The sequence below is a fragment of the Streptomyces sp. NPDC043176 genome, from assembly GCF_056436715.1.
Map to the genome: position 1 here is coordinate 366,704 of NZ_JBWKCA010000001.1, position 115,343 is coordinate 482,046.

Here is a 115,343-nt window from a genome sequence, read left to right on the forward strand (position 1 = left end):
ATCACCGAGACGACCGTCCACGTGACCCACCGCCGGATCACCGCGGCGGACGCGGCCGCCGACGCGGGCAGCCCCATCGGCGTACCGCTGCCCGACCTGGAGATCTCGCTGCGGGACGCCGACGGCGAGCCCACCCCGGACGGCGAGACCGGCGAGATCACGATCTCCGGACCGGGGCTCGCCCGGGGCTACTTCGGCGACGCCGACACCACCGACCGCGCCTTCCGCACCGTCGCCTGGGGGCCCGGCGACCTCCGCCGCACCTACTTCAGCGGCGACCTGGCCCGACGGGACGCCGACGGCGAACTCCGCTACGTGGGACGCCGGGACGAGCAGGTGAAGGTACGCGGTTACCGCATCGAACTCGGCGAGATCGGTGCGACGGTCAAGGCCCACCCGGCCGTCGTCGACGCCTGCGTCCTGACCGACACCGGCGAGTCGGTCGGCTCGACGCTCCTCGCCTGGGCGACCGTCCGGCCCGGCGGCCCCGACGCGGTCGCGCTCCGCGCGTTCCTCGCCGACCGGCTGCCCGCGCACATGGTCCCCGGCGAGCTGCGGATCCTGGACGCCCTGCCGCTGACCGCCAACGGCAAGGTCGACCGCCGCGCCCTGCTCGAACGGGCCCGCACCGCGCCCGCGAGCGCGGACCCCGCCGCCCGGCAGCCGCGCGGCGACTCCCTCGAAGAGGCCGTGGCCGCCATCTGGGCCGAGGAACTCGGCGTCGCCGAGGTCGGGCCCGCGGACGACTTCTTCTCCCTCGGCGGGCACTCGCTGATGGTGATCAAGGTCGTCAACCGCACCCGCAGGGAAGCCGGGGCGGACATCCCCGTACGCGCCCTGTTCGAGGCACCCGTGCTGGCCGACTTCGTCGCCCGGGTCCGCGCCGGAACCACGACCGGGGCCCCGCCGGTGCCGGCCGAGTCGTGAGAGCCGCCGCCGCAACGCCACACCGATCCACCTGGAGTCCTCCCATGCAACGAACACCCCTGCCCGCACAGCCCGTCGCCGTGATCGGCATGGCGGCCCGCTTCGCGGGAGCCGACGACGTCGAGAGCTACTGGACCAACCTCGTCGGCGGCGTCGAGTCGGTCACCCGCGTCGACGCGGACGGACCGGTCGACGGCGGGGCCCACCGGGTGCGCGCCGCGGCGAAGGTCGCCGACGTCGAGTGGTTCGACGCGGACTTCTTCCGTACGCCTCCGACGGAGGCCGTCATCATGGACCCGCAGCAGCGCGTGCTCCTCGAAGTGGCCGCCGAGGCGCTGGAGGACGCCGGCTACGCCGGCCGGCGCGACGCGGTCGTCGGCGTGTTCGTCGGCTCGGGCGAGAACCACTACTTCCGCGAGTTCGTCGCCCCGGCCGAGGAGCGGGCCGGCCGCGGCGGCGACGTGCGCATCACGCTCGCCAACGAGAAGGACTTCCTCGCTCCGCGCCTGGCCTTCAAGCTCGGCCTCACCGGACCGGCGATCACCGTGCAGACCGGCTGCGCCACCGCGCTCAGCGCCGTGGCCCAGGCCTGCTCGGCGCTGGCCGCCGGCGACTGCGACATCGCGCTGGCCGGCGGCGTGAGCCTGCTCATGCCCGACGTCGACGGCTACGACTACACCGAGGGCGGCATCCTGTCGGCGGACGGCCGCTGCCGCGCGTTCGACGCCGACGCCTCGGGCACGATCCCGGGCGCGGGCGCCGGCATCGTCGTGCTCCGGCGGGACACCGACGCCCGCGCGGCGCACGACCGCCGCCGGGCCGTGATCCGCGGCTGGGCGGTCAACAACGACGGCGGATCGCGCGCCAGCTTCACCGTGCCGAACATCGCCGGCCAGGAAGCCGTCATCCGCGGCGCGCTCGCCCGGGCCGGCGTCGCACCCGACGAGGTCGGTTACGTCGAGGCCCACGGCACCGGCACCGCCATCGGCGACCCGGTCGAGTTCGAGGCGCTCCGGCGCGTCTTCGCCACCCCCGGCAGGGCGGCCGAGAGCATCACCCTGAGCTCGGTCAAGCCCAACATCGGGCACACCGACGCGGCGGCGGGCGTCGCCGGCCTCATCAAGGCGACCCTCGCGGTCGAGCGGGCCACCGTGCCGGGAACGCTGCACTTCCGCAGCCCGAACCCGGAGATCCCGCTCGCCTCGTCCCCCTTCGTCATCACCTCCGAGACCCGGGCGTGGGACACCGAAGGACCGCGCATCGCGGGCGTCAGCTCGTTCGGCCTCGGCGGCTCGAACGCCCACGTGGTCGTGGAGGCCGCGGAGACCGCGCCCACCGCGGCGGCGGCGCGCCCCCGGCAGGTCATCGCGCTGTCGGCCCGTACCGACGACGAGCTGACCCGCATGCGGGAGCGGCTCGCCGAGCGGCTCGCGGCGACGACCCCGGGCGCGGGGGCCGAACTCGCCGACATCGCCTACACGCTGGGAGTGGGCCGCGCCCGCTTCACGCGCCGCTGGGCCGCCGTCGTCGCCGACGCGGACGAGGCCCTCGCGCAGCTGAAGGCGGCCGCCGAGACCGGCCGTCCCACCACCCGCTGGTCGCTGGCCGTCCACGGCACGCCCGCCGAACTGGCGGCCCTGGGAGCCCGGTTGCTCGGCGAAGAGCCGCTGTTCCGCTCCGCGGTCGCCGAACTCACCGACGGCTTCGCCGGAGAGTCCGCCCTCGACGGCCTGGCCCCTCAGCAGGCCGGTGCGCTCACCGCGCTGGGCGTCGCCCGCGTTCTGCGCCGCCTCGGCCTGACGTTCTCGCGCGTGGACGCCCCCGACTGGGCGCGCCCGGCCACCGACTGGCTCGCCCAGGGCGGCGACACCGCCGCGCTGGAGGCGGCCCTCGCCGCCTGCACCGGCGGCGCCGCCGACGCCGGGTCCGTCCGCGAGCGGGTGGGCCAGGTCCTGGTCGGCCCGTCGTTCGACCTGGCCGAGGCGGTGGCCGCGGCCTGGCGGGCCGGCGTGGCCGTCGACTGGACCGCCTACTACGGCGACGAGGCACGCGGCCGGGTGCCGCTGCCGACCTACCCGTTCACCCGCACCCGGTTCTGGCTCGACCGGCCCGAACCCCGCCCCGAGCCCGAGCTCGTCCGGCCGGAGACGCCGGAGGCCGCCGCCGCCGCGAACGTCGCCGCGTTCGTCGAGCAGGTCTGGCGCGAGGTCCTCGGCATCCAGCACATCGCACCTGACGCCCATTTCGTGAACGACCTCGGAGGCGACTCGCTGTACGCGGTCGAGATCGGCGCTCGCCTGAACGCCGGCTTCGGCATCGACCTCCCGGTCGACCTGCCGTTCATCGCCCCCACGATCGCCGCCACCACGACCGCTGTCGAGGAGGCCCTGGCCATGGAGAAGAACTCATGAGCACTGTCAACGACACCACCGTCCTCGTCCGCCGCCTGGACGTCACCGCCCGGCGGACCGACCAGGTCATGGAGCTGAGCGACCGCGCCGAGGGCGGGGTGCTGCTGGAGACCGTGATCGGCCGGTACGTGCTCGACCGCGACGCGCGCGTGGTCTGGCTGCTCGTCGACGGGCGCCGCACCCTCGCCGAGATCACCGACGCCGTCGCCGGACAGCTGGACCGGCCGGTGGCGGAGGTCCGTGAGGGCGTCCACGAGGTGAGCGCCCGCCTTCTCGACCTCGGTCTCGTCGAGATCGTGTCCGCGGCCGACGCCGAGGCCTTCGCCCAGCTGACGGTCTCCGGATGAGCCGCCGCCCCCTGACCCGGGTCGGCTTCCAGTACGCCGGGTACTCCTTCCCGGGAGTCATGGACAACCGGCTCTTCCAGCAGGTCGTCGACATCGCGCACGCCGCCGAGGCGTCCGGCTTCGACAGCCTCTGGACGATGGACCACGTCCATCAGATCGCCTCCGTCGGCGAGGCCGACGAGCCGATCCTGGAGGCGTACACGACGCTCGCCGCCCTGGCCGCCGTGACCACGACCGCCCGCCTCGGCGTGCTCGTGTCCTGCAACAGCTTCCGCAACCCGGCGCTGCTGGCGAAGATGGTCACCACCATCGACGTCATCAGCTCGGGACGCGCGGTCCTCGGCATCGGCGCCGGCTGGCACGAGGAGGAGACCCACGCCTACGGCATGGAGTTCCGCACGCCCCGGGAGCGCCTGGCGCAGCTCGACGAGGCGGTGCAGATCTGCCGGGCGATGTTCACCGAGCACGCGCCCCGGTTCTCCGGGAAGCACCACAGCGTGGACGAGCCGCTGAACGTGCCGGCCCCCGTCAGCCCCGGCGGCCCGCCGATCCTCATCGGCGGCGGCGGCGAGAAGGTCCTCATCCCGCTGGTGGCCCGGCACGGCGACGCCTGCAACTTCTTCGGCGGGCCCGCCACCGTGCGCCACAAGATCGAGGTGCTGGAACGGGCGTGCGAGGCCGCGGGGCGCGACAGCTCCGAGATCAGCCGGACCTGGCTGGGCACGGCGATCGTCACCGACTCCGAGGCCGAGCTCCAGGAGTCGCTGGAACGCCTCGGCACGCTCCTGGGCGTCGCGCCGAGCGCGGCCCGCGGCCTGGCGCTGTGCGGCACCCGGGCGCAGGTGCAGGAGCGGATCGGGGAGTACCGCGCGGCCGGCGTCGAGGGCATGATCGTCACGGTCCTCGACCCCAGCGACCTCGACCACCTCCAGCGGGTCGGCACGACGCTGCGCGAGGTGCTCGATGACTGAGACGCCGAGCGACCCCGGGACCGTCCTCGATCTGGACGGTCCAGCGGCCGAGGTCATTGCCGCGGTCTGGGCCGAGGCCCTCGACCTGGACGAAGTCGATCCCGACACGGGCTTCTTCGACCTGGGCGCCTCGTCGAGCACCGTGGTGAAGGTCGTCCGCGTCCTGCGGGGCCGCTGGCCGGACCTTCAGCTCGTCCAGGTCTTCTCGCACCCGACGGTCGCGCAGCTCGCGGAGCTCCTCGACGATGCGTGAGCGGACCGGGGCCGCGGAGGGCTCACCCGAGCGCGTCCCGGACGCAGCCGGCGAGGGCCGGCCACGCCGCACCGCCGAAGAGGTGGTCGGCGCCGGCCACCTCACGGAGCTCCACCGCGCCGGTGGTCTCGGCACGCCAGCCGTCGACCGCCGCACGGTCGAGGTGCTCGTCCTCCGCGCCGTACACGACGGTGAGGCGGGAGTCGAGCGGCACGGACGCCGCGCGGTCGTAGCCCGACACCAGCCGCATGTCCGCGGAGAGGATCGGCAGCAGCAGCTCCATGAGTTCGGGTTCGCTCCGGAGGTCCTCGGACACGAAGCGGGTCAGGTCGTCGTCCGACTCGACGGGGGCCTCCGCGTAGGCGCGCGGCGGCAGTTGCGAGGCCACCACCAGGTGTCCGACCTCGGGTGCTCCGGCGGACCGGCGCAGCGCGTGGGCGAGTTCGAAGGCGAGCAGGGCTCCCGAGCAGTGGCCGAAGAGGGCCACGCGCGCGGCGCCCAGCGCGGTCACCTCCCGGACGAGCTCGGCGACGGTGTCCGCGAGCACGGTGCCCGGCGGCTCGGTCTGGCGGCTCTCCCGTCCGGCGAGCCGGACGCCGTACACATCGGCCGCGTCACCGACGACCGGACCCCAGGCGCGGAACGGAGTCGCCCCGGCGCCGGCCCACGGAATGCAGACGAGGGCGGTTTCATTCCGTATTTCCGAACTCCACGGAACCAGTGCCTGAGAACGGCGCGAAGTATTCATGAAAACGGATCATAGCCCATGCGCGGCACCAGTCGTATTGCGGCGAAGTAATCGGGGATATCGGGGATTTCGGCGTCGATTCCCCGGTCGGTCCCTATGAAACGCCCCCATAGTCTCTGCTATTCGGAAGGTATTCTCATGTTCAACCCCACAGTCCAGGTCATCGCCGCACAGCCGAAGGTCCTCACCCCTCCGGACATTTCCTTCGAGGCCATCCTCAAGCACTTTCCCGGGCTGGCCGAGGCCGAGGCCGTCTGCATGACGGGCTCGATCGCCGCCGGGTGGGGAAACGCCTTCAGCGACATCGACCTCTACGCGTTCTCCGACAAGGAACTCGTCCTCCCGGTCGACGAGACCATGGAGACCTGGCCCGGCGCCGATTCGAGCGGCGTGCGCTGGCACAACTGGATGGGCGTCTACGACAACGCGCGCGTCGACCTGAAGGTGTGGCCGACGTCCACGCTCACCACGGCCCTCGAGCCGTACCTCGCCACCGAGGTCGAGTTCTGCAGCATGGGCGACTTCCTCCAGGACTTCGTCTACCGCCTCGACGTCGCCATGCCGCTGAAGAACGAGGAGTTCTTCGGCCGCATGAAGGAGCTCATCGCCGGCTCCTCCTACCCGCGCGCCCGGGCCCGCCGCCTCAAGGCCGACGTGGAGAACCGCCTCACGGACGTCGCCGGCCAGCTGGACGCCGGTGACGACAAGACGGCCCGCGTCTCCGCCGCCCTCGCCGCCGCCACCATCGCGGACGCGGCGCTCGTGCTCTCCGGCGAACTGTGCCGGCGCGAGAAGTGGCTGGTGCGCCGCCTGGAGAAGACCCCCCAGTGCGGGATCACCGTCGACGACTACGTCACGCAGATCCTCGACGGCGCCCGTCCCGGCGAGTCCGACGCCGCGACCGCCCTCCGCATGGCCCGGTGGACCCAGGCCCACCTCGTCCGGCTCGAGGACGCCTTCCTGTCGGCCTCCTGAACGGACCGACCGCGGCGCCGGGCCCGCCGCGGGCCGTCCCCCGACGGACCGCGGCGGGCCCGGCACCCCAGTGACCCCCCCATGCGCACCCCCGACTCGAAGCCAGGAGAGACACCGTGAACGCTCTGCACGCCCTGTGGCAGGTCAGCGAGGGCACCCCGTCATGAGCCGGATGACCAAGTTCCGCACCGCGCTGCGCGGTCCGGAGGAACCCCGCCAGCGGCTGCTGGCCCTGGCGACCGTCGTCAACACGATCGGCATGGGCATCTTCCTGTCGGCGGGGACCATCTTCCTCATCCGGTCCGCCGGGTTCACCCCCACCGAGGCGGGCATCGGCCTCACCGTCGGTTCGCTGTGCGGCTTCGGGGCCGGCGTCGTCATCGGCGACTGGGCCGACCGGCGGGGCTCGCGCGAGGTCGTCATCGGCTCCATGCTCCTCGAGGCCGCCGCGAGCATCTCCCTCCTGTTCGTGCACAACCTCTGGTCCCTCGTCGTCGTGGCCGCCGCCGCGGCCGTCGGCCGGGCGGGAACCGTCAGCGCGCGCGGCGCGATGATCGGCGTGCTGGCCGGTGACAAGGGCGCGCAGTACCGCACGTACCTGCGCGCGGTGACCAACGTCGGCCTGGCCATCGGCACCATCGGGGCCGCCGTCGTCCTGGCCTTCGACACGCGCCCGGCCTACGTGTCCGTCATCGTCACCGACACGGTCACCTTCCTGCTCGCCGCCGCGATCCTCACGCGCCTCCCGCACATCCCGCCGACGCGCTCGGCGAAGAAGGAGGACGGGGAGGGGGCCGAGCCCGCCGGGAAGGAGCGCCGCTGGGTGGCCCTGCGCGACCTCCCCTACCTCGCGCTGACGGCCACGTCGTCGATCACGAGCCTGCAGTACTTCGTCCTCGTCCCCGCGCTGCCCGTGTGGATCGTCATGCACACCGAGGCGCCGCGCTGGATGGCGGCCGTCGTCCTGTTCTTCGAGTCGGTCCTGGTCGCCGCCACCCAGGTCCCCGCGACCCGCTCCATCGACGGACCGCGCTCCGCGGCCCGCCTGCTGGCGCTGTCCGGCCCGGTGTTCCTCGTCGCGTGGGTGCTGATCGCCCTCGCGGAGGGCCCGTCCGCGGGGGTCGCGCTCACGCTGCTCATCGTCGGCGTCGTCCTGCACGCCCTCGCCGAGGTCTGGCAGGCGGCCGGGACGTTCGAGCTCTCCTTCGCCCTCGCCAAGCCCGAGGCCCAGGGCCAGTACCAGGGAGTGATGGGGCTCGGCCACGGCCTCGCCGAGGCCGTGGCGCCGATCGTGGTCATCTCCATGTGCATCAACTGGGGCAAGCCCGGCTGGATCGTCCTCGCCCTGGTCGTGATGCTGGGCGGCTTCGTCTGCGCCTTCATCGAGCGGGTCTGGGCGCGCTCGCAGCCGGCCGCCGAGGCGGCGCCCGCCACGGCGTGACCCCGTGCCGGGCCGGGGGCGGCCGTCGTCGAAGCCGCCCCGGGCCCGGCGCCGTGCCGTATCCCACCTGCTCTGCCGAAGGTCGTACGTATGGAGAGGCTGCATTACCTCCGCCGCGGTGCCGGCTCGCCCCTGCTGCTCGTCCAGGGCACCGCCGCGCACTCCCTGCACTGGGGCGAGCGGCTGCTCTCGCTCCTCTCGGAGTCGTTCGACGTGGTGGCCTACGACCACCGCGGGACCGGCCGCTCGGCACCGCTGGACCGGGGCTTCGGGGTGGCGGACCTCGCCGACGACGCGGCCGCCCTGCTCGACGAGCTGGGCTGGCCGCGCGCGTACGTCCTGGGGGTGTCGATGGGCGGTCTCGTCGCCCAGGAGCTGGCGCTGCGCCATCCGGACCGGGTCGGCGGCCTCCTGCTCGGCTGCACCCACACCGGAGGCGCCGGCGCGCCGCCCGAGGTCCTGGAGGTGCTCACCGCGGCCGTCGTCCGGGGCGACCCGCTCGCGACGGTGCGCAATGTGTTCCACGTCGGCGTGAAGGACCCGGAGGCCGTTCGGGAGGGCGCCTGGGACGAGTACCGCGAGGCCACCCTGACCCTGCCGGTGCCCCCGCAGGTGACCGCCGGCCAGATCGCCGCGGTGGCCCGGCACAGTACGGCGGACCGGCTGCACCGGATCGCCGTGCCGACGCACGTCGTCCACGGCGACGCCGACCGGCTCGTCCCGGTGGCCGAGGGCGAGCGGATCGCCGCCGCCATCCCGGGCGCCCGGTTCACCCTCGTCCCGGCCGGTCACTTCTTCTGGATGGAACAGCCGGAGACCACGGCCGCGTGGGTCGCGGAGGCCTGTGCGGGGTCGCGCAATACACACCTTTGACGGCATTCGTACACGAGAGCGAGAACGGACTTGACGAACTTCGAGATCGAGCGGAAGTTTCTGGTCGCCACGGAATGGCTTATTCCGGCCGGTGCTCCCTCGAGCCACCTCCGTCAGGCGTACCTCAGTCCGCTGGGCTCCGGCAACGAGATCCGGGTGCGGGCCAAGGGTGACGCCCGGCTGATGACCGTGAAGGCCCCCGACGAGGACGGGAACCCGCTGGTGCGCCGGGAGGTGGAGTTCCCGATCGCCGACGAGGTCTTCGAGCAGCTGTGGGCCCTGGCCGGGCGGGACCGGCTGAGCAAGCGCCGCTGGGCCGTTCCGCTCGGGGACGCGACCGCCGTGGTCGACGTGTACGAAGGGGAGTTGGCGGGCCTGCGGGTCGTGGAGGTCGAGTTCGACGGCGTCGGCGCGGCCCGCGCCTTCGAGCCGCCGGCGTGGTTCGGCGAAGAGCTGACGGGGGACCCGGCGTGGAGCAACCGCGAACTGGCCGCGCGGAGCGGCGGCGGGCAGCCGAAATCCGACTGAATCCGCGGGCGTTCCCGATCACTCCAAGTCCACTTACCTGAACGAAATATGACGACTCGTCACCAGAACAACCCCATGGGTGCGTCCGGCGTCCTCATGACCGTGCACTCGTCGCCTTCGATTATCACTCGCGCAGGGTGGTAATCGAAGGCATTGTGCCGTTGGGGCCCTTTGTGAACGGTTCGGTCGGGCGGATGTCATTTCGCCCCGCCGGGTGCACGTCTGAAGGGTGAATCGCGCATCTGATGGCGGGAGGTGGTGGAGAGTGCACCGGATCAAGCCGGGTTGACGCACAGGGTTCTGTGCGATCATGGGGGCCGCCCAAGCGACCGCTTAGATCCTCTGACCGAGCGTTCCATGCAACTTTAGGGGAATTTTGCACTGCCATGGGAATCTTCAAATTCGCGGACGTGATACCCGGACTTCCTGGCGCCCACGCGACGCCATTTCATTTGCTTGAGGGGGCGTATGCCTACCGGTGATTCGGATCGGCCCGACCAGTCGATGCTTCCGGAAGCGGAGTTCAGACGCCTGCTCTCCGCGTCGCGCACCTCTCTGAGCCGGATCGCCCGGGAGGCGGAGGAGGTCTCGGCCACGATCGAGGCGGCCACCGCCGGGCTCGTACGCCTTCGGCCGGCGGAGCGGAGCGCGGTGGACGCGGAGCTCGTCGTCGGCCAGGACCGGATAGCCGAACTGCTCGACCGGGTGCCCTCCCTCGCGCAGGAGGAGATCATCTCCATGCACCCGGGGCTCGTGCTGCCGTCCACGGAACTCGCCGACGGGATGCAGCGCAATCACAACCTGCCCGAGGGCGTGGCCATGCGCACCATCCACCTCACCCCGATGAGCCGTGTGCCGCGGGGCGCGATGCACCTCCAGTCGCTGGTCGACCACGGCGTCTCGGTGCGCCTCGCCAACGCGCTCCCGTTCCGGCTGATCATCGTCGACCGGTACTGGGCGATGGCGCCCGCCTCGGCCGCCGAGGGCGAGATGGCGCTGATGCTCTTCCGGGGCGGCAGCATGGTCCAGCTCCTGACCAAGGTCTTCGAGCTGTGCTGGCTCATGGCGTCCCCGCTGGAGGACGCCACGGAGACCGTCGTCGACGAGCCGACGCCTCAGCAGCGGATCATCCTCAGAGCCATGGTGTCCGGCATGAAGGACGAGGCCGTGGCCCGCGAGCTGGGGGTGTCGATCCGCACCTACCGGCGTCTGCTGGCCGGACTCATGGACCTGCTGGGCGCCGAGTCCAGATTCCAGGCCGGCGCCAAGGCGATGAGCCTGGGCTGGCTCCAGTGATCCGCTGACATCCGGCGCCGCGACGGGTTCGGCACGTCGCGGCGCCGGGTGCCCCGGTGGCGCCTGCTCGGTGGCCGCCTGCTCAGGCGTCGACCGGGGCGGCGATCTGGACGCGCTTGAGGTGCCGGGAGGGGTCCTCGAAGGCGTTGCGGGAGTGGAGCATCCGCCAGTTGTCCCAGACGATCAGGTCGCGCTGCTCGTAGCTGACCGCGATGTGGTTCTCGTCGTAGATCTCCTTGCCGCGCTCGCGCAGGCGCGCGGCCAGCTCGTCACCCTCCGGCACGATCATGTTGTTGTACGAGAAGCGGAACACGCGGCCGCCGTTGCGGTTCTCCAACACCGGGTGCTCGACCCGGACGTCCACACCACGCCGCGAGAGGCCGTCGGTCGACTTCCACTCGTACGTCGTGTCGAACAGGCGCTGCCGCTCCTCCTCGGTGAACTCGTCGAGGATCTGGTTCCCGTCGAGCATGGTCGTCTCGCCGCCCTCGCCGGAGGCCGGCGTGACGCACCACAGGCCGAGGTAACGCGGCGGGACGCCGCGGAACTCGTAGCCCTCGCTGTGCGGGAGCAGCGACTTCCGGTTCTGCGCGTGGTACGTGTCGTCCATGTCGGCTTCGGGCTTCAGGTCGCCGACGACGGTGCCCGTCGGCGTCGGCTGGAAGTCACCGAGCTCCTTGAGGAACGCGACGTGGTCGAAGGACTTCGGCACGTTGACCACGTGCACGTACCCGTTGTTGCCGAGCAGCTGGTGGAACGCGTAGCGGAGGACGCCGTCCGACAGGAGGTCCCCGTTGACGTCGGTGCAGGACAGGACACTATCCGGCAACTTGCTCACGATTCTTAACTTTCCGTTCTTTTGATTGATCGGTCGGCTTCGAGTGCGGTTGCCGGAAGGTGGTAGCCGGTTCTGCTTCGGACGTCGTCCCCCCGACGCGTACTGCCCCTGCTATCCCCAGATCAGGTCCTCGAGAACGAACGTGGCGTCCGCCGCGGCGCTCGCGGCGCTTCGGTCGTTCTCCGCGGCCGGCGCGGCCTGCGACACCAGGACCAGGGCCAGCATGGCGGTCGCGGCGAGGTTCGTGGCCAGGAGGAAGGACCGCTTCGGAGCCGGCGGGTAGGAGATGTTGCGGGGGTGCGAATTGCGTGCCATGTTTGTGCTTCCGCTTCTCACGTTCGGTAAACGGCAACGCCTTTTGTGGGGCGTCGCGAATTACGTAGGTGCTCAAGATTCTTGTGGAGCAGCGGAATCCGGGCAAGAGTTCGAGCCTGGCGCAGAGAGGCCGTGGCAGCAATGGGCCGAGGTGCGGCCCACCGCCGCCACCCCTCAGGCCGACGGCTCCGGCAGCACACCGCCGACGCCGAGACCCGGAGCATCCGGCAGCTCCAGGACCGGGCCGCGGTACGAGACCCCGCCCCGCACCGGCGAAGCACCCAGCCACAGCGGGGCGTCGAGGTCGACATGGGTCACCGCGCTGCGCGCGGCGACCACGCTCGCGGCGGCCGTGATGGAGATCTCCGTCTCCAGGGAGCAGCCGATCATGCAGGTCAGCCCGGCCGCCTCGGCGATCGAGACGACACGCAGGACGCCCCGCACACCGCCGCTCTTCTGCACCTTGACGCTCAGGATGTCCGCGGCTTCCTGGCGCACGACCTCCAGGGCGTCCTGCGCGGTGAGCACGCTCTCGTCGGCCACCACGGGGGTGTCGACGCGCTCCCGGACGAAACGCAGCCCCCGCAGGTCCCGCGCCGCGACCGGCTGCTCGATGAGCTCGATGTCCGCGCCGCGGTCCTCCAGGAGCCGCACGGCCCGCACGGACTCCTTGGCGGTCCAGCCCTGGTTGGCGTCGAGGCGCAGCCGGATGTCCGGCCCGACGGCCTCGCGGACCGCCTCCACGCGCTGCACGTCGTGCGCGATCGCGTGGCCGACCTTCAGCTTCAGCGCCGTGAAGCCGTCCTTGACCAGCTCGGTCGCGCGCAGGGCCATCTCGTCCGGGGTGCCGAGGCCCACGGTGATGCTGGTCTCCATGGTCCCCTGGCCGCCGCCCAGCGCGCGGAAGAGCGGGATCCCGAGACCGCGGGCGAAGGCGTCGTGCAGGGCGATGTCCACGCCGGCCTTGGCGCCGCCGTTGCCGAGGATGCTCCGCTCGACCCGGTCGCAGGTCTCCTCGAGGTTCTCGGTGTGCCGGCCGACGACGGCCGCGCGCAGCGGGCCGTTCAGCGCGGCCACCACGCTGCCCGGGGTCTCACCCGTCACGGCGGGCATGGACACGGCCTCGCCCCACGCCGAGCTGCCGTCCTCCAGGACCAGCTCGACCAGGGTGACGTGGGCCTCGTCCACGGTCCCCCGGATGACCGAGGAGTACGGCATACGGAGGGGGACCTGACGGTGGTGGACGACGAGGTCGGTGATGCGCATGAACTGCCTTTCCTGTTTCGAGATCGAGGTGACGCGTCGCGCCGGGCGGCCGGTCGGGTTTCGAGATCGAGGTGACGCGTCGCGCCGGGCGGCCGGTCGGGCCGCCCGGCGCGAGCGCCCCCGCTGCGCCGTCCCGCCGCGGAGCCGCTCCACGGGGCGGTACGGCGCCTGGTGCCCGGGGGGCCTGACGGCCGGTGGCCGGCTACTGCCCGGCAGGGACCGTGTTCACCGCGGGCTCTCCCGAGACCCGCACGGACAGCTTCCGGCCGCCCTGGAAGACGTTCACCCGGTCGCCCGTGGACGCCTTCGCGCCGAACCCGACGAAACGGCCGCCCCAGACGAACGAGTCCAGGCTCACGGCCATCGGTACCGTCCTGCCGTCCTCGCACAGCACCGGGCAGCTGACCGGTGCCACGTACTCCTGGAGCAGCCGGCCGCGCGCGGCCCCGTCGGAGACGGCGTCGCCCCAGACGTCGCCGCGGGTCGCGCGGCCCACCAGGACCCCGTCGCCGCGGATGTCGTAGGGCTCCTTGAGGACGAAGTCCGTGGCCCGGGCCCGGATCTCCGCCTCGGACGGCAGGTCCGAACCCCCGCGCAGAGCACGCGACCAGGGCAGGACCTCCGCCACGAGCGAGCGTTCCGCCGCGTCGAAGCGGTCCGCGAACCGCGGGTCCTGCACCAGGGCGAGCGCCAGCTTGCTCTCCGCCACATAGCGGGCGCCCATGGAGTTGACGTGCAGGAACCCCTCGTGGGCGAGGGCCCGGCACCACCGTTCGACCAGGTCCGCGGAGTCCTCCACGAGCCCGCGCCACAGCACGGTGTTCACCTTGTTCCAGCACAGGTCGGCCGGGCGCCCGGCGAACCGTACGACACCGTCGACGAGCTCGATGTCCCGGGGGTCGGCCAGGAACGCCGTGGCGCCGTGCGCGTTCAACTGCGCCACCAGTTCCGCGGGTTCGACGCCGACGGCGTCCCGGGGCTGGAGCACGGCCACCCGCAGGCCCGCGGAGGGTGCGCCGAGCCGCTCGGCGTGGGCGAGCAGATGGGTCGCGAAGGCGCGGTCGTCCCGGAAGGCGAACGTGCCGGGGTCGCCGCCGTCCAGGCCCAGCTGCCGGTGCACGTCGGCCACGACCGTGTTGATCCGCGGGGTGAAGACGGCACCCGCCGGCGCGTCCGCGTTGTTCTCCAGGAACCGCAGCCGGCCGGTCGCCGCGTCCACGTAGCCGTCGATCCGCGCGACGGTCACCCGGTCCCGTGCCGCGTCGCACGCGCGGATCAGCCGCTCCGCCGCGGCCGAGAGCCCGAAGAACGCCCGGACCTCCGCGTCCGCGCGGTACAGCGCGAGCACCTTGTCCAGGAGCGCCACATAGGACTCGACGCGGGACACGTGGTCCGCGACGCGCGAGGCCTCGACGAACAGCGCGCTCGGCGACAGGGGGAAGGCCCGGTTGCGCAACGGCGGCCCCGCGTCGACCCGTTCGCTGGTCAACGCCAGCGACCGCCGCGGATACCGCGCGAGTTCGGCGGTGGTCACGCCGGTCCTGATCCAGTCAATCAACGGGGCTCCACGACACGTCGGTGGCCGGGGCGTCGCCCCGGACCTCGGCGAAGTACCGGTCCACGATCCGGTCCGTGACCGGCGACCCCGGCCAGGCGGGGAGCTCGGCGCCGTCGATCGCGCGCACCGTCGCGAACTCCAGGCCCGTCCCGCACAGGAACACCTCGTCGGCCCCGCGCAGCCGCTCCGCCCCGATCACCGCGGGGGCGGCCGGGATGCCGAGGGTCCGGCACGCGGCCAGGACCCAGGCGCGCGTGACGCCCGGCAGGACGCCGTCGCTGAGCGGGGGAGTGGCGAGCGCACCGTCGTGGACCGTGCACAGGGTCGCCGTCGGCGCCTCGGCCACATGCCCCTCCGGCGTCGTCAGCAGGCACCCGTCGTATCCGGCGGCCTTCGCCTCCATCAGCGCGACGCGGGAACCGGCGTACTGGGAGATGCTCTTGGCGTGCGTCGGCAGCACGGCGGCCGACGGCCGCTGCCAGCGGCTCACGCCCAGCCGCATGCCCTCGGCCCCCGCCAGCCACCGCTTGCGGCCCATGGGCCGCACCGTGACCGTGAGCGCCGAGCGGACCGGGGCGTCGATCAGCCCCGGGCCGTCCGCGCTGACGCTGATCCGGCAGTAGGCGTCGTCGGTCAGGCCGTTGCGCCCCGTCAGCTCGTCGACGATGTCCGCGAGCCGGTCGACACCCGGGTCGGGCAGCCGCATCGCGTCCATCGACGACCGGAGGCGCTCGACGTGCTGCGCCAGCAGCCAGGGGCGCAGCCCGCCGTCGGTGCGCCGGTAGAGCCGTACGCCCTCGAAGACCGAGAGCCCGTAGCGCAGCGCCATGCTGTCGACCCGCAGGGCCGCCTGGTCGGCGGGGACCATCCGGCCGGCGTGGAACACCGTGTCCGCCGGTCCGGCGCCGCCCGGGAGGTCAGGCGTTGTCGTCATCACTGCCCTGGTACCTGAAGACCGGCTCCGACGGGTCGTAGCCCTCGGCGAGGATCATGTCGAAGTGCCGGTGGCGCAGTTCGAGGGCGCGGGCGAGCGCCGTGCGGGCCCCCTCCTGGAGCTCCGGGGTCGTGCAGTAGCGGCGCAGCAACTCGCGTGCCGCGTCCGCGTGCTCGTCCTCCAGCTCGCTCACCGCGTCGGCGTCGTGGTCCGCCGAGGCGTGGTGCACGAAGAACTCCAGCCCGGAGGCGGGCAGCCCGTACACGTCACGCATGACCGAGAGCATGCTGTTCCCGCCGTCGCTGACGATCGGGGGCTGCCCCTCCATCAGGAGCAGCACGGAGGCGACGCCCTCGGTGAAGTGCCGGCCGGAGTTGCAGACCGAGACGTTGTGCTCGATCACGGCGCGGGTCTCGGGACGCGGGTCCTCGGTCGACAGCGAATCCCTGGCCACGCCCACCGAGACGCCGAAGTCGGCGAAGGTCTCCAGGTGGCGCTTGCTGTGGCTGAGCGCGCCGGTCTCCTCCTCGTAGACGTTCTCCACGAGGAGGGAGCGCAGCCGGTAGTCCTCGACGCGCGAGGCTATGCCCAGGATGTTGCGGGTCCACATGCTCTTGATGGGCCAGCGGTGGCGCACGAACTCGGCGAGCAGGCGCTCGGTGGCCTTGCCGGTCAGGATGACCTGGTAGAGCGGGCTCGTCATCTTGCGGCGCTCGCGGATCATCCGGTCGAGGCCGTCGACGAAGTCGGTCACGTCAGTTCCGTTCTTCATGGGTCAGGGAGGGTGGGGCGTCCGTGTCCCCGGTGAGGTCCGGCCCCCGGTGGGGAGCCGCGTCGACGAATGCCAGGATGTGGTCGAACGACCGGGAGAAGAGGGGCCCGGCCTGGTCGATGTCCAGGTCGAACAGGCCCGCGGCCCAGGCCGCCGACTCCTGCCGTCGCCGTGTCGTCGTCTCTTCCCGCAGGACCTGGGCCAGCGGGGCCAGCGGCCGGACCGTGAAGTCGTCCCGGCCCCGTGACCGCAGGTAGGCGAGGAGCAGTTCCAGGACGAGGTTTCCGCCGCCCTTGCCGATCCCGTCGAACGACGCGTCGACATGGGAGGCGCCCGCGCGGAGCGCGGCCAGGCTGTTGGCGAGGGCGAGCCGCAGGTTGTCGTGGCCGTGGAACCCGACCGGCACGGGCACGGCACGGCACAGGGCCCGCACCAGCTCGTCGGTCGCGTCAGGGGTGAGGCTGCCGTTCGAGTCGGCGACGTAGAGCGCGCCGGCTCCGAGCCCGGTCGCCGCGACCGCGGCCGCGACCACCGGGTCGAGCGCCTGCGAGCTCACCCGGATCAGGTTGACCGCCGTCTCCAGGCCGGCCCGGCGGGCCCGCTCCAGGACCGGTCCGAGTTCCGCGGCCCGCGCCACGGTCACGGGGAAGCGCACCGCCCCGACACCGCGACCGGCGAGGGCGGCCCAGTCGGGCTCGTCGCCGAAGGGCTTCACCATCATGACGACGGTGGCCGGACCGGCCGCCGCGACCAGGTCGCCCAGCAGCGCCGGCGAGGGGTACGCGACACCGGCGTTCGCGTACCCGACCTCGATACGGCGGACCCCGGCGGCCGACACCGCGCGGACGACGGCCAGCGCCCGGTCCGCCGTCCAGGCGTGGCCGTTGAGGTAGCCGCCGTCGCGCAGCGTCACATCGGTGACCTCGACGTCGGCGACGCGTTCGGCGAGATCCCGGTTCGGCCGGGCGAGCGCGGACCGTCTCATCTGGGGATCACTCTCTCCAACGCCTGGTGGAACTCGACGGGTTCGACGAGCGCGGACCGCTTCATCCGAAGATCACTTTTTCCAACGCATCGTATACCTGGGCGAGTTCGGAGAGTTCGACCCGTTCCCTCGGGCCGTGCGCCAGTTCCGGGTCCCCGGGGCCGAAGTTGGCGGCGGGGATGCCCAGCGCGGCGAGCCGGCCGACGTCCGTCCAGCCGAGCTTCGGCCGCACCCGCCCCTCGACCAGCTCGCTCAGCCGGGTCAGTACGGGGTGGTCAAGGGACGGCGGCGCGGCGGGCGAGTCCAGCGTGACGTCGAGCTCCGCCGCGTCCGGCCCGAGGAGCTCCCGGAGCTCGGCCAGCACCTCCGCCTTCGTCCGGTTCGGCGCGTACCGGGCGTTCAGGTGCACCACGCACCGGTCCGGCACCACGTTGCTGTCACCGCCCGCGGCGACGCCCACGACCTGGAGGGCCTGCGGGTAGCGCAGACCGTCCAGCATCACCACCTCCGGCTTGTGGGCCGCGCACCGCTCCAGGGCGGGCAGCGCCACCTCGACCGCGTTGACGCCCTGCCAGGGGCGGGCGGTGTGGGCGGCGCGGCCCCGGAAGGCGGCACTCACCCGCAGGCTGCCCTGGCAGCCCGGTTCGAGCCAGCCGCCGGTGGGTTCGAGCAGGATCGCCGCGTCGGCCCGCAGGAGTTCGGGGTGCAGCCGGCTCAGGCGGTTCATGCCGCTGCGGTGGCTGCCGACCTCCTCCTGGTCGTAGAAGACCAGCGTGCAGTCGTGCCCCGCCGTGCGCACCGCCCGCTCGGCGAGCCGCAGCAGGACGGCGACGCCGCCCTTCATGTCGACGGCACCGCGTCCGGTCACCGCGCCGTCCACCAGGTCCGCCGGCTGCGCCGGGACGGTGTCCGGCACCGTGTCCAGATGCCCGGCCAGCAGGATCCGGCGGCCGCGGCCGAAGTCGCTGCGCGCGACGACGGCGTCCCCGATCCGGAACACCTCGAGGAACTCCAGACGCCGCAGCCGCTCCTCCATGAAGTCCGCGATCGCCGCCTCGGATCCGCTCTCGGACGGGATCCGGATCAGCCGCAGCGCGAGCTCGCCCAGCTCCGCGGGCAGGTCCCCCGCCCCGCCGGAAGCGGCCGGAGCACCGTACGGCGTCACAGCGCACCGCTCGCGTCGGGCCCGTGGAAGCATCCGCCGACGCGCGCGCCGCTGCCCATGCTGACCACGCCCACGTCGGGGTCGGCGACACCGCGCACGACCGCTCCGGCGTAGCGGTCGCCCGCCATGAAGACACCCCAGTTCAGCACGCTGGGGCCGGTGACGTCGCCGTCGGCGAAGGTCTCGGGCTCCGGCGTGACACGGCGCTGCACCACGAACGGGCTGCGCATCGCGTCGTCCAGCGCCGCGCGCCACTCGGCCTCGCCCATCAGCCAGCCGGCCGCGAAGCCCATGCCGCCGTGCAGCAGGCTGGGCTTGAGCACGAGGTCCGCGCGGTTCTCCACGCAGTACGCCTCCAGGTCGACGTACGCGCCGCCCACCTCGACCTCGCCGCGGCGCACCCGCCGGGTCCAGGGCACGAAGCGGTCGACCAGGGCACGGTCCTCGCCGGACAGGGACTGCCGCACCCGCTCGTCGCCGAGCAGCGCCAGCGCCCGCTTGTTCCCGTACATCTCGGTGTCGAGCGGTGCGAAGACCGTGACCCCGCCGTTCTCGTGACAGCGCAGGATCGGGTCGATCAGCTCCAGCTCGCCCGTCTCCTCCAGCAGGTCCTCGATGATGAAGAACCGGTAGACGATGTCCACGGGACGGTCCCCGACGTACAGGCGTCCGTCCCGGGCCTCGATCTGCCCGGTGTGGCAGGGCACCGCGTCGATCCCGTACGCGCCCAGCAGCTCGGCCATGAAACCGAGCCTGCGCTCCAGGTCCGTGAAGCTGCCGGGGGTGTCGACCAGGGCGACGAAGGGGCGGTCGCCCCAGTAGGGGGCGGTGTGCGCGTCCAGCATGACGCGGACGATCTCGCCGAGGGTGTCGACGTGCCGCAGCCGCTCCCGCTCGGCGAAGTCGGCGATCGCCGGCACGTCCCGCAGGGCCCGGTTGATCTCGGCGTTCTCGAAGCCGCCGAGGGCGCTGCTGATGTTGAACTCCAGCAGCCGGAAGCCCTCGCCGTCGTGGTAGAGGTCCGCCCGGCCCAGCGGCACCGGCGGGCCGCCCGCCGTCCGGCGGACCGCGTCGGCCTGCGAGGGCGTCATGCCGACCAGCTCGCAGTAGCGCGCGAGGTCGCCGTCCGCCACCAGGCCCGGCAGCGAGGTCAGCAGCCGGAAGATCCCGGCGAGGTCGTCGCCCAGTCCCTCCTGCTGCGCGTGGTCCAGGAACACGGGACGGCTCAGGAACGCCCCGCCGTAGGCGACGCGCAGGAGCTCCACGTCCACGGCCTTGTGCACGGTGTCGCGGACCGTGCGGTCGTCGACGGACGCCACGTACCGCTGGGTGAGCTGGTTGGTCACGACTCTTCCTTCATGGGGTGGCTCTCGGGAGTGGGCGCGCCGACGGCCGCGGACTCCGGTCCGCCGTGCGCCGGGCGCTCCGGTCCGCCGTCGGGCGAGCGCTCCGGTCCGCCGTGCGCCGGGCGCTCCGGTCCGCCGTCGGCCGTGGACTCCGGTCCGTCGCCGGCCGGGCGCTCCGCCGCGCCGCCCGTCGCACGCGAGACGTGCCGGAGGCCGAAGAACCAGGCGGCGGCGGTCGTCAGCACGCTGAGGACGCCCGCGCCCAGGAACACGGGGCGCGGATCCCCGTGGTTCATCGTCGTGAGCGCGCCGCCGACGAGCGCGCCGACCGGGCTGGCGACCAGGGCGGTGACGCGGGCCGTGGCGGTGACCCGCCCGAGCAGGTGGCGGGGGACCACGCTCTGCCGGACGGTGCGGATGATGACCACGGCGAGGACCGCCGAGGCGCTCATCGTGAGGTTCAGGAGCAGCAGCGGAACCAGGGACGTCGACATGCCGAGACCGGTCAGGGCCGTGCCCAGGGCCGCCGCGCCCAGGGTGATCAGCACCTCGTGGCGCACCTTGCCGCCGAGCCGGAAGGCGGCGGCCGCGCCGAGCACGCCGCCCACCCCGCCCGCGGTGACCACGATGCTGACCGCGGTGTCCCCGAGGTGCAGGGTGTTGCGGACGTAGAAGACCAGGAGGGTGGCCACGGCCAGGAAGAGGTTCGCGCTCGCCTGGAGACAGGTGATGACGAGGACGACCCGGAGCGAGCGCAGGCAGCGCAGCCCCTCCGCCAGGTCCTTGCCGATCCCCCGCAGGGCCACCGACAGCGGGGCGGAGGGCGCCGCGCCCGGCTGATCGCCCTTCAGCACGGTGAAGACCGTGGCGAACGACACCACGAAGGTGCTCGCGGTGACGAGCAGCGCCGCCTGCAGACCGACCACGGCCGTCAGGACGCCCACCAGACCGGGGCCGACGATCTGCGCGCTCTGGTTGGCGGCCTCCAGAAGGGAGTTGGCCCGGTGGAGCCGGTCCTCCTCCACGTTGTCGCGTACGGCCACGGCCAGCGCGGTCTCGAAGAACACGCCCGCGGCCGCGGCCACGAAGGCCAGCGCCAGGATCACCGGGACCTGGAGGCGGTCCAGCGCCCCCAGCGTGGCGAGCGTCGCGAAGACGCCGAACCGTACGGCGTCCATGACCAGCATCACGGTCCGGGGGTTCATCCGGTCGACCAGCGCGCCCGCCGGCAGACCGACCGCCAGATAGCCGACGGTCCGCGGGATGGCGGCCAGCACCGCGGCCGAGGGACTGCCGCTGATCTGCAGGACGAGCAGGGGGATCGCGAGGATCGCCAGACCGTCGCCGATCAGCGACACGGTCTGGCCGCCGAGGAAGATCTTGAAGGCCAGCGCGGAGGTCCGGGCGGGCGCCACCGGGGGCGGGGCGAGCGCCACTCAGGCCACCGCCTCGACGAGGGCGCCGACGATCTGGCACGCCTGGCTCATGGTCAGCGTCGAGAACCCCTCGGGCTCGACCGGCTCCCCGGCCGCCAGCGGCCGGCCGTCCGGAGACAGCCGGTCGCCCCACCTGATCTGCCGGCGGAAGGCCGCGGACAGCTCCGCGCCCTCGGCCTCCAGCCACTCGGCCACGACCCGCTGGATCTCGGGGGCCGTCCGGTCCACGCGCTCGGGCCAGGCGGCGATCGCCGTACGGACCCGGGTGAGCAGGGCCGCGATCAGCGCCGCGTCACGCGGCTCGCGCGAGGACGGCCACAGCAGGAAGGGCGCGGTGGGCGCGATGACGAACAGCAGGGGAGCGGCCCAGGGCAGGTCCCGCGCCACGGCCTCGTACATCCACCTGGTCTTCTTCGCGCCGCTGAAGAAGTACCCGCGGCGCTGCGGCGGGTAGCCGCCCATGGCCAGGGCGCCCCACTGCACGTGCACGTCGAAGTCCCCGCAGACCGGGGGCTGTCCGGGGGCTCGATGGGTGCCGAGGACCGCGTAGAGGAGGGTGACCGCGTCGACCGACAGCAGCGGCGCGTGCGGCGGAGGGGCGGCGTCCGCGTCGGTGAACCGTCCGGCGGCGATCGCGGCCCGCGCGGGCAGCAGGCTCGCCGCGACCAGCGCGTCGGCCGTGGGGTAGCTGACGGGTCCCAGGTGGTAGCCCGAGGCGTCGGCCGTCGGCTTGAACCGCTCCACGCTTCCGTCGCGGCGCACGATCCGGTCGAACACGTAGGACAGGGCACGGGTGTCCGTCCCGGCCGCCCGGAGCAGCGTGTGCAGCACCTCCGCGACCCGCTCCTCCTCACCGGTCAGGAGGTCGGAGTGGAAGGTGGCGTCGGGGAAGTGCTCGCGCATCCGGCGGCGGTGCAGCTCGGTGAGGGGCAGTCGCTCGCCCTCCCACTCGGTCTCGGCGTACGGCACGAACAGCGATCCGTCGCCGTCGTACCGCTCCATGCCGGCCGGCGACCGGTGCCGGAGGGGGAGCCGGCCGCGCACACCGGCCTCGACCAGGGAGCCGGGCAGGAAGAGGGTGTCGCCGCTCGCGAGGGCGGTGTCCTCGGTCTGGTTGAAGTCGTAGAGCAGGGGGCGGGCGAGCCCCGGGACGCGGCAGACCACGCGGTTGTAGTCCAGGACCGTGCTGCGCCCGGCGGCGATGTCGCCCCAGTCGGCGAGGTGGCCCGTGCGGATCGGGGTGAGCGGCAACGCGGCGATCGAAGCGGTCAGTTCGCCCATCGGGAGCTGTACGCGTCCCATGTGCCGGGCGACGAATCCCGCGCTGCCGGAGCGGAGTTCGCTCCACGACTCCTCGTCGAGGCCGATCGTCTTGAGTTCCTGTGGTGCCAGGCCGAGCTCCGGGGTCATCGGGAAGCGGCCATGTCCAGGACGGCCCGGCCGAGGATGCGGGTCACGTCGTGCACGTTCGGGGGGAGCTCGGGCAGCAGCGGCGACAGGTCCGTGCAGCCGACGACGACGCCGTCCCCGGGTCGCGTCCACTCCCCTTCGACGGCCTTGCGCAGCTGGGCCGAAGCCTCCGGCACACGGCCGGACTTGACCATTTCGACGCACTCCTGGATCTCGCGCTGGGTGGCGGGGTCAGGGTAGACGGGGGTGAGGCCCGCGTCCACCAGGGCCCGGTGCAGCAGACCGAGCTTCAGGGCGCCGTCGGTGACCGCGAGGGCGGGACGCCGGACGCCGGCCTCCCGCAGCCCGGCGGCCACGACCGCGAGCATGTCGACCACGGGAACGTCCACCGCGGCCGAGACCTCGTCGTAGTAGGCCTGCGTGGTGACGGAGGGCATCGCGATCAGCTGGGCGCCGGCCTCCTGCAGGCGCCGCGCCACGGCCTGGAGCTGTTCCACCGGCGAAGGTCCGTCGGACAGGAGGTGGTCGAGGCGACTGGGGATGGCCGGGCTGGAGAGGAGGACGACCTCCGGGTGCTCCTGGTCGCTGCCGGCCGTCGTCAGCTCGACGAGACGCAGGTAGAAATGAGCGCAGGCAAGGGGGCCGAGCCCGCCGATAATGCCTATCTTCTGCCAGTGGTCTATCGCGGCGTTACTCACGTGGTCCAGCCTGCTTCGGACGGCGGCCGGAAAACAACCCCGAACCGGTGGCATATGACGGTCATGGCGCATAAGTGTCAGCCATGAAGCGGTGCAAACCGGGCGTCCGCCAGGCCGTTGCGAAAGAATGTTGACGTCTTTCAGACCTGAGTATTACGTTGATCGCCACTTCACGCTCGACGCCGGGGGAACGGCGTAATGGGGCGCACCGAATTTTTGTCCTTGATGGTGCAGCGGCTACTGGATGGGCACGTCCGAGCAGTCGGGCGGCGGCGTTTTCACCGGCATTGGAGAGTGGTTTCTCCATGCGTTCATCCAGGCCCATTTCACGAGAAACGCGGCGGTTTTGAGCACTAAACAGAATCTCATGACGATCGGTTCTCTGGGCTCCACCGAGTTCGCCCTGCACGGGAAGCCGGCCATCAGATGGGGCGATCTGCCCCAGCGTGTCGGAAAGCCGGAGTCGCGGCGCTACCAGAAGGTGCTGCTGCTGAATCCCTCGGCCACGCTCTTCCGGCACGACCTCCCACGATGTACGTACCCCCTGGGCCTGGGGTACATCGCGGCCGTCCTCGAGAAGTACGGCTACGAGGTCAAGATCCTGGACGTCTTCGCGGAGGGCTACTACAACGCCCAGCCCGTCGACGGCGACGACCAGTTCCTCCGTTACGGCCTGTCGGACGACGACATCGTCAAGGTGATGAAGGAGTTCGCGCCCGACGTCGTCGGTATCTCGAGCATCTTCAGCAACCAGGCCGACAACGTGCACCACCTGCTGAAACTGGCGGACCTCGTCACGCCCGAGGCCGTCACCGCGATCGGCGGCGCGCACGCGCGCTACTTCCCGAAGGCCTGTCTGGACGACCCGAACCTCGACGCGGTGTTCCTCGGCGAAGGCGAGATGACCTTCCTGCTGTGGATGGAACACCTCAACGGAAACGTGCGCGAGGACGAGGTCCACGGCATCGCGTGGCGTGACCGCGACGGCAAGGTCCAGATCAAGCCCGAGCTGCCGCTGATCAGCTCGATGCGCCCCGAAGGCCCCGAGACGGGCAAGTCCTCTCCCATGCTGAGCATGGCCGGCGAACTGGACCACATCCCGTTCCCCGCCTGGCACCACTACAACATGGAGAAGTACTTCGAGATCAAGGCCTACCAGTCGCCCTACACGGTCGGCTCCCGGGTGGGCCAGCTCTACACCAGCCGCGGCTGCACGGCCCACTGCACCTTCTGCACGACCACCCACTTCTGGGGCCAGAAGCTCCGCCGGCGCAGCGTCCAGGACGTGGTCGACGAGGTCCTCAGGCTGCGTGACGAATACGGAATCGACGAATTCCATATTCAGGACGACAACATCACGAACGACATGGACCACGCCCGCGAGCTGTTCCGCGCGTTCAAGGAAGTCGGCCTCCCCTGGGCGACCCCGCAGGGCACCGCCCTGTGGCGCATGGACGAAGAGCTGCTCGACCTCATGGCGGAGTCGGGCGCCTATCAGGTGACGTTCGCCATCGAGAGCGGCGTGCAGCGAGTCCTCAAGGAACTCATCAAGAAGCCGCTCAATCTCGAACGGACCTCGCACCTCATCAAGTACGCGAGAAGCCTTGGAATGCACGTCCACGGCTTCTTCATCATCGGCATGCCGCCGATGTTCGGAAACGCCGGCGAAAGCATCGAGGAGATGCAGGCGTCCTACGACTATGCCGAGGAAGCCGGATTCAGCAGTGCCTCGTTCTTCGCGGCGTCGCCGATCGTCGGTTCCGAGCTCCTGCGCGAGTGCATTCGCCAGGGGTTCGTGGACCCGGAAGAGTCTCTTTACCGCATGACCTACAAGCAGGGGATCATCAACGTCCCCGGCCTGTGGGACGGCGAGGAGATCGCGGAGCTCGCCGCGAAATTCAACCGGGACTTCAACGCGCGGCGCGACCGGGCCTACACGCCGCAGAAGCAGTGGAACGCAAACCAGTACTGAAATCTGGGAGGGCGAAATGAGCAACACCAAGACGGCGAGCACGGGCTTCGCGGAGCTCCTCAAGGACCGGCGCGAGCAGGTCAAGATGGACCACGCCGCCCTGGCTTCGCTCCTCGGGGAGACCCCCGAGACGGTGGCGGCCTGGGAGAACGGCGAGGGCGGCGAGCTGACGCTCACGCAGCTGGGCAGGATCGCCGACGTGCTCGGCACGTCGATCGGCGCCCTCACCCCGTCGGCGGGCAACGACCTCGACGGCGGCGTCATCATCCAGATGCCCGACGAGCGCCCGATCCTCAAGGGTGTGCGGGACGACGTCGACTACTACGTCTACAACTGTCTCGTCCGCACCAAGCGTGCGCCGTCCCTCGTCCCCCTCGTGGTGGACGTGCTGACGGACGACCCCGACGAGGCGAAGTTCAACTCGGGCCACGCCGGCAACGAGTTCCTCTTCGTGCTCGAGGGCGAGATCCACATGAAGTGGGGCGACAAGGAGAACCCGAAGGAGGCCCTCCTCCCGACCGGCGCGAGCATGTTCGTGGAGGAGCACGTGCCGCACGCCTTCACGGCGGCCAAGGGCACGGGCTCCGCGAAGCTGATCGCCGTCAACTTCTGACCCGGGGAGGTACGGGTGGACACCCTCCACCCGTACCTCGCGGTCCCCTGAGGCAGCCCGGTCTGCCGAGTCGCCGAACGGACGAGACAGGACCATGGCAGAACTCGCCTCCCAGCAAACCCGGTTCGGCACGTTCCCGTTCGGGGCGGTCGTCGAGCGCCGCGACGAACTCGAAGGGCGGCCGTGGATCTCGTATCCCGTCCGCGTGGTGGCCGACACCCCCGAGCTCGTCGCCGTCTACCTGTCGCACGGCACCCTGCTCACCTTCGGCGACGGCCCCTTCGGCTGGGGCCCCCACCCCTGGCAGCTGTTCGGCGACCGGTGGCAGAGCGCGGGGATCCTGCAACTGCACCGCCCCGGGCGCGGGCACTCCGTCTGGGTGCTCAGGGACGCCGCCACCGGTGCGTTCCGGGAGTGGTACGTGAACGTGGAAGCGCCCTGGCGGAGGACCCCCACCGGCTTCAGCACGCTGGACCACGAGATCGACCTCGTCGTCCCGGCGGACTCGCGGGCCCTCCGCTGGAAGGACGTGGAGAAGTTCGAGGAGCGGGCCCGGATCGGGCACTTCGCGCCCGAGGAGGCCACCGCGATCCGGGCGGAGGCGGCGGACGTCGCGCGGGAGATCGCCGCCGGCGAGCAGTGGTGGGACCCGAGCTGGTCGCGGTGGGAGCCGCCGGCCGGGTGGCACGCCCTCTTGCAGAGTTTCGAGACCGAAGGATCCTAGGGAATGACGCCCGATTTCTTGGCCATCAAGGTTGGCGGCAGCCTGTTCTCCCGGAAGGACGAACCCGGCAGCCTGGACGACGACGCGGTGACGCGCTTCGCCGCGCACTTCGCCCGGCTCGCCGAGACCTACCGGGGCCGGATGGTCCTCATCAGCGGCGGCGGCGCCTTCGGCCACGGAGCCATCCGCGACCACGACACCGACCACGCGTTCTCCCTCGCCGGCCTGACCGAGGCCACCTTCGAGGTGAAGAAGCGGTGGGCCGAGAAGCTCCGGGGGATCGGCGTGGACGCCTTCCCGCTCCAGCTGGCGGCCCTGTGCACGCTCCGCAACGGGATACCGCAGCTCCGGTCGGAGGTCCTCCGGGCCGTCCTCGACCACGGCGCGCTGCCCGTCCTCGCGGGCGACGCCCTGTTCGACGAGCACGGCAAGCTGTGGGCGTTCTCCAGCGACCGCGTCCCCGAGGTCCTCCTGCCCATGGTCGAGGGACGCCTCCGGGTCGTCACCCTGACCGACGTCGACGGCATCGTCACCGACGGCGCCGGCGGCGACACGATCCTTCCCGAGGTCGACGCCCGGTCTCCCGAGCAGGCGTACGCCGCGCTCTGGGGCAGCAGCGAATGGGACGCCACGGGCGCCATGCACACCAAGCTCGACGCACTGGTCACCTGCGCCCGGCGCGGTGCCGAGTGCTTCATCATGCGGGGGCACCCCGGCAGTGACCTGGAGTTCCTGACCGCCCCCCACTCCTCCTGGCCGGCGCACGTGCGGTCCACCAGGATCACCACGACTGCTTCTGCGTAAGGGGAACGGTCCATGCTCGAGAACCTCACGATCCGCAGCAGCCGCGTCGTCGACCTCAACCTGGTCAAGGTCAGGCTGTCCACCAACCTCGAGGAGTTCGCGGCGTACTCCTACTTCTCGGCCTTCGCCGAGGACGAGTCCGCGCCCGCCGACTACGAGGTCGTCTGCGTCGACCTGGACCGGGACGACATCCCGGCCGAGCTGTACGCCGACCGGACCGACCGGACCTTCCGCGGCAAGCGGTTCAAGGGCGGCTACTACCTCGTCCACTACTTCGGCGAGCCCGCCCACCTCGTCACCGTGGGCCGCACGTTCTACGTGTTCGGCAGGTCCCTCGAGAAGACCGTCTGGCCCTACTTCGTCAAGCACATCCTGACCGTCTTCTCCGCGGACCACGGCTACCTGCACCTGAAGGCCGCGGGCTTCGAACTGCCCGGCGCCGGAGCCACCCTGCTCGTCGGGCGCAACGGCGCGGGAAAGACCGTCTTCCTGGCCCAGGCGTGCCTGAGCGGCGCCCGGTTCCTCAGCAACACCCACACGCTGGTCAGGGACGGGGTCGCCCACGGCGTCCCCTCCTCGATCCGGGTGCGCCGCGACCAGTGCTTCGGTGAACTCATCGACAAGCACGACCTGACGGCGCACATGGAGTCGGGCGACTACGTCACGGACTCCTCGACTCTCTTCGAGAGTCCGCAGATCGGCACGGCACGCGTCCGGAACGTCGTCATCGTCGACTACGACCCCGCACGCCCCCAGGGCCTCATGCCGATCTCGCCGGCCGCGGCCGGCACCTTCATGGAGCAGTTCTCCTTCGCGGTCACCACCTACGGCCTCAAGGACGATCTGCTCGCCCACCACGGGGACTTCGACACCTACGTCGACTCCCTGGCCCGGATGCGGGCGCAGCTGACCGAACTGGTCGAGGGCGCGCGCTGCTACCGGGCCAACGCAGACATGCTGGCCAAGGAAGTCCGGGATTCGACGCTCGAGCAGCTTGCCGAATGACAGGCCTTAGTAGGGGAGTAACTTTCTGATGAACCGGCCGATCGTCTACGTCGGTATGAGTGCCGACCTCATCCACCCGGGCCACATCAACATCCTGTCCCGGGCCGCCGAGCTCGGCGACATCACCATCGGTCTGCTGACCGATGCCGCGATCGCCAGTTACAAGCGCCTGCCGCACATGACGTACGAGCAGCGCAAGGCCGTCGTCGAGAACCTCAAGGGCGTCGCCGCCGTGGTCCCGCAGCGGACCCTGGACTACGCCGAGAACCTCCGCTCGGTCCGCCCCGACTTCGTCGTCCACGGCGACGACTGGCAGACGGGCGTGCAGCGCCACACCCGCGAGCGGGTCATCGAGGTGCTGTCGGAGTGGGGCGGGAAGCTCGTCGAGATCCCGTACACGCCGGGCATCTCCTCGACCCGCCTGCACTCCTCCGTCAAGGAGGTCGGCACCACGCCCAACGTCCGGCTGTCCCGGCTGCGCCGGCTGCTCGACAGCAAGGACATCGTCCGGATCCTCGAGGTGCACAACGGCCTGACGGGCCTGATCATCGAGAACTCCAAGGTCATGGTGGACAACCAGGCCCGCGAGTTCGACGGCATGTGGTCCTCCTCCCTCACCGACTCCCTCGCCCGGGGCAAGCCGGACACCGAGGCCGTCGACGTCTCCTCCCGGCTGCAGATGGTGAACGAGCTCTTCGAGGTCACCACCAAGCCGCTGGTCTTCGACGGCGACACGGGCGGCAAGCCCGAGCACTTCGGCTTCACGGTCCGCTCCCTGGAGCGGCTCGGCGTCTCCGCCGTCATCGTCGAGGACAAGGAGGGGCTCAAGCGCAACTCCCTCTTCGGGACCGACGTGCCGCAGACCCAGTCCAGCGTCGAGGACTTCAGCGAGCGCATCCGGATCGGCAAGCGCGCGCAGATCACCGACGACTTCATGGTCATCGCCCGCATCGAGAGCCTGATCCTGGAGAAGGGCATGGCCGACGCCGTGCACCGCGCGGAGGCGTACGTCGACGCCGGCGCCGACGGCATCATGATCCACAGCCGGCAGTCGGACCCCGCGGAGATCTTCGAGTTCTGCCGCTACTTCGACAAGCTGCCCCGCCGCGTGCCCCTGGTGGTCGTTCCGACCAGCTACAGCAGCGTCCGCGAGTCCGAACTCGCCGACGCCGGCGTCAACATGGTGATCTACGCGAATCACCTCATGCGCGCCGTCTACCCGCAGGTGACCAAGGTCGTCCAGTCGATCCTCCAGCACGGCCGCGCCCACGAGGCCGAGTCCATGCTGGCCTCGATCAAGGACGCCCTGTCGATCATTCCGGAGAACGCCGGATGATCCGGCCCGACGTCCTCGCGGGGCACCTGGCGGCCGAAGGGGTCTCCCTGTACTGCGGCGTTCCGGACAGCCTGCTCAAGGAGTTCAACGCCTACGTCGGCGACGGCGCGTCCGGCGTCGACCACGTGATCGCCGCGAACGAGGGGAACGCCGTCGGCCTGGCCGTCGGCCACTACCTCCGCACGGGCGACCCCGCCGTGGTCTACCTGCAGAACTCCGGCATCGGCAACGCGGTGAACCCCCTCACCTCGCTCGCCGACCCCGAGGTGTACGGCATCCCGATGATCCTGCTGATCGGCTGGCGGGGGCAGCCGGGCGTGCCCGACGAGCCCCAGCACCGCAAGCAGGGGCGGATCATGCCGGCACTCCTGGACGCCCTCGAACTGCCCTGGTCGGTGCTGCCCGCCGACGAGGAGGAGGCCGGCGCCGCCGTACGGAAGGCCGTCGCGCACTCCGTCGCCGAGCGCACCCCCTACGCCTTCCTCGTGGAGAAGGGGACCTTCGCCCCGGCGGGCGTCCCCGCCGCCGTCCCGGCCACCGGGCCGGCACCCGGAGACGGGGCCGGGACCGGTGGGACGGCGGTTCCCGTGGCCGCGCTGCCCACCCGGGAGGAGGCGCTGGGCGCCCTGATCGCCGGGATCGGCGGCGGGCAGGTCGTGGTGTCCACGACCGGCATGCTCAGCCGCGAGCTGTACGAGCACCGGGTGCGGTCCGGCGCCGGGACGGAGATCGACTTCCTCACCGTGGGAGGCATGGGGCACGCCAGCTCCATCGCCCTGGGCATCGCGCTGCGCGAACGCGAGCGCGAGGTCTGGTGCCTCGACGGCGACGGGGCGCTCCTCATGCACCTGGGAGCCCTCCCCGTCATCGCCGGGCACGGCCCGTCCTCGTACTTCCACGTCGTGTTCAACAACGGCGTGCACGACAGCGTCGGGGGCCAGCCCACCTCCATCGACCGGGTGGACGTGCCGGCCCTCGCCAGGAACTCCGGCTACCGGCACGCCGCCACCCTGTCCTCCCTGGAGGACCTGCCGGGCGAGCTGGCCCGGCTGCGCGCGACCGGCGGCCCCGCGCTGCTCGAACTGCGGGTCAGGCCCGGCAGCCGCGGCGACCTCGGGCGCCCCGCCGTCACCCCGGCGGAGAGCGGGGCAGCCGTCCTGCGCGCGCTCACGGAGCGGGTGACGCCGTCGTGAGTCCGCGCCGTCCCGTCGTCCGCTACGGCCGGGGTGCCATCGCGTCGCTGCCGCAGCTGGTGGAGGGGCTCGGCGCGACCCGGGTGCTCGTGGTGCACGGCGCCCACTCGTTCGAGGCCTCGGGCGCGTCACGGATGCTGGAGTCGTTCGACCCCCGCACCGCGGTCCACCGCTGGCACGACTTCTCGCCCAACCCCGCCGTCGACGACGTGGCCCGCGGCCTCGACGTCGTCCGGGACCTGCGACCGGACGCCGTCGTCGGCGTCGGCGGCGGCAGCGCCATGGACATGGCCAAGCTCCTCTGCGCCCTCGACGGCGTGCCCCGAGCGGACCTGGAGGACCGGGTCCGCTCCGGAGCCGCGGCCGGCACCCGGCGCATGGGACTCGTCCTGGCACCCACCACCTCGGGATCCGGCAGCGAGGCCACCCACTTCGCCGTGGTGTACGTCGGCGACGCGAAACACTCCGTGGCCGGCCCCGGCCTGCTGCCGGACGCCGCGGTCCTCGACCCCGCCCTCACCGGGAGCGGCTCGCCCCACCAGCGCGCCGCGTCCGGCGTGGACGCGATCACGCAGGGCATCGAGAGCCTCTGGGCCGTCGGCGGCGACGACGAGAGCCGCGGCCTGGCCCGGCGCGGCCTGCGGCTGCTCCTCGCCGGCATCGAGGAGTTCGTCGCCGCGCCGCACCCCGGCGCCGCGCGCTCCATGGCGGTGGGCAGCCACCTCGTCGGGCGCGCCATCAACCGCTCCAAGACGACGGGCGCGCACGCCCTCTCGTACCGGATGACCAGCCGCTACGGCGTCAGCCACGGCCACGCCGTGGCGCTGAGCCTCGGCGCCTTCCTGGACGCCCACGCCCGCGCGGGCGACTCGGACCTGCGCACGTCCGTCCGGCCGTCGGAGTACCGGCGCGCCCTCGACGACATCGCCGGGGTGCTCGGCGCCTCCGGGCCCGCCGAGTCCGGCGCCCGCTTCGTGGCCCTCGCACGGCGGATCGGCCTCCCGATGCGCCTCTCCGACGTGGGCGTGCGGACCGAGCCCGAGGTCCGCGACCTGGCCGCCGCCGTGAACGCCGAGCGCCTGGACAACAACCCGGTTCGTTTCTCCCGGGACGAACTCGCCGACCTTCTCATGAGGTGTTCCTGAGATGCTCATGTCGTACGGGAGAACGGACCCGGAGACGAACGGTCCCGCCACCGACTGGCTCACCCCGCTCCGGGAGCGCGACCTCGTCCCCGCCGGCGTCCTGGCCGCGTTCGTCGTCGGGTCCGCCGCCCGCGGCTGGCACAACGCCCGCAGCGACTTCGACATCTACGTCGTCACCGCCGTCGAGTGCGCCGGCTCCGCCGACCGGCCCGGCAGCCCCGTGCCCCTCGACCCGCCGTACGTGACCAGCGAGGTCTTCTACCGCCAGGACCGGCGCTGGGAGGTCACCTACTGGCTGGAGTCCCAGATCGGCCAGGTCCTCTCCAAGATCTCCTGGGAGGCCTGCGAGGACGGCCGCATCACCGACGAGACCCTCACCCGCACCGAGGAACTCCTCCTGGCCCACCTGGAGACCTGCTGCCCGATCCTCGGCGAGGACTGGATCGACAGGACCCGCGAACGCCTGGTCGACTCCGCGTTCCGGTCCTTCGTCGTCGTCCGCTCCCTCGGGGCGACCGACGACGCCGTCGAGGACGCCCTCGGCCAGCTGGAGGCCGGCGACCTGGAAAGCGCCACCATCTCCGCCCGCGTCGCCTTCGGCCACGCCGTCGACGCCCTCCTCGAAGCCGAGGGGGAGTACGGAAGCCACCTCCCGAAGTGGCGCGCCCACCGCTTCCGGGCCGCCGCGCCCGAGGGGTTCCCGTTCGACCGCTACTGGGAGATCGAGACCATGCAGGGCTACGACCCGGCCGACCCCCGGCCGTGGATCAAGGAGGTCCTGACCCTCTGTCAGGACATCGCCATCCGGGTGACGGTGTGATCACGCGGGCCGTCGCGGGACGGCACCACGCGAGCGGGGCGGTCGCCCCGTGATCCGCCTCACCGTCGACGACGCCACCCTGAGCACCATCCGCCTCTCCTTCAGCCCCCTCTGGGAGACCATCGGAAGCCTCGGCATCCTGGCCCGCTACCGGGGCGCCGCCCCCTCGCCGTACGCGGACTGGGCGCGCCGCGTCCGCAACAGGCTGCCTGACGAACTCGTACGGACCCTGGTCGAACCGCTGCGCAGCGGCGACCCGCGGCTCTTCCCGCCGGGCTTCGTGGCCCTGCCCGATCCGACGCGCAACACCCTGGCGGCCGAGCTGGCCCACGTACGCGAGACGCACGCCGGCGACCCCGCCGCCGACCGGCTCCTCACCGCCCTCGAGGAGTACTGGGACCTCGCCGTCGCCCCGTACTGGAACTCCATCCGCTCCTCCCTCGAAGAGGAGATCCTCTTCCGCGGCCGCACCCTCGCCGTCGCCGGCGTCGAGCCCATGCTCACCGAGCTCGGCGGCCGCGTCTCGTGGTCACGGCCCGTCCTCACCGCCCCGTACCACCGGGACATGGACCTCTCCGTCACCCGCTCCAAACTGCTCCTCGTCCCGACCGTCTTCGCCGGCGGCCTGCGCCTCTTCCACCAGGAGCAGGCCGTGGTGGCCATGTCCTACCAGGCGCGCGCCACCGGGTACTTCCACGTCCTCACCGCCCGAGAGCCCGCCCAGGCCGCCGAGGACCGGCTCGCGCTGCTCCTCGGCAAGAGCAGGGCCCAGGTCGTCCGCGCCCTGGACGAGCCGAGGACCACCACGGCGATGGCCCAGTCCCTGGGCATGGCCAAGAGCACCGTCTCCCAGCACCTGGCCGTCCTGAACGACTCGGGCATCGTCTGGAAGCAGCGCCTGGGAGGACGGGTCTTCTACCAGCTCGACCAGAGCGGGATCACCCTCCTGCGGGAGCTGGGGATCTGACCCCGAGGGCCCGTCCCGGCCCGCGCGCCCGGCCGGTCCCGGGTGCCCGCCGCCCGTCCCACCCCGTCCTTTCACGCCGCGAAGAAAGCACCGACATGCCTGACACGAAGCACGGCCCCACCGCCCGCCTCCGCGCCGTCGCCCAGGGCGCCGCCGCGCTCGCCCTCACCCTGGGTCTCACCGCGTGCGGTGCCAGCGCCGTCTCGGCCGGAGGCGACGACTCCGGCAAGGGGCGCGACCCCGAGGAACTGGTCCTGGCCACCGTGCCCGACGAGAGCTCGTCGAGCGTCCGGTCCGAGTACGCGCCGCTGGCGAAGATGCTGGAGAAGGAGACCGGCAGGAAGGTGCGGATCGAGAAGGCGACGACGTACGCCTCCGTCATCGAGGGGCAGCGGGCCGGCAAGATCGACATCGCCATGCACGGCCCCCTCTCGTACGTGGTGGCCCGTCGCAGCGGCGTCAAGGCCACCCCGATCGCGGCCCAGGTCAAGACCAAGGACGCCGACTCCGGCTACCGCTCGTACGGCATCGTCAAGAGCGACTCCCCCGTGAAGGACCTGGCCGGCTACAAGGGCAGGAAGGTCTGCTTCGTCGACCCCACCTCCACCTCCGGCTACCTCTACCCGGTGGCCGGCCTCAGCGAGGCCGGCGTGCAGGAGAAGGAGGTCAAGCCGGTGATGGCGGGCGGCCACGACGCCTCCGCGCTCGCCGTCCTGAGCGGCCAGTGCGACGTCGGCTTCGCCTACGACGCGATGGTCGACAAGCTCCTGGTCGAGCGCAAGCACATGAAGCCCGGCGAACTGAGGATCGTCTGGAAGTCCGACGTCATCCCCGGCTCGCCCCTGACCGTCAGCGACGACCTCACCCCCGACCTGAAGGCCAAGATCACCCAGGCGTTCCGCACCAAGGCGAACGCCGACTACCTCCAGCAGAACGGCTACTGCGCCGGCGACGCCTGCAAGATCGACGGCTACTGGGGCTTCACCCCCACGGACGACGCCGACTTCGAGAGCGTGCGCGAGGTGTGCGGCCGCGTCGGCGAGGACCAGTGCGTCGCCAACTGACCGGACGGGTACGAGCGACCGAAGGGCACGGGGGCCGATGAAGAAGGAAGAATCCGTTGTCCGCCTGACCGGGGTGGGCAAGGCGTTCGCAGGACACACCAGAGAGGTACGCGCCCTGGACGGCGTGTCCTTCGACGTCCCGGCGGGCCAGTTCGTCGCCCTCCTCGGCCCCTCCGGCTCCGGCAAGTCGACGCTGCTGCACCTCCTCAACGGCCTGCAGAAGCCCACCTCCGGCGTCGCCACCGTCCTGGGCGTCGACCCCAGCCGCTCCGGCAAAGCCGACCTGCGCGCCCTCCGCCGCCAAGTCGGCTTCATCTTCCAGGACTTCGGACTCGTCGGCATGCGCAGCGTCCTGGAGAACGTCTGCTCCGGCGCACTCGGCCGGCTCCGCGGCCCCCGCTCCGGCCTCCTCATGTACCCGCGCGGACTCCGCGAGCAGGCCCTCGCCCAACTCGACCGCGTCGGCCTCGCCGACCAGGCCTTCCAGCGGACCGACACCCTCTCCGGCGGCCAGCAGCAACGCGTCGGCATCGCCCGCGCGCTGATGCAGCAGCCCCGCATCCTCCTCGCCGACGAACCCGTCAGCTCCCTCGACCCCCTGTCCTCACGGCAGGTCATGGAACTCGTCGCCGACATCGGCCGCACGGAGTCCCTCACCACCATCTGCACCCTCCACCAGGTCGACACCGCCCTGACCTGGGCCGACCGCGTCATCGGCCTCAACACCGGCCGCGTCGTCCTCGACAGCCCCACCGCCGACGTCCGCGACACCGACATCGCCCGCCTCTACCAGGGCCCCCAGGAGCCCGCCGTCCTGGCCGGTGCACCGTCGTGACCACACCCACCGAGGTCCGCGACCTCCCCACGCGTCCGCCGTCCCCCCACGCCGCACGCCCCGGCCCCCACCGGGGCGTGCGGCTCCTGCCCCACCTGAGCCTCCTGGCCCTCGCCGCCACCGCCTGCTGGGCCCTCGTCGACCTGCGCATCAACGTCGCCACCCTGATCGACGGTTTCCACAACGCGGTGGCCTTCGCCGGCCGCATGCTCCCCCTGGACTTCCCGCCCCTCGCCGACGTCGCGCGCCTCGCCGGCCAGACCCTCTCGACGGCCCTCTGCGCGACCCTGCTCGCCCTCCTGCTCAGCGTCCCCGTCAGCCTGCTCGCCGCCCGCAACCTCACGCCCCACCGCTACGCCTCCGGCGCCGCCCGGGCCCTCATCGTCCTCGCCCGCGCCGTCCCCGACGTCATCATGGCCATCGTCGCCGTCCGGATCTTCGGCCTCGGCGCCACCGCCGGCATCATCGCCATGGGCCTCCACTCCGTCGGCATGGTCGGCAAGCTCTACGCCGACGTCCTCGAGGAGACCCCCGAAGGTCCCCGCCGGGCCCTCCGCTCCGCCGGCTCCTCCTACCCCCAGGAACTGACCTCCGCCGTCCTCCCGCACGTCCTCCCCTCCTTCACCGCCACCGCCCTCCACCGCCTCGACGTCAACCTCCGCTCCTCCGTCCTCCTCGGCTTCGTCGGCGTCGGCGGCCTCGGCTACGAGATCGCCCAGTCCTTCCAGCGCCTCGACTACCGCCGCGGCATGGCCCTCGCCCTCGTCGTCCTCCTCCTCTGCCTCGCCATGGAGCTCCTCTCCGGAACCATCCGCCGAGCCCTCCTCCCCCACACCAGGACCACCCGCCCCCGCCGCCGCCCCACCGCCCTGCCGGCCCAGCGAACATCCGAGGCCACGACCGCGGCCACGACGGGAACCCAGGGCACGACGGGCGACGGCGGCCCCCCGGCCCGACGCCCGGTCACCCCGCCCTGGACCCCGGCACGCCTGCGACGCTGGCTGTACGGCGCGGTCACGGCGGCGGTCCTCGTCGCGGCCGTCAGGGGAGCGGAACTCTCACCGGAGCAACTCCTCGCCGGACTGGGCAACGTCCCCACGGTCCTGGGCCACTACCTGCCGCCGACGGCCCCGGGCGGCATGGCGAACCTGCTCGACGCCCTGTGGGTCACGGTGAAGACGGCCCTCGCGGGCACACTGCTCGGCATGGCCCTCGCGCTGCCGGTCGGCGTACTGGCGGCGCCGAACGTCTCACCCTGGCCGCGGCTCTCCCCGGCGTTCCGCACGCTGACCGTCGCGATCAGGGGCGTCCCCGAGATCGTGCTGGCCATCGTGCTCGTCGTGATCACCGGTCTCGGCCCGGTGGCCGGCGCCCTCGCCCTGGCCGTCGGCTCCCTCGGCTTCCTCGGCAAACTCACCGCCGACTCCCTCGAGGAACTGGACCCCGGCCCCACCCGCGCCCTCACCGCGACCGGCGCGTCCCGCCTCCAGGTCTTCCTCGCCGCCGACTTCCCCCGCGCCCTCCCCGCCGTCCTCGGCCACGTCCTCTACCAACTCGACGTCAACATCCGCTCCGCCGCCCTCCTCGGCGTCGTCGGCGCCGGCGGCATCGGCTACGAACTCCTCAACGCCGCCCGCGTCCTCGAATACGGCCTCGTCACCACCACCGTCCTCCTCCTCCTCACCACCACCCTCCTCCTCGAAGCCTTCTCCACCTGGACCCGCCGCACCTTCACCTGACGGCTTCCTGGCGGCCGAGGCCCGGATTCCGGAAGCGTCAGACGGAGGACTGTTCGGGAAGGAAGGGGCTGGGGTTGCCGTGCCAGGAGACACGCAAGGCGTCCCTCGCCCGTGTGCAGGCGACGAACAGCAGGCTCAGTTCGCTCATGAGGTCCTCCCGGTGCTGCTGCGGGTCGACCTCCTCCGGCGTGAGGGCGCCCTGCATCGGCATGACCGTGTCGTTCACGCCTGCGACGGCCATGCAGCGGAATTCGAGCCCCTTCATCCGGTGCATGGTCCCGATCCGGACTCCGTCACCCGTCACCGATGACGCTCCCAGGACCAGCGTGGGAATGCCCGCCTGGTCCAGGGCCCTGGCGATGTCCTTGCCCAGTTGGACGTACCGCACGGCGACGCCGATCTCGTGGGGCTCGATCCCCGCCTCGGTCCACTCCGAGACCCGGGTGACGAGGCCCGCGATCTCCTCGGGTTTGGTCGCGGCGCCTCCGAGGTCCGGACTCGAGCCGCGATACGCGGACCGGTAGCCGACGAGCGAGTCCTGCCCGCCGTCCATGTCGTCCACCCGGGCGTCCGCCAGCAGCCGGGTCGACCAGGTCAGGATCTCCTTCGTCGTGCGGTAGTTGATGCGAAGGCGGGCGGACCGGCCGGTCACCGAGATGCCGAGACCGCGCAGCGACACCCGGTTGCCGTAGATCCGCTGGTGGGTGTCGCCCGCGATGAAGAGATCGTCGGGACCCGGGGCGACCAGGGCCCGCAGCATGCGCCACTGAGCGGGGTGGAGGTCCTGCGCCTCGTCGATCACCACGTGGCGGAACGGGGAGTCCCCACCTCGCTCCCGGAGGATGCGCGCGGCCTCCGCGCACACCTGGAGGAACGTCCATTCGCCGGCCCGGCGCAACTCACCCGTGAATGCCTCGACGGCGCGCCACACCTGGGCCCGCTTGAGGGGGCTGAGCGCGGTTCCGCGGCCGGTACGGGATGCCTTCAGGTACGCCTCCGGCGACTGGAGGTCCTGGGCCAGGATGACCTGCCGCCATTCCTGGTCGAGGAACACGTCGGTGAAATCGACCGCCAGCTTCTGGGCCGCTCGGCTCCAGCGCGCCAGGATCTCCTTCTGTGCCGCCACCAGGGCCAGTGGCGCGCCGCGGTCCTCCCGGACGATCTGGTTGGCCAGGGCGTCCACGTTGACGACCCTGATCTTCGCCCGAAGCGCGGGCTCGGGGATCAGCAGTTCGAGGTTGCTGCGCAGATCGGCCGCGAGGTCGCGGGTGAACGTGGTCAGGAGGATCGACTCGTCGGGGGCGTCGCCCGGCAGTTGCCGGGCGAGGTGCAGGGCCCGGTGCAGCGCGACCACGGTCTTACCGGTGCCAGGCCCTCCGGTGACGCGTGCCGGACCGGTGTACGAGGAGCGGTAGGCGAGCTTGCGCTGGCTCGGATGGAGAAAGATCCGCCAGGCGTCGAAGGGCCGGGACAGGATGTCCGTCAACTCGTCGGGGCCGGAGACGAGCGCGATCCGTCCCTGGGACCGTGCCATGGCTGCGGAGAAGTCGTCCTGCTCGGGGGGGACCACGGCCGATTCGGCCTGCGGCACCCGGACCTCGCGCGGGAGCTCGGACGGCTGTTCCAGCTGTACGGCGACGACCTCGCGCCACACGTCCTCCGGCTTCATGCCCGCGGCGAGGCCGGCCAGCACGTCGTACTGCTGCTCGGGAAGGACTTTGTGCAGGGCGTCGAGATGGGCCTCGGTGCCCAGATGCCGTACCAGGGGAAGCAGATCGACGTCGATGCCCAGCTTGACCAGGTCCTTGTCGGCGACTCCTTCGAACAGCCGCCGGGCTCGTCCGGCCGCGCTGGGCCGGTCGCCGGCCAGAGCGTCGATGCCGGCGGTCACGCGCTCCAGAGCGACGTCGTCGCGCAACTCGATGCCCTGGGTGGCGGAGTTGAGGGTTGCCCGGTGCTTGACCGCCCATGCGATGGCGTCGTCGTGAGGCATGACCTTGAGCAGGAGGAAGCTGTCCCCCACCTCCGGAGCCAGCACCACGCCCCGCATGAACTGGTTGATGCGGATGGTGCGGATACGCGGGTCGCGAGACTTCTCCAGCTTCTCCAGGTGCAGGCCCGCGTGCCGGTGCTCCCGGAACTTGTCGAAGACCTCGTGCACGCGCTTTTGGACGGGTTTCTCCAACTTGGCGAATTCCAGGAGGAAGTCCTTGTGGATTCCCAGTGTCGCCATGCTGCGCCCCCGGTCGTGCGGCCGTCGATTCCGCTGATCACCGTACCCGGATGCGGCACAATGGCGGGCCCACGGGCAGGAGTCGGGGAGGGGACGCGCGTGCACGCGCAGGAGACGACGTTCAGCAAGCTGGTTCACGGCGAGACGCAGTTCCAGGTCCCGCTGTACCAGCGCACCTACACCTGGCAGCGCGACGAACTGCGGCAGTTGTGGGACGACGTCCTGGAACTCGTCGAGGACGAGTTGGAGGGCAGGGCGCCGGCGGCTCACTTCCTCGGGTCGGTGGTGCTCGCGCCGGAGCGGGTCGCGGCGGGCGGGATGCAGCGATGGCTGGTCGTGGACGGCCAGCAGCGTCTGACCACGCTGATGCTCGCCTTCACCGCGCTGCGGGACCACCACCGTGCTCGGGACCGGGAGAAGAAGGCGGCCCGCATTCACGACCTCGTCCTGGTCAACGGCTACCAGGACGGGAACGACCACTACCGCCTCCTGCCGACGCAGGCCGACCGCGAGGCGTTCGTCGCCTGCGTGGAGTCGCTCCCCACGGCCGGCGGCCCCGGCAACATCGGCGGCGCGTACCGGTTCTTCCTCGCCGCCTTGACCGAGGGGGAGGAGAGCGCGGGCGAGGAATGGGTCCGCGCGGTGGAGTCCGTGCTCAGGGACTTCCTCTCCATCGTGTCGATCACCGCCGCCGAAGGCGACAACGTCTACCGGATCTTCGAGTCCATCAACAACACGGGTGTCGGCCTCAGCCAGAGCGACCTTCTGCGCAACTACCTCTTCATGTGCCTCCCCAAGCGCGGCGAGGCCGTGTACCGCAACCTGTGGCTCCCGATGCAGGACCTGCTGGGCCCGGCCAGGCTGGAGCTGCTCGTCTGGCTCGATCTGGTCGTCGGCGGCGACAACCGGGCCAAGCAGAGCGAGATCTACCGAGACCAGAAGAAGCGTCTCGAACCGCTGAGCGCGGACGAGGGTGCGCTGGAGGCGGAGGTCTCCCGGTTGTACGTGCGGGCCGGACGCCTCATGCGGATCGTCGAGCCGTGGCGGGAGGGCGACCCGGGCCTGCGCGAGGTCCTGGAACGGCTGGCCCGCTGGGGCGGTCAGACCCACTATCCGCTGGCACTGCTCCTGCTGGACCGGCTGGACGCCGGCGACTGCGTCCCCGGGGAGGTGGCCACCGCCCTTTCGTACGCCGAGAGCTACATGGTGCGACGCCTGTTCGCCGGCAACTCCACCACGGGCAACAACCGCACGTTCATGGAACTGCCCAAGGAGGTGGAGAAGGAACTGGACAACGGGCGCTCCCTCGCGGACGCCGTACGCCGTGCCCTGTCCGCCAAGACGGGGACGCGTGTCTGGCCCTCCGACACGGTCACGCGCGAGGCGATCCGCAGCCGCCCCTTCTACAAGTCGGGCCGCTCGAACCAGCGCTTCGAGATTCTGCGCCGGTTCGAGGAGAGCTACGACGCCAGCGAGCCGGTCGACTACGCCAAGGCGAAGCTCACCGTGGAGCACGTGCTGCCCCAGCAGCCCGCCCAGCAGTGGTTCGACCTCCTCGCGGAGGAAGCGGGCGAGGGCGAGAGCCCCGAGGAGCTGCACACCCAACTGGTCCACACGCTCGGCAACCTCACCCTGTCCGGCGACAACGCGCGCCTTTCCAACCACCCCTTCCGCCGCAAGCAGCAGATCCTGGACTCCAGCGCCCTGCGGATGAACCAGTGGATCGCGGGCCGGGAACGCTGGGGGAGGACCGAGATCCTCGCGCGCGCCGAGGAACTGGGGGATCGGGCAGTGGAGTTGTGGCCGGGGCCCGTCGACGGTGTGGTCCACGCGAATGCCGAGTGGGCCGGCTGGGGTGAGCTGCGCCAAGCCCTGCTGAACATGCCGGCGGGTACCTGGACGACCTACGGAGACCTCGCCGCCCTCATCGGCACCCACGCCGTCGCGGTCGGCAACCACGTGGCCACGAGGCCGGCGCTGCACGGGGCCTATCGCGTGCTGATGGCCGACGGAAAGATCTCGCCCGGCTTCCGCTGGCCGGAAGGGCGGGAGGACGCGACGGAGCCGAGGGAGGTCCTGGAGAGCGAGGGCGTGCCGTTCGACGAGTGGGGCCGTGCGCGCCGCTCGCACCGGCTGACGGCGGCGGATCTGGCCACCCTGGTGGGCAAGGACGACTTCGAGGACGAGGCGCCCACTCAGACCCCCGGGGGCCCGGGGGGTTCCGGCGGCGACGGCGAGACCGTGGCCACCCGCTTCGAGACGCTGCTGCGCGACAACCAGACGCCCGGCACGGTGGAGGGAGTGCTCGCGTCCCTGCGGTTCTGGGAGGAACAGGGCGGCTCCCTCGACTACGGGAAGAAGAGCGAGACCAGCTGCTTCCCGATGCTGGTCCTGGGCGGCGCCCGATCCCGTTCGGTGTGGCCCCTCGCCCTGTACCCGGTGACGGGCACCGCCGAGGTGGTCTTCCAGCACCTGAAGCGCCGACCGCCCTTTGACGACGAGCTGCTGCGTCGCGAGCTGATGGCGCGGCTGAACCGCGTGGAGGGCATCGACCTCGCGGAGGCGAAGCTGGACCTGCGTCCCTCGTTCCCGCTGGAGGTCTTCGCCGAACACGGTGGTGAGCTCCGTGGAGTCCTGGAGTGGTTCGTCCACACGGTCGCGCTCGCGGAAGCCCGCCGGCCGATCGACGACGAGCCCGGGGCCCCCGAGTGATCCCGCCCGAGGCGGCCGGGATCCGGCACCGTCCGACCTCGCCGGGCAGCCGGGTCTTCCGCGTGCGGGTGGCCTTGCCGGAGGGAGCGCGCGCCGCCGGTTTCGGCCGACGGCGACCTGGTGCGGCAACTGTCGCGACCTGACCGGGATCACCGGATTCGACGTGCTGTGACAACGCCGGTACGACGGGTGCCCGGCCGTGCCAGAGTGGGCCCGGTGGGCTGCCGCCCCCGTGTTTGAATGGCTGTGTTTGACGTGTTCGCCCAGGCCGGGGCGGTAAGAGGAGTGCGGAGAGCGATGACGACGCCGACCACCGACCTGGCGGGTGTGGCGCAGCGGGCGGTCCGCCGCGGCGCGGAGGCACGGGACGAGCGGGCGGTCCCCGGGATCAGCGATCTCGTCGAGGTGCGGGGCCAGCGGTGGGTCGTCGCCGAGGTCGACCGCGGTGACGCGGGCACGGCCGGCACCGGTCGGCCCGGAGCGGGCACGCTCGTGACGCTCAACAGCGTCGAGGACGGCCGCTACAACGACACCCTCTCCGTGATCTGGGAGGTCGAGCCCGGGCGCCGCCGGCTGCCGACCGGTTCCCTGCCCGACGTCTCGGCCGGGAACTTCGACCCTCCGGAGCGCCTCGCGGCCTTCCTCGACGCGGTGCGCTGGTCGGCGGTCACCTCGGCGGACGTCCGCACCCTCCAGGCGCCGTTCCGTTCCGGTGTCGCCGTCGAGCCGTACCAGCTCGAACCGGTGTCCCGGGCGATCGCCGCACCCCGCGTGAACCTCCTCCTCGCCGACGACGTCGGCCTCGGCAAGACGATCGAGGCCGGTCTCGTCGCGCTGGAGCTCATGCTCCGCAACCGTGCCCACAAGATCATGATCGTCTGCCCGGCCGGCCTCACCGTGAAGTGGCGCGACGAGATGGCCGAGAAGTTCGGCCTGGACTTCACGGTCATCGACTCCGAGCGCAGCGCCGAGGTCAGGCGCACACACGGCAGCGCCGCCAACCCCTTCAACATCTACCCGCTGTCGATCATCAGCCTGCCCTGGCTGCGCGGCGCCAAGGCCCAGCGCCTCCTCGCCGAGGTGTTGCCGGCCGAGTCCCGTGCCGACACCGCCGTACCCACCAAGCGTCCGTTCGACCTGCTGATCCTGGACGAGGCGCACCATGTCGCCCCCTCCGCGCCCAAGCAGCGGTACCCCGTCGACTCCCAGCAGACCAAGCTGATCCGGCGCCTCGCCCCGTACTTCGAGCACCGGCTGTTCCTCTCCGCCACCCCGCACAACGGCTACCAGGAGTCGTACACCGCCCTTCTGGAGATCATCGACAGCCAGCGCTTCGCCCGGGGCGTCGAGCCCGACCCCGAGGCGATCAAGGACACGGTCGTCCGCCGCCTCAAGACCGACATCCGCGACCCCGAGACCGGCGAGCGCCGCTTCCTGGAGCGCCGGACCAGAGCGCTCCCCGTCGAGTACGGCGAGGACGAGCGCCGCATCCACCAGCTGCTGAAGCGGTACGCGGCACTCCGCCGCGAGAAGCTGGGCACCCGCTTCAAGGGCGGCCGCAAGGCCGCCGACCTCGTCACCCTGCTCCTGAAGAAGCGCCTCTTCTCCTCCCCGGACGCCTTCGCCCGCACCATCGAGGTCTACCTGGAGACCCTGCGTACCAAGAGGCAGGAGGCGGCCGAGGAGATCGAGGACTGGCAGGAGACCTTCTTCGAGGACTACGCCGACTACGACGACGAGCCGCTGGCGGAGGCCGAGGACGACGCCATCGCCCGCGCGACCACCCTCCAGCCGGGCACCGACGACGCCGAGGCCGGCCTCCTGGAGCAGATGCGCGAGTGGGCCGTCCGCCACCAGGCCCAGGCCGACTCCAAGGCCCGCGAGCTGATCGACTACCTCAAGGCGGAGTGCCTGACCGCCGAGGGCGGGCACTGGCTCAACGAGCGCGTCGTCGTCTTCACCGAGTACCGCGACACCCAGATCTGGCTGCAGAACCTGCTCCGCGACCACGGCCTGGGCGGCGACCGGGTCGCCCTCCTCCACGGCGGTATGAACGCGGAGGAGCGCGAGCGGCTGCGCCTCGCCTTCCAGGCCGAACCGGCCGAGAACGACGTCCGCATCCTGCTGGCCACCGACGCCGCGAGCGAGGGCATCGACCTCCAGCGCCACTGCCACCGCCTGGTCAACTACGACATCCCGTTCAACCCCAACAAGCTGGAGCAGCGGATCGGCCGGATCGACCGCTACGGCCAGACGACCGCGCCGCAGATCGTGCACTTCGTGGGCAGCGGCTTCGACAAGACCCTCGACACCTACGACGCCGACCTCGAATTCCTCTCCCGCGTCGCCATGAAGGTCGCCCGCATGGAAGAGGACCTGGGCAAGGTCAACGGCGTCCTCGCCGAAGCCGTCCAGCGGCGCATGACCGGTGACCTCGGCACCGACTTCGACGTCGAACGCGCCGAGGTGTACGCGAACAAGAAGGCCCGGCGCGGCGGCAACGTCACCGCCGAGCGCGACGCCCAGGCCCAGGCCCAACGCCTGAAGGAACAGGTCGACGCCACCGTCGCCACCCTCGGCATCACCCCGGACCGGGTGGCCCGCGTCGTCTCCACCGCCCTCCCCCTCGCCCGCCAGCAGGACATCGAGCCGGTCGTCGACGAGCGGGCACTCGCCGACGGCTTCTACGAGGTCCCCACCCTCACCAGCTCCTGGGAGCGCGCCTCCCAGGGCCTCGCCGACAAGCTCCGCCCCGAGATCCAGCGCCCGATCACCTTCGACGCCGCCGCGGCGAAGGGCCGCGACGACGTCGTCCTCGCCCACCTCGGCCATCCCCTGGTCTCCATGTCCACCCGGCTGCTGCGCGCCGCCGTCTGGAACAAGAACCAGACCGGCCTCGCCCGCGTCGCCGCCGTCGTCAGCGACCACCCCGAGCTGGAGACCACCCTCGTCGGCGCCTTCGCCCGCTTCGTCCTCGTCGGGGCGGACGGCATCCGCCTCCACGAGGAAGTCCTCCAGGCCGGCGGCTGGCTCCGCGAGGAGCAGGGAACCCCCGCCCGCTTCAGCCGTCTGGAGAAGGTCACCACGGTGCGGGAGATCCTCGACGACGCCCTCACCGACTCCACCCAGGCGTCTCCCCTCCTCTGCGACCGGCTCGTCACGGCCTGGCCGCAGGTGAGCGAGGGTCTGGTCTCCTCCCTGGAGTGGCGCGCCCGCAACCGCCAGACCGCGCTGGAAAGCCGCCTGGAGAACCGCCGCCGCGAGGACGCCGACCGGATCTCCGCCCAGATCGACCGCTTCCGCGACTCCCTGCGCGCCGCCATCGGCAGGACGGACACCGAAGAAGGCCAGCTGGAGCTGGAGTTCGAGGAGGCCGAGCAGCAGCGCCGCGACCGGGAGAACTGGGAGCAGCGCGTCGGGGCCCTGGAGAGCGAGAAGGAGCGCGAACTCGCCTCCATCGCCGCCCGCTACGCCGACCCCAAGCCGCTGCTCTTCCCCGTCGCCGTCGTCTTCGTCGTTCCCCGCCGGGAGGCCGTCAAGTGAGCACCAACCGTACGACCGGCAGCGGCACCGGCACAGGCACAGGCGCCCGCGGCCGTGCCCGCGGCGGCGCCTTCCGCCCCGCCGCCCCCGACGGCAAGCAGCAGCACCTCGACTGGCTCAGCCTGGTCGACGTCTCCGGCCCCTTCCTCACCCTGCCCGTCCTGCTCAAGGCGTGGCCGCAGCTCGACGCGGTCGACAAGCCGCTGCGGACGAGCCTGCGCTACGAGCACGGGGTCTGGCTCTCCGACCCGGCGGCCGGGCAGGAGACCTGGACCGACTTCGTGCTCGGCGAACTCCTCGGCTGGGGAGACGCGTTGCGGACGGGCGAGAGCCTGTCCGAGGCATTGGCCGTCGACATCCCCGAGCACGACGGGGAGCGGGTCGCGCCGACCTTCGCCCTCCTGGAACCCGGCAGCACGGCCACGGACACGGCCGCGCTGGTCGCGGACTGCGCGATCCTCGGCCTGTCCGTACCGGCAGGTCAGCACCCCGCCAAGCGCGTGCCCACCTCCACCTGGTCGGCCACCCCCGTCGACCGCATGGCCCACCTCTGCCGCCACCACGGCATCGAACTCGGCCTCGTCACCGACGGCCGCTGGTGGGCCCTGGTCTGGGCCCCCCGAGGCGGAGTCACCACCTCCGCCGTCTTCGACACCGTCGACTGGCCCTCGCCCGCCGAACGCGTCGTCGTCCGCGCCTTCCGCTCCCTCCTCAGCCGCCGCCGCTTCTTCGGCGTCGGGGACGACGAGATGCTCCTTCCGCTCCTCCGCGAGTCCCTGGACAGCCAGGAGGACGTCACCGACGCCCTCGGCGTCCAGGTCCGCCAGGCCGTCGAACTCCTCGTCGAGGCCATCGGCCGCGCCGACATCAACGAACGCGCCAAGGGCCGTCGCGGCCTCGCCGACGTCCCCGCCCACGACGTCTACCGAGGCGCCGTCGCCATCATGATGCGCGTCGTCTTCCTCCTCTTCGCCGAGGAACGCGGCCTCCTGCCCAGCGACAATGAGCTGTACGTCCAGTCGTATTCGGCCGGCAGGCTGTGTGCCGAACTGGAGGACCGGGCCACCAAGACCACCGAGGAGGACCTGGAACTCACCTGGGCCGGCTGGCACCGGCTCATCGCCCTCTTCAACGCGGTCTACGGCGGCGTCGACCACCCCCTCCTGTCCATGCACGCCTACGACGGCTCGATCTTCGACCCCAACGCCTTCCCCTGGCTGGAAGGCCGCGGCACCGGCGAGAACGACCCCACCGACCCCCTCCCCATCGACGACCGCACCGTCCTCCACATGCTCCAGTCCGTCCAGCACGTCTGGATCGGCACCGGCAGGAAGCGCGAGCGCCGCCGCCTGACCTTCCGCACCCTGGACGTCGAGCAGATCGGCTACGTGTACGAGGGCCTGCTCTCCTACCAGGGCCGCCGCGCCGAGGACACCATCGTCGGCCTGGCCGGCAAGCCGGGTCTGGAGGCGGAGGTCCTGCTGAGCCGCCTGGAGACGATGGCCCGCACGCACGGGGACGGCCTGGGCGCGGCCCTCGCGGAGGAGTACAACAAGACGACGGGCCTGGGTGCGGCCGCCAAGGTGACGAAGGCGCTGGCCCCCCTGGACGAGGCCGCACGAGGCGAAGCCCGCCGCAAGCTCCTCGCCGCGACCGGCGGCGACGCGGAACTCGCGGAGCGCCTGCTCCCCTTCCACGGCATCCTCCGCCCGGACCTGCGCGGCCTCCCGGTCGTGATCCGCCCGGGCGCCCTGTACGTGACGGAGTCCTCCCTCCGCAAGAACACCGGCACCCACTACACCCCGAAGACCCTGGCCCAACAGGTCGCCGACGGCGCGCTGGAGCCGTTGATCTACGAGTACGGCCCCCTCCAGACGGCGGACCGGACCCAGTGGCGCCCGAAGCCGTCGACCGAGCTGCTGAAACTGAAGGTCGCGGACATCGCGATGGGCTCGGCGGCGTTCCTGGTGGCGGCGTGCCGCTACCTGGCGGACGCGCTGGTGGAAGCCTGGAGCCGGGAGGGCGATGTTAGGGCTGCCGCCTACCTGGAGGCGGCGGGGTCTCTGTCCGCCTCGGCGGTGGACGCGGAGGCGGACCCGGTGATGGTGGAGGCCCGTCGGCAGGTCATAGAACACTGCCTGTACGGCGTCGACATCAACCCGATGGCCGTGGAGATGGCGAAGCTGTCGCTGTGGCTGGTCTCGATGGACCGCGAGCGCCCGTTCACCTTCCTGGACGACCGGCTGGTGGCGGGCGACTCGCTGCTCGGCATCACGTCGGTGGAGCAGCTGGAGGCGATGCACCTCGACCCGGCGCGGGGGCGCCGGATCCACGGGGACGGCATCGACTTCACGGGCGGCGTCCGCCGGGTGGTGACGGAGGTCGCCGACGAGCGTCGGAAGCTGGCCGGCATCCCGGGCACGGACCTGGAGCAGTTGCGGGAGAAGCGCGCCATCCTGGCCTCGGTCCGGGAGAAGACCCGCCGGGCGAGCGTGTACGCGGACCTGGTCGTGGGTGCGGCGCTGGCGAGCGCGGGCCGGGGAGAGAAGGAGCAGGACCGGCTGTCGTTCGAGGCAGTGACCGCTGCGCACAACGTGGCGGACGCGCCGGAGGGCGAAGCGGAGGCGGAGGAGCTGCGGGCGGCGGAGCGGCTGGCGCGGGGCTGGCTGGCGACGGGCCAGCCGAGGGGGTCGTTCGACCGGGAGCCGGTTCACTTGCCGTTGGTCTTCCCGGAGGTGTGGGAGGAGCGGGGCGGGTTCGACGCGGTGGTGGGGAACCCGCCGTTCCTGGGCGGCAAGAAGCTCACAGGAGCCCTCGGGAATTCCTACAGGGAGTACCTCGTGGAATGGCTGGGGAAGGGTGCCCGTGGTCACGCTGACCTGGTTGCCTACTTCCTTCTGCGGTCAGATCAGGTGCTGAACGGGTCTGGTCAAACCGGGTTGGTTGCGACGAACACGCTGGCGCAGGGTGATACGAGGGAAGTCGGCCTTGATCAGCTCGTGGCTAGCGGTGTAGAGATTCGACAGGCCGTGAAGAGTAAGCCGTGGCCGTCAAATTCGGCTGTTCTGGAGTTCTGTGCTGTTTGGACTAGTCGTTCTGAGATCGACTTGGAGATCCCTAGGCTTCTTGATGTAGAGGCCGTTCCGGAGATCGCTGTGACGCCAGTGCCTGCAATCACGGCGTCGTTGGACTCGGCGTCGCGGGTGTCGTGGACGCCCGCGCGGCTGGTGGAGAACCACGGGATCTCGTTCGTCGGCTCGTACGTCCTGGGCCTCGGGTTCACGCTGGAGCCAAAGGCGGCACAGGCGCTCGTTGTTGAAGACGAACGGTACCGGGATGTGCTATTTCCCTACCTTAACGGGCAGGACCTTAACTCTCGATCAGATACTTCTGCGACTCGGTGGGTTATCAACTTCCATGACTGGAGCGAGGAGAAAGCTAAGGAGTACCCGAAGGCCTTTGCGAAAATTGTGCGCGATGTGAAGCCTGAGCGGCAGCGGACGAAGCCCGATGGATCCTTTGCTTTGCGTAAGCCGCTTCCTGAGCGTTACTGGCAGTATGCGGACAAGCGGCCATCAATGGTGAAGTCCATAGAGGGCCTTGGGCGAGTGGTCTTGATTACTCTGGTTAGCAAGGTTGTGATGCCCGTCATGGTGCCCACCGGGCAGGTATTTGCGCACAAGCTCGGAGTCTTCGCTACAGACGACACTGCCATGCTGGCGCTGCTCAGTAGCGCGCCGCACTACTGGTGGGCGATTAGCCGCAGCTCGACGATGAAGGCCGATCTCAACTACTCGCCGTCCGACGTCTTCGAGACCTTCGCGCGCCCCGAACTCACCCCCGCCCTCCGCAAGCTCGGCGACCGTCTCGACACCCGCCGCCGCGAAATCATGCTCCAGCGCGGCGGCCTCACCGCCACCTACAACCTCGTCCACGACGACACCTGCACCGACCCCGACATCGCCGAACTCCGCGAAATCCACCGCGCCATCGACGAGGAAGCCGCCCGCGCCTACGGCTGGGACGACCTCCTCGCCCAGCCCGGCGGCCTCGACCACGGCTTCCACGACACCCGCCAAGGCCCCCGCTACACCGTCGGCCCCGTCGTCCGTCAGGAGATCCTGGACCGCCTCCTCGAAGAGAACCAGCGCCGCTACGCCGCCGAAGTAGCCGCCGGCCTGCACGACAAGAAGGGCGCGAAGAAGACAGCCGCACCGGCCAAGCGGAAGCCGAAGCCGCCCGCCGAGGAGCCCCCGAGCCTGTTCTGACCCGGCAGAGGAGCGGCGCTACCGGAACCGGCACCGGGAACGCCGCTCCCACCTCACCCCGCACACCCCCGCAACACCGACGCCAGCCGACGCGCCACATCCGGTCGGCAGCACCCGAGGTCCACGAGCGGGTTCATGTACGCACTGGCCAGGGACACGGTGTCGAGCCCCAACGAGGGCAACAGGATGTCGACATCCAGCAACGCCGCCCGCAGTTCGTCCCGCGCGGCCTTCGCATCTCGGATGGCCTCAACCGTCGTCTCACTCCTCGCCGTTCCCATACTTCGCGCACCTCTCCTCATCGTTGGCGACTTTCACCGATGAGCATGGATGCGTGTGGCTACGATCACTAGGGGTAACGGTTTTCGGAGTCACGGAACGAAAATGAGGGTCGCCAGTGCCCGCACCGAAAGAACTCGACCCGTCGGCGTCCCTCGCCGCGCTGTACGGGGTGAAGCTGCGCAAGCTTCGAGGTCGCGCGGGGCTCACCCAGCGCCAGTTAGGTGCGAAGGTTCCCATCGCTCACAGCCGGATCGCCCAGTTCGAGCTGGGCAAGGAGATCCCGCCGGGGGACGTGGACGCCAAGCTGGACAAGATCCTTGGCGCGGAGGGGGATCTGACGGATCTGTGGGGTCACCTCATGCGGACGCCGTTCCCGGACTGGGCCAGCAAGTACATGGCGCTGGAGCAGCAGGCTTGCAAGATCGAGAAGTACATGGCGCACATCGTGCCTGGCCTGCTTCAAACGGAGTCGTATGCGCGGGCGCTTCTGGCTGTGGCGCGACCCAGTGTGGGGCCCGGGCTCAGGCGGATGCTGGAGGCTCGAATGCGGCGGAAAGCTGCGCTTACTCGTACGGATCCGCCTATCCTTTGGGCCATCCTCGACGAGGCGGTTCTCCGCCGCCCCATCGGTGATGGGCTGACGTTTCGGGAGCAGCTGGGCCATCTCCTCCACGTCATGGACGAGTGGGCGCACGTGACCGTCCAGGTCCTGCCGTTCGACCAAGGGGAGCATCCTCTACTCGGAGGCTCACTCAGCGTCCTGGCGTTCCCTAAGCGTTCCGGCGCGGCATACCTGGAGAGTTCGCACTCCGGTGAGCTTGTGGAGTCCCGCGAAACCGTCGCAGAGTACGAACTAGCACTTGATCAACTGCGGGCCATGGCTCTGCCTCCCGGACGGTCCGCAGACCTGATCCGATCCGTGATGGAGGACTCGTTCTGTGATGCCCGTGTCCCGACCCGAGCTCAGCGCCGCAAACTGGCGCAAGTCCAGCTACAGCAACACTCAGGGCGGCGACTGCGTCGAGGTCGCTGACAACATCCCCCACACCATCCCCGTTCGAGACAGCAAGAACCCCGCCGGCCCCGCCCTCCTCGTCCCCACCCCCGCCTGGGCCGCCTTCATCGACCACCTCAAGCGCGCCTGACTCCCCACCCACCGGGGCGCGCATCCGCGCGTCCCGGTGCCGCGCGCCACCCAGCAAAAGGACTGGGTGAGAACCACCCAACCAAACCCAAACCCCGCCCTCACACGATCGGGTGACGGATCGTCCGGAACTCGGACACCTGGGGTACGGTCGGCCCCAACAAGCCCCATAAATGAATTCGGCCCCCGACAGGACGGGAATCCTGACGAGGGCCTGACCGATCAGGAAGCGATACCTTCCCGATGGCTGAACCGCAGTCTAACGCGGCCCCTTCCGCGTACCCCGAAACCCCCGCCGACGCGCCGCCCGCCGGAGTGATCCACGTCCGGCACCGCCACACCGAGCGCTTCACCGTCGTCGGCAACCACCTCGCCCAGCACGCCGAACTCTCCGCCGCAGCGGTTGGCATCGCCGTGTACATCCAGTCGCTCCCCGACGGCGTCTCCGTGACCGCGAAGGCCCTCACGCTGCGCTTCCGCGAAGGCGAGACGACCATTCGACGGGCGCTCAACGAGCTGGAGCGGGCCGGGTACATCGCCCGACCCCGTATCCCCCTCGGCGGCGGCAAGTTCGCGACCCGCACGTTCTCGTACGACAAGCCCGGATGCGCAACGGCACAGCCACGGGCACAGGTGCAGGCACCGGCACCGGACAAGGCCCCCGCGCCCCCACCCGTACCGAAGACCCAGGAACCGGAACCCCAGCCCAAAACCCACCCCCAGACCAAAGCCCAGCCCCAGACCAAAGCCCAGCCCCAGCCCCAGCCCACGGCCCACCTCCAGCCCACGGCCCACCTCCAGCCCCACCCCCAGCACCCAACCACCGGCCCCGCCGCCGACCTCCTCGCCCGCCTCCGCCTCACCGACCCCCGCCTGGTCCTGTCGGTCGCCGACGTCCAGCGCCTCGCCTCCGTAGTGGAGACGTGGCTCGCCCGGTCGACCAGCCCCGCCCAGATCACCCGCACGCTCACCGCGGGCCTGCCGCCCGAGCCGGTACCGATCCATCACCCGGCGCGGTTCCTGGAGTACCGGCTCACGAACCTCCTGCCGCCCCCGATCCCGGCGGAGGAACGACCGGCCGGCCCCGCGCCCCTCGTCACGTGCGACGGGTGCGAGCGGGCCTTCCGCAGCGCCGAGCCCGACCCCGGACCGGACGCGCGCTGCGCCGACTGCCGTACCGACGGCGACGAAGCCGCCTGAGTCAGGGCCCTTCCACCACGGCCAGGTGGTGGCGGAGTTCCTCGGCCAGCCGCTCCGCGTCGCCGTCGGCGGGCAGGCGCCAGTCCGTCTCGATGCCTCGCTCCACGGCCGGCTCGCTGCTGAAGCGGATGAGGTCGGGGGCGGGCAGGTGGCCGTCCCGCAGCCAGACCAGGAACGGAGCCGCCGCACCCGCCGTCGCGTCGGCGAGCATCACGCAGTCACGGCCGTGGACCGTGGCCGTGCCGTCGTGCTCGGTGCCGTCCTCGGCGGCGGCCCAGAAGGAGAGGTACGGCTCGCCCTGGTGCGTACGGTCCTGGCGGACCTTGTAGCGGACCTCGGGGAACGCCTCCCTCAGGGCTTCGCCCAGCCCGGCGAGGTCCAGGCCCCAGGCATGGGGCTCCCGCTCCGGCGCGTAGAACAGGAAGGTGGTCGGGTCGTCGTCATCGGGCGTCATGCTGGATACGTCCTTCCTGGGCGGGAGATCACTTCACGTACCGAGAGGTTCCGGAGACCCCCTGGAGGGCCATCAGCGTCTGCCAGTACGCCGCGGCCTCCTTGTCGTTGGTGACGATCTCCAGGCCCCGGATCTGCTGGTGCTCGATCATGGCCTGCCGGTACTTCTCGAGTTCGGCCTCGTCCTTCCCGATCAGGATGTCCTTCTTGTTCCATTTCTTGGTGCCGTCCGGCTTGAATTCGTCCTGGATGTCGAACGTGGACGGCCGACGCCACGTGGACTTCCTGCAGTCGTCGTCCGCGTCCTCCACGTACTTGGCGTCCACCATCGTCCCGTCCGCCGGGCGCATGCCGTCGGCGCCGATCGAGGGCTTCTCGAAGTCCTTGGGCAGCGGGACGATCCGCTCGGGATAGCCGGCGATCCGCAGTTGGTACTGGTTCTCCGGCGTGGTGGCGTCCGTCTTGCCTCCGAATCCGGCCGGCGTGAGCGTGTCGACCCAGGAGACGAATTCCCGCCGTTCCGCCGGGGTCAGGAGCTTCGGCGGAGGGACAGCGGCCGGGGGGATCGGGTCGCGCCAGGGAACGGCCGGATCGGGGTCCCTGTAGATCGCGGGAACGATTCCCGGCAGGCCGCCGGTGTACGAGGCGAGGACGAGCGGCACCGGCGCGGGCACCGGAACCGGCAGGGGGATGAGCGGGGGTACGAGCGGCAGGCCCGGCGCGGTGGGCCCGCCACCGCCCTCGGGGAGCCGGACCCGCTTCTCGGCCGAGTCCAGGGCGTGACCCACTTCGCCGAGCCGACGGATCCAGGGATCGTCCAGGACGGCGTCGAGGAGGCCACCGTCGAAGCCGTTCCCGCCGAACATGGGGCTGTCCCAGGGCATGTCCATCGCGAAGAGATCCAGCTTGTGCTGCTGGATCGCCTTCTGAGCGGCCTCCACGTGCTCGGCGTACTGGTCGCAGGCCTTCGCGATCTCGTTGCAGGCGGCCACGAGATTGGCGACGAGCGGCTCGTCCTCCTGGGTCCGTCCGGGCGGGCAGGTCAGCCCGACGGACATCTTGAAGTACGCCCGGAACGCGTCGGCGGCTTCCCCCGAGTGCGCCTTGTCGGCGGTCGTGGCCGACGCCTGGGCGTCCTCCAGGAAGCGCAGCATCAGCTTGCCGCCGCGCCGCCAGCAGTTCGCCACCTCGCGCAGCTTCTCCGGTGACCCGCGGTATCGGTCGCTGCCGCCACCGGGGGCGTACTGCCGGTACCAGGCGGTCTCCCCGACCACCTCGGGAAGTTCCCGGCCCAGGCCGAGGTAGTTCTCGGGGCAGTCCGCCCCCGGGTCGCCCATGCCGGCGGTCAGGTCCGGTTGCTTGCCGAGGAGCGCGGCGGTGATGGCGCTCTCCCGCGCCATGAACTCCCGTGCGTTGCGCATCAGCCCGCGACTGGCCTCACCGAGCACGTACGAGCTGGAGCCGATCTTGTCCAGCGTGGCGGCGGCGGCCGACCGGTACACCTTCGCGAACGCCTGCCCCGCCTCGTCGTCCCCAGCCATCCCGCGCTGCCGGTCCAGCTCGTGGTACAGGGCGATGGCGGTGTCCCGGGCCCCCCGCATGGTGTCGGTCAGGCCCATCGCGCCTCTGATCATTCCTTCGGCGATGAACTTGAGGTGTGGTGCCAGTCCGCTCATTGCGTCGCCCCTCCCGTACCCCCGCGTCGCGGATGCGAACGATGGACCGTGCGACGACAGTTCTACCGCAAGGCGACGACAACCGGCGCCGACGGCAAGGCGCTGGGGTAACTTGGCCGATGTGACTGCCCTGGCCATCGAAGAGGTCCGCCTCACCGCCTTCAAGAGCTTCCGCGACGAGCGCTTTCCGCTCGCGCCGCTCACCGTGCTCATCGGGCGTAACAGCAGTGGCAAGTCCAATGCGCTCGACGGCCTGGAGGTCCTGTCACGGCTGGCGCGCGGCGAGGACATCATCGAGGCCCTGGAGAGCCGGCGCAGCTCGTCCGGGCCGGTGCGCGGGGGGCTCACCGGGTGCGTGCCGCACGGCTCCGACCGCTTCTCGCTCGGCTGCACCGTGCGGACGGAGGACGGGCTCATCGACCTGGACGTGACGATCCAGGTGGAGCCCGAGGTGCAGATCATCGAGGAGCGTCTGACGGGGCCCACGGCGAAGGGGCAGCGGAAGATCCTCGTCAGCGGCGAACCGAGCCCGCACTACGGCGACATCCAGGCGTCCTGGCACAACGGAAAGCCCGGCAAGAACCCCAGCGGTCCCTTCCGGAGCTCCCGCTTGCTCACCTCGCAGCTCCCCGGGCGGGTCTCGGGCGAGACCGAGGGGGAGTGGGAGAGCGTCTGGTGCGCCGAGGCGATGCTGACCGCGCTCGTCGGAGTCTTCCACCTCGACCCCGTACCGCACCTGATGCGGCAGTACGTCCAATCCCGCGACAGCAGCCTGCGCCGCACCGCCGAGAACCTCTCGGCCGCCGTCGGCGGCATCCAGCGGACCCAGCCCGAACTGTTCGCCTCTCTCGTGCACCAGCTCCGGGACCTCGCCGACCACGACATCGAACGACTGTCCGTCACGAAGTCCGAACTCGGCGACGTGATGCTCGCGCTCGACGAAGGTCCTCTGGGGCTGACTCCCGCCCGTGAGATGAGCGACGGAATGCTCCGCTTCCTCGCCATCACCACGGCGCTGCTCACCGGTGGCGGCGGGCTCGACCTCGGTTCCTCGTCCTCGACCAGCTTCAAGGACGGGTCGTTCCTGATGCTGGTGGTCGAGGAGCTGGAGAACGGGCTGCACCCCACCCAGGCTTCCCAGGTGCTCAAGCTCGTACGGAACGCGAGTGCGGCCAACGGTACGCAGGTCCTCGTCACCACCCACAGCCCGGCACTCCTCTCCGCGCTCGACAACACCGACCACGAAGGGGTCGTGGTCTGCTCGCGGGACCGGACGACCGGTACGAGCAGACTCACCCGGCTCACGGACCTGGACGGTTACCCGAAGGCGATGGCGGCCGGGTCCCTCGGGGACGTCGTCACTCAGGGACGGCTCGACATGGCCGACACGGCCGAACGCGACTACAGCGAGTTCAACCGGCTCTTCGGGATCGGGTGAGGCATGGCCCGCCGAGTCGAGTTCGTCGACACATCGATCCTGTGCAACCTCCTGGAGGTTCCCGGCAAGTGCCAGGACCTGGGGAAGGTCAGGGACGAGCTGCAGAAGAAGCTCGCGACCCATGACTGTGACCTCCTGCTTCCCGTGACCGCCGTCATCGAGACCGGGAACCACATCGCACAGCTGCCCGACGGCCGTCAGCGCCGCACCTGCGCGGAGAAGCTCGTCGCTGTCCTGCGTATGGTCGTGGCGGGTGACGCACCCTGGGCCCTGAACGAGGTCGAGTGGAACGCGGCCCACCTCGACGCCTTGATCGGAGGCGGCAGCTCGGGAATGAGCCTCGTGGAACACGCCGTCAGCGGGGTCGGCTGCGGAGACGTCAACATCCTCATCGAGCGCGACCGTTACCTCGCCCGTACCTCCGGCGTGGAGGCCACGGTGTGGACGCTCGACGGGGGACTGGCCGCCCACACCTGACGAAGAGACGCTCCACCGCTGGTCGGAAGCCCCGTGCTTGGCGACCATGAGGCATTGTCAGTGGGGACTCCTAAGGTCGTGGACAACACGTCAGCCGTGGCCGTCGTCCCTTTCCCCGGAGTGTCGCCCGATCATGACCTCGCCCGCGTCCCACGCCTCCACCTGCCTCGCCGACCTCGTCCCCGCCGTTCGGTACGCCGATCCGCACGCGCTCGCGGCGCGGCTCGACGACGAACGGCTTCCGCTCGGCTGGTGGTACGCGACCCCGCTCACGACGGCCGAGCGGGCGATCGGTGCCGAAGCGCTGGCAGATGTGGTGGCCCGGGCCCTGCTCGCGCTGTGGCCGCAGATCGAGACCGGTGAACTCCTCCCCGTGCTGCGGCTCCTGGACACCGAGGCCGGCCTGTCGGGCATGAGCGCGGAACAGGCCGGCGAGGACGCGCTGGTCACCCTGATGCGCGGACTGCTCGACCGGCTCCACGGGCGTGCGGCGAACCGCGTGGCCATGGGTGTCCACGACGCCGTGGCGGTGATCTCCCGATGGCTGCCCACCGACGCCCCTGCGGAGGTTCGCGCGGCTCTCGCGGTGCTGGAGGGGCTGGAACAGGGTCCCGTCCGGGAGTCGGACGAGGGGGAGCCGCAGGACGGGGCCGAAGCCATGTCCGCATCAGTGGACCCACCGGTGCTCATCGCCCTGCCGACGCAGCGCGCAACTGACGAAGCCGTCGCGTCGGCGACCGGGGAAACCGGCGACTCCGAGGCGGCAGATCAGGAGGCGGCGGACCCGGGGGTGGCGGACCCGGAGGTCGGCCCCCTCCCGTCCACGGAACCTTCCACCTCACGTCTGATGGACACCCCTCTCGCCGCCTTCGCCGCGCTCGCCCTCACCTGGGAGGAGAGGGAACGCACGATCGCCGGGCAGCGGATCTTCGCTGAGCAGCCGGAGACCCTGGGGGTGCTCGGCGATCGCTTCGACATCAGCCGGGAGCGCGTCCGCCAGCTGGAGCGGGTCGTTCTGGACGCGATCGCGCAGTGGCTCGCATACGACGAGCACGGCCGCGCCTTCGCCGGACACCTGGCCGCCGTCGCGGGACGACTCGGCACGGTGGGGCGCCTCGCAGAGGTCCGTGCGATGCACCCCGACCACCGCCGGCCCGTGGACGCGCTCGGCGTGCCGCTCGGAGACGTCATCGCCCGACTCCTGCCCGACCGTGCCGTCGACGGCGAGTGGATCATCCAAGGAGATGACGCCGAACTGCGGACAGCCATGGCGGACGACCTGCTCGCCGCCTGCGGGGACACCCCGCTCGCGTGGGACGAAGCCGTCGCCGTGGGCACCCGCCACGGAGTCCGGGCCGAGGTACTCGCGGACTGGGCGGCCGAGATCGGCCGCTTCAAGTCTCTGGACGGTCACCTCCTGTACTGGGGCCGATCGGTCAACGACCGGGCCGCGGCCGTGCTCTCTCTGCACGGAGAGCCCCTGTCCATGGAGGAGATCCACGAACGGCTCGCGGACGGCACCGCCATCACCAGCATGCGTAACCAGATCTGGACCGACGAGCGCTTCGTCCGGCTTGACCGGAACAGGTACGGGCTGCGCCAGTGGGGCGGAGAAGAGTACCTGGGCATCCGGGAGATGATCACCCGGGAGATCCGGCGGGCCGGCGGGGAGGCCGAGGTCAACTCCCTCGTCGACGCGATCAGCGGCCGTTTCGACGTGGCCCCGGCCTCTGTGCGTACGAACCTCAACGCCCCCGAATTCACCCGGACCCGACGCGGCTGGGTAGGGCTTGTCACGGAGCGGCCGACGGACGACGAGGCCGCGCCGTACAACCCGCGGAAGGGCGTGGACAAGACGAGGCGGTGCTTCGTCGGGGCCGACGGCCGCTGGTGGTACCGCCTTGAGGTCACCGCGGAGCACCTGCGCGGCTCCGGCACCCCCGTCCCCGCCGGCTGGGCGGCACACCTCGGGGGCGCGCCCGCCTGCGAACCGATCCCGCTGCTGCACGACGCCGGCGAGAGCGTGCTCCACTGGCGGACGCAGCCCCTTCTCGGCTCGATCCGTCCGCTGATGGAGCACATCGGGGCACTCGTCGGCGACCAGGTCTTCCTCAACGTGACCGCTGGGCGGCTGACCGCGCTGCGGCTGCCCGCCGCGCAGCCGGAAACCCGCCCGGAGGCCAGAGCCGCCCGACTCACCGGCTGGACCGCCGCCGTGACCACGGCCGAGGCGATCGACGTGATCGCACGACGGATCGGCACGGGGCCGGGGCAGGGAGCGCCTGCTCTTCTCGAACTCCTCGGAGACCGGGGAGACCGGGACATCGTCGGACTCCTGGAACAGGCGCTGGCCGAGAGCCTTCCGGTGGGCTGACTGCCGGACCAGGCCGTTAGCATCGGGACGGTGACGGGGCGTCACGGCCCCGCGGCACAGCCGCGTGACCGACGGCCCGCACGGACCACGTACGAGGGACGAGAAGGGGAAGCCGCGTATGCCGCCGACCAAGAACGCCGACATGTCGCCCGGATCGCTGGAGCAGGACCTTCTCCAGCGGGTCCGCGAGGTGTCGCAGTCGTTCACCCCGGCCTCGTCCTTCCAGGTGAGGGAGGAACTGGGCGACCTCATCAGCCGTGACCTGCTGGGGCCTTGGGACGGTGCGGACGAGGAGTTCGACCACCGGGCCGCCGGCCCCCGGGACCGCTACCTGGTGGGGCTCATCGGCCCCAAGCGGGCTCTGACCGCCTCGCCGGCGGCCGCCGATGCCCAGACCCTCGACGACTCCGACGGCGAGGGCGACGGCACCGACCGGGGGCTTCCCGAGAGGCTCACCACGCAGAACGCCGGGCGTATGTGGGCCTCCTCGATGGGCCTCATGTTCGCCGTACCGGCGGACGAGGGCGTGGACGCGGTCTCCGTCAGGGCACGCTGGGGCCGCTACCACCGCTCCCAGGTACTGAACGACGAAGGAGTCGCACGGTCCACCTGGACGCGGGAGCAGGTCGACGAGACCCGTGAGATCCGGCTCGACGGCGCCGCCCGGCAGGTGCTGCCGTTGACGTCCGAGGACCCCGAGGCGCCCGGCGTACGCCTCATCGCCGAAGTCCGGCACCGCCCCGGACCCGCCGGCCCCGCCCGTGTCGTGGAGCTCGCCCTGGTCAACGCCCAGGAGGAACCCCCGGCCGCCAAGGACACGGCCTGGCTGTTCCAGACCGAGCTGCACGTCACGGCTCTGGACGGCAGCTCGGCCGTGTTCCTCCCGATCTCCGACCCGCTCGACGAGGCATCGCGGGGCGAGGACGCCTGGGGGCTCGACGACCCGGAGGAGCAGCACCTCACGCTCCTCTACCGCAACCGCCTGAAGCACGCGGCGGGCCGCAACGTGGCCGTGGACATCACCTGCGAGGCCGGCAGCCGCCGGGCCCAGGCGCTCACCACGACCTGGCTTCCCACCCAGGACATACCGGCCACGATCGCCCCGTCCGGCGGTCAGGCGACCCACCTGACCGGTCTCGAACTCTCCATGGACGAGCTCGCTCAGCTGCCCCCCGCGGCGCTGCGGGAGGCACTCGCCCCGCTCGCGGACGGGTACAGCGCCTGGCTCGACGAGCGCGAGGCCGAGGCCGAGCTACTGCCGGGAGCCCTTCGGGACAGTGCCCTGAACGCGGTGCGACAGGCCAGGGACGCCTCTGTCCGCATCGCACTCGGCGTGGACCTGCTGTCGCACCCGAACCGTCCCGACGTCCTGGAGGCCTTCCGCTTCGCCAACCGGGCGATGGCCCTCCAGCGGCGTCACACCGCCATCGCCGCCCTGCGCGAGCGGGAGAGCATCGGCTTCGAGGCGGCCCGTGAGCGGATCGCGGACCAGGGCCCGGAGGCCGCTTCCTGGCGACCGTTCCAGCTGGCGTTCGTCCTGCTCAACCTGAGGGCCCTCGCGAACCCCACCTCGCAGGAGCGGGAAGCGGGCCCCGGGGCCCTGGTCGACCTCCTGTTCTTCCCGACCGGTGGCGGCAAGACCGAGGCGTACCTGGGCCTCGCCGCCTTCACCTTCGCCATCCGCAGACTCCAGGGCACCATCGGCACGGGAGAGGACGCCCGCGCCGGCGACGCGGGCGTGGCCGTCCTGATGCGGTACACCCTGCGCCTGCTCACCGCCCAGCAGTTCCAGCGCGCCGCCGCGCTGGTCTGCGCCGCCGAGGTGCTCCGCCGCGAGGCGTACGACGGGGGCGACTACCGGTGGGGCGCCACCCCCTTCCGCATCGGGCTGTGGGTCGGCGGGGCGGTCTCACCCAACCGCTACGAGGAAGCCGCGCAGCAGATCGCCGAGGCGAAACAGGCGGGCAGCGGGCGGGGAGCCAAGGTCCTCCAGACTCTTGCCTGCCCGTGGTGCGGTACGCCCCTGAGCGCCCAGGAGGACCTGCACCCCGACGACGACCTGCGCCGGGTCCTTCTCTACTGCGCCAACGGCGAGGGCAAGAGCGCCTGCCCCTTCTCGAAGCGCCGCTCGCCCCGCGAGGGCCTGCCCATTCTCACCGTGGACGAGGAGATCTACCGGCTGGCGCCCAGCCTGCTGATCGCCACTGTCGACAAGCTCGCCCAGCTGCCGTGGCGCGGTGCGGCGGGCACGCTGTTCGGCCGGGTCACCGACTACTGCCCGCGCCACGGCTACCGGCATGCCGATCTCGACGCGCGCACGAAGTGCGGCGAGAGGCACCACGCCAAGGACGGACTGGAGGCCGTCAAGAGCCGGCAGGTGACACGGCTGCGCCCGCCGGACCTGATCATCCAGGACGAACTCCACCTGATCTCGGGCGCGCTGGGCACGACGGTCGGGCTCTTCGAGGCGGCGGTCGACGAGCTGTGCAGCTGGCGCGCCCCCGCCCCGGACGGGGTCCTCCGGTCCGTCGGGCCCAAGATCGTCGCCTCCACCGCGACCACCAAGCGTGCGGCCGAGCAGATCACGGGCGTCTTCGCGAGGAGGTCGGCGATTTTCCCGCCTCAGGTGATCGACATCGGCGACACCTTCTTCTCGCAGCAGGTCGCACTCTCGGAGGAGGCTCCAGGCCGCCGCTACCTCGGAATCTGCGCCCACGGCGTCAGGATGAAGCAGGCCGAGATCAGGGTGGCGGAGATCCTCCTCCTGGCGGGCCAGACCCTGTTCGACAGGCATGGCGCGGCCGCCGACCCGTACATGACGCTCGTCGGCTACTTCAACGCCACCCGTGAACTGGCCGGTATGCGCCGCTTCCTCGATGACGACATCTCCACCCGCGTCCGTGTCCACGGCACCCGCAAGGGGCTGTCGAATCGCCTGCTCCGCCGGACCGAGATGCTTTCCGTCCAGGAGCTCACCTCCCGCATCTCCTCGGGTGACATCACGGAGGTGCTGGCCAGGCTCGACGTCGGCTTCGACGAGGAGATGGACACGACGATCCGCCGCCAGGCGGTCGTCGAGGAACTGAAGGCCGCGGCGCAGCACAAGCAGCGTCCGGACGTCTCGAAGCTCGGCCTCCGGAACGAGGGGGCCGGCGCCGTGGACGCGGTGCTCGCCACCTCCATGCTCCAGGTCGGCGTGGACGTGTCCCGCTTCGGTCTGATGCTCGTCGTGGGTCAGCCCAAGAACACCGCCGAGTACATCCAGGCCTCCTCGCGGGTGGGACGTGACGCCAAGCGCCCCGGACTCGTCGTCACGCTCTACAACTGGACCCGGCCCCGCGACCTGGCGCACTTCGAGAACTTCGGCCACTACCACGCGACCTTCTACCGGCAGGTCGAGGCCCTCTCCGTCACCCCGTTCGCGCGCCGCTCCCTGGACCGTACGACCGCCGCCGCCTGGATCGCCGCCGTACGCAACGCGACCGCCGCGCACTCCCGCAACCAGGACGCCTACGACGTCGACCTGGAAGGCCCGACCGCGCAGGGCGTCACCGCGCGCTTCCTGGCCAGGGCCGACGTCGTGGGCGGCCCACGAGCCCGGGGCTACCTGGCCGAACGCATCGAGGTCCTCAAGGACGCCTGGGCGCGCAAGAAGCAGGGCAGCGCCCGCCTCGGCTACGAAGAGGCCACATGGCAGGGGCAGCGGCTCAGCGGACTGCTCAACCGGGCCACGGGCGCCGGCTGGGACGAGCTCACGGTCGCCCAGTCGATGCGTGAGACGGAGAACGAGATCAATCTGCTGCTGCCGGGCAGCGGTCTGTTCGACGTGGTCGGCGGCGCCCCCGCCTGGAGCTGCTCCGGCACGGGTGGGCAGGACGGCGCCGAGCACGAGGAGTCGCCCGAAGGAGACGAGACGGGCGCCGTACTGGACGTCCGGTCCGGCGCGTCCGGGCAGCACGGGAAGAAGGCCCAGGCATGACGGACAAGCCCCAGTACCGCCGACGCGTCGGCGCGGTACGCCCCAGCCACCTCATGTTCACGGCCGGCGTCGGCGCGCTCGTCGACCTGCCCAACTTCGCCGTGCTCGTCCGGGGGATCGACGACTGGAACTACGACTCCTTCGAATGGACAGACCTCAAGGAACCCCGGCTGCTGCGGGCGGTCAACGGTCTCCTCGGCGACCAGAACGGCTCGCAGGTCACCCAGCTGCGACCGGCCCCCTGGATGGACGGGACGGACGCCGACCCCGGCGGCCCCGCCGCCAGAGTGGGAGTGCCCGTCCTCCCCTTTCCGCAGTGGCTTCGCTGCACGGCCTGCAACGCGCTCGGCGGACTCGACTCGCAGATCTTCAAGTTCGAGAACGCGAAGCCGCGCCGTCCCGACCACGCCCGCTTCTTCCACGAGAACTGCACGGCCAAGCGCAAGGGCAGACGTCCGCTGGCCGTGGCCGCCCGCTTCGTCCTGACCTGCTCCGACGGCCACCTGGACGATTTTCCCTACGCCTGGTTCGTCCACCGGGGAGGCGAGTGCGACAAGGCGAGTCACCCCCGCCTGGAGATGCTCGACCACGGCGGCAACCAGGCCGCCAACGTCAAGGTGCGTTGTGTGAACTGCGGCAAGGACCGCAATATCCGTGACGCCATGGGCCAGCGCGGAGAGTCCACTCTGCCGCGCTGTCGAGGGCGGCACCCCCACCTCGCGACCTTCGCCCCCAGTGGATGCACCAAGCCTCCCAAGCCCCTGGTCATCGGAGCCTCCAACCAGTGGTTCGCGCAGACGCTCAGTGTGCTTGCCGTCCCCCCGACAAGCGGCAGCGCCCTCCAGGGCAAGGTCGAACAGCTCTGGGCGGACCTGCGGGCCGCGACGTCCCCTGAGATCCTCAACGCCTTCTGGGGGCTCCAGCAGTTCCGCCCGCTGCACCGGTGGAGCCAGCCCGAGGTCTGGGCAGCGATCGAAGCCCAGCGCTCCGGGGCGCAGGACACACCGGCCGCGCAGCCTCCGTCGTACCCCGACCTCCTCACCCCCGAGTGGGAGATCTTCACGAGCCCGCAGGTACCGGAGCCGACCGAGGACTTCGCTCTTCACGCCGTCCCCGTCCCTCCTGCCCTGAGCGGCGTGTTCTCCCACGTCGTCCAGGCGGAGCGGCTGAGAGAGGTGCGCGCGCTCATCGGGTTCACCCGGCTCGACGCGCCGGATCCCGAGGACCCCACCCTGGTGGCTCGTGCCCCGCTGTCCCGCAGTCGGGTGCCCTCATGGGTGCCGGCCAGTGAGGTGCGTGGCGAGGGGATCTTCCTCCGCGTCGAGGACTCCCTCGTCGCCGACTGGGAACAGCGAGTCGCGGCGTCCGCCGCCCTCGCGGCGCACCGTGAGGCCTACGTCGAGTTCCGCCGCAACCGGTACTCAGGTCGAGTCCAGGAGGCCGACGACCCCCTGCGTGGCTGGCCCGGCGCCCGCTACATCGCGCTCCACACGCTGTCACACCTGCTGATCCGCGCGATCTCCCTGGAATGCGGCTACTCCTCGGCGAGCCTGTCCGAACGGATCTACGCCGGGCGTGAGGAGGACCGACGTACGGGCATCCTCATCTACACGGCCGTCCCGGACGCGGAAGGAACCCTGGGCGGTCTGGTCTCGCTTGCCGAACCGGAGAAGTTCACCCGGATCGTCCAGCGCGCGCTCAGGGACGCCGAGCGCTGTTCCTCCGACCCGCTCTGTGCGGACAGGCTGCCCCGCCCCCCGCACGAGGACTTCCTCCACGGCGCGGCCTGCCACGTCTGTCTCTTCGTCTCCGAGACGACATGCGAACGAGGTAACCGGTTCCTTGACCGCCGGTTCGTCGTTCCCGTCGACGACCCCGAACTCGTCCTCCTCCAGGGCCTCAAGTGAGACCGGAGACCTTCCCCTCGGCCGCGTCGAAGGCATTGGCGGCGATAGGTGCCGACGCCCTCAAGGCACTGGCCGCTGCCATGGCGTCCGGTCGGACCCGAGCCGAGCTGCTGAGCACCCGTGCTTCGACAGGCTTCACAGAGGCAGCGGCGGCCGTCCTGCACGCTGCCGCGGCCGACGGGACGCCACCGCAGGAGGCTGCGGCCTACCTCCACGGTCTTGCCACCGGCTACGAACTCAGAGTGCGGGAGCAGGACGTCTCCCTGGTGTGGAGCGGCCCGTCGTCCCACCGCGTCCCGGTGAGATCGACAGCTCGGGTGCTGCTCCAGCTCATCGCGGACGCGAGAGCCGAACTGACCCTGATGACCTACTCGGCACGACGCTACGGGCCGCTGGAGGAAGCCCTCCAGGCTGCGATCGCCCGGGGCGTCGTCGTCGACGTCGTCGTCGAAACCCTCCAAGGCGCCGGCACCGCCCTCGCGGGAGTGGAGCCTGCCTCGGCGTTCGCCGACGTCCCGGGAATCCGAATCTGGCACTGGCCCCCCGGCCGCAGAACCGAGAAGGGCTCCAAGACCCACGCCAAACTGGCGGTGGCCGACCGCCACACCCTGCTGACGACAAGCGCGAACTTCACCCACTCGGGAGTCGACAGAAACATCGAGGCCGGCGTCCTCATCACCGGCGGCTCCGCCCCCGCCCGCGCCGCGGAACACGTCCAGGAACTCCAACGCCAGCGAATCCTCGAACGCTACTGGTGAACTCCCCCACCGCCCGACCCGACTCCCCTCCCACCCCCCAGCACTCACCCACCCGCCCCCACGACAAGACCCCGCTCTCAGCGCTTCCACTGATCACGCGGCCTCCCGACACTTCCTGCGAAGTGCCCCAGCAGGATGCGAACCCGCGCATGGCCTCCCATCGCTAGCCGACAAGAAGTTCATCCCTCACTACCCGACCTTGACGTGGTGAATCGCGAACAGCACGAATGCCACTCCGAGCAGAATGAACAATTCCGCCATCAATACGAGGTGTCCATGCCTACGGACATGCATCCCGAGAGTCGAATCCTGCTTGCTGAGGAGCAAGGCCGCCGCGAAGGCCACAGGAACAAGAATCAGCGTGGCATCTTTGGAGCTCAATCCATTTGAGGCGGCCGGCCCCTTGTGATCCGAATCGGCCGTTATTCCCGGATCTCCCACTCCGCGGTTCAGCAGCAATGCGATGCCGAAGGCCGTGATGGCCATGGTTAGATACAACATCGTACGCTGCAATGGCATCAACCCAAGCGGGCATTTGATCCAGATCCGCTCATTCTTCGGTGTCACGCCATGCTTCGTGTCTTTAATCGAGTAGAGCTCGTCAGTGTGATTTTCCTCGTCAACTGCTAGGGTGGGCAATTCTTTTCGCGCCTGATCGTAAACGGTGGGCCACTTCCGGAAGCGTACGGCTGTGTCGTTGACCTGGATGCTGACATGGTTCGTCTCCGCATCCCCGAAGGCGACGAACTGCCAGGCGGAGTTATTCAATCTGTCGCGAAGAGGTGGCTTGGGCTCTCGACTGGGAGAGAAGTAGATTCCTCGCTTCTCTCTGACTCTGATAATGAATGGGTCATCAAGCGGAACTGTGCATTTCGCAAATGCCATCCAGCGGTGCCCGTAAGTGAAGAACGTAGAGAGGAACCGGCGAGCCTCGTCAGAGTCTCCCCTGCGGTTTTCTACTTTCATGTGCGCGTGGGTCAGGAGTTCGCTCAGGTATCGGAGTTTGCCAGTGCAGTCAGCGGCGCTCAGCGTCAGCCCTTGACCACTGAGAACCTTGAGAAAGTAGGGTAGGGCAAGGAGGGGATTCGCGGCAGCGTTCAGATGATCCACGATAGTGTAATCCCGTGCTGTGGCATCGATCTGTGCGAGAGGATCCGCCCACTCGGAAGGGTAGGTGCGATAATTAAATCCACGCAGGCCTGCCGTGTCTTCAAACGCCTCTTTGAGGTAGTCGTAGACCATTCGCTCAGGCAGCCTGTACCCGTTGTCACGCCGCCACACGAAATCCCAACGGCGTGAAGGGAAGTAAAACAGTGCCGCGATTAGCTCCTCGAAATGCTTCGGAGTTTCTCCATGACTGTATTTCTCCCTGAATAGTCCCAGATCGGTGGCCAATTCCATCACGTAGCGGGCTTGGATCCTGGCGCCATCGTCCATGGGGAGGCGGTAAACGGTCTTCTCGGCCACAGAAATATTCAGATCCAAAATCGAGACCTGTGGAAGTTCCGTGATGGGTAGAATAAGCTCAACTTGATCCTTCCCTTCGGGTTGCCAAGGGGCTAGGGCATTATGAAGGCGGGCTTCCTTGCTGTGTTTGAGGGGCAAGCTGTGCAGAACATCGCCCAACTGGTGGGGTGCAGCGTGTTTTCCGGTGATCAGTTCACGCAGGGGGCGGACATGGATTTCGCGCTTGCGTTCAGACCATAGGGCACTCGACAGTTCGACACGCTCGATTGCGCGGATACGCCACCTGATCATTGTGTGCAAGAGGGAAACCGCAGCCCTCTCAAGGTTTTCTTCCGGTGCAGGCATACCGTTCCCCGGGTGATCGCTGGTTGGCGCTGTTGGTTTCCCGGTTCGCCCGTGATTCAACCAGCGCTTACCGCTGTTGGAGCAGGCTAGGCACCCAAAAGGGTGAATGCTCGCAGACCGATCGTCCACGGCCCTCCTGAACATCGTTTTAGGAGTTCGATCGCTATAGCGTCCACCTGCACGTGGTCGGCTTCCGAGGTGTCCAGCTCTGTAGTGCAGCTGCATCCCTGACTTTGTCCGGGGGCGGCCCGGTGCAAGCCCGGGACCCAACCGACGGTCAGGCTCCGCCGATGGCCAAGAGTGCCCTGCCGGCGCCGGCCGCGCGCACGCTTTCCAAGTCTGTTGGTCCTCTTCCTGAGCCTGTCCGAGTCCGTTCACCCGCGTTTGCGTGGGGCGAACCGCCGGTCAGGCCTCGCCCGTCGACCCCCCCCTGAACGGGCTTGGTCGTCGCTGAACGGGACGGAAACCGAGACGGTTCCCGAAGAACTCAGGAGCCGCGGTCGTGGGCTTCGTGGCAAGTTGGCCCTATGAAGGAGACGGCCGACCCCGCGAATCCGAACGGCATCCAGGTGGGCGACATCTACGAGGACTGCTCGTTCCACCCAGTCCTGTGCACAGCGGTCGATGAGGTGGCGGGCGTGGTACTCAGTGGTGTCTCGCTCATCGACGGCAGCTTCCCGCGCTCGTGCGATGCCCTGCATTGTGGGCCGATCCGCATCCGTGTGGAGGAGGTCGTAGCCATCAAGCGAGACCTTGATGGCTACGCCCGCCGGCGGAAGGCTGAACTGCGGACCGGCGACACCACCTGACCCGGTTGCGGTACCGCGCTGCTGTGAAGACGACCTCCTCGTCCCGAAGCAGCTCGGACGCGAGCCCTGCCTTGGGCAGGCGTCCCTCTCACCTGCGCTGATGAGCCGTAGGCGTTAGCGCTCGTCCGCCGCTTTTCATCGGCGTGGTCACGCAGTTGGACACTCACCCGAGCATCGCGACTGTCCCTAGCAGCGCTGCCGCTCCTGCCATGAGCGACCCAAGTCCTGTACAGACGGCGGCAACCGTGTGCCACTTGCCAGATCCCGGACGTGGTGTACAGTTCCCGTCAGTGGTCATGCACTGATGAGTGCATTGGGTTGGTTCTTTCGGATCAGACTTTCCAGTCTCCATCTGAACTTCCTACCTACTAGAGAGCCGTGGCGGCAGCCTGGAAGCAAACGCCTACGGCTCTTAGTCACGCCATTTTTCACAAATGACGCCGCTCACTGTACACGGCTCGCGGGCCCTCAACTGCCATGTGGCGCTGGGACGTTACCGAGTTTGCTGGAACGTCCTCGGGCAGGGCGAGGTTCCCGCGGCATCCTGCCTTCACGCACGACTCTCCCCCACTCCCACCCCGTCTGCCCGGCTCTGCCTGGGCCGACGGCAGACGGCAGACGGGAGTTCCCCACCGCCACACCCCACGGCCGGCACTCGCCCACGGAGCCCCCTCCATCCCGGAGTTTGAGCGCCCCGCCGGAGGCATCGTCTTGAGCCGCACTCGCGTACCGCCTCAGCCGCTCCGGGGTTCGTCACCCACCAACCCGAGCTGTCAGGCGTGCGGACGGCGCCCGGACTGGAGCGGGGCAGCAGACAGGAGCGCAGACCCGGGCGACGGGCCGCGCGCCGCGCCGTGCGCGGCGGGTGCCTTGACGACGTGGAGAAATCTGTAGCAACAGGCCGGCCCGTGGCGCCCGCTCAAAAGCCGTTGCTCTGAGCCGGATGGGCCCGGTAGGCAGTCTCTCGATGACGATCTTTCATTGCGCTTCGTGTGGGGTTCGGCTGACGACAGAGCTTCAGCAGATGAAGGAGGTGCCTGAGCGTCCCTTCCATGACGGCTTGCCGGTCGATGGCGTTCGGCGGGCCCAGGCGACCATGCCGCGCGGGTTCTATGCGATTGACCCCGACCCCACTGGCGCGCCGTCCGTGGCCGGCGATGACCAGGACAGCTTTGTCCCGGCGTACCCAGGCGGGCCGTCGATCAGCGTCGAGGGCGTGGAGAGGGTTTCCGGAGGGCCTCGCAACACCCTGCTGCACCCTGAGGACATGCCGAGCCTGGCTCGGCTGAACACAGGAGAGGTGGGCTGCTGTGGTGCTCCTGGCGACAAGGGGCCGAATCGAGGGTGCAGATGTGGTGCTCCGGTCGGCACCGAGATGTCCGAGTGCCACACCCCGTACGAACTCCGTCTCGTGCCGGGCTCGGTCGTCGAGGAGGAGATTACTGGGGAGTGGTGAGCGCGTCGGCGATGGACTGCATGTCCTGGGTGACTACGTCGGCCTGCGCTTCGGTGAATGCCTCGGACTTGTGGGGCTCGTTCGCGTAGCCGATGACTGTTGCCCCGGCTGCGTGGGCGGCCTGGATGTCGGTGAGCGAGTCGCCGATCAGCGTGCAGCTCGTGACGTCGATGTGCATCAGCTCGGCTGCTGCGATGAGCGGGAAGGGGTTCGGCTTCATGAGGTGCGGCTGTTCGGAGGGGCGACCCACGATCCCGGTGACGTACTCGTCCAGCCCGTGCAGCTCCAGGAAGACGCGTACGCACTCGGCGGAGTTGTCGCTCACCACCGCCACGCCTCGACCGGCGGAACGAGCCGCCCGAAGCGCCTCCGCAGCCCCTGACGTCGGCTGCCCGGCTACCGCGACGGCTCGGACCTCGGCGCCTGTCAGGGCCTGCTCGATCTTCTGACCGAGCTCGGTGTTTGCCTCGTGCGCGATGCGCAGCACCTCGATCGGGTCGTCAGTCCGGGCGGCCTTCGCGCCCGCGGCTTCGTTCTGGGCGGAGAGGAGCGCGGTCAGTTCCCTGGCGACCTCGGGTGCCGGCAGTCCGGCGAACACGTCGCACACGGGCCCGTCGAAGTCGAAGAGGATGACGCGGGCGTTGGCCAGGGTCTCGGTGAGCGGGTCAGCGTGCGTCAAGGTCGAAGTCCCTTCCCATCGTCTCCCAGACACTGATGCCTTTCCCGACCCGACGGTCTGGCCACGCGTCGGACGGATCTGCAGCACGGTGAAGCTCCTGGTGGACGGGCTCTCGACCAAGGTCGCCCGCAGCCGCCAGGACCTTCGTGTGCTTGTCTACCCCTCATCGATGGACCTATCCAGCCGCACCCTGCGCTGCCTGACCGGACGTCTCGCTGTGCGGCGAGGCGAGGCGAGGCGAGGCGAGATCGGGACCGGATGGCGGCGCCTGACCGCCGGTCGTCAGGCTCTCCTCGCCCTGGCCCCTCTGCGGTGCGGTGACACATACGCCCAACTCGCCGCGGGATTCGATATCGGCATCGCCACCGCATACCGCCCGAGTGCCGTTCCGTGGCGTCGGGTGCCGATCCCTCCCCGCTCGCCCGGCGCCCCTACGATCTCCGGCACTCCGCCCTCTCGACGTGGCTCAACGCGGACGTGGACGCCACTGAGGTCGCCGAGCGAGCCGGCAACGGCGTGGAGGTGCTGCTGAGCCGGTACGCGAAGCGCTTGGACGGCCGCCAGGAGGTTGCGAATCGGCGCATCGAAGATCTCCTGAGGAAACACGAGTGAGCGCGGTTGGCCACCTGCTGCATACTCCGGGCGTGGACATATCCGATGAGGGGCTGACGCTCGATCGACAGTGGATCGACTTGGGCAACAATGTGTGCGGCATGCTCCGCGGCCGCCGAGACGCCTCCGCCGTGGCTGCTCGGTTCGTCGGTGCGGGCTGGAACTCCCGTTCGTCGTCCTGGCACGGCTACGAGCTGGAGACCAGCTGGTGTCGGATAGAGATCGATCCGATCGACGGCCCCGACGTACTGCTCAACGGCGTTGTAGACCCTGCTCGCCTTGAGGATCTGGGGCGGCTTCTCAGCGACTTCGGGTTGCCCTACGAGCTGGAACTGAGCGATGAGGACGATGTCCTGGTGCGAGAGATCAGAGGGTGACCCGCCACCGACCGCAAGGCCCCTGGACCTGTCCGAAGGCCTCCGGCGTTCCCAGGACTGACCTGCGCTGATGCCGCGAGTTCCTGTCCACGAATAGTCCACGGCCCCCGACATGCGGCCGCTCAGGGCTGCACACGCCTGCACGTACAACAAGACCCCGCGTCCAGCGTTTCCGCTGGTCACGGGGTCTTTTGGCACTTCCTGCGAAGTGCCCCCGGCAGGATTCGAACCTGCGCACACGGCTCCGGAGGCCGTTGCTCTATCCCCTGAGCTACGGGGGCGTTCGCCGTGTTTGGCGGCGACGGGTAGAACCCTACCAGCTTGGGGGGTGTGCCTGTGAACAGGGATTTCCGGGGTGTCAGGGGGGGGTGGGGTCCCTCGCACGGGTCAGAAGTGGGCAAAACCCGGACGCGGGTGTGGGGGGCGGCCTACTCTCGTTCGTGTGTCAGGCGTGTCCGGCCGGGTGCTCGTTGTCGATGACAACAAGGTGATCCGGCAGTTGATCAGGGTCAATCTCGAACTCGAGGGGTTCGAGGTCGTGACCGCGGCCGATGGTGCCGAGTGTCTGGATGTCGTGCATCGGGTTTGTCCTGATGTCGTCACCCTGGACGTCGTCATGCCCCGCTTGGACGGGATCAAGACCGCGGAGCGACTGCGGGCGGACCCGCGGACCAGTCATCTGCCGGTGGCGATCATCAGTGCCTGCGGTGAGCAGGAGGTCGCCGGTGGGGCCGCGTCCGGTGTCGACGCCTTCCTCGCCAAGCCCTTCGAGCCGTCCGAGCTCGTGCGTGTCGTGCGCCAGTTGATGCACCGCGAGCGGCGGGAGCAGCGGCGTGAGGCGACCGGGCAGGACGGGGGAGAGGAGCCGGCCGCAGGCGCCGTCGACGTACGGCAAAGCATGGAGGAGTCGCAGACCCGTTCGGTCGGCTCCTGAGGCATGACCCGTCTGCTTTGCCCCCTGGGTCAGGACCCCTCCGCGTCGTCCCTGAGTCGGGACCCGTCCGCGCTGCCCGTGGGGTCGGGACCCGTCCGGTCGGCTCCTGGGTCCGGACCCGTCGGTGTTGCCCCTGGGTGAGGATCCGTCCGCGCCGTCCGTGAGCCAGGACTCTTCCGTGTCAGCCCTGAGGGCGGCGGTAGGGGAGGGCGAGTCGGTGGGGAGTCGGGAACCGGTGCTCTGGATAGATGGGTGGTTCTCGTGAGGGGGGTGCCGAGGGGGCGTCGGTGCGCCGGTTCTGGTGACTCTCGGCAGGGGTCGGGGGAGCTGTCGTGGACGTGGGTGCCCGTATGGCGAAACCGGTTCGCGTGGGGACCCCCCTCCTCCCCTAGGGTGGCGGTGTGACCCCCGCGGAACTCTCCCTGACCGTGCTGCACGCCGTGCGACGTGCGGTCGACGATGGTGTGCTCCGGGTCGAGGTGCCGTCGCGGGTGAAGGTCGAGAGGGCCAGGCCGGGCGGGGCGGGGGAGTACGCCAGCAATGTGGCGTTGACGTTGGCGCGGCCGGCCGGGCGGAGCGCGGTGGAGGTCGCCGGGATCATCGGGGAGAGGCTCCGGGACGTACCGGGGCTGGACGGTGTGGAGATCACCGGCCCCGGGTTTCTGAACTTCACTCTCCGGAGCGATGCAGGGCGCGAGGTCGTACGGGCTGTCGCCGACGCGGGGATCGCGTACGGGCACGGCACGGCGCTCGCCGGGACCGAGGTGCGGTTCGCGGAGGTGGACGAGGAGCGGGCGGAGATCGTCGTCGAGACGGTCGTGCGGCTTCTGAGGAGCCAGGGCGCGTGGGCCGTGTACGGAGAAGGGGACGAGCAGGCCCCCCAGGAGCACCCCCGCCCCCATCCCGGTCCCCATCCCCATTCCCACCCCCATCCCCACCACTCCGCCGTCGCCGACCAGCCCCCCGCACCTTCCGTCGCCGCCCCCCGCCCCGCCGTCGACGAGCAGCCCCCTGCCCACCCCCATCCCCACCACCCCGCCGTCGACGACCAGCCCCCCGCCCGCCCCCTCACCGACCAGCGCCCCCACCCGGCTCCCCTCGCCCGTATCCATGTCCGTCCCGCCCCCTGTGACGTCCGGCGGCTCGGGGTCGATGCCGCGCGGTGGGGGTTGTTGAGGGCGGCGCCGGGGGATCGGGCGTTGGAGGGGGAGGGGCTGTTGGTGCAGCACGAGCGGAACGGGTTGTTCCGGGTGCGGTACGCGTACTCGAGGGTGCGGAGGCTGCTGGTCAACGGGGAGCAGCTCGGCGTCACTCCGGCGTACGAGACGCGCGTGGAGGCCGATGCGCTGATCGGCGCGTTGGGGGATCACCCGGGCGTGATGCTCGCCGCGGCGCGGCACCGGGCGCCGGACCGGGTGGCCAGGCATCTGGAGGCGGTGGCCGACGCGCTGCTCGCGTTCCAGCACACCGTGCTGCCGCTCGGTGACGAGAAACCCTCGGCCGCCCATCGTTCCCGGCTCGCGCTCGCCGAAGCCGCCGGGACGGTGCTCGCCGGTGGCCTCTCCGTGCTCGGCATCAGCGCACCCGATCGGATCTGAAAGAGCAGACATGAGCCGTTCCGCCCACCCCGCAGGCCCCCGTCACGCCGACGTCCTCCCCGAGGGTCACTACTCCGCGCCGCCCGCCGACCTGAACGTCCTCGACCCGAAGGTGTGGTCGAGGACCGTCACCAGGGACGAGCGGGGGGTCGCCACGATCGGCGGCATCGGCGTCGACGCGCTCGCCGAGGAGTTCGGCACGCCGGCCTACTTCCTCGACGAGACGGACTTCCGGGCGCGCTGCCGCGCCTGGGCGGAGGCGTTCGGCAAGGACGCCGACGTGTTCTACGCCGGAAAGGCGTTCCTCTCCCGGGCCGTCGTGCGGTGGCTCAAGGAGGAGGGCCTGAACCTGGACGTGTGCTCCGGCGGCGAGCTGACCACGGCCCTGTCGGCCGGCATGCCGGCCGAGCGCATCGCCTTCCACGGGAACAACAAGAGCGAGGAGGAGATCCGTACGGCCGTCGAGGTCGGCGTCGGGCGGATCGTCCTCGACTCCTTCCAGGAGATCGTCCGGGTCGCGCACATCGCCCAGTCCCTGGGCAAGCGGCAGCGGGTGCAGATCCGGGTGACCGTCGGCGTCGAGGCGCACACGCACGAGTTCATCGCGACGGCCCACGAGGACCAGAAGTTCGGCATCGCGCTGGCCGGCGGGCAGGCCGCCGAGGCCGTGCGGCGGGCGCTGAGGCTGGACGGGCTCGAGCTGATCGGGATCCACTCGCACATCGGCTCGCAGATCTTCGACATGGCCGGCTTCGAGGTCTCGGCCCGTCGCGTGGTGGGGCTGCTGGCCGAGGTCCGGGACGAGCACGGGGTCGAGCTGCCGGAGATCGACCTCGGTGGCGGCCTGGGCATCGCGTACACCTCCGACGACGACCCGCGCGAGCCGCACGAGATCGCCAAGGCGCTGAACGAGATCGTGGGGCGGGAGTGCGAGGCCGCGGGGCTCTCGACGCCCCGCATCTCCGTGGAGCCCGGGCGCGCGATCGTCGGGCCGACGGCGTTCACGCTCTACCGGGTGGGCACGATCAAGCCCCTCGAAGGCCTGCGGACGTACGTGAGCGTCGACGGCGGCATGTCGGACAACATCCGCACCGCGCTGTACGACGCCGAGTACAGCGTCAGTCTCGTCTCGCGGACCAGCGAGGCCGAGCCGATGCTCGCCCGTGTGGTCGGCAAGCACTGCGAGAGCGGCGACATCGTCGTACGGGACGCCTTCCTGCCCGCGGACCTGGCGCCCGGCGACCTGATCGCCGTGCCGGCCACCGGTGCGTACTGCCGTTCCATGGCCAGCAACTACAACCACGCGCTCCGGCCGCCCGTCGTCGCCGTCCGGGACGGCGAGGCGCGGGTGATCGTCCGGCGTGAGACGGAGGAAGATCTCCTGCGTCTTGACGTGGGCTGACGAAATAGTCGCGTGGTGAAATAGTCGAGTGATGAAATCGATGTCTCAGGATCCGGACGAGGGGCGGAAACCCCCGTCCGGTGAGTGAGACTGGTTCCCACCGTAGAGATACGCAACAGAAGTACGAGAAACGAGGTCGGATGATGCGTACGCGTCCGCTGAAGGTGGCGCTGCTGGGCTGTGGAGTGGTCGGCTCAGAGGTGGCGCGCATCATGACGACGCACGCCGACGACCTCGCCGCGCGCATCGGCGCTCCGGTCGAGCTCGCCGGCGTGGCGGTCCGCCGCCCGGACAAGGTCCGCGAGGGCATCCCCGCGGAGCTCATCACCACCGACGCCACCGCCCTGGTCAAACGCGGCGACATCGACGTCATCATCGAGGTCATCGGCGGCGTCGAGCCGGCCCGCACCCTGATCACCACCGCCTTCGAGCACGGCGCGTCCGTCGTCTCGGCCAACAAGGCGCTGCTGGCCCAGGACGGCGCGACCCTCTACGCGGCCGCCGAGCAGCACGGACAGGACCTCTACTACGAGGCCGCCGTCGCCGGCGCGATCCCGCTGATCCGGCCGCTGCGCGAGTCCCTCGCCGGCGACAAGATCAACCGGGTGATGGGCATCGTCAACGGCACCACGAACTTCATCCTCGACAAGATGGACACCTCGGGTGCCGGTTACTCCGAGGCGCTCGACGAGGCCACCGCCCTCGGGTACGCGGAGGCCGACCCGACCGCCGACGTCGAGGGCTTCGACGCCGCCGCCAAGGCCGCCATCCTCGCCGGCATCGCGTTCCACACGCGCGTGCGCCTCGACGACGTCTACCGCGAGGGCATGACCGAGGTCACCGCCGCCGACTTCGCCTCGGCGAAGCAGATGGGCTGCACCGTCAAGCTGCTCGCGATCTGTGAGCGGGCCGCCGACGGCGGGTCCGTCACCGCGCGCGTGCACCCGGCGATGATCCCGCTCAGCCACCCGCTGGCCTCCGTCCGCGAGGCGTACAACGCGGTCTTCGTCGAGGCCGAGGCGGCCGGCCGGCTCATGTTCTACGGCCCCGGCGCCGGCGGCTCGCCGACCGCGTCGGCCGTGCTCGGCGACCTGGTCGCCGTGTGCCGCAACAAGCTCAACGAGGCCAACGGCCCCGGCGAGTCCGCGTACACCCAGCTGCCCGTGAGCTCCATGGGCGAGGTCGTCACGCGGTACCACATCAGCCTCGACGTGGCCGACAAGCCGGGCGTCCTCGCCCAGGTCGCGACGGTCTTCGCCGAGCACGGCGTATCCATCGATACGGTGCGCCAGCAGGGCAAGGACGGCGAGGCCTCCCTCGTCGTCGTCACCCACCGCGCGCCCGACGCCGCCCTCTCCGGGACCGTCGAGGCGCTGCGCAAGCTCGACACCGTGCGCGGTGTCGCCAGCATCATGCGTGTTGAAGGGGAGTAAGGACCCATGACCCACAAGGGCACCCACCAGTGGCGCGGCATCATCGAGGAGTACCGGGACCGCCTTCCGGTCACGGACGCGACGCCGGTCGTCACGCTCCGTGAGGGCGGTACGCCGCTCGTCCCCGCCCAGGTTCTCTCCGAGCGCACGGGCTGCGAGGTGCACCTCAAGGTCGAGGGCGCCAACCCCACCGGTTCCTTCAAGGACCGGGGCATGACCATGGCCATCACCAGGGCCAAGGAGGAGGGGGCGCAGGCCGTCATCTGCGCCTCCACCGGCAACACCTCCGCCTCCGCCGCGGCCTACGCGGTGCGCGCCGGCATGGTGTCGGCCGTCCTGGTGCCCCAGGGTAAGATCGCGCTCGGCAAGATGGGCCAGGCCCTCGTGCACGGCGCGAAGATCCTCCAGGTCGACGGCAACTTCGACGACTGCCTGACGCTGGCCCGCAGCCTCTCCGACAACTACCCGGTGGCGCTGGTCAATTCGGTCAACCCGGTGCGCATCGAGGGCCAGAAGACCGCGGCGTTCGAGATCGTCGACATGCTCGGCGACGCCCCCGACATCCACGTGCTCCCCGTGGGCAACGCCGGCAACATCACGGCGTACTGGAAGGGGTACCGCGAGTACGCCGAGGACGGCCTCGCGACGCACCGCCCGCGCATGTGGGGCTTCCAGGCCTCCGGTTCCGCGCCGCTCGTGCGCGGGGAGGTCGTCAAGGACCCGTCGACGATCGCCACCGCGATCCGCATCGGCAACCCGGCCTCGTGGGACTACGCGATCGCCGCGCGCGACGAGTCGGGCGGCTTCATCGACGAGGTGACGGACCGTGAGATCCTGCAGGCGTACCGCCTGTTGGCCGCCCAGGAGGGCGTCTTCGTCGAGCCCGCCTCGGCCGCGTCGGTCGCCGGTCTGCTGAAGGCGGCCGCGCAGGGCAAGGTCGACCCGGGCCAGCGGATCGTCTGCACCGTCACCGGAAACGGCCTGAAGGACCCCGACTGGGCCGTCGCCGGCGCACCGAAGCCGGTGACCGTCCCGGTCGACGCCGCGACCGCCGCCGAGCGCCTCGGCCTGGCCTGATCTCACCCCCCTGCTCGGGGAAAGCCCTGATCGATACCCGATCAGGAACGTACATAGGCGCACAGGTTGGCTCGCGACACGCATCGTGCGCCTCCTGTGCGCCCTATGTCGCCACAGAACCTTCCTTCGATAGGCTGTACCCAACCCGCCCCGACGCATATGCGCGGTGTCGTTGCCGTTGTCGCCCACGTGGCCGAAACGGCCCCCGGGTCTCCGAGTACTTCGCCTGCCGTACTCGTTGTGCGAAGCCCCTGCTGTTCGAAATGCCTGTTGCCGCAACCAAGGAGAGTCATCGAGCGATGGCCGGTCCAGCGTTCCGCGCCGCCGCCGTACGGGTGCGCGTCCCCGCCACCAGCGCCAACCTCGGCCCGGGCTTCGATGCCTTCGGCCTGTCGCTGGGTCTGTACGACGACGTCGTCGTCCGGGTCGCCGACTCCGGGCTGCACGTCGACATCGCCGGCGAGGGCGCCGAGACGCTCCCGCGCGACGAGAGCCACCTGCTCGTACGCTCCCTGCGCACGGCCTTCGACCTGCTCGGCGGGCAGCCCCGCGGCCTCGAGGTCGTCTGCGCCAACCGCATCCCGCACGGCCGCGGCCTCGGCTCCTCCTCCGCGGCCATCTGCGCAGGCATCGTCGCCGCCCGCGCCGTGACCATAGGCGGGGACGCCAAGCTCGACGAGGCCGCCCTCCTGGAGCTGGCCACCGAGATCGAGGGGCACCCCGACAACGTCGCCGCCTGTCTGCTCGGCGGCTTCACGCTCGCCTGGACCGAGTCCGGTGCCGCGCGGGCGATCAGGATGGATCCCTCGGACTCCATCGTTCCGGTGGTTTTCGTCCCCGGGAAGCCGGTCCTCACCGAGACCGCCCGCGGACTCCTGCCGCGCACCGTCCCGCACGTGGACGCCGCGGCCAACGCCGGGCGCGCCGCCCTCCTCGTCGAGGCCCTGACCCGCCGCCCCGAGCTGCTGCTCTCGGCCACCGAGGACCGGCTGCACCAGGAGTACCGGGCTCCCGCGATGCCGGAGAGCATCGCCCTGGTGAACCGGCTGCGGGCGGACGGCGTCCCCGCGGTCATCTCCGGCGCGGGCCCCACGGTCCTCGCGCTGGCCGAGCACGGGACGGCCGACAAGGTCGCCCGACTGGCGGGAGAGGGCTGGGCCGCGAACCGGCTCGACCTCGACGCGTCCGGAGCGGTCGTGCTGCCGTTGGCGCCCTAGGGCGCCGCGGCGGGGGGCGCCGGGCAGCGCCCCCGAAGTGCTCCGGACACGAGATTGCCGGTGAGGGAGAGGGGGAATGTTTGTCGGAGCCGGTAGTGTTAACCTCAAGTCTGCACCCGACCTCTTTGTGGAGCGGTGCGGAGAGTCCCCATCAGGGACCACCATTCTTCCGGAAGCCTCCTCAACTGCCTGAGCAGCCTGCCTGAGCAGTTTTGAGCACGCTTCGGAACCGGCACGACACCCCTCGCTCTCTCGCAGTGAGGACCGAGCAGGGGGCGCTCGGGCCGGACCCAAGCACGTTTCTCCCTTCCGCCGTACCCGGCGGGACCACCGCCCCGGACACGGTCCACAAGCCAGGACCGCTGCCGGACAGCACAACCGGTCGCCGAGCCAGATGGCCGACGTCCGCTCCAGGGAAGGACCCTTCGTGAGCGACACCACCGATCTGATGGGCGTGACTGCCGACAACAATGTCGACACCGCCGCGCCCGCCGCAGGTGCTGCCACCGGCGGCACCGCACGGCGCCGCCGCTCCGGCACCGGCCTCGACGGCATGGTCCTGGCCGAGCTGCAGCAGGTCGCGTCCGGCCTCGGCATCAGGGGCACTGCGCGGATGCGCAAGAGCCAGCTGATCGAGGTCATCAAGGAGGCGCAGGCCGGCGGAGGCTCCGCCGCCCCCGCCAAGGCCGCGGACGCCGCCGAGACCAAGCCGAAGCGCCGTGCCACCTCCAAGGCCCGTACGGGCGAGGCCGCCGCCGAGGCCGTCGCGCCCAAGGCGGAGAAGGCCGAGAAGGCCGTCGCCCAGCAGCAGATCGACATCCCGGGGCAGCCCGCCTCCGACGACCAGCCGGCCGGTGAGCGCCGCCGTCGCCGTGCCACCGCCCCCGCCGGTTCGCCGGAGGGCGAGGCCAAGGCCGAGGCCGCCCAGGTCGTCAAGACCGAGGCCCGCCCCGAGGCCAAGACCGACGCGCAGGCCGAGGCCGCCGCGGACGGCGCCGAGGGCCGCGGCCGTCGTGACCGCGGGGAGCGCGGTGAGCGGGGGGAGCGCGGCGACCGTCAGCGCGACCGCCGTGACCGTCAGCGCGACCGCGCCAAGGGCGACGACCAGCAGGGCGGTGGCCAGGGCGGCCAGCGTCAGCGTCAGGGCGGCCAGGGCCAGGGCCAGGGCCAGCAGGTCCAGAGCCAGGGTCAGCAGGGCGGCCCGCAGGCCGGTCCGCAGGACGACTACGACGACGAGGCCGGCGGCCGCCGCGGGCGTCGGGGCCGCTACCGCGACCGTCGTGGCCGTCGTGGCCGTGACGACTTCCAGGCCGGCGAGCCGCAGGTCGCGGACGACGACGTCCTGATCCCCGTCGCGGGCATCCTCGACATCCTCGACAACTACGCGTTCATCCGGACCTCCGGCTACCTGCCCGGTCCGAACGACGTGTACGTCTCCCTCGCCCAGGTCCGCAAGAACGGCCTGCGCAAGGGCGACCACGTCACCGGCGCCGTGCGGCAGCCGAAGGAGGGCGAGCGCCGCGAGAAGTTCAACGCGCTGGTCCGCCTGGACTCCGCGAACGGCATGGCCGCCGACTCCGGCCGCGGCCGCCCGGAGTTCAACAAGCTGACCCCGCTCTACCCGCAGGACCGGCTCCGTCTGGAGACCGACCCGGGCGTGCTGACCACGCGGATCATCGACCTCGTGTCGCCGATCGGCAAGGGCCAGCGCGGTCTGATCGTGGCCCCGCCGAAGACCGGCAAGACCATGATCATGCAGGCGATCGCCAACGCGATCACGCACAACAACCCCGAGTGCCACCTGATGGTCGTCCTGGTCGACGAGCGTCCGGAAGAGGTCACCGACATGCAGAGGTCGGTCAAGGGCGAGGTCATCTCCTCGACCTTCGACCGTCCGGCCGAGGACCACACCACCGTCGCCGAGCTGGCCATCGAGCGCGCCAAGCGCCTCGTGGAGCTGGGTCACGACGTGGTCGTCCTGCTCGACTCGATCACCCGCCTGGGCCGCGCGTACAACCTCGCGGCGCCGGCCTCCGGCCGCATCCTGTCCGGTGGTGTCGACTCGACCGCGCTCTACCCGCCGAAGCGCTTCTTCGGTGCCGCGCGCAACATCGAGGACGGCGGCTCGCTGACCATCCTGGCCACCGCGCTGGTCGACACCGGCTCGCGCATGGACGAGGTGATCTTCGAGGAGTTCAAGGGCACCGGCAACATGGAGCTCAAGCTCGACCGGAAGCTCGCCGACAAGCGCATCTTCCCGGCGGTGGACGTCGACGCGTCCGGCACCCGCAAGGAGGAGATCCTGCTGGGCGCCGACGAGCTCGCCGTCACCTGGAAGCTGCGTCGCGTGCTGCACGCGCTCGACCAGCAGCAGGCGATCGAGCTGCTGCTCGACAAGATGAAGCAGACCAAGTCGAACGGCGAGTTCCTGCTCCAGATCCAGAAGACGACCCCCGGAGCGAACAACAACGACTGACGCGAGAGCTGCGTCACACGACGACCGTCGGGCCCCGCGCCCGTGACCCCGTCGTGACCTGCGTAAACCACCGCGCCCACCGTGCCCCGCACGGTGGGCGCGGTGCGTCGTCCATCGAAACCCCACAGGGAGCCATGCAACCCTTTCGGGTGCTTCGCCGTCACAGATGGTGAACCGAGGGCCCGAGGGATGGCGATGACCGAGACGAACGACAGCGGCCGCACACGCGGCGGAGGCGGCGGCGGCCGACGCCGCAAGCCGGCCGCCAAGCGCCGCAAGGCGCCGATCCTGACAGCCGGGGCCGCCGCGGTCCTCGTGCTCGGCGGCGCCGGTCTCGGCTACGTGTACCTCAAGCTCGACGGCAACATCCAGGGCGTCGACATCAACGCCCAGCTGGGCGCCGAACGCCCCGAGAACGTCGACAACGGCTCCATGGACATCCTCGTCCTCGGCTCCGACTCCCGTTCCGGCGACAACGCCGCCTACGGCAAGGACGAGGGCGGCGCCCGCTCCGACACCGCGATGGTCGTCCACGTCTACGAGGGCCACAAGCAGGCGAGCGTCGTCTCCATACCCCGCGACACGCTCATAGACCGCCCGGCGTGCGCCGACGGCCGGGGCGGCACCGCCGCCGGCGAACACCGGGCCATGTTCAACACCGCGTACGAGGTCGGCGGCCCCGCCTGCGCCGTCAAGACCGTCGAGACCATGTCCGGCATCCGCATGGACCACTACATCGAGGTCGACTTCACCGGCTTCAGGAAGCTCATCGACGAACTCGGCGGCGTGGAGATCACCACCACCCAGGCCATCAAGGACGACAAGAGCCACCTCGACCTCGCCCCCGGCACCCACACCCTCGACGGCGAGCAGTCCCTCGGCCTCGTCCGCACGCGCAAGAGCGTCGGCGACGGCAGCGACCTCGGCCGCATCCAGCTCCAGCAGGCCTTCATGAAGGCCTTCATCGACCAGGTCAAGGACGTCGGCGTCCTCACCAGCCCGAAGAAGCTCCTCGACCTCGCCGACGCCGCCACCAAGGCCATCACCCCGGACTCCGAACTCGACTCCGTCCAGGAGCTGATGGGCTTCGCCAAGGGCCTGTCCGGCATCGGCCCCCGGAACATCCACATGATCACCCTGCCCGTCGAGTACGACCCCCGGGACCCCAACCGGGTCGTCCCGCTGGAGGCCGCGTCCCGGCAGGTCTGGACGGCCCTCGAGGGAGACCTGCCGATCCCCGCGTCGGCGACGAAGGACGCCGCCACCGGCAAGGCCGACGGCGTCGTGAAATAGCCCGGGAATACCTTCGGCCCCACCCCCGTTTTGGGAGATACGGCCGGTCCTGGCAGACTGGTACGTCGGCCCCGGTTCACGCTTGCCGCAACCCGCGAAGGCGACCCGGAGCCCTCCCGAAACTAGGAGACACCTTGAAGCGCGAGATCCACCCCGAGTACGTCGAGACCCAGGTCAGCTGCACCTGTGGCGCGTCGTTCACCACCCGTAGCACCCTGACCGAGGGCACCATCCGTGCCGAGGTCTGCTCCGAGTGCCACCCGTTCTACACGGGCAAGCAGAAGATCCTCGACACCGGCGGCCGCGTCGCCCGCTTCGAGGCCCGCTTCGGCAAGGCCGCCGGCTCCGCCAAGTAGCGAGCCCCTGCGCCGGTCCACGGTCGCCCCGCGCGGGTGGCCGGGACCGGCGCTTTGCCGTCCCGTAGAACTGACGAAAACCAGGAGCCCCCGATGTTCGAGGCGGTCGAGGAACTGGTCGGCGAGCACGCCGGCCTGGAGACGAAGCTCGCGGACCCCTCGGTCCACGCCGACCAGGCGAACGCGCGCAAGCTGAACAAGCGCTACGCCGAGCTGACCCCGATCGTCGCCACCTACCGGGCCTGGAAGCGGACCGGCGACGACATCGAGACGGCCCGCGAGTTCGCCCATGACGACCCGGACTTCGCCGCCGAGGTCAAGCAGCTGGAGAAGGACCGCGAGGAGCTCACCGACAAGCTCCGCCTGCTCCTCGTCCCGCGCGACCCGAGCGACGACAAGGACGTCATCCTGGAGATCAAGGCGGGCGCGGGCGGCGACGAGTCCGCGCTCTTCGCCGGCGACCTGCTCCGCATGTACCTCCGGTACGCCGAGCGCGTCGGCTGGAAGACCGAGATCATCGACGCCACCGAGTCCGAGCTCGGCGGCTACAAGGACGTCCAGGTCGCCGTGAAGACCAAGGGCGGCAACGGCGCCACCGAGCCCGGCCAGGGCGTGTGGGCCCGCCTCAAGTACGAGGGCGGGGTGCACCGCGTGCAGCGCGTGCCCGCCACCGAGTCCGCCGGCCGCATCCACACCTCCGCCGCCGGCGTGCTCGTCACGCCCGAGGCCGAGGAGGTCGACGTCGAGATCCACGCCAACGACCTGCGCATCGACGTCTACCGCTCGTCCGGCCCCGGCGGCCAGTCGGTCAACACCACCGACTCCGCCGTCCGCATCACCCACCTGCCGACCGGCATCGTCGCCTCCTGCCAGAACGAGAAGAGCCAGCTCCAGAACAAGGAGCAGGCCATGCGCATCCTGCGCTCCCGGCTCCTCGCGGCCGCCCAGGAGAAGGCCGAGGCCGAGGCCGCCGACGCCCGCCGCAGCCAGGTCCGCACCGTCGACCGGTCCGAGAAGATCCGCACGTACAACTTCCCGGAGAACCGGATCTCGGACCACCGCGTCGGCTTCAAGGCGTACAACCTGGACCAGGTCCTCGACGGCGACCTCGACCCCATGATCCAGGCGTGCGTCGACGCCGACTCGGCGGCGAAGCTCGCCGCAGCGTAAGGCCCCCTCAAGCCCCACCCCGCACCACGGAGGACCAGCGTGAACCTGCTGCTTGCCGAGGTGGCCCAGGCCACCCAGCGGCTGGCCGACGCCGGCGTTCCCTCACCGCGTTTCGACGCCGAGGAGCTCGCCGCGTTCGTGCACAGCGTCAAGCGGGGGGAGCTGCACAACGTCAAGGACGCGGACTTCGACGCCCGCTACTGGGAGGCGGTCGCCCGCCGCGAGGCGCGCGAACCGCTCCAGCACATCACCGGCCGGGCGTTCTTCCGCTACCTGGAGCTCCAGGTGGGCCCCGGCGTCTTCGTGCCCCGCCCCGAGACCGAGTCGGTCGTCGGCTGGGCGATAGACGCCGTACGCGCCATGGACGTCGTCGAACCGCTCATCGTCGACCTGTGCACCGGCTCCGGGGCGATCGCCCTCGCCATGGCCCAGGAGGTCCCGCGCTCCCGGGTGCACGCCGTCGAACTCTCCGACGACGCCCTCGTCTGGACCCGCAAGAACGCCGAGGGCTCCCGCGTCACCGTCCACCAGGGCGACGCGCTCAGCGCCCTCCCGGAGCTGGACGGCCAGGTCGACCTGGTCATCTCCAACCCGCCGTACATCCCGCTCACCGAGTGGGAGTACGTGGCACCCGAGGCCCGTGACCACGACCCGGAGATGGCCCTCTTCTCCGGCGAGGACGGCCTCGACACCATCCGCGGCATCGAGCGCACCGCCCACCGCCTGCTGCGCCCCGGCGGCCTCGTCGTCATCGAGCACGCGGACACCCAGGGCGGGCAGGTCCCGTGGATCTTCAACGAAGAGGCCGGCTGGGCCGACGCCGCCGACCACCCGGACCTGAACAACCGGCCGCGCTTCGCGACCGCCCGCAAGGCAATGCCATGACCAAGCAGCACGCGAACGAGGAGGCCGGGAACTGATGGCACGGCGATACGACTGCAACGAGGCGACCGACCGCGTGACCGGTCTGCGCGAAGCCGCGTCCGCCGTCCGCCGGGGCGAGCTGGTCGTGCTGCCCACCGACACCGTGTACGGGATCGGGGCGGACGCCTTCAGCAGCGAGGCCGTCGCGGACCTGCTCGCCGCCAAGGGCCGGGGCCGCAACATGCCCACGCCCGTGCTCATCGGCTCCCCGAACACCCTCCACGGCCTGGTCACCGACTTCTCCGAGCAGGCCTGGGAGCTCGTCGACGCCTTCTGGCCCGGCGCGCTCACCCTCGTCGCCAAGCACCAGCCGTCCCTCCAGTGGGACCTCGGCGACACCCGCGGGACCGTCGCCATCCGTATGCCGCTGCACCCGGTCGCGATCGAGCTGCTCACCGAGGTCGGCCCCATGGCCGTCTCCTCGGCCAACCTCACCGGCCACCCGTCGCCCGAGGACTGCGACGCGGCCCAGCAGATGCTCGGCGACTCCGTCTCCGTCTACCTCGACGGCGGCCCGACGCCCGGCATCGTCCCCTCGTCCATCGTCGACGTCACGGGCAAGGTGCCGGTGCTGCTGCGCGAGGGCGCGCTGTCCCCGGAGGAGCTCCGGAAGGTCGTACCCGACCTCGAGGTGGCCAGTTGACCGCCCCTGAGGGGCGTGGCATAGCGGGGTTCGACGACAGCAGCACCTTCCGCATCCTCCACGTCAGCACCGGCAACGTCTGCCGCTCGCCGATCACCGAGCGGCTGACCCGCCATGCCCTGTGCGACCGCCTGGGCGATCCCCTCGGCGGCGGCCTGATCGTGGAGAGCGCCGGGACCTGGGGCCATGAGGGCGCCCCCATGGAGGCCAACGCCGAGCTGGTCCTCGCCGACTTCGGCGCCGACTACAGCGGCTTCGTGGGCCGCGAGCTCCTCGACGAGCACGTCATCCGCGCCGACCTCGTCCTCACGGCGACCCGCGACCACCGGGCCCAGGTCATCTCCATGGGCCACTCGGCCGGACTGCGCACCTTCACCCTGAAGGAGTTCACCCGCCTGGTCCGCGCCATCGACCCCGCCACCCTGCCGGACCCCCGTGACGAGGGCATGGTCGAACGCGCCCGTGCCCTGGTCCGCGCTGCTGCCGCTCTACGCGGGTGGCTCCTGGCCCCCTCCGTCGACGCCGACGAGGTCAACGACCCCTACGGCGCCCCCATCACCTTCTTCCGCTCCATCGGCGACGAGATCAACCAGGCCCTCGACCCCGTCGTCACCGCCCTGACGGGCGTCTCGGCCAAGCGCTGACGGGCGGTCCCCTGCGGCGCCGGGAATCGTCGACGGGCGGGGGTGCGGGGGCGCGCCTACATTGGTGGCATGCCGGTCACCGCGCCCCCCGATGAGGATCTCGACGTCCTGCGCCGGCAGGACCCGGAGATCGCCGACGTGCTGCTGGGGGAGGTGCGCCGGCAGGCGGACAGTCTGCAGCTGATCGCGGCGGAGAACTTCACGTCGCCGGCGGTGCTGGCGGCGCTGGGGTCGCCGCTCGCCAACAAGTACGCCGAGGGGTATCCGGGGGCGCGCCACCACGGCGGCTGCGAGTACGTCGACGCGGCGGAGCGGATCGCCGTGGAACGGGCCACCGCGCTCTTCGGAGCCGACCACGCGAACGTCCAGTCCCACTCGGGCTCCTCGGCCGTCCTGGCGGCGTACGCGGCCCTTCTGAGGCCCGGTGACACGGTCCTGGCGATGGGACTCGACCACGGCGGGCACCTGACGCACGGGTCGCCCGCCAACTTCTCCGGCCGGTGGTTCGACTTCGTGCCGTACGGCGTCGACGCCGAGACCGGGCTCGTCGACTACGAGCAGGTCGCCGCGCTCGCCCGCCACCACCGCCCCAAGGCGATCGTCTGCGGCTCGATCTCGTACCCCCGCCACCTCGACTACGCGGTCTTCCGCGAGATCGCCGACGAGATCGGCGCCTACCTCATCGCCGACGCGGCGCACCCCATCGGCCTGGTCGCCGGGGGAGCGGCCCCCAACCCCGTCCCGTACGCCGACGTGGTCTGCGCGACCACGCACAAGGTGCTGCGCGGCCCGCGCGGCGGAATGATCCTGTGCGACAGGGAGCTGGCGGGCCGGATCGACCGCGCGGTGTTCCCGTTCACCCAGGGCGGCGCCCAGATGCACACGATCGCGGCGAAGGCGGTGGCCTTCGGCGAGGCGTCCACCCCGGCGTTCACCGCGTACGCCCATCAGGTGGTGGAACACGCGAAGGTGCTCGCCGCCGCGCTCGCCGCGGAGGGCTTCGCGGTGACGACCGGCGGCACGGACACCCACCTCATCACCGCGGACCCGTCCCCCCTCGGCGTGGACGGCCGCACGGCCCGCGCCCGGCTCGCCGCCGCCGGCGTGGTGCTCGACACCTGTGCCCTGCCCCACGGCGAGGGCCGCGGGATCCGGCTCGGCACGGCGGCCGTCACCACGCAGGGGATGGGCGCCCCGGAGATGGCCAGGATCGCCGCGCTGTTCACCGTGGCCCTGCGGAATGACGCCGGGGAGACGGCCAGGGTACGGGCGGAGGTACGCGAGCTGACCGGCCGATTTCCCCCGTATGGAGGCTGAGCGGGGACCGGGCGCAACCGTTCGGGGGGCCCCGGTGTCTCAGACCACATGGATGGCACGGCTAGGGTGTGGGGCTGAGATGGCCAGCGATTCCTGTGGGGCAGCCCGTGCGTGATTACCTGCTGACGCTCTGTGTCACGGCCGCGGTGACCTATCTGCTCACCGGTCCGGTGCGGAAGTTCGCCATCGCGACCGGGGCGATGCCGGAGATCCGCGCCCGCGACGTACACCGAGAACCGACTCCGCGGCTCGGTGGCATCGCCATGTTCTTCGGGCTGTGCGCGGGACTCCTCGTCGCCGCCCACCTGCAGAACCTGAGCAGCGTCTTCGAGCTGTCCAACGAGCCCCGCGCGCTGCTCTCCGGGGCGGCGCTGATCTGGCTGATCGGCGTCCTCGACGACAAGTTCGAGCTGGACGCGCTGATCAAGCTCGGCGCGCAGATGATCTCCGCGGGCGTGATGGTCGCGCAGGGTCTGACGATCCTGTGGCTGCCGATCCCCGGCGTCGGCACGGTCGCCCTGACCCCGGGGCAGGGCACGCTCCTCACGGTCGCCCTGGTCGTCCTCACCATCAACGCGGTGAACTTCGTCGACGGTCTCGACGGCCTCGCCGCCGGCATGGTCTGCATCGCAGCCGCGGCCTTCTTCCTGTACGCGTACCGCCTCTGGTACGGCTACACGATCGAGGCGGCCGCCCCCGCGACGCTCTTCGCGGCCATCCTCATGGGCATGTGCCTGGGCTTCCTGCCGCACAACATGCACCCGGCGCGGATCTTCATGGGCGACTCGGGGTCGATGCTGATCGGCCTGATCCTGGCGGCCTCGGCCATCTCGATCACCGGGCAGGTCGACCCGGACGTGCTGAAGCTGTTCGAGGGCTCGACCCGCGAGGCCACGCACGCCGCCCTGCCCGTCTTCATCCCGCTCGTGCTGCCGCTGACGATCATCGCGATCCCGATGGCGGACCTGGTCCTCGCGATCGTGCGCCGTACGTGGAAGGGCCAGTCGCCGTTCGCCGCCGACCGCGGCCACCTGCACCACCGGCTCCTGGAGATCGGGCACTCGCACAGCCGGGCGGTGCTGATCATGTACTTCTGGTCGGCCCTGATCGCCTTCGGGACGCTGGCCTACTCGGTGCACTCGACGTCGATGTGGATCGTCCTCGGCGTCGTCGCGCTGAGCGCCATCGGCCTGGTGCTGCTCCTGCTGCCGCGGTTCTCCCCGCGCGCGCCCCGCTGGGCCGAGTCCGTCGTGCCGCCCCGTTACCGCCGGCGCAAGCGGATTTCGGTGCCGGAGCCCGTCGTGGAGGCCCCGATGGTCGAGGAAGAGCGGATTCCGGTCCCCGCGGGGATCAACGGAGCCACCGCCATCGGCAACCGCGCGCGCTTCCCCGACCGGCGGAAGGCCGGAACGCCGAGTTGACGAAAGCCGCATTCGCGGCCATTACCAGACGGAACGCCCCCGTGTCGCGCACACACGCGCGCCATCACACTCATGTGTGACGGTTGGCACACCTTATGGGTAAAGACCTATTCAAATAGTTTGTGATACCGTTCACGAGACCCGGCGACAGTGCCGAAAGACCGTAGTGCGACGGTCTGTTGGCCCCGAGACCCACCTCGGACCGGGCTTACGCTCGTCCATGACGACACCATCGCCCCCTCCATCAAAAGCGGAGACACCGCCATGCCGTCCAACGACGTACGCACCCTGCTGCACACCGCCGTACCCACCGCTGCCGTCGGCGCCATCGCCACGGTCGTCAGCGGGGTGGTCGCCGGTGGCAAGGGTGCGCTCGGCGCGGTCGCCGGCACCCTGGTCGTGATCCTCTTCATGGGCGTGGGGCTCGTGGTGCTCCAGCGGACGGCGAAGTCGCTGCCGCAGCTGTTCCAGGCCATGGGGCTCATGCTCTACACGGCCCAACTGCTGCTGCTCTTCATCTTCCTGGCCTTGTTCAAGGACACGACGCTGTTCGACTTCAAGGCCTTCGCCTTCACGCTGCTGGCGACGACCGTGGTGTGGGTCGCCGCGCAGGCCCGGGCCTACATGAAGGCCAAGATCATGTACGTCGAGCCCGAGAAGTCGGGGTCGAAGCAGTGAAGGGTAGGGCCGGGATAAAGCCGCGTTCGGCTTCCTGCTATCGTCCGGTGCCAACTGCGGCACTGCGGGCGCGGGCATCCGAGACGCCTGTCCCAGCGCGAGGCTCGATGCCGAACCGCCGCCCCCTTATCCGTAAGACCAGTCCAGTGCCGACCCGCGGCTGCGTGCCGCGCCGACACAACGAGGTTGCCGTACCTATGCGCCACGCTGAAGGAGCCCGCGGTGAGTGCTGACCAGACGCTTGCCTTCGACCCGGATTGCCACATCTTCACCGGATGTGGCTTCCCGGCGCCGGGCCTGCACACGTTCATGTACGAGCCCATCTTCTCCGTGGGTGGCTTCGACTTCACCAAGCCGATGCTGCTCGCCATCCTGGGTTCGCTCGTGGTCGTCGGGTTCTTCTGGGCCGCCTTCAACAAGCCCAAGCTGATCCCCGGCAAGATGCAGATGGTCGGCGAGGCCGGGTACGACTTCGTGCGCCGCGGCATCGTCTACGAGATCATCGGCAAGAAGGACGGCGAGAAGTACGTCCCGCTGATGGTGTCGCTGTTCTTCTTCGTGTGGATGCTCAACCTCTGGTCGATCATCCCGCTCGCCCAGTTCCCGGTCACCTCGCTGATCGCCTTCCCGGCGGCCCTCGCGCTGATCGTGTACGTCCTCTGGGTCTCGCTGACCTTCAAGAAGCACGGCTTCGTCGGCGGCTGGAAGAACATCGTCGGCTACGACAAGTCGCTCGGCCCGATCCTTCCCCTGGTCGTCGTCCTCGAGTTCTTCTCGAACCTGCTCATCCGGCCCTTCACGCACGCGGTCCGACTGTTCGCGAACATGTTCGCCGGTCACCTGCTCATCGTGATGTTCTCGCTTGCCACCTGGTACCTCATGAACGGCCTGGGCTTCGTCTACGCCGGCGCCTCGTTCGTGATGGTCCTCGTGATGACCGCCTTCGAGCTCTTCATCCAGGCCGTCCAGGCGTACGTCTTCGTCCTCCTGGCCTGCAGCTACGTCCAGGGCGCGCTCTCCGAGCACCACTGAGTCCGGCCCTGACCGGCAGCACCACCCCCAAACCAACAGTCGTCCGGTGGCCAACCCCCACCGGGTCCTTGAAAGAGAAGGAAGAACCGGCATGTCCGCTCTCGAGACTCTCGCCGCCGTCAACGGAAACGTCGCCTCCATCGGCTACGGCCTCGCGGCCATCGGCCCCGGCGTCGGCGTCGGCATCATCTTCGGTAACGGCACCCAGGCCCTCGCCCGTCAGCCCGAGGCGGCCGGCCTGATCCGCACCAACCAGATCATGGGTTTCGCGTTCTGTGAGGCGCTCGCCCTCATCGGCATCGTCATGGGCTTCGTCTACAAGTAAGCCGGACCGACAGCCCCACTTTTACGGAAGGCACTGATGTGAACGCTCTGCTTCTTGCGGAAGCGGCGGAGGAGCAGCCCCCGCTCATCCCGCATCTCGACGAGCTCGTCATCGGCCTGATCGCCTTCGTCATCGTCTTCGGGTTCCTCGCCAAGAAGCTCCTCCCGAACATCAACAAGGTTCTGGAAGAGCGCCGCGAGGCCATCGAGGGTGGCATCGAGAAGGCCGAGTCGGCCCAGATCGAGGCTCAGAGCGTGCTGGAGCAGTACAAGGCCCAGCTCGCCGAGGCCCGCCACGAGGCCGCGCGTCTTCGCCAGGAGGCGACGGAGCAGGGCACCGCGATCATCCAGGAGATGAAGGCGGAGGGCCAGCGCCAGCGCGAGGAGATCATCGCGGCCGGTCACACGCAGATCGAGGCCGACCGCAAGGCCGCGTCCGCGTCGCTGCGTCAGGACGTGGGCAAGCTCGCCACCGACCTGGCCGGCAAGCTGGTCGGCGAGTCCCTCGAGGACGTCGCCCGCCAGAGCCGCACGATCGACCGCTTCCTCGAAGAGCTCGAGGAGAAGGCCGAGGCCGTCCGATGAACGGAGCGAGCCGCGAGGCACTGGCCGCCGCCCGTGAGTCCCTCGACGCTCTGACCGACAACACGTCGGTCGACGCGACGAAGCTCGCGGACGAGCTGGCCGCCGTCACCACGCTGCTCCACCGCGAGGTGTCGCTGCGCCGGGTCCTGACCGACCCCGCACAGTCGGGTGAGGCCAAGGCCGAGCTCGCGCAGCGACTCCTGAGCGGTCAGGTGGGTGGCGAGACCGTCGACCTGGTCTCGGGCATGGTGCGTTCCCGTTGGTCGCGCTCGCGTGACCTGGTCGACGCGGTCGAGGAGCTGGCGAACATCGCCGACCTCACCGCGGCGCAGAAGGCGGGCGCGCTCGACGGCGTCGAGGACGAGCTGTTCCGCTTCGGCCGGATCGTGTCCTCCAGCAACGAGCTCCGCTCGGCGCTGACGGACAAGGCCGCCACGGCCACCGCCAAGGGCGAGCTGCTCCGCAGCCTGCTCGGCGGCAAGGCCCACGCGTCGACCGAGCGCCTGGTCGTCCGTCTGGTGACCCAGCCCCGGGGACGTAGCCTGGAAGCGGGACTCGAGTCCCTGTCCAAGCTCGCCGCGGCGCGCCGGGACCGGATGGTCGCCGTCGTCACCTCGGCGGTGCCGCTGTCCGACCAGCAGAAGCAGCGTCTCGGTGCCGTCCTGGCCAAGCTGTACGGCCGCCAGATGCACCTGAACCTGGACGTGGACCCCGCGGTCCTCGGCGGGATCACCGTGCAGGTCGGCGACGAGGTCATCAACGGCTCGATCGCGGAGCGCCTCGACGAGGCGACCCGCCGACTGGCCGGCTGACGGCAGCCACCGCAGCACACAGCTACACAGCATCACCAGCGGCCCGGTTGGGCCGTGCAGAGATTGCAGAAGATTCCTGGGGGTCGGCCCCCAGACCCCTTAAGAAACTTCGGGCCCAACAAGGAGAGCAGGGAACCCAGATGGCGGAGCTCACGATCCGGCCGGAGGAGATCCGGGACGCACTGGAGAACTTTGTCCAGTCGTACCAGCCGGACGCGGCCTCGCGCGAGGAGGTCGGCACGGTCAGCCTGGCCGGTGACGGTATCGCGAAGATCGAGGGTCTTCCCTCGGCCATGGCGAACGAGCTGCTGAAGTTCGAGGACGGGACCCTCGGTCTCGCGCTGAACCTCGAAGAGCGCGAGATCGGTGCGATCGTCCTCGGCGAGTTCAGCGGTATCGAGGAGGGACAGTCGGTGCAGCGCACCGGCGAGGTCCTCTCCGTCGGTGTCGGTGAGGGATACCTGGGTCGCGTCGTCGACCCGCTCGGCAACCCGATCGACGGTCTCGGCGAGATCGCGACCGAGGGCCGCCGCGCCCTCGAGCTGCAGGCCCCGGGCGTTATGGCCCGTAAGTCGGTGCACGAGCCGATGGAGACCGGCTACAAGGCCGTCGACGCCATGACGCCGGTCGGCCGCGGCCAGCGTCAGCTGATCATCGGCGACCGCCAGACCGGCAAGACCGCGCTGTGCATCGACACGATCATCAACCAGCGCGACAACTGGCGCTCGGGCGACGTGAACAAGCAGGTCCGCTGCATCTACGTCGCCGTGGGCCAGAAGGGCTCGACCATCGCGTCCGTTCGCGGCGCCCTGGAAGAGGCCGGCGCGCTCGAGTACACGACGATCGTCGCCGCCCCGGCGTCCGACCCGGCCGGCTTCAAGTACCTGGCGCCGTACACCGGTTCCGCCATCGGTCAGCACTGGATGTACCAGGGCAAGCACGTCCTGATCGTCTTCGACGACCTGTCGAAGCAGGCCGACGCCTACCGCGCCGTGTCGCTGCTGCTGCGCCGCCCGCCGGGCCGTGAGGCCTACCCGGGTGACGTCTTCTACCTGCACTCGCGTCTCCTCGAGCGCTGCGCGAAGCTCTCGGACGAGCTCGGTGCCGGTTCGATGACGGGTCTGCCGATCGTCGAGACCAAGGCGAACGACGTGTCGGCGTTCATCCCGACCAACGTCATCTCCATCACCGACGGCCAGTGCTTCCTGGAGTCCGACCTGTTCAACGCCGGCCAGCGTCCGGCCCTGAACGTCGGTATCTCGGTCTCCCGTGTCGGTGGCTCCGCCCAGCACAAGGCGATGAAGCAGATCTCCGGTCGCCTCCGTGTCGACCTCGCCCAGTTCCGTGAGCTGGAGGCGTTCGCCGCCTTCGGTTCCGACCTGGACGCGGCGTCGAAGGCGCAGCTGGAGCGCGGTCAGCGGATGGTCGAGCTGCTCAAGCAGGCTCAGTACCAGCCGATGCCCACCGAGAACCAGGTCGTCTCCGTCTGGGCCGGCACCACCGGCAAGATGGACGACGTCCCGGTCGCCGACATCCGTCGCTTCGAGGCCGAGCTCCTGGCGTACCTGCGCCAGAACCACTCGGGTCTCATGACCTCCATCCGTGAGGGCGGCAAGATGTCGGACGACACCCTGCAGTCCGTCGGTGACGCCATCGCGGAGTTCAAGAAGCAGTTCGAGACCTCTGACGGCAAGCTGCTGGGCGAGGACGCTCCTGCCGCCGTCAACGTCTCGAAGTGACGACGGAAGGGACCTGACTCATGGGAGCGCAGCTCCGGGTCTACAAGCGTCGCATCAAATCCGTCACCGCGACGAAGAAGATCACCAAGGCGATGGAGATGATCGCCGCCTCGCGTGTCGTCAAGGCGCAGCGCAAGGTGCAGGCGTCGACTCCGTACGCGACCGAGCTGACGCGCGCGGTCACGGCGGTGGCCACGGGTGCGAACGACAAGCACCCGCTGACCACCGAGGCGGAGAACCCGGTCCGCGCCGCGGTCCTGCTCCTCTCGAGCGACCGCGGTCTGGCCGGTGCCTTCAACTCCAACGCCATCAAGGCGGCGGAGAAGCTGACGGCGAAGCTCGAGGCGGAAGGTCGCGAGGTCACGATCTACGTCGTCGGCCGTCGTGGCATCGCGCACTACAACTTCCGTGAGCGGAAGCTGGCCGGCACGTGGACCGGGTTCACGGACCAGCCGTCGTACGGCGACGCCAAGACGATCGCGGCTCCGCTGATCGAGGCGATCGAGAAGGACACGGCGGAGGGCGGCGTGGACGAGCTCCACATCGTCTACACCGAGTTCGTCTCGATGATGACGCAGACGGCGGTCGAGGCCCGGCTGCTGCCCCTCAGCCTCGACGAGGTGGCGAAGGAGGCCGGCGACACGGACACGCTCCGTCCGCTGTACGACTTCGAGCCGTCGGCGGAGGACGTCCTCGACGCCCTGCTGCCCCGGTACGTCGAGAGCCGGATCTACAACGCGCTGCTCCAGTCGGCCGCCTCCAAGCACGCCGCCACGCGCCGCGCGATGAAGTCGGCGACCGACAACGCGGGAGACTTGATCAACAACCTCTCCCGACTTGCCAACGCGGCCCGCCAGGCCGAAATCACCCAGGAAATCAGCGAGATCGTCGGTGGCACCGCAGCCCTGGCCGACGCGACCGCGGGGAGTGACAAGTAATGACGACCACTGTTGAGACGGCCGCCGCCACGGGCCGCGTCGCCCGGGTCATCGGCCCGGTCGTCGACGTGGAGTTCCCCGTCGACGCGATGCCGGAGATCTACAACGCGCTGAACGTCGAGGTTCCGGACCCGGCCGAGGAGGGCGCGACCAAGACGCTGACCCTCGAGGTCGCCCAGCACCTCGGTGACGGCGTCGTCCGCACCATCTCCATGCAGCCCACCGACGGTCTGGTCCGCCAGGCCCCGGTGACCGACACGGGCACGGGCATCACCGTCCCGGTCGGTGACGCCACCAAGGGCCGCGTGTTCAACACGCTGGGCCAGGTGCTGAACGCCGACGAGTCCACCGTGGCCGACGCGCCGCGCTGGACGATCCACCGCAAGGCCCCGGCCTTCGACCAGCTCGAGTCCAAGACCGAGATGTTCGAGACCGGCCTGAAGGTCGTCGACCTCCTCACCCCGTACGTCAAGGGTGGAAAGATCGGTCTGTTCGGTGGTGCCGGTGTCGGCAAGACCGTTCTGATCCAGGAGATGATCGTCCGTGTGGCCAAGCTGCACGACGGTGTCTCCGTCTTCGCGGGCGTCGGCGAGCGCACCCGTGAGGGCAACGACCTCATGGTCGAGATGGAGGAGGCCGGCGTTCTCGACAAGACCGCGCTGGTCTTCGGCCAGATGGACGAGCCCCCGGGCACCCGTCTGCGCGTGGCCCTCGCCGGTCTGACCATGGCGGAGTACTTCCGCGATGTGCAGAAGCAGGACGTGCTGTTCTTCATCGACAACATCTTCCGCTTCACCCAGGCCGGTTCCGAGGTCTCCACGCTGCTCGGCCGCATGCCCTCCGCGGTGGGTTACCAGCCGAACCTGGCCGACGAGATGGGTCTCCTCCAGGAGCGCATCACGTCGACCCGTGGTCACTCGATCACCTCGATGCAGGCGATCTACGTCCCCGCGGACGACCTGACCGACCCGGCTCCGGCTACCACCTTCGCCCACCTCGACGCGACGACGGTTCTCTCCCGTCCGATCTCCGAGAAGGGCATCTACCCGGCCGTGGACCCGCTGGACTCCACGTCCCGGATCCTGGACCCGCGCTACATCGCGCAGGACCACTACGACGCCGCCACGCGCGTCAAGGGAATCCTGCAGAAGTACAAGGACCTCCAGGACATCATCGCGATCCTCGGTATCGACGAGCTGAGCGAGGAGGACAAGCTCGTTGTCCACCGCGCCCGCCGTGTCGAGCGCTTCCTGTCCCAGAACACCCACGCGGCGAAGCAGTTCACCGGTGTGGACGGTTCGGACGTTCCGCTCGACGAGTCGATCGCCGCGTTCAACGCGATCTGCGACGGTGAGTACGACCACTTCCCCGAGCAGGCGTTCTTCATGTGCGGTGGTCTTGAGGACCTCAAGAACAACGCCAAGGAGCTCGGCGTCTCCTGAGCCCCGTGCTCGCCCGAGGGGGGCGGGATCCGTCCCGCCCCCCTCACCACGCCCCCTAGAATTGACCCCAACACCCGGCACGACCGCCGGGTGGTGACCCGAGGAGCCACCCTTGGCTGCTGAGCTGCACGTCGAGCTGGTCGCCGCGGACCGGAGTGTCTGGTCCGGCGAGGCCACCCTGGTCATCGCGCGTACCACCTCCGGCGACATCGGCGTCATGCCCGGCCACCAGCCGCTGCTCGGTGTGCTGGAGTCGGGCCCGGTGACCATCCGTACGAGTGAGGGCGGGACCGTCGTCGCCGCCGTCCACGGCGGATTCATCTCGTTCGCCGACGACAAGCTGTCTCTGCTCGCGGAGATCTGCGAGCTGGCGGACGAGATCGACGCCCAGCGCGCCGAGCGCGCGCTGGAGCGTGCGAAGACGGGCGAGGACGCCGCCGCCGAGCGGCGCGCCGAGGTCCGGCTGCGCGCGGTGTCGGTCCGCTGACGGTCCGCACCGACTGGTAGTGCCCTCAGCCGCGGCACGGTCCGGATGATTCCGGACCGTGCCGCGGCTGAGGCGATGCATATGCAGGTTGTATTCGGTTCTGCCGGCCGTGCCGGCTACGGGACGCAGCGAGGAGGTCGGTGAAGATGTTCCTCGCTCTGCTCGTGTGCGGCCTGGTCGTCGCACTGGTGGTGATCGGGCTCTTCGTCTTCGGCTTGCGCCGGAGACTGATCCAGCGTGCCGGCGGCACCTTCGACTGTTCCCTGCGCTGGGACATCCCCGACGAGCCGGATCCGACCGGCAAGGGCTGGGTGTACGGCGTCGCCCGCTACAGCGGTGACGAGATCGCCTGGTTCCGTGTCTTCTCGTACGCGCCCCGCCCGCGCCGGGTGCTCGAGCGCTCGTCCATCGTGGCCCTGGAGCGCCGGATGCCGGAGGGCGAGGAGGAGCTCGCGCTGCTCTCCGACGCGGTGATCCAGCCCTGCATGTACGAGGGAGTGCGGCTGGAGCTCGCGATGAGCGAGGACGCCCGCACCGGCTTCATGGCCTGGCTCGAGGCGGCGCCTCCCGGGCAACGGGTGAACGTCGCGTAGGACGTGAGAAGCGGGGGACGGCGTGCTGCACCGTCCCCCGCTTCGGCGTTTTCCCGGAGGGGCTAGTTCAGGCCGGTGTTGATGGCGCCGACGAGCTCGCCGTTGCCGGCGTCACCGCTGAACTCCCAGAAGAACGCGCCGCCCAGGCCCTGGTTCTTCGCCCAGCCCATCTTGGACGTGACCGTGGCCGGGGTGTCGTAGCTCCACCAGTTGCTGCCGCACTTGGCGTACGCCGTGCCCGCGATGGTGCCGGTGGACGGGCAGGAGTTCTTCAGCACCTTGTAGTCCTCGATGCCCTGCTCGTAGGTGCCCGGCGCGGGGCCGGTCGCCGTGCCGCCGGGGGTCGCCTGGGTGACGCCGGTCCAGCCGCGCCCGTAGAAGCCGATGCCGAGCAGCAGCTTCTTGGCCGGGACGCCCTGCGCCTTGAACTTGGCGATCGCGTCGGCGGAGTTGAAGCCCGCCTGCGGGATGCCGGCGTACGAGGTGAGCGGGGAGTGCGGGGCCGTCGGGCCCTGGGCCGCCCAGGCGCCGAAGAAGTCGTACGTCATGACGTTGAACCAGTTCATGTACTGCGCGGCGCCCGCGTAGTCGGTGGCGTCGATCTTGCCGCCGGCGGAGCCGTCGGCCGTGACGGCCGCGGTGACGAGGTAGTTGGCGCCGAACTTGGCGCGCATCGCCTGCATCATGTTCTTGAAGGCCGCGGGGCCGCTGGTGTCGCAGCTGAGGCCGCAGGCGTTGGGGTACTCCCAGTCCAGGTCGATGCCGTCGAAGACGTCGGCCCAGCGCGGGTCCTCGATCAGGTCGTAGCAGGACTGCGCGAAGGCGGTCGGGTTCTGCACGGCCTGGCCGAAGCCGCCGGACCAGGTCCAGCCGCCGAAGGACCAGAGGACCTTGATGTTCGGGTAGGCCTTCTTCAGCTTGCGGAGCTGGTTGAAGTTGCCGCGCAGCGGCTGGTCCCAGGTGTCGGCGACGCCGTCGACGGACTGGTCGGCGGTGTAGGCCTTGTCGTAGTCGGCGTAGGCGTCGCCGATGGTGCACTTGCCGCCCTGGACGTTGCCGAAGGCGTAGTTGATGTGCGTGATCTTGGACGCGGAGCCCGAGGTCACGATGTTCTTCACGTGGTAGTTGCGGCCGTAGACGCCCCAGTTGGTGAAGTAGCCCATCTTCACGGCGTTCGGCAGGGGCTGGCCTCCGCCGCCGCCGGTGGTGCGGACGGCGACCGGGCCGGCGGCGGGGCCGGTCTGGTCGGCGGTGTCGCGGGCGACGACCGTGTAGCTGTAGTCGGTGCCGGCGGTGAGGCCCTGGTCGGTGTGGGTGAGGCCGGTGACCGTGGCGATCCTGGTGCCGTCGCGCAGGACGTCGTAGTTCTTGACGCCCTTGTCGTCGGTGGCCGCGGGCCAGGTGAGCTTCGCCGAGGTGTCGGTGATGCCGGAGGCGACGGGCGTGCCGGGGGCCGAGGGCGGGTTGTCGCCGGGCTGGGTGGTGCCGTCGCAGGCGGCGCCGTTGATCTTACAGCCGCTCGGCGCGCCCGGGCCTGCGCCGTTGTAGCCGAAGGAGACGGAGGCGCCGGGGGCGAGGGTGCCGTTCCAGCCGACGTTCTTGGCGGTCCAGTGGGTGCCGGAGCTGGTGACGGTGGCGTCCCAGGCGGAGGTGACCGAGGTGCCGGCGGGGTAGTCCCACTCGACGGTCCAGGAGCTGATGGTGGTGGTGCCGGTGTTCTTGATGGTCCAGTTGGCGCCGAAGCCGGTGCCCCAGTCGGACGTCTTCGTGTAGGTCGCCGTGGCCGAGGTGGCCGCTTCGGCGGGGGTGGCGAGGCCGACCATGGCGGCCAGCGGCAGGATCAGGGCGGTCAGGCCGGCGGCGGCCCGGCGTCTGAACCCTGATCTGCGCGTCGGTGCTTGAGTGCTCAACGGTGCTCCTCAAGTTGCGGACGGACAAGGTGGGGGTGGTCCGTGAAGATGCGCGCGCCCCGCGAGCGTAGGAAGGTCTGGACCAATCGTCAAGAGGTCCAGACCAACGTCGGCGTTCTCGGGTCAGACCCCCAACTCCTGTGCCAGCACCGCCGCTTGGACCCTGCTCTTCAGCCCCAGCTTCCCCAGGACCTTGCTGACGTGCGTCTTCACCGTCGCCTCCGCCATGTCCAGCCGTACGGCGATCTCCGCGTTCGACAGCCCGCCGCCCAACGCGGACAGCACCTCGCGCTCCCGGGGCGTCAGCGCCTCCAGCACGGCGGGATCCGTTCCCGAGGACGCCCGCGCCGGCCGCCCGGTCGCGGCGAACTCCGCGATGAGCCGCCGCGTCACCGCCGGGGCGATCAGGCCCTCGCCGCGCGCCACCGTCCGCACCGCCTCGATCAGCTCGCGCGCGTCCGCGTTCTTGAGCAGGAAGCCGGCCGCCCCGGCGCGCAGCGCCCCGAACACGTACGCGTCCAGATCGAAGGTGGTCAGCACCAGGACGTCCGCCAGGCCCTCCGCGACCACGATCCCCGTCGCCGTCACACCGTCCATCCGGGGCATCTGCACGTCCATCAGGACCAGGTCCGGACGGAGTTCGCGCGCCAGCTCGACGGCCCGCTCCCCGTCGGCCGCCTCCCCGACCACCTCGATGTCCGGGGTGCTGCCCAGGATGAGCACCAGCCCCGCCCGTACCGCGCTCTGGTCCTCGGCGACCACCACCCGCACCGTCATGCCCGCTCCTCGTCGCTCGCGGCCACCGGCAGTTCCGCCCGCACCCGCCACCGTTCGCTTCCCTCGTCGTCCGCCACCGGACCCGCCTCGAAGACCCCGCCGAGCAGGGCCACCCGTTCCCGCATCCCCACCAGACCCGCCCCCGAACCGGGCGCGGTCGGGCCGGGACGTTCCCCGCACCGACTCGTCACCTCGACCGTCAGCGCCCCCGGCGGGCGGGAGAGCGCCACCCGGACCTCGCCCGGCGCCGCGTGCTTCAGGGCGTTGGTCAGGGACTCCTGCACGATCCTGTACGCGGCCAGCTCCACCGGCGCCGGCAGGCCGTTCGCCTGCTCCCGGGTGTCGACCAGGGCGAAGACCAGCCCGCTCGACCCCCCGTTCGCGCGCGCCTGCGCGATCAGGGCGTCCACACCGGCGAGCGTGGGTGCGGCGGCCGGCTCCGCGTCCCCGCTGCTGTCCCGGAGGAGACCGATGAGCCGCCGCATCTCCGCCAGGCCCGCCACGCTGTTCTCCCGGATCACGGTCAGCGCCTGCCGGGTGGTGGCCGGCTCGTCGAGCGAGAGCGCCGCCGTGGAGTGGATGGCGATCGCCGAGAGGTGGTTGGCCACCATGTCGTGCAGCTCGCGCGCCATCCGGGCGCGCTCGGCCACCACCGCCTGCGCCCGGTCCATCTCGGCCAGCAGCGCCGTCTGCTCGGCCCGCAGCCGGGCCGCCTCCGCCGCCTCCCGGTGGTTGCGGACGATCGCGCCGGTCACCGCGGGCAGGAACGAGAGCATGCCCGTGACCACCCCGACGAGGAGCGCGATGGCGTTCTGCCACCAGACGAGGAAGCCGACCGTCACACCGACCGTGATCAGCGCCGTGGTGTAGGGGATGCGGCGGGCCGCCGCGGGGGAGCCGTACACGACGGCCGCGTAGACCACGTCCGTGAACATCAGGACCGTGAGCAGGTTCCCGTTGGTGAACTGGTCCGCCGTGATCGCGAGGGTGGCGACGGTCAGCGCGGTCTGCGGCAGCGTCCGGCGCACCACCTCCGTCGCGGACATCACCACGAGCGGCACCAGCGCCGCCCACCGCTGGTCGAAGACGCGGTCGCCCGTCGTGTAGAGACCGTACGACCACAGGAGCAGCCCGCAGGCGAGCCCCGAGAGGGCGATGAGCAGGTCGGTGCGGTGCGGGCGGGGGAGTGTCACGTACCCATCCAACACGCCCCCGAGGGCCGGGACCTCCTCGTCCGGGCCGATCCGCGCCGCCGCCCGTCTCCGCCGAAGGATGTAGGCGGACTTCCTCAACGGCGACGACGAACCGGGCCCGGCGGCACGGGACGCTGAGGGGGAACCGAAAGGGGAACCGTCGTGATCGTCACGCTGATCGTCGTCTGCGAGGTCGGTTTCTGGGTCCTGCTCGCCGCCGGGCTCGGCGCTCGCTACCTGCTGCGGATGCCCCGACTGGGCATGGCGCTCCTCCTGTGCGAGCCGCTCCTGGAGGTCCTGCTCCTCGTCGTCACCGCGATCGACCTCAAGAACGGGGCCGACCCCAGCTGGAAGCACGGCCTCGCCGCCGTCTACATCGGCTACACCGTCGGCCACGGCCACCGGACGGTGAAGTGGCTCGACGGCCATGCCGCCCGCCGCTTCGGCGGCGCGCCGCCGCCCGTCGGCCCGCCGCGGTACGGCAGGGCGCGCGCCCGTCACGAGGGCGAGATCTGGCTCGGCTCGGTCGTCGCCGCCGCCGTCGCCTCCGGTCTGCTGCTCCTCGCCGCCTGGTACGTCGGCGACGACGGGGACACCGGGTCGCTGCGGAGCTGGATCTTCTTCGCCTGGCGGGCGGTCGGCATCCACGGCCTGATCGCGCTCAGCTACGCGATCTGGCCGAAGAAGCCGCCGACCGGCGGGTCAGCGGTCCCCGCCCGGGACCCAGAGGACGTCGCCGACCTCCTTGTTCGCCGTCCGGGCAAGGATGAAGAGCAGGTCCGATAGCCGGTTGAGGTACGTGGCGGTCAGGGCGTTCATCGTCTCGCCGTGCGCCTCCAGGGCGGCCCAGGTGGAGCGCTCCGCCCGCCGGACCACCGTGCACGCCTGGTGCAGCAGTGCCGCACCGGGCGTGCCGCCGGGCAGGATGAAGGAGCGCAGCTTCTCCAGGCCCTCCAGGAAGCGGTCGCAGTCGGCCTCCAGCTTGTCGACGTAGCTCTGCTCGACCCGGAGCGGCGGGTACTCCGGGTCCTCCACCACCGGGGTGCAGAGGTCCGCGCCGACGTCGAACAGGTCGTTCTGGACGCGGACGAGGACCTTCACGACCTCCTCGTCGAGCCGCCCGAGGGCGACGGCCGTGCCGATGGCGGCGTTGGCCTCGTTGGCGTCGGCGTACGCCGAGATCCGCAGGTCCGTCTTGGCGGTCCTGCTCATGTCGCCGAGGGCCGTCGTGCCCTGGTCGCCGGTACGGGTGTAGATGCGCGTCAGATTGACCATGGGACCAGCCTAGTTACGCACCGGCGCTCCGGAACGTCCGTGTGCCGACCGTCACGGCCAGCGCCGTCGTCCCGAGGGCGACGAGGACGCCGTACAGCATGGCCGGGGTCGTGTAGTGGCCGATGTACGCCTCCCGCACCGCGTCGACCAGATAGCGGAACGGCACGAGGTGGGAGAGCGCGTCCAGCCAGCCGGGGGCGAGGGCCATCGGCAGCATCAGGCCCGACAGCAGCATCGCGGGCATGGCGAGCGTGTTGATCGCCGGGCCGAACTCCTGCGGGCTGGGGAGCCTGAGGGCCAGGGTGTACGAGAGGGCGGCGAGCGCCGCGGAGAGCAGGGCGACGAAGCCGAAGCCGACGAGGACGCCGGCCACCGGCGCCCGCAGGCCCATCGGGATCGCCGCCAGGACCAGCAGCACGGCCTGGAAGACGAAGAGCGCCGCGTCGCGCAGGATCCGCCCGAGGAGCAGGCCGAGCCGGCTCACCGGGGTGACCCGCATCCGGTCGAACACTCCCCAGTCCTTCTCCATGATGAGCGAGAAGCCGGCGAACGAGGCTCCGAAGAGGCCGAGTTGGAGGAGCAGGCCGGGGACGAGGATCTGCCAGGAGTCGCCCTCGCGTCCCAGCGGGAGTCCGGTGAGCAGCGGCCCGAAGAGGAGCAGGTAGAGCAGCGGCATCAGGGCGCCGAAGAAGATCTGGAAGGGGGAGCGCAGGGTCTGGCGGGCGTACCGCCCGAAGACGAGTGCGGTGTCGTGGAGGAGCATCCGGGGTCCTAGACGGCTACGGGGGCGGTGTCGACGGGGGCCGGGCCGCGCCCGGTGACGGCGAGGAACGCCTCCTGGAGGGTGGCCACGCCGTGCGCGGCCTTGAGTGCGGCGGGGCTGCCCTCGGCGACGACCGTGCCGCGATCGACGATCACGAGCCGGTCGGCCAGGGCGTCGGCCTCGTCGAGGTAGTGGGTGGTGAGCACGACGGTCGTGCCGTGCGTGTCGCGCAGCCGCCGGACCAGCGCCCACAGGTCGGCGCGGCCGGCGGGGTCGAGGCCGGTCGTCGGCTCGTCGAGGAAGAGGAGCTCCGGCCGGTGGGTGAGGCCCATCGCGAGGTCGACCCTGCGGCGCTGGCCGCCGGAGAGGGCCGGGGTCCGGCGGTCGAGGAGCTCGGTCAGGCCGAGGTCGGCGGCGAGCTCCTCGGCGCGGGCCGCCGCGCGCGCCCGGGGCATCCCGTAGAGCCGGCCCTGGGTGACGAGTTCGGAGCGGACGGTCTCCTGGGGGTCGAGGCCGCCGGACTGGGCGACGTACCCGATGCGGCGGCGGACGGCGGCCGGGTCCTCGACGAGGTCGTGGCCGGCGACGGTGGCGACGCCCCCGGTGGGGGCGAGGAGCGTGGTGAGCATCCGCAGGGTGGTCGTCTTGCCGGCGCCGTTGGGGCCCAGGAGGCCCACGATCTCGCCGGGTTCGACGGTGAGGTCGATGCCGCGGACGGCCTCGACGGGGCCGTTCCTGCCGGTGAAGGTCCGGGCGAGCCCGGCCGTGCTGATGAGTGGCATGACGACCACGAAAACAGAGTCTCTTAAATTTTGCAACGTCTCCAAAAATTCAGTGGCTCTCATATTTCAGCGAGCCTAGGATTGCCTAGGATGGGGCCATGGCCGAGGGACTCAGGGAACGCAAGAAGCGCGAGACGAAGCAACGGATCTCGGACATCGCGACGGGGCTCTTCCTGGAGCGCGGCTTCGCGGCCGTCACCGTCGCCGACGTCGCCGAGGCGGCCGACGTCTCCGTGAACACCGTCTACAACTACTTCCCCGCCAAGGAGGACCTCTTCCTCGACCGGATGGACGGGGTCACCCAGCGCCTCGCCCGGATGATCCGCGGCCGCGACCGGGGCGAGTCGGCCGCCCGGGCGGTCCTGCGCGAACTGCGCCAGGACATCGGGGCGGTGTCGCCCGCCTACGGACTCATGGACGGCTTCGACGCCTTCATGAACGTCATCGAGCACGCGCCCACCCTCAAGGCCCGCCTCTTCCACCTCCGGGACCAGGTCCAGGAGGCCGTCGTGACCACCCTGCGGGAGGAGACCGGAGCCGCCCCCGACGACCCGCTGCCGCTGCTCGTCGGCGGCCAGCTCGCCTGGATCGAGAACGCCGTCGTCGGCTACATCACCGGTGAGATGACCGCCGGGCGCAAGGCCACCACCGTCTCCCGGGAGGCCCTCGTCCTGCTCGACGAGATCGAGGAACTGCTGAGCGAGAAGGTCCTGACGTACGCCGTGCGCGAGGGCTGAGGGGTGTCGCGAGTGTGACGTCCGTCAAAGAGGGCGTGACGCGCATTACTTAGCGGTCACATGGCGCCCCGCGACCGCTAATCTCCGCCGAAGAGCCAGAAGTGAACAGGCGTTAAGGGGTGGAAGATCGTGGCCAGGAAGCTCGCCGTCATCGGGGCCGGACTCATGGGATCCGGCATCGCGCAGGTCTCGGCACAGGCGGGCTGGGACGTCGTCCTGCGTGACGTCACCGACGCCGCCCTGACCCGCGGCACCGACGGCATCAAGGCGTCGTACGACAGGTTCGTCGCCAAGGGCAAGCTCACCGCCGAGGACGCCGGGGCCGCCCTCGGCCGGATCACGGCCACCACCGAGCTCGACGCCGTCGCCGACGCCGACGTCGTCGTCGAGGCCGTCTTCGAGAACCTCGACGTCAAGCACGAGATCTTCCGCTCGCTGGACAAGATCGCCAAGGACGGCGCCGTCCTCGCCTCCAACACCTCCGCGATCCCGATCACCAAGATCGCCGCGGTGACCGAGCGCCCCGAGGCCGTCGTCGGCGTCCACTTCTTCTCGCCCGTGCCGATGATGCAGCTCGTCGAGCTGGTCCGCGGCTACAAGACGAGCGACGAGACCCTCGCCACCGCCCGTGCGTTCGCCGAGTCCGTCGGCAAGACCTGCATCGTCGTCAACCGCGACGTCGCCGGCTTCGTCACCACCCGCCTCATCTCGGCCCTCGTCGTCGAGGCCGCCAAGCTCCACGAGTCGGGCGTCGCCACCGCCGAGGACATCGACATCGCCTGCAAGCTCGGCTTCGGCCACGCCATGGGCCCGCTCGCCACCGCCGACCTCACCGGCATCGACATCCTGGTGAACGCGGCCAACAACATCTACACCGAGTCCCAGGACGAGAAGTTCGCGCCGCCGGAGCTGATGCGCCGGATGGTGGACGCGGGTGACATCGGCCGCAAGAGCGGGCAGGGCTTCTACAAGTACTGATCCGCCACCGCCGTCCCGCCTCACCCCGTGGGGTGAATTTCGGTATCGGTTCGCTGACAAGGCGCAACGTATCTGCCGGTGCGGCAGTCAGTTGTTGCGAAGACGGAGCACTCTCGGGGAGCGCATATGCACATCAGGGGCGACCACGTCGAGCTGGTCGTCGGGGGCCGCCTCGACGTCCGCAGTGCGGCGGACGCCCGTACGGTCCTGCACTCGGCCGTCGACGACGGAGTCGGCGACCTGGTGCTCGACCTGACCGGTCTCGACTCCTGGGACGCGACCGGACTCGGGGTCATCATGGGCGCCCACCGGCGGGCCGGCCGCTGCGGCCGGCGCCTCGTCCTGCGCGGGGTGCCGCCGCAGATGCAGCGGCTCCTCGTCGCCACCCGACTGCACCGCATCCTCGCCATCGAGGGCGGCCTCGCCCTGGAGTCGCTGCCCCGGGTGTGACCCGCCGTGCCCGCCACCGTCTGTGAAGCCGCTGTGCGAACCAGGCGTCACGCTCAATCCTCACAAGACCGTGACGTCTTGGTCTCCGGGGCACCCCGCCTGTTCCCGAGCGCCTGACCACGGTCTAGGGTTCGGTCGCCTGCACATTGACGGACCCATCCGGCGGGCACCGGACACCGCTTCTTGGGGGCTTGCACCATGGACCCGAACAACCGTGGGTCGGAGGAGTACGGGCACGACACCGAGGGTGACGAGACCCGCCAGGGCCGCGGCGTGCCCGCGCCCGCCCCCGCGCGCGCCCGCGTCGTCCAGCTCGTCACCGGCGGACTGCTCCTCACCGTCAACCCCGTCGACGGCAGCGAGATCGAGCCATGCCCCCCGGGGCGGGAACCCGAGGCCCCCCGCCCCCGCACGGCCGAGGAGCGCGCCGAGGCCGCCCGCGCCGCGGCCCCGCCCGTACCGGCCGGACCCGCCGCACCCGCGCTGCCCCTCCTCGAACGGGGCGAGGAGCGCGAACGGCTCGTCGGGATCATCACCCGCGGCCGGTCCGCCCGGGTGACCGGCCCCGCCGGATCCGGCCGCACCGCCCTCCTCGACGCGGTCGCCGCCGACTGCGCCGACCTCGCCCCCGACGGCGTCGTCCGGCTCTCCGGCCACCACCGCACCCCCACCGAGCTGCTCCACGAGCTCTTCACCGCCGTGCGCCACGCACCGGAGCAGCGGCCCGACCGGACCGCACTCCTCGACCTGATCCGCGACATCGGCGCCGTGGTCGTCGTCGACGACCTGGAGTTCGGCGGCGCCTCCCTCGACGAGCTGCTCGACGCCGCACCCGAGTGCGCCTTCCTCCTCGCCGCGGCGCCCGACGCCCCCGGCCCCTCCCCCGACGCCCCCGTCGAGGAACTCCGCCTCGACGGCCTCGGCCGCGGCGCCGCCCTGAAGCTCCTGGAGAGCGCCGCCGGCCGCACCCTCACCGACGACGAGGCCAACTGGGCCGGCGACCTGTGGTTCGAGTCCGAAGGCCTGCCGCTCCGCTTCGTCCAGGCCGGCGCCCTGCTCCGCCAGCGCGACCGGCTGCGCGTCACCCCCGCCGAGTTCGACGCCTTCGGCGCCCTCGAAGAGGCCTTCGGCCCCACCGACCCCGACGCGGCCGCGGCCGTCGCCGCCGCCGCCTTCGACGGGATCGACGACCCCGACGTCGAGCTGCGCGAGATACCCCTGCCGAGCCTCGGCGAGGGCGCCGCACCGGCCGCCCTGCTCGCCTCCCGGCTCAGCCGCTCCGCCCAGGCCACCCTGCGCTTCGCCGTCGCCCTCGGCGGCGAGCTCCCGCACCAGGCCCACCTGCCGGCCCTCGTCGGGGACACCCACGCCGACGCGGCCCTCGGCGAACTCGTGGCCTGCGGCCTGCTCTCCCCGGTCGGTCCCCGCTACCGGCTCGCCGCCGGGGTCCTCACCCAGCTCGTCGCCAACGGCTACGAGAACGGTGCCGCCGAGCGCGCCCACACCGCCGCCCAGCACTACGCCTGGTGGGCCGCCCACCCCTCCGTCACCCCGGACCGGGCCGCCGCCGAGTCCGACGCGCTGCTGGCCGCCCTGACCGCCCTCGTCGCCGGCTCGGGCTCCGGCTCGGGCTCGGGCTCCGGCTCGGGCTCGGGCTCGGGCTCGGGCTCCGGCTCCGCCGACGACGCCGAGCGCCGCGCCACCGCCGTCCTCCTCGCCCGCGCCGCCGCCCCCGCCTTCGCCGCCGGGCTGCACTGGGGCGCCTGGGAACGCGCCCTGCGCGCCGGGCAGGAGTCCGCCCGGCTGACCGGCGACGTGGCGGAGGAGGCGTACTTCCACCACGAACTCGGCGTCCTCGCGATCTGCGCCGGCAACCTGGAGCGGGCCCGCGCCGAGCTGGAGGCCTCCATCGGCATGCGCGGGGTGCTCGCCGACAAGCGCGGCACCGTCGCAGGCCGTCGCGCCCTCGCGCTCGTCGCCGACCTCTCGGGGGAGCACGGAGCCCCCGCCGAGGAGCCCTTCTCGCCGCCGCGCGGGACCCCGGCCCTGCGCGGCCCGGCCACCCGCCCGGCCCTCGGCCCCGCGGCCGTCACGGCCCCGCTGCCGAGCGGACCGGCCCGGCGGCCCGCCGCGGCCCCGATGCCCGCGTTCCCCGACTTCGCCGACGAGGGCCCGACCCTCATCACGCGCCCCGACACCGCCAAGGACGGCGGCCGACCCGGCCTCAAGGGCGGCATCCTCACCGGTGCCCGCCGCAACCTCGTCGCGGTCGGCGCGGGCGCGCTCCTCGTCGCCGTCCTCGGCACCGTCGTCACCCTCGGAGCCACCTCCGGCAACGGCGACGAGCCGGTCACCAACAGCGTCACCTCCGACAGCAGCGCGCCCGACGGAGGCGGCGACGGCGCCGGCACCGACGACGAGCCGCCGACCGACGGCGAGCCCGGCGAGACGGGCGCCCCCACGGCCTCCGGCTCCCCGACCCCCTCCGCCTCCGGCAGCGCGTCCCCGTCGGGCTCGGCGAGTCCGGGCTCCTCCGACTCGGCGTCCCCCTCGGACAGCCCGTCGGCGACGACCGGGCCGCCGTCGTCGGGTACGACGCCGCCGACCGGGCGGCCCACGCTGACCCGGCCGCCCACGTCGTCCTCCTCGTCGCCCAGGCCGTCCTCGTCGTCGCCGTCGCCGTCCTCGTCGTCGCCCTCGCCGTCGTCCGGTTCGCCGTCGACCTCGCCGTCGTCCACGTCGCCCACCACCGAGGCTCCCGTCAACACCGCCTCGTCCAGCCTCGGCAGCGTCCCCTCCGCCTCCGACACCCCCGCCTGATCCCCGTACCGCCGTACGGAGACGACGAACGGCCCCGGGCGCGCATCGCACCCGGGGCCGTCCCCTTGTTCCGTACGGCCGTCAGAACAGCCGCAGCTTGTCGTCCTCGATGCCGCGCAGGGCGTCGTAGTCCAGGACGACGCAGCCCATGCCGCGGTCCGTGGCGAGGACCCTCGCCTGCGGCTTGATCTCCTGCGCCGCGAAGACGCCCTTGACCGGCGCGAGGTGCGGGTCGCGGTTGAGCAGCTCCAGGTAGCGGGTCAGCTGCTCGACGCCGTCGATCTCGCCGCGCCGCTTGATCTCCACCGCTACCGTGCCGCCGTCGGCGTCGCGGCAGAGGATGTCCACCGGGCCGATCGCGGTCGGGTACTCGCGGCGGATCAGGGTGTAGCCCTCACCGAGGGTCTCGATGCGGTCGGCGAGCAGCTCCTGGAGGTGCGCCTCGACGCCGTCCTTGATCAGGCCGGGGTCGACACCCAGTTCGTGTGAGGAATCGTGGAGGATCTCCTCCATCGTGATGATCAGTTTCTCGCCCGCTTTGTTGATCACGGTCCAGACGCCCTCCTCGCCGTCGACGCCCTCCTTGAGGGTGCACGGCGGGGACATCCAGTTGAGCGGTTTGTACGCCCGGTCGTCCGCGTGGATGGAGACGCTGCCGTCTGCCTTGACCAGGATCAGACGGGGGGCGGAGGGCAGGTGGGCCGTGAGCCGGCCTGCGTAGTCCACGGAGCAACGGGCAATGACGAGACGCATGGTCGGCAACGCTACAAGACAGGCGCTCTTCCGCGCGATTCGGGCATCCGCCGGGCACGCCCCGACCCGCCCGGAGACGCGCCGGAGCGCGGTCATGAGCCGAACACCCGTCGGTTATCAGCCGGTTGTGTTCCCAATCTCCTGGTGCCACCAGGACTGCGCGCTTACCGTGGAAGCTGGAGGTCGTCGTCCGTGCACGCTGCGTGTCGGGCGGGCAGGCCTTCGTCCCTGCCCGCAAGACCCCGCCCGCGGGGTCGCGAGAGGAGAACCCATGTCGCTCGACGTCTCACCGGCACTGTTGGAACAGGCCGAGCGAGGCGAGGTCGACGAAGCCGACTTCGTCGACTGCGTCCGGACCTCCCTGCCCTACGCATGGGAGATGATCAGTTCTCTGGTGGCCCAGCTGAAGGTCGACGGCGGAGAGTTCGCCGACAACCAGACGCCGCCGCCGAATGAGCAGGCACGTGGTCAGCTGCTGCGCGCGCTCGCCAGCGACGCCATCCGTGGCGCGCTCCAGCGGCACTTCGGAGTGCGCCTCGCATTCCAGAACTGCCACCGGGTGGCGGTGTTCCCGCTCGACCCGGCGGTGGACGAGCGGCTCGCCCGCTTCACATCCGTACGGGGGCAGCTTCTCAACCAGTCGCCCGAACTCCGCGACTGCTGAGGCACGGTGCTGCCGCTCCGCGTCGCGGGAGGTCGCGACCGATGCGCGCCGACGCGCATCGTCACCCGCGGACGCCGGAGCGGCCGCACGATCCCGCCGTGGCACACCTCACACCGGCACCTCCGCGCCGGTAGCTCCGTGCCGGCCCCCACGTCGGTAGCTCCGTGCCGGGTCTCACGTCGTCAGCGGCGGCACCTCCGTGCCGGGCCTCCTGCATGACCCGGGCCTCGCGCCAGGAGCGGCGGCACCTCACCTCACGTCAGGAGTGGCAGGACCTCCGTGCCGAGCCTGCGGACGTTCTCCTCGGTGGCCGCGAGGTCGCCCGAGCCCTCCGCGAGGAGGGCGAAGCGCGTGATGCCCGTACGCTCCGAGGTCGCCGCCAGCCGGTCCGCCGCGAGCCGCGGCGTGCCCACGGGGTGCATCCGGCACAGCAGCTCCGTGTACGCCACGGGGTCCCGCATGGCCCGGTGCCGGCCGTCCACCGTGACATGGGCGTCGAGCCCCTGCTTCAGCCAGCCCGGCATCGCCTTGACCAGCGCCTCGGCGGCGTCGGGCCCCCGGTCGGCGAGCTGTGCCACGCCCGCCGAGACGTGGCAGGCGCCGATCCGCGCGATCTCGTCCGGGTCCCGCCCGGCCTCCCGCGCGCAGCGTTCCCAGGCCGCGACCATCTCCGCCTTGTCCTCGTCGCCGCAGTGCATGCCGAGCAGCATCGGGAGACCCCGCTCCGCGGCGAGCCGCACGCTCGTCGGCGAGGTGCAGGCCACCACCACCTCAGGTCGGGCCGGCCCGTCGATCAGCTCGTCCGGGCGCGGCACCACCGGCACGTCGCGGAAAGCGAATCGTTCTCCCCGGGCGCCCACGGTGGGCTCGGTGAGCCACCGCAGCAGCAGGTCGAGCGACTCGGGGAAGCCCTGTTCGTACGCGGCGAGGCCGGAGCCGAACACCTCCAGGTCGACCCAGGGGCCGCCCCGGCCCACCCCGAGGGTGAACCTGCCGCCCGAGGTCAGGTGCAGCAGCGCCGCCTGCTCGCCGAGGGCGACCGGGTGGACGCTCGGCAGCACGCTCACCGCCGTGCCGACCCGCAGTCTCCGGGTGCGCCCGAGGAGCAGCGCGGCCAGGGTGACGGCCGAGGGGCACACCCCGTACGGCACGAAATGGTGCTCGGCCAGCCAGACGGAGTCGAGCCCGGCCTCCTCGGCGACCTCGGCGGTGCGCACCGCACGGTGCAGCGCCTCTCCCTGTCCCTGGCCCGGGAACTGGGCGGCCAGAACGAACGTACCCACGCGCATCGCCTTCTGCCTCCTTGCGGCCGACGCGTATCTCCCCTCGCACTGGCAACAACGTCTGACACGTGCCAAAGGCAACGGCCGTTCATGAAGTTCTTGCGATTTTCCGCTAAGCCGTCCCGGACGGGGCCGGGGGCACCGCGTCGCGGCCCGTAGGCTTGAGGGAACGGTCCGTGTTCCCAGACCCCGTGAGGTGTGCCCGTGTCCCCGCGTCACAACCGCTCCCGAGGCGGCGAGAAGCCCGAGCCGCAGGGCGGCAGCGGCGACCGGTACGGCGGCGTCCAGCGCACCGAGACCTGGCAGGGCGAGGAGTGGTACGTCCGGCTCGTCGCCGGCGCGAGCTCTCCCGGCAAGCGCTACCGCTGCCCCGGCTGCGACCAGGAGATCCCGTCCGGCGCCCCGCACGTGGTCGCCTGGCCGGAGTACGGGGGAGTGGACGACCGGCGCCACTGGCACAAGGCCTGCTGGCACGCGAAGGACCGCCGCACCAGCAAGGTGCAGCGGTCCCGTAACGCGCCGAAGTACTGAGGGTCAGACGTCCCGGCTGTTCAGGAGGGCGAAGGCGCCACCGAGGACGACCGCCGTGACGCCGCCCAGGATGAACAGCGGCTCCCAGCCCGCGGGGCCGTCGCCGAACGGCGGCTGGTCGCTGTACAGCGCGATCATCTGCGACGGGATGGCGTACGTGAACAGCCACTCCCGCACCGACTCGAGCGCCTGCGACATCATGAAGAGGCCCACCACCAGCGGCAGCAGCAGCAGGCCGATCATCACCGTGATCGCGCCGGCCGAGTGCCGGATCACGGTGCCCAGCGCCAGCGACATCAGACCGAGCAGGGCCAGGTAGGCACCCGCCCCGGCCGTCGCCCGCAGCCACTCGCCGGCCGTCGGGTCGGCCGCGATGTCGCCGACGATGGCGACCTGCGCCACCGCCACCAGTGCCGCGGTCACCGTGGTGACCGTGAAGACCAGCAGGAAGAAGACGATCGCCTTCGCCGCCAGCACCCGGCCGCGGCTGGGGCAGGCCGTCAGGGTCGTACGGATCATGCCCGTGCCGTACTCGGAGGCGATGGTGAGCACGCCGAGCGTGATCACGCAGATCGCCGCGGGCAGCATCCCGAAGAACCCGAACCCGAGGGCCGACTCCTCGACCATCGCGCCCTGACCGTCCTCGGCCATCGCGCGCTGGGACGCCGCCGCGATCGCCGCCACCCCCAGGCCGAGGGCCAGCATCAGCAGGATCATGACGCCGAGCGTCCACATCGTCGACCGCACCGAGCGGATCTTCGTCCACTCGGAGGCGAGCGCGTCACCGAGGTGCGCCCTGCGGACCGGGATGGGGGAGACGTACGCGTGCGGCGCCGGAGCGGGGTGGTGTGCGGGGGCGGTCATCGGGCGTCCTTGGTGGTGTCGCTCGGCTGCGGGGTGGTCGACGGCGGGACTGCCGCGGCCGGCGGGGCCGCCGGCGGCGGGGCGTACGGACCCGGCGCGGGCGCCTGCGGCGCACCGGCGTACGGGTTCTGCCCGGGCGGCGGCGGGGCGTACCAGCCCTGCTGCGGCACGTCCTGGACCGCCGGCTGCGGCGGCACCCCGTAACCAGGCTGCCCGGGGTGCGGCGCCGGCTGGAGGTGCGCGAGCCGGTCGTCGGTCGAGCGGTAGTCCACGGCGCCCTGCGTCAGCCGCATGTACGCCTCCTCCAGGGACGCCTGGTGCGGGGAGAGCTCCCAGAGCCGTACGTCCGCGCCGTGCGCCAGGTCGCTGATCCTCGGCAGGGGCAGGCCCGTCACCCGCAGCGCCCCGTCCGGCTCGGACAGCACCTGGCCGCCCGCCTCCGTCAGGACCGCCGTCAGCTTCTCCCGCTGCGCCGGCTCGGTCTGCGGGGTCCGCAGCCGGGCGAAGTCGGCGGAGTTCGCCGAGATGAAGTCCGTGACGCTCATGTCCGCGAGCAGCTGCCCCCGGCCGATCACGATGAGGTGGTCCGCGGTCAGCGCCATCTCGCTCATGAGGTGGCTGGAGACGAACACGGTCCGGCCCTCGGAGGCCAGCTTCTTCATCAGGTTCCTGACCCAGAGGATGCCCTCCGGGTCCAGGCCGTTGACCGGCTCGTCGAAGAGCAGCACCTGCGGGTCGCCGAGGAGCGCCGCCGCGATGCCGAGGCGCTGGCCCATGCCGAGCGAGAAGCCCTTGGAGCGGCGCTTGGCCACGTCCTGGAGGCCGACGACGCCGAGGACCTCGTCGACCCGCTGCGCCGGGATGCCGGCGAGCTGCGCGAGCGAGAGGAGGTGGCTGCGCGCGCTCCGCCCGCCGTGCACGGCCTTGGCGTCGAGCAGCGCGCCGACCTGCCGGGGCGCGTTCGGCAGCTGCCGGAACGGGTGGCCGCCGATCGTCACGTGTCCGGCGGTGGGCCGGTCCAGGCCGAGGATCATGCGCATCGTCGTCGACTTGCCCGACCCGTTGGGCCCCAGGAAGCCGGTGACCACACCCGGCCTCACCTGGAAGGAAAGGTTGTACACGGCCGTCT

General features: G+C 70.8%; 98 protein-coding genes, 1 tRNA gene and 2 pseudogenes (2 of these 101 running past the window's edge). 71 read left to right on the top strand and 30 right to left on the bottom strand.

All coding sequences use genetic code 11. The annotated features are described in order from the left end of the window. The 5 genes in view from AC067A_RS01665 to AC067A_RS01685 are tightly spaced (at most 44 nt apart) and all read left to right on the top strand, a layout consistent with a single transcriptional unit that may run on beyond the window. Positions 1 to 927, top strand: the 3' portion of a protein-coding gene (locus tag AC067A_RS01665) for a non-ribosomal peptide synthetase (protein WP_478613021.1). 903 nt of this gene lie to the left of the window's left edge; only the last 927 of its 1,830 coding nucleotides appear in the window; the start codon falls outside the window, past its left edge; the stop codon is at positions 925 to 927. Positions 928 to 971: 44 nt separating this feature from the next. Further along, a complete protein-coding gene (locus AC067A_RS01670; protein WP_478613024.1) occupies positions 972 to 3,338 on the top strand; it encodes a beta-ketoacyl synthase N-terminal-like domain-containing protein in 2,367 nt (788 codons plus the stop codon). Further along, the gene (locus tag AC067A_RS01675) at positions 3,335 to 3,685 is read left to right on the top strand and encodes a PqqD family protein (protein WP_478613027.1); all 351 of its coding nucleotides are present in this window, start codon (positions 3,335 to 3,337) and stop codon (positions 3,683 to 3,685) included. The genes AC067A_RS01670 and AC067A_RS01675 overlap by 4 nt, the downstream gene beginning before the upstream one ends. Further along, complete coding sequence (locus AC067A_RS01680; RefSeq protein WP_478613030.1) at positions 3,682 to 4,656, top strand: TIGR03560 family F420-dependent LLM class oxidoreductase; 975 nt, start codon at positions 3,682 to 3,684, stop codon at positions 4,654 to 4,656. Before AC067A_RS01675 ends, AC067A_RS01680 begins: the two co-directional genes overlap by 4 nt. After that, positions 4,649 to 4,909 carry a phosphopantetheine-binding protein gene (locus tag AC067A_RS01685; RefSeq protein ID WP_478613033.1) on the top strand — a complete coding sequence of 87 codons (261 nt, stop codon included), beginning with the start codon at positions 4,649 to 4,651 and terminating at the stop codon, positions 4,907 to 4,909. Before AC067A_RS01680 ends, AC067A_RS01685 begins: the two co-directional genes overlap by 8 nt. Positions 4,910 to 4,931: 22 nt before the next feature. On the opposite strand, the gene AC067A_RS01690 is transcribed toward AC067A_RS01685, so the two are convergent. Beyond that, entirely contained in the window at positions 4,932 to 5,657 is a 726-nt protein-coding gene (locus tag AC067A_RS01690) for a thioesterase II family protein (RefSeq protein WP_478613035.1), read from the bottom strand. 138 nt (positions 5,658 to 5,795) lie between these two features. Between AC067A_RS01690 and AC067A_RS01695 the strand changes: the two genes are divergently transcribed. From AC067A_RS01695 to AC067A_RS01715, 5 genes are all read left to right on the top strand, one after another. Then, entirely contained in the window at positions 5,796 to 6,632 is an 837-nt protein-coding gene (locus tag AC067A_RS01695) for a hypothetical protein (RefSeq protein ID WP_478613037.1), read from the top strand. Between the two features lie 163 nt (positions 6,633 to 6,795). Further along, positions 6,796 to 8,073 carry an MFS transporter gene (locus tag AC067A_RS01700; RefSeq protein ID WP_478613039.1) on the top strand — a complete coding sequence of 426 codons (1,278 nt, stop codon included), beginning with the start codon at positions 6,796 to 6,798 and terminating at the stop codon, positions 8,071 to 8,073. A 90-nt stretch (positions 8,074 to 8,163) separates the two neighbouring features. Continuing rightward, the gene (locus AC067A_RS01705) at positions 8,164 to 8,946 is read left to right on the top strand and encodes an alpha/beta fold hydrolase (protein ID WP_478613042.1); all 783 of its coding nucleotides are present in this window, start codon (positions 8,164 to 8,166) and stop codon (positions 8,944 to 8,946) included. Between the two features lie 30 nt (positions 8,947 to 8,976). Continuing rightward, a complete protein-coding gene (locus AC067A_RS01710; RefSeq protein ID WP_478613044.1) occupies positions 8,977 to 9,474 on the top strand; it encodes a CYTH domain-containing protein in 498 nt (165 codons plus the stop codon). A 468-nt stretch (positions 9,475 to 9,942) separates the two neighbouring features. Beyond that, positions 9,943 to 10,770 (top strand): helix-turn-helix domain-containing protein, encoded by an 828-nt coding sequence (locus AC067A_RS01715; RefSeq protein ID WP_478613046.1) that lies wholly within the window; start codon positions 9,943 to 9,945, stop codon positions 10,768 to 10,770. 82 nt (positions 10,771 to 10,852) lie between these two features. Here AC067A_RS01715 and AC067A_RS01720 read toward each other — a convergent pair whose 3' ends face one another. The 12 genes from AC067A_RS01720 to AC067A_RS01775 form a co-directional block, all read right to left on the bottom strand. Beyond that, entirely contained in the window at positions 10,853 to 11,608 is a 756-nt protein-coding gene (locus tag AC067A_RS01720) for a TauD/TfdA dioxygenase family protein (protein WP_478613049.1), read from the bottom strand. Between the two features lie 111 nt (positions 11,609 to 11,719). Beyond that, positions 11,720 to 11,923 carry a hypothetical protein gene (locus AC067A_RS01725; RefSeq protein WP_478613052.1) on the bottom strand — a complete coding sequence of 68 codons (204 nt, stop codon included), beginning with the start codon at positions 11,921 to 11,923 and terminating at the stop codon, positions 11,720 to 11,722. Between the two features lie 174 nt (positions 11,924 to 12,097). Then, the gene (locus tag AC067A_RS01730) at positions 12,098 to 13,189 is read right to left on the bottom strand and encodes a dipeptide epimerase (protein ID WP_478613054.1); all 1,092 of its coding nucleotides are present in this window, start codon (positions 13,187 to 13,189) and stop codon (positions 12,098 to 12,100) included. 202 nt (positions 13,190 to 13,391) lie between these two features. Next, positions 13,392 to 14,747 carry a hypothetical protein gene (locus AC067A_RS01735; protein ID WP_478613057.1) on the bottom strand — a complete coding sequence of 452 codons (1,356 nt, stop codon included), beginning with the start codon at positions 14,745 to 14,747 and terminating at the stop codon, positions 13,392 to 13,394. Further along, a complete protein-coding gene (locus tag AC067A_RS01740) occupies positions 14,740 to 15,681 on the bottom strand; it encodes an aminotransferase class IV (protein WP_478613060.1) in 942 nt (313 codons plus the stop codon). Before AC067A_RS01740 ends, AC067A_RS01735 begins: the two co-directional genes overlap by 8 nt. Then, positions 15,665 to 16,453: a TenA family transcriptional regulator gene (locus tag AC067A_RS01745; RefSeq protein ID WP_478613063.1), complete on the bottom strand. Its 789-nt coding sequence runs from the start codon at positions 16,451 to 16,453 to the stop codon at positions 15,665 to 15,667. Before AC067A_RS01745 ends, AC067A_RS01740 begins: the two co-directional genes overlap by 17 nt. Beyond that, positions 16,437 to 17,438, bottom strand: a complete 1,002-nt coding sequence (locus tag AC067A_RS01750; RefSeq protein WP_478613066.1) for a beta/alpha barrel domain-containing protein — start codon at positions 17,436 to 17,438, stop codon at positions 16,437 to 16,439. Before AC067A_RS01750 ends, AC067A_RS01745 begins: the two co-directional genes overlap by 17 nt. A 61-nt stretch (positions 17,439 to 17,499) precedes the next feature. Next, positions 17,500 to 18,603, bottom strand: coding sequence for a succinyl-diaminopimelate desuccinylase (gene dapE / locus AC067A_RS01755; RefSeq protein ID WP_478613068.1), 1,104 nt, complete (start codon positions 18,601 to 18,603; stop codon positions 17,500 to 17,502). Next, positions 18,600 to 19,949 (bottom strand): hypothetical protein, encoded by a 1,350-nt coding sequence (locus tag AC067A_RS01760; RefSeq protein ID WP_478613070.1) that lies wholly within the window; start codon positions 19,947 to 19,949, stop codon positions 18,600 to 18,602. Before AC067A_RS01760 ends, dapE begins: the two co-directional genes overlap by 4 nt. After that, on the bottom strand, positions 19,946 to 21,385 hold the full coding sequence (locus AC067A_RS01765; protein WP_478613072.1) for an MFS transporter: 1,440 nt from the start codon (positions 21,383 to 21,385) through the stop codon (positions 19,946 to 19,948). Before AC067A_RS01765 ends, AC067A_RS01760 begins: the two co-directional genes overlap by 4 nt. Beyond that, positions 21,386 to 22,795 (bottom strand): DUF6025 family protein, encoded by a 1,410-nt coding sequence (locus tag AC067A_RS01770; protein ID WP_478613074.1) that lies wholly within the window; start codon positions 22,793 to 22,795, stop codon positions 21,386 to 21,388. Then, complete coding sequence (locus AC067A_RS01775; RefSeq protein ID WP_478613077.1) at positions 22,792 to 23,493, bottom strand: aspartate/glutamate racemase family protein; 702 nt, start codon at positions 23,491 to 23,493, stop codon at positions 22,792 to 22,794. Before AC067A_RS01775 ends, AC067A_RS01770 begins: the two co-directional genes overlap by 4 nt. Positions 23,494 to 23,860: 367 nt before the next feature. Here AC067A_RS01775 and AC067A_RS01780 point away from each other — a divergent pair, with 367 nt between their 5' ends. The 13 genes from AC067A_RS01780 to phnE all read left to right on the top strand — a co-directional run bounded on the left by AC067A_RS01780 (position 23,861) and on the right by phnE (position 37,710). Continuing rightward, positions 23,861 to 25,465 carry a B12-binding domain-containing radical SAM protein gene (locus tag AC067A_RS01780; protein ID WP_478613079.1) on the top strand — a complete coding sequence of 535 codons (1,605 nt, stop codon included), beginning with the start codon at positions 23,861 to 23,863 and terminating at the stop codon, positions 25,463 to 25,465. 16 nt (positions 25,466 to 25,481) lie between these two features. Further along, a complete protein-coding gene (gene hppE, locus AC067A_RS01785) occupies positions 25,482 to 26,078 on the top strand; it encodes a (S)-2-hydroxypropylphosphonic acid epoxidase (protein WP_478613081.1) in 597 nt (198 codons plus the stop codon). A 94-nt stretch (positions 26,079 to 26,172) separates the two neighbouring features. Further along, the gene (locus tag AC067A_RS01790; protein WP_478613083.1) at positions 26,173 to 26,802 is read left to right on the top strand and encodes a DUF402 domain-containing protein; all 630 of its coding nucleotides are present in this window, start codon (positions 26,173 to 26,175) and stop codon (positions 26,800 to 26,802) included. Positions 26,803 to 26,805: 3 nt separating this feature from the next. Further along, on the top strand, positions 26,806 to 27,606 hold the full coding sequence (fomA, locus tag AC067A_RS01795; protein WP_478613086.1) for a fosfomycin resistance kinase FomA: 801 nt from the start codon (positions 26,806 to 26,808) through the stop codon (positions 27,604 to 27,606). A gap of 12 nt (positions 27,607 to 27,618) precedes the next feature. Further along, positions 27,619 to 28,611: a FomB family phosphonate monophosphate kinase gene (locus AC067A_RS01800; protein ID WP_478613088.1), complete on the top strand. Its 993-nt coding sequence runs from the start codon at positions 27,619 to 27,621 to the stop codon at positions 28,609 to 28,611. 28 nt (positions 28,612 to 28,639) lie between these two features. Next, positions 28,640 to 29,947: a phosphoenolpyruvate mutase gene (gene aepX / locus AC067A_RS01805; protein WP_478613091.1), complete on the top strand. Its 1,308-nt coding sequence runs from the start codon at positions 28,640 to 28,642 to the stop codon at positions 29,945 to 29,947. Then, on the top strand, positions 29,944 to 31,140 hold the full coding sequence (gene aepY, locus AC067A_RS01810) for a phosphonopyruvate decarboxylase (RefSeq protein WP_478613094.1): 1,197 nt from the start codon (positions 29,944 to 29,946) through the stop codon (positions 31,138 to 31,140). The genes aepX and aepY overlap by 4 nt, the downstream gene beginning before the upstream one ends. Further along, positions 31,137 to 32,285: a phosphonoacetaldehyde reductase gene (locus AC067A_RS01815; RefSeq protein ID WP_478613097.1), complete on the top strand. Its 1,149-nt coding sequence runs from the start codon at positions 31,137 to 31,139 to the stop codon at positions 32,283 to 32,285. Before aepY ends, AC067A_RS01815 begins: the two co-directional genes overlap by 4 nt. A gap of 1 nt (position 32,286) precedes the next feature. Further along, a complete protein-coding gene (locus AC067A_RS01820; RefSeq protein WP_478613099.1) occupies positions 32,287 to 33,105 on the top strand; it encodes a hypothetical protein in 819 nt (272 codons plus the stop codon). A 49-nt stretch (positions 33,106 to 33,154) separates the two neighbouring features. After that, a complete protein-coding gene (locus AC067A_RS01825; protein ID WP_478613102.1) occupies positions 33,155 to 34,072 on the top strand; it encodes an ArsR/SmtB family transcription factor in 918 nt (305 codons plus the stop codon). A 95-nt stretch (positions 34,073 to 34,167) separates the two neighbouring features. Next, on the top strand, positions 34,168 to 35,136 hold the full coding sequence (locus AC067A_RS01830) for a phosphate/phosphite/phosphonate ABC transporter substrate-binding protein (protein WP_478613104.1): 969 nt from the start codon (positions 34,168 to 34,170) through the stop codon (positions 35,134 to 35,136). A 37-nt stretch (positions 35,137 to 35,173) separates the two neighbouring features. Continuing rightward, on the top strand, positions 35,174 to 35,971 hold the full coding sequence (locus AC067A_RS01835) for a phosphonate ABC transporter ATP-binding protein (RefSeq protein WP_478613107.1): 798 nt from the start codon (positions 35,174 to 35,176) through the stop codon (positions 35,969 to 35,971). After that, complete coding sequence (gene phnE, locus AC067A_RS01840) at positions 35,968 to 37,710, top strand: phosphonate ABC transporter, permease protein PhnE (RefSeq protein WP_478613110.1); 1,743 nt, start codon at positions 35,968 to 35,970, stop codon at positions 37,708 to 37,710. The genes AC067A_RS01835 and phnE overlap by 4 nt, the downstream gene beginning before the upstream one ends. Positions 37,711 to 37,747: 37 nt before the next feature. On the opposite strand, the gene AC067A_RS01845 is transcribed toward phnE, so the two are convergent. Next, complete coding sequence (locus AC067A_RS01845; protein WP_478613113.1) at positions 37,748 to 39,943, bottom strand: UvrD-helicase domain-containing protein; 2,196 nt, start codon at positions 39,941 to 39,943, stop codon at positions 37,748 to 37,750. Positions 39,944 to 40,042: 99 nt separating this feature from the next. On the opposite strand from AC067A_RS01845, the gene AC067A_RS01850 reads away from it, so the two are divergent. The 3 genes from AC067A_RS01850 (at position 40,043) to AC067A_RS01860 (ending at position 50,466) form a co-directional block, all read left to right on the top strand. Then, complete coding sequence (locus AC067A_RS01850; RefSeq protein ID WP_478613116.1) at positions 40,043 to 42,655, top strand: GmrSD restriction endonuclease domain-containing protein; 2,613 nt, start codon at positions 40,043 to 40,045, stop codon at positions 42,653 to 42,655. Positions 42,656 to 42,952: 297 nt separating this feature from the next. Continuing rightward, entirely contained in the window at positions 42,953 to 46,198 is a 3,246-nt protein-coding gene (drmD, locus tag AC067A_RS01855; protein ID WP_478613118.1) for a DISARM system SNF2-like helicase DrmD, read from the top strand. Continuing rightward, positions 46,195 to 50,466, top strand: coding sequence for an Eco57I restriction-modification methylase domain-containing protein (locus tag AC067A_RS01860; protein ID WP_478613120.1), 4,272 nt, complete (start codon positions 46,195 to 46,197; stop codon positions 50,464 to 50,466). Before drmD ends, AC067A_RS01860 begins: the two co-directional genes overlap by 4 nt. A gap of 53 nt (positions 50,467 to 50,519) precedes the next feature. On the opposite strand, the gene AC067A_RS01865 is transcribed toward AC067A_RS01860, so the two are convergent. Further along, positions 50,520 to 50,747 (bottom strand): hypothetical protein, encoded by a 228-nt coding sequence (locus AC067A_RS01865; RefSeq protein ID WP_478613123.1) that lies wholly within the window; start codon positions 50,745 to 50,747, stop codon positions 50,520 to 50,522. 116 nt (positions 50,748 to 50,863) lie between these two features. Between AC067A_RS01865 and AC067A_RS01870 the strand changes: the two genes are divergently transcribed. The 3 genes from AC067A_RS01870 to AC067A_RS01880 all read left to right on the top strand — a co-directional run bounded on the left by AC067A_RS01870 (position 50,864) and on the right by AC067A_RS01880 (position 53,092). Then, positions 50,864 to 51,781 carry a helix-turn-helix domain-containing protein gene (locus tag AC067A_RS01870; RefSeq protein WP_478613126.1) on the top strand — a complete coding sequence of 306 codons (918 nt, stop codon included), beginning with the start codon at positions 50,864 to 50,866 and terminating at the stop codon, positions 51,779 to 51,781. Next, positions 51,690 to 51,893 carry a DUF397 domain-containing protein gene (locus AC067A_RS01875; protein WP_478613128.1) on the top strand — a complete coding sequence of 68 codons (204 nt, stop codon included), beginning with the start codon at positions 51,690 to 51,692 and terminating at the stop codon, positions 51,891 to 51,893. The genes AC067A_RS01870 and AC067A_RS01875 overlap by 92 nt, the downstream gene beginning before the upstream one ends. 242 nt (positions 51,894 to 52,135) lie before the next feature. Then, positions 52,136 to 53,092, top strand: coding sequence for a hypothetical protein (locus AC067A_RS01880; protein ID WP_478613131.1), 957 nt, complete (start codon positions 52,136 to 52,138; stop codon positions 53,090 to 53,092). Between the two features lies 1 nt (position 53,093). Here the strand turns inward: AC067A_RS01880 and AC067A_RS01885 are convergent, their stop codons facing one another. Together AC067A_RS01885 and AC067A_RS01890 are read right to left on the bottom strand one after the other, a co-directional pair. Next, positions 53,094 to 53,546, bottom strand: a complete 453-nt coding sequence (locus AC067A_RS01885) for a hypothetical protein (RefSeq protein ID WP_478613133.1) — start codon at positions 53,544 to 53,546, stop codon at positions 53,094 to 53,096. Between the two features lie 28 nt (positions 53,547 to 53,574). Next, positions 53,575 to 55,221 carry a restriction endonuclease fold toxin-2 domain-containing protein gene (locus tag AC067A_RS01890; protein ID WP_478613136.1) on the bottom strand — a complete coding sequence of 549 codons (1,647 nt, stop codon included), beginning with the start codon at positions 55,219 to 55,221 and terminating at the stop codon, positions 53,575 to 53,577. A gap of 121 nt (positions 55,222 to 55,342) precedes the next feature. Between AC067A_RS01890 and AC067A_RS01895 the strand changes: the two genes are divergently transcribed. The 6 genes from AC067A_RS01895 (at position 55,343) to drmC (ending at position 66,154) form a co-directional block, all read left to right on the top strand. Next, positions 55,343 to 56,659: an AAA family ATPase gene (locus tag AC067A_RS01895; protein WP_478613503.1), complete on the top strand. Its 1,317-nt coding sequence runs from the start codon at positions 55,343 to 55,345 to the stop codon at positions 56,657 to 56,659. Between the two features lie 3 nt (positions 56,660 to 56,662). Continuing rightward, entirely contained in the window at positions 56,663 to 57,136 is a 474-nt protein-coding gene (locus AC067A_RS01900) for a hypothetical protein (protein ID WP_478613138.1), read from the top strand. 133 nt (positions 57,137 to 57,269) lie between these two features. After that, positions 57,270 to 59,510 (top strand): hypothetical protein, encoded by a 2,241-nt coding sequence (locus AC067A_RS01905; protein ID WP_478613141.1) that lies wholly within the window; start codon positions 57,270 to 57,272, stop codon positions 59,508 to 59,510. A gap of 118 nt (positions 59,511 to 59,628) precedes the next feature. Continuing rightward, entirely contained in the window at positions 59,629 to 63,489 is a 3,861-nt protein-coding gene (gene drmA / locus AC067A_RS01910; protein WP_478613144.1) for a DISARM system helicase DrmA, read from the top strand. After that, entirely contained in the window at positions 63,486 to 65,396 is a 1,911-nt protein-coding gene (gene drmB, locus AC067A_RS01915) for a DrmB family protein (protein ID WP_478613146.1), read from the top strand. Before drmA ends, drmB begins: the two co-directional genes overlap by 4 nt. Further along, a complete protein-coding gene (gene drmC, locus AC067A_RS01920; RefSeq protein ID WP_478613149.1) occupies positions 65,393 to 66,154 on the top strand; it encodes a DISARM system phospholipase D-like protein DrmC in 762 nt (253 codons plus the stop codon). The genes drmB and drmC overlap by 4 nt, the downstream gene beginning before the upstream one ends. Positions 66,155 to 66,343: 189 nt before the next feature. On the opposite strand, the gene AC067A_RS01925 is transcribed toward drmC, so the two are convergent. Then, positions 66,344 to 67,966, bottom strand: a complete 1,623-nt coding sequence (locus AC067A_RS01925) for a hypothetical protein (protein WP_478613152.1) — start codon at positions 67,964 to 67,966, stop codon at positions 66,344 to 66,346. 527 nt (positions 67,967 to 68,493) lie between these two features. Between AC067A_RS01925 and AC067A_RS01930 the strand changes: the two genes are divergently transcribed. Then, the gene (locus tag AC067A_RS01930) at positions 68,494 to 68,775 is read left to right on the top strand and encodes a hypothetical protein (RefSeq protein ID WP_478613155.1); all 282 of its coding nucleotides are present in this window, start codon (positions 68,494 to 68,496) and stop codon (positions 68,773 to 68,775) included. A 1,439-nt stretch (positions 68,776 to 70,214) separates the two neighbouring features. Here AC067A_RS01930 and AC067A_RS01935 read toward each other — a convergent pair. Beyond that, positions 70,215 to 70,910, bottom strand: coding sequence for an HAD family hydrolase (locus AC067A_RS01935; RefSeq protein WP_478613158.1), 696 nt, complete (start codon positions 70,908 to 70,910; stop codon positions 70,215 to 70,217). Positions 70,911 to 71,058: 148 nt separating this feature from the next. Here AC067A_RS01935 and AC067A_RS01940 point away from each other — a divergent pair. The 3 genes and pseudogenes from AC067A_RS01940 to AC067A_RS01950 all read left to right on the top strand — a co-directional run. Then, positions 71,059 to 71,286: pseudogene (locus AC067A_RS01940) on the top strand (transposase family protein); the annotation flags it as partial. A 32-nt stretch (positions 71,287 to 71,318) separates the two neighbouring features. Next, positions 71,319 to 71,522, top strand: a pseudogene (locus AC067A_RS01945) (tyrosine-type recombinase/integrase); the annotation flags it as partial. A 32-nt stretch (positions 71,523 to 71,554) separates the two neighbouring features. Beyond that, positions 71,555 to 71,899 (top strand): hypothetical protein, encoded by a 345-nt coding sequence (locus AC067A_RS01950; protein ID WP_478613161.1) that lies wholly within the window; start codon positions 71,555 to 71,557, stop codon positions 71,897 to 71,899. 209 nt (positions 71,900 to 72,108) lie between these two features. On the opposite strand, the gene AC067A_RS01955 is transcribed toward AC067A_RS01950, so the two are convergent. Continuing rightward, positions 72,109 to 72,180, bottom strand: a tRNA-Arg gene (locus AC067A_RS01955). 170 nt (positions 72,181 to 72,350) lie between these two features. Between AC067A_RS01955 and AC067A_RS01960 the strand changes: the two genes are divergently transcribed. From AC067A_RS01960 to AC067A_RS02080, 25 genes are all read left to right on the top strand, one after another. Further along, on the top strand, positions 72,351 to 72,833 hold the full coding sequence (locus AC067A_RS01960; RefSeq protein ID WP_478613164.1) for a response regulator: 483 nt from the start codon (positions 72,351 to 72,353) through the stop codon (positions 72,831 to 72,833). Positions 72,834 to 73,234: 401 nt separating this feature from the next. After that, positions 73,235 to 74,431, top strand: coding sequence for an ArgS-related anticodon-binding protein NrtL (gene nrtL, locus AC067A_RS01965; RefSeq protein ID WP_478613167.1), 1,197 nt, complete (start codon positions 73,235 to 73,237; stop codon positions 74,429 to 74,431). A gap of 10 nt (positions 74,432 to 74,441) precedes the next feature. Beyond that, on the top strand, positions 74,442 to 75,833 hold the full coding sequence (gene lysA / locus AC067A_RS01970) for a diaminopimelate decarboxylase (RefSeq protein WP_478613170.1): 1,392 nt from the start codon (positions 74,442 to 74,444) through the stop codon (positions 75,831 to 75,833). Between the two features lie 140 nt (positions 75,834 to 75,973). Next, positions 75,974 to 77,266 carry a homoserine dehydrogenase gene (locus AC067A_RS01975; protein WP_478613173.1) on the top strand — a complete coding sequence of 431 codons (1,293 nt, stop codon included), beginning with the start codon at positions 75,974 to 75,976 and terminating at the stop codon, positions 77,264 to 77,266. A 6-nt stretch (positions 77,267 to 77,272) separates the two neighbouring features. Then, on the top strand, positions 77,273 to 78,343 hold the full coding sequence (gene thrC / locus AC067A_RS01980; protein WP_478613175.1) for a threonine synthase: 1,071 nt from the start codon (positions 77,273 to 77,275) through the stop codon (positions 78,341 to 78,343). 299 nt (positions 78,344 to 78,642) lie between these two features. Then, positions 78,643 to 79,560: a homoserine kinase gene (gene thrB / locus AC067A_RS01985; RefSeq protein ID WP_017236145.1), complete on the top strand. Its 918-nt coding sequence runs from the start codon at positions 78,643 to 78,645 to the stop codon at positions 79,558 to 79,560. A 427-nt stretch (positions 79,561 to 79,987) separates the two neighbouring features. Beyond that, the gene (gene rho / locus AC067A_RS01990; RefSeq protein WP_478613178.1) at positions 79,988 to 82,036 is read left to right on the top strand and encodes a transcription termination factor Rho; all 2,049 of its coding nucleotides are present in this window, start codon (positions 79,988 to 79,990) and stop codon (positions 82,034 to 82,036) included. 195 nt (positions 82,037 to 82,231) lie between these two features. After that, positions 82,232 to 83,329, top strand: a complete 1,098-nt coding sequence (locus tag AC067A_RS01995) for an LCP family protein (RefSeq protein ID WP_478613181.1) — start codon at positions 82,232 to 82,234, stop codon at positions 83,327 to 83,329. A gap of 134 nt (positions 83,330 to 83,463) precedes the next feature. Beyond that, positions 83,464 to 83,685 (top strand): 50S ribosomal protein L31, encoded by a 222-nt coding sequence (gene rpmE, locus AC067A_RS02000; RefSeq protein ID WP_015036196.1) that lies wholly within the window; start codon positions 83,464 to 83,466, stop codon positions 83,683 to 83,685. A 93-nt stretch (positions 83,686 to 83,778) separates the two neighbouring features. Then, a complete protein-coding gene (prfA, locus tag AC067A_RS02005; RefSeq protein WP_478613185.1) occupies positions 83,779 to 84,855 on the top strand; it encodes a peptide chain release factor 1 in 1,077 nt (358 codons plus the stop codon). A gap of 39 nt (positions 84,856 to 84,894) precedes the next feature. After that, positions 84,895 to 85,740 (top strand): peptide chain release factor N(5)-glutamine methyltransferase, encoded by an 846-nt coding sequence (gene prmC / locus AC067A_RS02010; protein WP_478613188.1) that lies wholly within the window; start codon positions 84,895 to 84,897, stop codon positions 85,738 to 85,740. 34 nt (positions 85,741 to 85,774) lie between these two features. Next, entirely contained in the window at positions 85,775 to 86,422 is a 648-nt protein-coding gene (locus AC067A_RS02015; RefSeq protein ID WP_376485069.1) for an L-threonylcarbamoyladenylate synthase, read from the top strand. Next, positions 86,419 to 87,066 carry an arsenate reductase/protein-tyrosine-phosphatase family protein gene (locus AC067A_RS02020; RefSeq protein WP_478613193.1) on the top strand — a complete coding sequence of 216 codons (648 nt, stop codon included), beginning with the start codon at positions 86,419 to 86,421 and terminating at the stop codon, positions 87,064 to 87,066. The genes AC067A_RS02015 and AC067A_RS02020 overlap by 4 nt, the downstream gene beginning before the upstream one ends. Positions 87,067 to 87,135: 69 nt before the next feature. Next, positions 87,136 to 88,383 (top strand): serine hydroxymethyltransferase, encoded by a 1,248-nt coding sequence (locus tag AC067A_RS02025; RefSeq protein WP_478613196.1) that lies wholly within the window; start codon positions 87,136 to 87,138, stop codon positions 88,381 to 88,383. 107 nt (positions 88,384 to 88,490) lie between these two features. Further along, entirely contained in the window at positions 88,491 to 89,804 is a 1,314-nt protein-coding gene (locus AC067A_RS02030) for an MraY family glycosyltransferase (RefSeq protein WP_478613199.1), read from the top strand. A gap of 264 nt (positions 89,805 to 90,068) precedes the next feature. Beyond that, on the top strand, positions 90,069 to 90,482 hold the full coding sequence (locus tag AC067A_RS02035) for a hypothetical protein (protein WP_478613201.1): 414 nt from the start codon (positions 90,069 to 90,071) through the stop codon (positions 90,480 to 90,482). Positions 90,483 to 90,704: 222 nt separating this feature from the next. After that, positions 90,705 to 91,514, top strand: a complete 810-nt coding sequence (gene atpB / locus AC067A_RS02040) for a F0F1 ATP synthase subunit A (protein WP_033206787.1) — start codon at positions 90,705 to 90,707, stop codon at positions 91,512 to 91,514. 91 nt (positions 91,515 to 91,605) lie between these two features. Further along, positions 91,606 to 91,839: an ATP synthase F0 subunit C gene (gene atpE / locus AC067A_RS02045; protein ID WP_010474382.1), complete on the top strand. Its 234-nt coding sequence runs from the start codon at positions 91,606 to 91,608 to the stop codon at positions 91,837 to 91,839. 38 nt (positions 91,840 to 91,877) lie between these two features. Next, positions 91,878 to 92,423, top strand: a complete 546-nt coding sequence (locus AC067A_RS02050; RefSeq protein WP_478613205.1) for a F0F1 ATP synthase subunit B — start codon at positions 91,878 to 91,880, stop codon at positions 92,421 to 92,423. After that, positions 92,420 to 93,235 (top strand): F0F1 ATP synthase subunit delta, encoded by an 816-nt coding sequence (locus AC067A_RS02055; RefSeq protein ID WP_478613207.1) that lies wholly within the window; start codon positions 92,420 to 92,422, stop codon positions 93,233 to 93,235. Before AC067A_RS02050 ends, AC067A_RS02055 begins: the two co-directional genes overlap by 4 nt. 140 nt (positions 93,236 to 93,375) lie before the next feature. Then, a complete protein-coding gene (atpA, locus tag AC067A_RS02060; protein ID WP_478613209.1) occupies positions 93,376 to 94,974 on the top strand; it encodes a F0F1 ATP synthase subunit alpha in 1,599 nt (532 codons plus the stop codon). Positions 94,975 to 94,994: 20 nt separating this feature from the next. Next, the gene (locus AC067A_RS02065) at positions 94,995 to 95,912 is read left to right on the top strand and encodes a F0F1 ATP synthase subunit gamma (RefSeq protein WP_017236134.1); all 918 of its coding nucleotides are present in this window, start codon (positions 94,995 to 94,997) and stop codon (positions 95,910 to 95,912) included. Then, complete coding sequence (atpD, locus tag AC067A_RS02070; protein ID WP_017236133.1) at positions 95,912 to 97,354, top strand: F0F1 ATP synthase subunit beta; 1,443 nt, start codon at positions 95,912 to 95,914, stop codon at positions 97,352 to 97,354. Before AC067A_RS02065 ends, atpD begins: the two co-directional genes overlap by 1 nt. A gap of 112 nt (positions 97,355 to 97,466) precedes the next feature. Then, on the top strand, positions 97,467 to 97,841 hold the full coding sequence (locus AC067A_RS02075) for a F0F1 ATP synthase subunit epsilon (protein ID WP_478613213.1): 375 nt from the start codon (positions 97,467 to 97,469) through the stop codon (positions 97,839 to 97,841). A 146-nt stretch (positions 97,842 to 97,987) separates the two neighbouring features. Further along, on the top strand, positions 97,988 to 98,434 hold the full coding sequence (locus tag AC067A_RS02080; protein ID WP_453513719.1) for a DUF2550 domain-containing protein: 447 nt from the start codon (positions 97,988 to 97,990) through the stop codon (positions 98,432 to 98,434). 62 nt (positions 98,435 to 98,496) lie between these two features. Here the strand turns inward: AC067A_RS02080 and AC067A_RS02085 are convergent, their stop codons facing one another. From AC067A_RS02085 to AC067A_RS02095, 3 genes are all read right to left on the bottom strand, one after another. Next, complete coding sequence (locus tag AC067A_RS02085) at positions 98,497 to 100,344, bottom strand: glycosyl hydrolase family 18 protein (RefSeq protein ID WP_478613218.1); 1,848 nt, start codon at positions 100,342 to 100,344, stop codon at positions 98,497 to 98,499. Positions 100,345 to 100,467: 123 nt separating this feature from the next. Further along, positions 100,468 to 101,121, bottom strand: coding sequence for a response regulator (locus AC067A_RS02090; RefSeq protein ID WP_478613221.1), 654 nt, complete (start codon positions 101,119 to 101,121; stop codon positions 100,468 to 100,470). Then, positions 101,118 to 102,314, bottom strand: a complete 1,197-nt coding sequence (locus tag AC067A_RS02095) for a sensor histidine kinase (protein WP_478613223.1) — start codon at positions 102,312 to 102,314, stop codon at positions 101,118 to 101,120. The genes AC067A_RS02090 and AC067A_RS02095 overlap by 4 nt, the downstream gene beginning before the upstream one ends. A gap of 162 nt (positions 102,315 to 102,476) precedes the next feature. Here AC067A_RS02095 and AC067A_RS02100 point away from each other — a divergent pair, with 162 nt between their 5' ends. Further along, complete coding sequence (locus tag AC067A_RS02100) at positions 102,477 to 103,100, top strand: hypothetical protein (RefSeq protein WP_478613226.1); 624 nt, start codon at positions 102,477 to 102,479, stop codon at positions 103,098 to 103,100. On the opposite strand, the gene AC067A_RS02105 is transcribed toward AC067A_RS02100, so the two are convergent. Genes AC067A_RS02105 through AC067A_RS02115 form a run of 3 tightly spaced genes read right to left on the bottom strand, consistent with a single transcriptional unit; the run spans position 103,017 to position 105,134 of the window. After that, complete coding sequence (locus AC067A_RS02105) at positions 103,017 to 103,589, bottom strand: cob(I)yrinic acid a,c-diamide adenosyltransferase (RefSeq protein ID WP_478613228.1); 573 nt, start codon at positions 103,587 to 103,589, stop codon at positions 103,017 to 103,019. The genes AC067A_RS02100 and AC067A_RS02105 overlap by 84 nt on opposite strands. 13 nt (positions 103,590 to 103,602) lie before the next feature. Next, positions 103,603 to 104,352, bottom strand: a complete 750-nt coding sequence (locus AC067A_RS02110) for an ABC transporter permease (RefSeq protein WP_478613231.1) — start codon at positions 104,350 to 104,352, stop codon at positions 103,603 to 103,605. Between the two features lie 8 nt (positions 104,353 to 104,360). Next, the gene (locus tag AC067A_RS02115; protein ID WP_478613506.1) at positions 104,361 to 105,134 is read right to left on the bottom strand and encodes an ABC transporter ATP-binding protein; all 774 of its coding nucleotides are present in this window, start codon (positions 105,132 to 105,134) and stop codon (positions 104,361 to 104,363) included. A gap of 98 nt (positions 105,135 to 105,232) precedes the next feature. Here AC067A_RS02115 and AC067A_RS02120 point away from each other — a divergent pair, with 98 nt between their 5' ends. The 4 genes from AC067A_RS02120 (at position 105,233) to AC067A_RS02135 (ending at position 110,119) form a co-directional block, all read left to right on the top strand. Continuing rightward, positions 105,233 to 105,871 carry a TetR/AcrR family transcriptional regulator gene (locus AC067A_RS02120; RefSeq protein WP_478613233.1) on the top strand — a complete coding sequence of 213 codons (639 nt, stop codon included), beginning with the start codon at positions 105,233 to 105,235 and terminating at the stop codon, positions 105,869 to 105,871. Positions 105,872 to 106,000: 129 nt separating this feature from the next. Beyond that, positions 106,001 to 106,849, top strand: coding sequence for a 3-hydroxyacyl-CoA dehydrogenase family protein (locus AC067A_RS02125; RefSeq protein WP_478613236.1), 849 nt, complete (start codon positions 106,001 to 106,003; stop codon positions 106,847 to 106,849). 126 nt (positions 106,850 to 106,975) lie between these two features. Then, entirely contained in the window at positions 106,976 to 107,299 is a 324-nt protein-coding gene (locus tag AC067A_RS02130; protein WP_030210572.1) for an STAS domain-containing protein, read from the top strand. A 198-nt stretch (positions 107,300 to 107,497) separates the two neighbouring features. Next, positions 107,498 to 110,119 carry an ATP-binding protein gene (locus AC067A_RS02135; RefSeq protein ID WP_478613239.1) on the top strand — a complete coding sequence of 874 codons (2,622 nt, stop codon included), beginning with the start codon at positions 107,498 to 107,500 and terminating at the stop codon, positions 110,117 to 110,119. 81 nt (positions 110,120 to 110,200) lie between these two features. On the opposite strand, the gene nucS is transcribed toward AC067A_RS02135, so the two are convergent. Beyond that, positions 110,201 to 110,872 carry an endonuclease NucS gene (nucS, locus tag AC067A_RS02140; RefSeq protein ID WP_478613242.1) on the bottom strand — a complete coding sequence of 224 codons (672 nt, stop codon included), beginning with the start codon at positions 110,870 to 110,872 and terminating at the stop codon, positions 110,201 to 110,203. A 271-nt stretch (positions 110,873 to 111,143) separates the two neighbouring features. Here nucS and AC067A_RS02145 point away from each other — a divergent pair, with 271 nt between their 5' ends. Then, complete coding sequence (locus AC067A_RS02145; protein ID WP_017236120.1) at positions 111,144 to 111,536, top strand: SCO5389 family protein; 393 nt, start codon at positions 111,144 to 111,146, stop codon at positions 111,534 to 111,536. 254 nt (positions 111,537 to 111,790) lie between these two features. On the opposite strand, the gene AC067A_RS02150 is transcribed toward AC067A_RS02145, so the two are convergent. Beyond that, complete coding sequence (locus AC067A_RS02150) at positions 111,791 to 112,825, bottom strand: LLM class flavin-dependent oxidoreductase (protein ID WP_478613246.1); 1,035 nt, start codon at positions 112,823 to 112,825, stop codon at positions 111,791 to 111,793. 198 nt (positions 112,826 to 113,023) lie between these two features. Between AC067A_RS02150 and AC067A_RS02155 the strand changes: the two genes are divergently transcribed. Further along, positions 113,024 to 113,350 (top strand): ATP/GTP-binding protein, encoded by a 327-nt coding sequence (locus AC067A_RS02155; RefSeq protein ID WP_478613249.1) that lies wholly within the window; start codon positions 113,024 to 113,026, stop codon positions 113,348 to 113,350. Positions 113,351 to 113,353: 3 nt separating this feature from the next. On the opposite strand, the gene AC067A_RS02160 is transcribed toward AC067A_RS02155, so the two are convergent. Beyond that, positions 113,354 to 114,214, bottom strand: a complete 861-nt coding sequence (locus AC067A_RS02160) for an ABC transporter permease (protein ID WP_478613250.1) — start codon at positions 114,212 to 114,214, stop codon at positions 113,354 to 113,356. Beyond that, on the bottom strand, positions 114,211 to 115,343 hold the 3' portion of the coding sequence (locus AC067A_RS02165) for an ABC transporter ATP-binding protein (protein ID WP_478613253.1). 40 nt of this gene lie beyond the right edge of the window; only the last 1,133 of its 1,173 coding nucleotides appear in the window; its start codon lies off the right edge, out of view; the stop codon is at positions 114,211 to 114,213. The genes AC067A_RS02160 and AC067A_RS02165 overlap by 4 nt, the downstream gene beginning before the upstream one ends.

Bases quoted from the DNA above. Each gene is read 5' to 3' on its own strand.
- AC067A_RS01880 (WP_478613131.1), top strand. From the start codon at position 52,136: ATGGCTGAACCGCAGTCTAACGCGGCCCCTTCCGCGTACCCCGAAACC.
- AC067A_RS01740 (WP_478613060.1), bottom strand. From the start codon at position 15,681: ATGACGACAACGCCTGACCTCCCGGGCGGCGCCGGACCGGCGGACACG.
- drmD (WP_478613118.1), top strand. From the start codon at position 42,953: ATGACGACGCCGACCACCGACCTGGCGGGTGTGGCGCAGCGGGCGGTC.
- thrC (WP_478613175.1), top strand. From the start codon at position 77,273: ATGACCCACAAGGGCACCCACCAGTGGCGCGGCATCATCGAGGAGTAC.
- AC067A_RS01670 (WP_478613024.1), top strand. From the start codon at position 972: ATGCAACGAACACCCCTGCCCGCACAGCCCGTCGCCGTGATCGGCATG.
- AC067A_RS01700 (WP_478613039.1), top strand. From the start codon at position 6,796: ATGAGCCGGATGACCAAGTTCCGCACCGCGCTGCGCGGTCCGGAGGAA.
- AC067A_RS01770 (WP_478613074.1), bottom strand. From the start codon at position 22,795: ATGACCCCGGAGCTCGGCCTGGCACCACAGGAACTCAAGACGATCGGC.
- thrB (WP_017236145.1), top strand. From the start codon at position 78,643: ATGGCCGGTCCAGCGTTCCGCGCCGCCGCCGTACGGGTGCGCGTCCCC.
- AC067A_RS01890 (WP_478613136.1), bottom strand. From the start codon at position 55,221: ATGAGCGGACTGGCACCACACCTCAAGTTCATCGCCGAAGGAATGATC.
- AC067A_RS01685 (WP_478613033.1), top strand. From the start codon at position 4,649: ATGACTGAGACGCCGAGCGACCCCGGGACCGTCCTCGATCTGGACGGT.
- AC067A_RS02090 (WP_478613221.1), bottom strand. From the start codon at position 101,121: ATGACGGTGCGGGTGGTGGTCGCCGAGGACCAGAGCGCGGTACGGGCG.
- AC067A_RS01835 (WP_478613107.1), top strand. From the start codon at position 35,174: ATGAAGAAGGAAGAATCCGTTGTCCGCCTGACCGGGGTGGGCAAGGCG.
- AC067A_RS01905 (WP_478613141.1), top strand. From the start codon at position 57,270: ATGACCTCGCCCGCGTCCCACGCCTCCACCTGCCTCGCCGACCTCGTC.
- AC067A_RS02025 (WP_478613196.1), top strand. From the start codon at position 87,136: ATGCCGGTCACCGCGCCCCCCGATGAGGATCTCGACGTCCTGCGCCGG.
- nucS (WP_478613242.1), bottom strand. From the start codon at position 110,872: ATGCGTCTCGTCATTGCCCGTTGCTCCGTGGACTACGCAGGCCGGCTC.
- atpD (WP_017236133.1), top strand. From the start codon at position 95,912: ATGACGACCACTGTTGAGACGGCCGCCGCCACGGGCCGCGTCGCCCGG.
- AC067A_RS01875 (WP_478613128.1), top strand. From the start codon at position 51,690: ATGCCCGTGTCCCGACCCGAGCTCAGCGCCGCAAACTGGCGCAAGTCC.
- AC067A_RS01695 (WP_478613037.1), top strand. From the start codon at position 5,796: ATGTTCAACCCCACAGTCCAGGTCATCGCCGCACAGCCGAAGGTCCTC.
- AC067A_RS01725 (WP_478613052.1), bottom strand. From the start codon at position 11,923: ATGGCACGCAATTCGCACCCCCGCAACATCTCCTACCCGCCGGCTCCG.
- AC067A_RS01730 (WP_478613054.1), bottom strand. From the start codon at position 13,189: ATGCGCATCACCGACCTCGTCGTCCACCACCGTCAGGTCCCCCTCCGT.
- AC067A_RS01690 (WP_478613035.1), bottom strand. From the start codon at position 5,657: ATGAATACTTCGCGCCGTTCTCAGGCACTGGTTCCGTGGAGTTCGGAA.
- drmB (WP_478613146.1), top strand. From the start codon at position 63,486: ATGACGGACAAGCCCCAGTACCGCCGACGCGTCGGCGCGGTACGCCCC.
- aepY (WP_478613094.1), top strand. From the start codon at position 29,944: ATGATCCGGCCCGACGTCCTCGCGGGGCACCTGGCGGCCGAAGGGGTC.
- AC067A_RS01925 (WP_478613152.1), bottom strand. From the start codon at position 67,966: ATGCCTGCACCGGAAGAAAACCTTGAGAGGGCTGCGGTTTCCCTCTTG.
- AC067A_RS01995 (WP_478613181.1), top strand. From the start codon at position 82,232: ATGACCGAGACGAACGACAGCGGCCGCACACGCGGCGGAGGCGGCGGC.
- prfA (WP_478613185.1), top strand. From the start codon at position 83,779: ATGTTCGAGGCGGTCGAGGAACTGGTCGGCGAGCACGCCGGCCTGGAG.
- AC067A_RS01675 (WP_478613027.1), top strand. From the start codon at position 3,335: ATGAGCACTGTCAACGACACCACCGTCCTCGTCCGCCGCCTGGACGTC.
- AC067A_RS01830 (WP_478613104.1), top strand. From the start codon at position 34,168: ATGCCTGACACGAAGCACGGCCCCACCGCCCGCCTCCGCGCCGTCGCC.
- AC067A_RS01790 (WP_478613083.1), top strand. From the start codon at position 26,173: ATGGCAGAACTCGCCTCCCAGCAAACCCGGTTCGGCACGTTCCCGTTC.
- AC067A_RS01715 (WP_478613046.1), top strand. From the start codon at position 9,943: ATGCCTACCGGTGATTCGGATCGGCCCGACCAGTCGATGCTTCCGGAA.
- AC067A_RS01750 (WP_478613066.1), bottom strand. From the start codon at position 17,438: ATGAGACGGTCCGCGCTCGCCCGGCCGAACCGGGATCTCGCCGAACGC.
- hppE (WP_478613081.1), top strand. From the start codon at position 25,482: ATGAGCAACACCAAGACGGCGAGCACGGGCTTCGCGGAGCTCCTCAAG.
- AC067A_RS02015 (WP_376485069.1), top strand. From the start codon at position 85,775: ATGGCACGGCGATACGACTGCAACGAGGCGACCGACCGCGTGACCGGT.
- AC067A_RS02110 (WP_478613231.1), bottom strand. From the start codon at position 104,352: ATGCTCCTCCACGACACCGCACTCGTCTTCGGGCGGTACGCCCGCCAG.
- AC067A_RS02080 (WP_453513719.1), top strand. From the start codon at position 97,988: ATGTTCCTCGCTCTGCTCGTGTGCGGCCTGGTCGTCGCACTGGTGGTG.
- AC067A_RS02160 (WP_478613250.1), bottom strand. From the start codon at position 114,214: ATGACCGCCCCCGCACACCACCCCGCTCCGGCGCCGCACGCGTACGTC.
- AC067A_RS02120 (WP_478613233.1), top strand. From the start codon at position 105,233: ATGGCCGAGGGACTCAGGGAACGCAAGAAGCGCGAGACGAAGCAACGG.
- AC067A_RS02115 (WP_478613506.1), bottom strand. From the start codon at position 105,134: ATGCCACTCATCAGCACGGCCGGGCTCGCCCGGACCTTCACCGGCAGG.
- AC067A_RS02035 (WP_478613201.1), top strand. From the start codon at position 90,069: ATGCCGTCCAACGACGTACGCACCCTGCTGCACACCGCCGTACCCACC.
- AC067A_RS01865 (WP_478613123.1), bottom strand. From the start codon at position 50,747: ATGGGAACGGCGAGGAGTGAGACGACGGTTGAGGCCATCCGAGATGCG.
- atpE (WP_010474382.1), top strand. From the start codon at position 91,606: ATGTCCGCTCTCGAGACTCTCGCCGCCGTCAACGGAAACGTCGCCTCC.
- AC067A_RS01820 (WP_478613099.1), top strand. From the start codon at position 32,287: ATGCTCATGTCGTACGGGAGAACGGACCCGGAGACGAACGGTCCCGCC.
- AC067A_RS01900 (WP_478613138.1), top strand. From the start codon at position 56,663: ATGGCCCGCCGAGTCGAGTTCGTCGACACATCGATCCTGTGCAACCTC.
- drmA (WP_478613144.1), top strand. From the start codon at position 59,629: ATGCCGCCGACCAAGAACGCCGACATGTCGCCCGGATCGCTGGAGCAG.
- AC067A_RS02065 (WP_017236134.1), top strand. From the start codon at position 94,995: ATGGGAGCGCAGCTCCGGGTCTACAAGCGTCGCATCAAATCCGTCACC.
- lysA (WP_478613170.1), top strand. From the start codon at position 74,442: ATGAGCCGTTCCGCCCACCCCGCAGGCCCCCGTCACGCCGACGTCCTC.
- AC067A_RS02105 (WP_478613228.1), bottom strand. From the start codon at position 103,589: ATGGTCAATCTGACGCGCATCTACACCCGTACCGGCGACCAGGGCACG.
- AC067A_RS01885 (WP_478613133.1), bottom strand. From the start codon at position 53,546: ATGACGCCCGATGACGACGACCCGACCACCTTCCTGTTCTACGCGCCG.
- AC067A_RS01705 (WP_478613042.1), top strand. From the start codon at position 8,164: ATGGAGAGGCTGCATTACCTCCGCCGCGGTGCCGGCTCGCCCCTGCTG.
- AC067A_RS02145 (WP_017236120.1), top strand. From the start codon at position 111,144: ATGTCGCTCGACGTCTCACCGGCACTGTTGGAACAGGCCGAGCGAGGC.
- AC067A_RS01800 (WP_478613088.1), top strand. From the start codon at position 27,619: ATGCTCGAGAACCTCACGATCCGCAGCAGCCGCGTCGTCGACCTCAAC.
- AC067A_RS01780 (WP_478613079.1), top strand. From the start codon at position 23,861: ATGACGATCGGTTCTCTGGGCTCCACCGAGTTCGCCCTGCACGGGAAG.
- AC067A_RS02135 (WP_478613239.1), top strand. From the start codon at position 107,498: ATGGACCCGAACAACCGTGGGTCGGAGGAGTACGGGCACGACACCGAG.
- AC067A_RS01745 (WP_478613063.1), bottom strand. From the start codon at position 16,453: ATGAAGAACGGAACTGACGTGACCGACTTCGTCGACGGCCTCGACCGG.
- AC067A_RS01975 (WP_478613173.1), top strand. From the start codon at position 75,974: ATGATGCGTACGCGTCCGCTGAAGGTGGCGCTGCTGGGCTGTGGAGTG.
- atpA (WP_478613209.1), top strand. From the start codon at position 93,376: ATGGCGGAGCTCACGATCCGGCCGGAGGAGATCCGGGACGCACTGGAG.
- AC067A_RS01680 (WP_478613030.1), top strand. From the start codon at position 3,682: ATGAGCCGCCGCCCCCTGACCCGGGTCGGCTTCCAGTACGCCGGGTAC.
- AC067A_RS01845 (WP_478613113.1), bottom strand. From the start codon at position 39,943: ATGGCGACACTGGGAATCCACAAGGACTTCCTCCTGGAATTCGCCAAG.
- AC067A_RS01930 (WP_478613155.1), top strand. From the start codon at position 68,494: ATGAAGGAGACGGCCGACCCCGCGAATCCGAACGGCATCCAGGTGGGC.
- fomA (WP_478613086.1), top strand. From the start codon at position 26,806: ATGACGCCCGATTTCTTGGCCATCAAGGTTGGCGGCAGCCTGTTCTCC.
- AC067A_RS02150 (WP_478613246.1), bottom strand. From the start codon at position 112,825: ATGCGCGTGGGTACGTTCGTTCTGGCCGCCCAGTTCCCGGGCCAGGGA.
- AC067A_RS02130 (WP_030210572.1), top strand. From the start codon at position 106,976: ATGCACATCAGGGGCGACCACGTCGAGCTGGTCGTCGGGGGCCGCCTC.
- aepX (WP_478613091.1), top strand. From the start codon at position 28,640: ATGAACCGGCCGATCGTCTACGTCGGTATGAGTGCCGACCTCATCCAC.
- AC067A_RS02055 (WP_478613207.1), top strand. From the start codon at position 92,420: ATGAACGGAGCGAGCCGCGAGGCACTGGCCGCCGCCCGTGAGTCCCTC.